Origin of the sequence: Escherichia sp. WS2035 (assembly GCF_046487065.1) — a bacterium.
GTDB lineage: Bacteria > Pseudomonadota > Gammaproteobacteria > Enterobacterales > Enterobacteriaceae > Escherichia > Escherichia coli.
Genome location: NZ_JBJQKD010000001.1, coordinates 573,307 through 687,577 on the forward strand (window position 1 = coordinate 573,307; position 114,271 = coordinate 687,577).

Consider the following 114,271-nt stretch of genomic DNA (forward strand, 5'->3'; position numbering starts at 1 on the left):
CGTGCTGGCGGGCGATAACGAACAACAGCAGCGTCTGGAGCAGGCGCTGATGACCCCGGACACTGACGAATATTACAACGCGGCAGCACTATGAGCTGGCAGGAGAAAATCAACGCGGCGCTCGATGCGCGGCGTGCTGCCGATGCCCTGCGTCGCCGTTATCCGGTGGCGCAAGGAGCCGGACGCTGGCTGGTGGTGGATGATCGCCAGTATCTGAACTTTTCCAGTAACGATTATTTAGGTTTAAGCCATCATCCGCAAATTATCCGTGCCTGGAAGCAGGGTGCGGAGCAATTTGGCATCGGTAGCGGCGGCTCCGGTCACGTCAGCGGTTATAGCGTGGCGCATCAGGCGCTGGAAGAAGAACTGGCCGAGTGGCTGGGCTATTCGCGGGCACTGCTGTTTATCTCTGGTTTTGCTGCTAATCAGGCAGTCATTGCCGCGATGATGGCGAAAGAGGACCGTATTGTTGCCGACCGGCTTAGCCATGCCTCATTGCTGGAGGCTGCAAGTTTAAGCCCGTCGCCGCTTCGCCGTTTTGCTCATAACGATGTCACTCATCTGGCGCGACTGCTTGCTTCCCCCTGTCCGGGGCAGCAACTGGTAGTGACAGAAGGCGTGTTCAGCATGGACGGCGATAGTGCGCCACTGGAGGAAATCCAGCAGGTAACGCAACAGCACGATGGCTGGTTGATGGTCGATGACGCCCACGGCACGGGCGTTATCGGGGAGCAGGGGCGTGGCAGCTGCTGGCTGCAAAAGGTAAAACCAGAATTGCTGGTGGTGACGTTTGGCAAAGGATTTGGCGTCAGCGGGGCAGCGGTGCTTTGCTCCAATACGGTGGCGGATTATCTGCTGCAATTCGCTCGCCATCTTATCTACAGCACCAGTATGCCGCCCGCTCAGGCGCAGGCATTACGTGCGTCGCTGGCGGTCATTCGCAGTGATGAGGGGGATGCACGGCGCGAAAAACTGGCGGCACTCATAACGCGTTTTCGTGCCGGAGTGCAGGATTTGCCGTTTACGCTTGCTGATTCATGGAGCGCCATCCAGCCATTGATCGTCGGTGATAACAGCCGTGCGTTACAACTGGCAGAAAAACTGCGCCAGCAAGGCTGTTGGGTCACGGCAATTCGCCCGCCAACCGTACCCGCTGGTACTGCGCGACTGCGCTTAACGCTAACCGCAGCGCATGAAATGCAGGATATCGACCGTCTGCTGGAGGTGCTGCATGGCAACGGTTAATAAACAAGCCATTGCTGCGGCATTTGGACGGGCAGCCGCACACTATGAGCAACACGCCGATCTACAGCGCCAGAGTGCTGACGCCTTACTGGCAATGCTCCCACAGCGTAAATACACCCGCGTACTGGATGCGGGTTGTGGACCAGGCTGGATGAGCCGCCGCTGGCGAGAGCGTCACGCGCAGGTGACTGCGTTAGATCTCTCTCCGCCAATGCTTGTTCAGGCACGCCAGAAGGATGCCGCAGACCATTATCTGGCGGGAGATATCGAATCCCTGCCGTTAGCGACTGCGACGTTCGATCTTGCATGGAGCAATCTCGCGGTGCAGTGGTGCGGTAATTTATCCACGGCACTCCGCGAGCTGTATCGGGTGGTGCGCCCCGGAGGCGTGGTCGCGTTTACCACGCTGGTGCAGGGATCGTTACCCGAACTGCATCAGGCGTGGCAGGCGGTGGACGAGCGTCCGCATGCTAATCGCTTTTTACCGCCAGATGAAATCGAACAGTCGCTAAACGCCGTGCATTATCAACATTATATTCAGCCCATCACGCTGTGGTTTGATGATGCGCTCAGTGCCATGCGTTCGCTGAAAGGCATCGGTGCCACGCATCTTCATGAAGGGCGTGACCCGCGAATATTAACGCGTTCGCAGTTGCAGCGATTGCAACTGGCCTGGCCGCAACAACAGGGGCGATATCCTCTGACGTATCATCTTTTTTTGGGAGTGATTGCTCGTGAGTAAATGTTATTTTGTCACCGGAACGGATACCGAAGTGGGGAAAACTGTCGCCAGCTGCGCGCTTTTACAAGCCGCAAAGGCAGCAGGCTACCGGACGGCAGGTTACAAACCGGTGGCCTCTGGCAGCGAAAAGACCCCGAAAGGCTTACGTAATAGTGACGCGCTGGCGTTACAGCGCAACAGTAGCCTGCAGCTGGATTACGCAACGGTAAATCCTTACACCTTCGCAGAACCCACCTCGCCGCATATCATCAGCGCGCAAGAGGGCAGGCCGATAGAAGCATTGGTAATGAGCGCCGGATTACGCGCGCTTGAACAACAGGCTGACTGGGTGTTAGTGGAAGGTGCTGGCGGCTGGTTTACGCCGCTTTCTGACACTTTCACTTTTGCGGATTGGGTAACACAGGAACAACTGCCAGTGATACTGGTTGTGGGCGTGAAACTCGGCTGTATTAATCACGCGATGTTGACTGCGCAGGCAATACTACACGCCGGACTGACTCTGGCGGGGTGGGTGGCGAACGATGTCACGCCTCCGGGAAAACGTCACGCTGAATATATGACCACGCTCACCCGCATGATTCCCGCGCCGCTGCTGGGCGAAATTCCCTGGCTTGCAGAAAATCCAGAAAATGCGGCAACCGGAAAGTACATCAATCTTGCCTTAATGTAGTCATCCTGTAATTGGTTAAATTGCGAGCGAGATCGTGTCTCCGATTGACTGCAATTTAACCAATTAAATTCTAAAAAAATCACGAAAAAAATTTTACCTCCGCATCATGCGGTGAATGTGGGAATTGCCCAGGCGGCGGGGGATAGGGGCTGCAGACAGTTATCCACTATTCCTGTGGATAACCATGTGTATTAGAGTTAGAAAACACGAGGCAAGCGAGAGAATACGCGGCTTGCACGCGAATTGGCGTTAAAGACAGCTCAAAGAAATATCTTTTATTTTTTAACAGGTTAGATAATTGCAATGGCAGTCACTGAACAGGCATCTCTTGCCATAAAACTGTCATCAATCATCTTGACAAATGTTAAAAAAGCCGTTGCTTTGGGGATAACCCGGTAAGGCCGGAGTTTTATCTCGCCGCAGAGTAAATCTTGTTCATGATTGACAGCGGAGTTTACGCTGTAACAGAAATATTATGGTGATGAACTGTTTTTTTATCCAGTATAATTTGTTGGCATAATTAAGTACGACGAGTAAAATTACATACCTGCCCGCCCAACTCCTTCAGGTAGCGACTCATGAGTAAACCGTTCAAACTGAATTCCGCTTTTAAACCTTCTGGCGATCAGCCGGAGGCGATTCGACGTCTCGAAGAGGGGCTGGAAGATGGCCTGGCGCACCAGACGTTACTTGGCGTGACTGGCTCCGGGAAAACCTTCACCATTGCCAATGTCATTGCTGACCTTCAGCGCCCAACCATGGTACTTGCGCCCAACAAAACGCTGGCGGCCCAGCTGTATGGCGAAATGAAAGAATTCTTCCCAGAAAACGCGGTGGAATATTTCGTCTCCTACTACGACTACTATCAGCCGGAGGCCTATGTACCGAGTTCCGACACCTTTATTGAGAAAGATGCCTCGGTAAACGAACATATCGAACAGATGCGTTTATCCGCCACCAAAGCGATGCTGGAGCGACGTGATGTGGTTGTGGTGGCGTCTGTTTCCGCGATTTATGGTCTGGGCGATCCTGATTTATATCTCAAGATGATGCTCCATCTCACGGTCGGTATGATTATCGATCAGCGCGCGATCCTGCGCCGACTGGCGGAGCTGCAATATGCCCGTAATGATCAAGCATTCCAGCGTGGTACTTTCCGTGTTCGTGGCGAGGTGATTGATATCTTCCCGGCAGAATCGGATGACATTGCACTTCGCGTGGAGCTGTTTGACGAGGAGGTGGAACGATTGTCGTTATTTGACCCGCTGACCGGGCAGATTGTTTCCACTATTCCACGTTTTACCATCTACCCGAAAACGCACTACGTCACGCCACGCGAGCGCATCGTCCAGGCGATGGAGGAGATCAAAGAAGAGCTGGCCGCCAGACGTAAAGTGCTATTGGAAAACAACAAACTGCTGGAAGAGCAGCGGCTGACCCAGCGTACCCAGTTTGATCTGGAGATGATGAACGAGCTAGGCTACTGTTCGGGGATTGAGAACTACTCGCGCTTCCTCTCCGGTCGTGGACCGGGTGAGCCACCGCCGACGCTGTTTGATTACCTGCCTGCTGATGGGCTGCTGGTGGTCGATGAATCTCACGTCACCATTCCACAAATTGGCGGCATGTATCGCGGTGACCGGGCGCGTAAAGAGACACTGGTGGAGTACGGCTTCCGCTTGCCATCAGCGCTGGATAACCGCCCGCTGAAATTTGAAGAGTTCGAAGCATTAGCGCCGCAAACCATCTATGTTTCGGCGACGCCGGGTAATTACGAGCTGGAAAAATCCGGTGGCGATGTGGTGGATCAGGTTGTGCGTCCAACAGGCTTACTCGACCCGATTATTGAAGTGCGTCCGGTAGCGACACAGGTGGATGATCTTCTATCGGAGATTCGTCAGCGAGCGGCAATTAACGAACGCGTACTGGTTACAACTCTGACCAAGCGGATGGCGGAAGATCTCACTGAATATCTCGAAGAACACGGTGAGCGCGTGCGTTATCTTCACTCAGATATCGATACCGTCGAACGTATGGAGATTATCCGCGACTTGCGTCTGGGTGAGTTCGACGTATTGGTAGGGATCAACTTACTGCGCGAAGGTCTGGATATGCCGGAGGTTTCGCTGGTGGCGATCCTCGACGCTGACAAAGAAGGCTTCCTGCGTTCCGAACGTTCGTTGATCCAGACCATTGGTCGTGCGGCACGTAACGTTAACGGTAAAGCGATTCTCTACGGCGATAAGATCACCCCATCAATGGCGAAAGCGATTGGCGAAACCGAACGTCGCCGCGAGAAACAGCAGAAGTACAACGAGGAACACGGCATTACGCCGCAAGGCTTGAACAAGAAAGTGGTCGATATCCTGGCGCTGGGGCAGAACATTGCCAAAACCAAAGCGAAGGGCAGAGGAAAATCGCGCCCGATTGTTGAGCCGGATAATGTGCCGATGGATATGTCGCCTAAAGCGTTACAGCAGAAGATCCATGAACTGGAAGGGTTGATGATGCAACACGCGCAGAATCTGGAGTTCGAAGAAGCGGCGCAAATTCGTGACCAGTTGCATCAGTTGCGTGAGCTGTTTATTGCCGCGTCGTGACAAGATGACGAAGCCGGAATATTCTTCCGGCTTCGTGTTAACCTAAAGCCTGTAATGCCTTTTCCAGCGCGCTATGCAACAACTGGCGGTCATGACGATACGGAATATCGCTGGCCTCCAGCACTTCCTGAATCACAATCCGCTCTTTCACCGCCGAGACATCCACTTTTGGCCCGACGATGACCGCATCAATTACCTTTTTACCAACATACTGCTCCATAATTGCCAGCTTGCTTTCCAGCTTCAGATTAGCCGCAGGTAAACTCAACTCACGCCCCAGATTGCCGATATAGACCATCGGCGCTGGCGTGCGGCGTAATGCCTGTGCGATTTCCTTCAGCAGCAGAATTGGCATCAGGCTGGTGTAAAAACTGCCAGGCCCAATAATGATGAGATCCGCTTCACTGATAGCGTGAACCGCCTCACGCGTTGCGGGTACATTCGGCGTTAACAATAACTCTTGAATCGGCGCAGTTAACTGGTCGATATTGACCTCGCCGTAAACTTCATGCCCCTGATCGTCAATCGCCATCAGATCAACAGGATGCTCCGACATCGGAATCAAATGTGCGTCCACTTTCAGCAGATTTCGAATCAGATTGATCGCTTCAAGAGGTCGCACGCTAAGGTGATCCAGTGCCTTTAACATCAGGTTTCCAAGGTTGTGCCCGGAAAGTTCGCCATTACCGCCGAAACGATATTCAAACATTGCGGAAGCGACGCTGGGTTCAGTTATCAGCTGATTGAGGCAGTTGCGCATATCGCCCCAGGCAATGCCGCCTTCTGAGCGGCGAATACGCCCCGTCGAGCCACCGTTATCGGTGGTGGTGACGATACCCGTTAAACGAGAACCCAAAGACGAAAGTGATGAGAGAACGCGTCCCAGTCCATGCCCTCCGCCGAGAGCAACGACACGATCAAGATCAGCCAGCGTACGATTGCGCATATAGTTTCCTGGAGTCAGATTATCCGCGCTACAGTAGCGCAAATTGCGAGGAAACAGCAATTAACCTGCCAATATTGAGGATACAAACTATTTTCTTCTACCTCTAAAGGACGATGCACGCTATGCCTCCCTGATGATGTATATCAAAGTAAAACCGCCATTTTCCCTTATTCTGTAGCGAAATAGCACGATCATGACGCTATATACATGATTACATAGCGAAAGTGTGGATGGTAAAAATCTCATTTACACGCTAGTATCGGCTTAACCACTAAACACTCTAGCCTCTGCACCTGGGTCAACTGATACGGTGCTTTGGCCGTGACAATGCTCGTAAAGATTGCCACCAGGGCGAAGGAAGAAATGACTTCGCCTCCCGTATCTGGAAAGGTGTACATGGCTTCACAACTGACTGATGCATTTGCGCGTAAGTTTTACTACTTGCGCCTGTCGATTACTGATGTGTGTAACTTTCGTTGCACCTACTGCCTGCCGGATGGTTACAAGCCGAGCGGCGTCACCAATAAAGGCTTCCTGACCGTCGATGAAATTCGCCGGGTTACGCGCGCCTTCGCCAGTCTGGGCACCGAAAAAGTCCGTCTGACAGGTGGTGAGCCATCTTTACGCCGCGACTTTACCGATATCATCGCCGCTGTGCGAGAAAACGACGCTATTCGCCAGATAGCGGTCACCACCAATGGTTACCGTCTGGAGCGCGATGTGGCGAACTGGCGCGATGCTGGACTTACTGGCATCAACGTCAGCGTTGATAGCCTTGACGCTCGCCAGTTTCATGCCATTACCGGGCAGGATAAATTCAATCAGGTCATGGCAGGAATCGATGCTGCATTTGAGGCCGGTTTTGAGAAGGTCAAAGTCAATACCGTGCTGATGCGTGATGTGAATCATCACCAGCTCGACACCTTTCTGAACTGGATCCAGCATCGTCCCATCCAGCTGCGTTTCATCGAACTGATGGAAACGGGCGAGGGCAGCGAGCTCTTCCGTAAGCATCACATCTCTGGTCAGGTTCTGCGTGACGAGTTACTGCGTCGCGGCTGGATCCACCAATTACGTCAACGCAGCGACGGTCCCGCGCAAGTCTTTTGTCATCCGGATTACGCCGGAGAGATTGGCCTTATCATGCCGTATGAAAAAGATTTCTGCGCCACTTGCAACCGCCTGCGCGTTTCCTCCATTGGTAAACTCCATCTCTGCCTGTTTGGTGAAGGCGGCGTTAACCTGCGCGATCTGCTGGAAAACGATACCCAGCAACAGGCGCTGGAAGCGCGTATTTCAGCGGCGCTGCGGGAGAAAAAACAGACCCATTTCCTGCATCAAAATAACACCGGTATTACGCAAAACTTATCGTACATTGGTGGCTAAAACGTCAAAAGGAGAGATCAGATGAGTCAGGTAAGCACTGAATTTATCCCGACCCGTATTGCTATTCTTACGGTTTCTAATCGTCGCGGTGAAGAAGACGATACCTCCGGTCACTATCTTCGCGACTCGGCGCAAGAAGCGGGCCATCACGTTGTCGATAAAGCCATTGTGAAAGAAAACCGCTACGCTATTCGCGCTCAGGTCTCTGCGTGGATCGCCAGCGACGATGTACAAGTGGTGTTGATTACGGGTGGTACTGGCCTGACGGAAGGAGATCAGGCTCCCGAAGCGCTGCTGCCGTTGTTCGACCGTGAAGTTGAAGGTTTTGGTGAAGTGTTCCGGATGTTGTCGTTCGAAGAGATTGGCACTTCCACGTTGCAATCTCGTGCGGTAGCGGGCGTCGCTAACAAAACGCTGATTTTCGCCATGCCGGGTTCGACCAAAGCGTGCCGTACCGCATGGGAAAATATCATTGCGCCGCAGCTGGATGCCCGTACGCGTCCGTGTAATTTCCATCCACATTTGAAGAAATAAGTATGTCGCAACTGACCCATATCAACGCCGCTGGCGAAGCGCACATGGTCGATGTCTCCGCCAAAGCGGAAACCGTGCGTGAAGCGCGCGCCGAAGCCTTTGTCACCATGCGCAGCGAGACGCTGGCGATGATTATTGATGGTCGCCACCACAAAGGCGACGTATTTGCCACTGCGCGTATCGCCGGTATTCAGGCGGCAAAACGCACCTGGGATCTGATCCCGCTGTGTCACCCGCTGATGCTCAGCAAAGTTGAAGTCAATTTACAGGCCGAGCCGGAGCACAATCGGGTACGTATAGAAACCTTATGCCGCCTGACCGGGAAAACCGGTGTCGAAATGGAAGCGTTAACCGCGGCCTCCGTGGCGGCGCTGACCATTTATGACATGTGCAAAGCGGTGCAAAAAGATATGGTGATTGGTCCGGTACGTTTGCTGGCAAAGAGCGGCGGCAAGTCGGGTGACTTTAAGGTGGAAGCGGATGATTAACGTTCTTTTTTTCGCCCAGGTGCGCGAGTTGGTGGGAACTGATGCAACCGAAGTGGCTGCGGATTTCCCAACCGTTGAAGCGTTACGCCAGCATCTGGCTGCGCAGAGCGATCGCTGGGCTCTGGCGCTGGAAGATGGCAAATTGCTGGCTGCTGTCAACCAGACGCTGGTGAGTTTTGACCATTCGCTGACTGACGGCGACGAAGTGGCTTTCTTCCCGCCGGTAACCGGAGGTTAAGATGGCAGAAACCAAAATTGTTGTCGGCCCGCAGCCGTTCAGCGTAGGAGAAGAGTACCCGTGGCTGGCTGAGCGTGACGAAGACGGTGCGGTAGTCACCTTTACCGGTAAGGTGCGCAACCATAACCTGGGCGACAGCGTCAAAGCATTAACCCTCGAACACTATCCGGGAATGACAGAAAAAGCACTGGCAGAAATCGTTGATGAAGCGCGTAACCGCTGGCCGCTGGGGCGCGTCACGGTAATTCACCGCATTGGTGAATTATGGCCGGGCGATGAAATTGTTTTTGTCGGTGTTACCAGTGCGCATCGCAGCAGTGCGTTTGAAGCCGGGCAGTTTATTATGGATTATCTCAAAACCCGCGCACCGTTCTGGAAGCGCGAAGCCACGCCGGAAGGCGACCGCTGGGTCGAAGCTCGGGAGAGCGATCAGCAGGCGGCAAAACGCTGGTAGTTTATTGTTAGCCGGATAAGGCACCGCTGCGTCCGGCAATTTCACCGCTCAGTACATCCGTTTACGCTGCGTCGATGCACAGCCTCATCATTTTGCAGTATCCTTAAGATATTCCTTATATCTTCAGGAGAAAGTCATGGACAGATTCCCACGTTCTGATTCAATCGTACAACCCCGGGCTGGCTTGCAAACTTATATGGCGCAAGTCTATGGCTGGATGACCGTTGGCTTGTTGCTGACAGCATTTGTTGCCTGGTATGCGGCTAATTCCGCGGCCGTGATGGAGCTGTTGTTTACTAACCGTGTCTTTTTAATCGGTCTGATCATCGCGCAATTAGCATTGGTTATTGTGTTATCAGCGATGATTCAAAAGCTGAGCGCAGGTGTAACGACGATGCTCTTTATGCTTTATTCGGCGCTGACGGGTCTTACGCTTTCCAGTATTTTCATTGTCTATACCGCTGCTTCTATCGCCAGTACTTTCGTCGTTACTGCCGGGATGTTCGGCGCAATGAGCCTGTACGGTTACACCACGAAGCGCGATCTAAGCGGCTTTGGCAATATGCTGTTTATGGCGTTAATCGGCATTGTGCTGGCATCGCTGGTTAACTTCTGGCTGAAAAGCGAAGCATTGATGTGGGCAGTCACCTACATCGGCGTGATTGTCTTTGTCGGATTGACGGCGTATGACACCCAGAAACTGAAAAATATGGGTGAGCAGATTGATACTCGCGACACGTCGAACCTGCGCAAATATTCCATTCTTGGCGCGTTAACCTTGTATCTGGACTTCATCAACCTGTTCCTGATGTTGCTGCGGATCTTCGGCAACCGCCGTTAATTCTTTTTCATCATCAATATCCCGGCCATGTGTCGGGATTTTTTTTCTTATTAAAAACGACACTTAACAAGTACCAGGTATAAAATATGCCTTATGGACGAGCGGAAGCGTTTTCTGTATCCATAAATGCAAAAGTATTTTGTATGCGTGGTTTTAAATTTATTGATGGTGAATATTAATGTTTTTTCTAAGGACAACTAAAAGAATGGAATCATACTCGCAAAATAGCAATAAATTAGATTTTCAGCACGAAGCCAGGATATTAAACGGCATATGGCTCATTACCGCTTTGGGTTTGGTGGCAACCGCAGGGCTGGCCTGGGGCGCTAAGTATCTCGAAATTACGGCAACAAAATATGATTCACCGCAAATGTATGTTGCTATAGGATTATTATTACTTTCTATGTATGGCTTAAGTAAAGATATCAACAAGATAAATACCGCCATCGCGGGCGTAATATATTTGTTTTTAATCTCTTTGGTGGCGATTGTCGTTGCGAGTTTAGCGCCTGTATCTGCCATTATCGTCGTGTTCAGCACTGCGGGATCGATGTTTTTAATCAGTATGCTGGCAGGTCTATTGTTTAAATTTGATCCTGGTTCTCATCGTTTTATCATTATGATGACGTTGACAGGGTTGGCCCTGGTAATCATCGTGAATGCCACATTAATGAGTGAACGACCCATTTGGGTAATAAGTTGCTTAATGATTGTCTTATGGTCAGGCATTATCTCGCATGGACGAAATAAGCTCCTTGAACTGACAGGAAAAAGCCATAGTGAAGAATTATGGAGTCCGGTTCGTTGTGCTTTTATAGGTGCATTAACACTCTATTACTATTTTATCGGTTTCTTTGGGATTCTTGCTGCTATAGCTATAACGCTTGTCTGGCAAAGGCATACGCGGTTTTTTCATTAGCCGTAAATGCACATACTAAAGAACTTAACTATACTTCACATCGCCGCTTCATTTTTCGCCCGTAGCTTCTTCGCCTGGCTTTCCAGCAACAGGTAACAGATCAGCGCCAGCAGCAGTGGGATAAAGTAATACAGCACACGGTAAGCAAGTAGGGCGGCGATAATTGTGCCTTTGGAGGTATGCTCCCCAGCCAGTAGCGCGATAAACACCGCTTCCAGCACACCAATTCCCGCCGGAATATGCACGATGACGCCAGCAATACTACTAACCAGCAACACGCCCAGTACAAAGAAATAGCTTACGCTTTGACCAAGTAACAGCCAGATAATCGCTCCCATTACCATCCAGTTAACGCTGGAAATCAGCATCTGGGCGAGGGCGAATTTCCACGAAGGCAGCACCAGCTTTTGCCCTTTGATGGTCATATGGCGGTGCTTCGCGAAAGCGCAAAACCACAAATAAACCGCGATAATCATCAGTAAGCCAATGCCGAGAATACGCAGCGTAGTTTGATCGACATACCAGTGATCCGGCAACTCCACCACGCCTGCGGTAAAGATAACCCCCGCTAGCAAAATATAGCCTAGCCAGTTGGTGGTAATACTGAGCGAAAAAATCCGCGTAATAGTGCTGCCCGGTAACCCCAGTCGGGAGTACAAACGATAGCGCATACCAATGCCGCCGACCCAGGTACTGAGTGTCAGGTTGAAGGCGTAGCAGATAAACGACACCAGCATCACCTGGCGCTTCGCCAGTTTGTGACCGCAGTAGAAACGGGCGAGCAGGTCGTAGCAACCGTAAATCAGATAGCTGACGACCACCAGCCCGACCGCACTGAGCAGTGCAACGCGATTGTAGTCTCGGATGACCTTCCAGACCTCTTCCCAGTCCACTTTTTTGGCGTAGACCACCAACAACACAATCACCGCGATAAAAAACAGCCAGGTGAGGATCTTCTTTGCTAAGCGCCAGCGCGGGTGTGATTTACTCATCAGGGTTTTACCCCCGTGTTTTCAGTTTCTACCCGATCCTGCGTTTCCATTGTCGGTTGTGCGGGGGGATCAACCTGCGCCAGACGTGGCGTGTGCGCCGGAAGCCAGCCCACCAGCGCCGGGAAGTGGCGTAGAAAGTGGAACGCCAGCACGCTTTTAGTCAGGTTCCACCAGGTGCGTTTCGGCAGCATGGTCTCATCGACCTGCTGACAATCTGCGGCGATAATGCCGTTCAGATTATCGCGCAGCGTCTGGTTAAAATTACGATCGTGGATGATGACATTTGCTTCGAGATTCAGTGACAAACTGAGCGGATCGAGATTACTGGACCCTACTGTCGCCCAGTGATCGTCCATCAATGCCACTTTGCCGTGGAGCGGGCGGCGGCGGTACTCAAACACCTGAACGCCACCTTTAACCAGATAGTTATACAGCAAACGCGCGCCGACTCTGACAATCGGCATATCCGGTTCGCCCTGAATGATCAGTTTGATCCGCACCCCGCGTCGTGCCGCTTTACGCAAGGCGTGTAAAAAACGATAGCCGGGGAAGAAGTAGGCGTTGGCGATAATCACTTCCCGCCGCGCCTGAGTGAGCATTTTCAGATAGTGACGTTCGATATCATCGCGATGTTCTTCGTTATCGCGCCAGACCAGCAATACCTGCGCTTCTCCCGGCTGGCGGTTCTCTTCCGCTTTATGATGGCGTCGCCACCAGCGTCGCGCCGTGCTTTGTCCTGGCAGGTTTTCCAGCTCAAACTGGAGAATATCTTCGACAATCGGCCCTTCGAGGCGTACCGCGTAATCCTGTTTGGCCTCCGGGCCGTAGCTGGACATATGCTCGGCGGAGTAATTCAGCCCGCCAATAAAGGCGATACGCGCGTCGATCACCACAATTTTGCGATGCATCCGGCGAAACACATTGGTGCGCATACCAAAAAGGCGAGGGCGGGGATCGTAGTAGCGGAACACCACGCCAGCTGCCGTCAGTTCATTGACAAATTCATCGCTGAGATCCGGCGAACCGTAGCCATCCAGCAAGACTTCCGCTTTTACCCCGCGTTGCGCTGCTGCCAATAGCGCCGCATGCAGCTGTTTGCCGACGTCATCCTCAAACCAGATAAACGTTTCAAGAATGATGCGTTCTTGCGCCTCGCCAATCGCCTTAAACACCGCGGGATAATATTGCTCGCCGTTTTCCAGCAACTGGATCATATTGCCTTCGCGCCAGCTACATTTCATAAATGAATCTCCGCACTTAAAGGGGCATGATCAGAAAGGTGTCGCCATGTCCGCAGCGGCAACGCGGTTGGCGCGCTGGCGCTGGCATTTTTGACGTAGATCCTGTCCAGTCGTAGTAGAGGAAATTGCACCGGAAACGTGCGCGCCGGACGTCCGTGGGCGCGGGTAAAAATCTCATCCAGCCCGGCCAGCACTTTTAACGGATGATTAGCTTTTTGCCGCCAGTCGTTGAAATCACCCGCTACCAATACCGATTCGCCGTCCGGTAGCTCATTCACCCATTCGGCGAGCATCGCAAGCTGCGCCTGACGGTGCGCCTCACGTAGGCCCAGATGTACGCACATCACATGAATCGCTTTCCCGGTCATCGGCGGCACAATGCGGCAGTAGAGCACGCCGCGCTTTTCCGCACCATCGACCGAAACATCACGATTCTCATAATGTTCAATGGGATAACGTGAAAGAACGGCGTTACCGTGATGTCCTTCCGGGTATACGGCATTGCGACCGTAGGCGAAATCGCTCCACATGGTGTCGGCGAGAAACTCGTAGTACGAGGTATCGGGCCAGTTTTCCACATGCAGCGGATGAACTTCGTGCGCGCCCATCACTTCCTGCAGGCAAACAATATCGGCGCTGACGGTACGCACGGCGTCGCGAAGTTCCGGTAAAATGAAGCGTCGGTTAAACGCGGTAAAGCCTTTGTGAATATTGATGGTGAGCACCTTGAACGAAAATTGTTGTGTTTGATCGGGCATAATTTTCCTGTCTTTGCCTCTTATCTCATTGAAATAGTGTAGTCGGCGTCACAAAAAGGTGCGGTCTTACGGAATTTTCCGTAAAGTTCGGTACTCTGAATAAGTAGAGATAAATTCTTCAGGAGAGAAGCCATGAAGTGGCAACAACGTGTTCGTGTCGCAACTGGCCTAAGTTGCTGGCAGATTATGTTGCATTTACTGGTAGTGGCGCTGCTGGTGGTGGGTTGGATGAGTAAAACTCTGGTTCACGTCGGCGTAGGATTATGCGCACTGTATTGTGTCACGGTAGTGATGATGCTGGTGTTTCAGCGCCACCCAGAGCAACGCTGGCGTGAGGTGGCAGACGTGCTGGAAGAGCTGACCACGACCTGGTATTTTGGTGCAGCGCTGATTGTGCTGTGGCTGTTGTCCCGCGTACTGGAAAACAACTTTTTGCTGGCAATTGCAGGGCTGGCAATCCTTGCCGGCCCGGCGGTGGTGTCTTTGCTGGCGAAAGATAAGAAGTTACATCACCTTACGTCTAAACATCGCGTACGCCGCTGACCCTGTCGTGGCCGTTATCACCAGTAGCGGCCACAAACTATTCCACACAATATCCAGACTTGCATCCTTCAAATAAATCTGCTTGGTAATGTCCGTAAAGTGGCGAATAGGGTTAATCCACGTCAGATTTTGCAGCCACACTGGCATGTTTTCCACCGGCGAAACGTAACCGGAAAGGAGAATGGCGGGCATCATAAAGACAAACACGCCGATAAACGCCTGCTGTTGTGTTGAACAGAGTGATGAAATCAACAGACCGAATCCCACCAGCGATAAACCGTAAATCACCATCGTAAAGTAGAACAGCGCCAGCGATCCGGCGAAGGGGATTTGATACGCCCAGATACCAATCGCCAGCACAATGGTGGCCTGGAAGGTGGCGACAATTAATGCCGGTACGGCTTTGCCGATGAATATCTGCCAGGTGGTGAGGGGCGAAACCAGCAACTGATCGAGCGTACCTTGTTCACGTTCGCGGGCGACGGAAAGTGAAGTGACGATCATTACGCCGATAGTGGTGATCATGGCGATCAGCGACGGCACCACAAACCATTTGTAGTCGAGATTCGGGTTATACCAGTTGCGTACCACCAGCTCGCTGTTGTTGGGTTTCGGTTTTCCTTCCAGCAGCTCCTGCTGATAATTTTTGACGATCTGTTGCAGGTAGTTGGCGGCAATTTGCGCACTGTTGGAGTTACGCCCGTCGAGGATCAACTGCAACGGCGCGGTCTGGAAGGTATCCAGTTTGCGCGAGAAGTCAGCCGGGAAACGCACCAGTAGTAACGCCTTTTGTGTGTCGATGGTCGGGCGGATCTCCTGCGGGCTTTTCAGCAGCAGCACATGGGTAAAGGCGCTGGCGCGGGCAAAACGTTGAGTAAGTTCTACTGAGTGCTCGCCGTTATCTTCATCGTAGATGGCGATGGTGGCGTTGGTCACTTCCAGCGTGGCGGCGAACGGGAACAGGATCACCTGAATCAGCACGGGTAAAATCAGAATTGCGCGGGTTTGCGGTTCGCGCAGCAGCGACTGCAACTCTTTGCGGATTAACGTCCATAAGCGATGAAACATGCTCTTCTCCCTAATCCAGCCGACGTTTGGTTTTCAGCCACGTCAGGCCGATAAACATCACCGCCGAAGCGATCAAAAACAGCACGTTCACTATCAGCACCACTGGAATATTCCCGGCGAGGAACAGGCTTTGCAGAGTGCTGACGAAATAACGTGCGGGAATAATGTACGTCACCGCGCGGATCACCGCGGGCATACTGTCTATCTGAAATATAAAGCCGGAAAGCATAATCGACGGCAGAAAAGCCGCGTTCAGGGCCACCTGAGCGGCGTTGAACTGGTTGCGGGTAATCGTGGAAATCAGCAGCCCCATCCCCAGGGTACTGAGTAAAAACAGGCTGGAGATAAAAAACAGAATCAGCAGCGACCCGCGATACGGCACGCCGAGAATAAACACCGACACCAGCATACACAGCAACATCGCCAGCATCCCGAGAAAGTAATAAGGGATCAGCTTACACAGCAGCAGCTCCGTGCGGGTAATCTCCGTAGAGAGCAAAGCCTCCATGGTGCCGCGTTCCCATTCTCGCGCCACCACCAGCGAGGTGAGAATCGCACCGATGACCGTCATGATAATAGTCACCGCACCGGGGATAATAAAGTGCTGGCTTATCGCCGCCGGGTTAAACCAGTAGCGGGTTTGTACATCAATAAGCGGTTCAAAAGTCTGCCCGTTATCCTCCGCTCGCTGCATTTGCCAGATCTGCCAGATCCCTTCGACATACCCCTGCACAAAGTTAGCGGTATTCGGCTCACTGCCGTCGGTAATCACCTGAATCGGTGCGATGGCGTTGGCGCGCTCCATCTGTTCGGCGAAATCCACCGGAATAACCACCAGACCGCGAATTTTCCCCGCCTGCATTTTGGCGATCAGTTCCTGACGGTTATCGCTGATGGTGGCGTCGATGTAGGGCGAACCGGTCATGGTGTGGGTGAAATCCAGCGCCGCTTCGCTACGTTGTTCCAGTAAAATCCCGACGCGCAGCTTGCTGGAGTCGAGGTTAATGCCGTATCCAAAAATAAACAGCAGTAGCAGTGGGATCACTACTGCAATCAGCCAGCTACTCGGATCGCGAACGATCTGCCGCGTCTCTTTGACGCACAGCGCCCGCACGCGACGCCAGGACAGGATCGGATTACTCATTGCTATGCTCCTTATCCCAGTCGTGGATCAACTGAATAAAGGCTTGCTCCATCGTGGGATCGGGTTGCTCATCGTTGGCCGACTGCGCTTTCAAATCGTCCGGTGTGCCGCTGGCGATTAATTTCCCGCGGTACACCAGGCCGATGCGGTCGCAATATTCCGCTTCATCCATAAAGTGGGTGGTGACCATCACCGTGACGCCTTTCTCTACCATACTGTTGATATGTAGCCAAAATTCACGGCGGGTGAGGGGATCAACGCCGGACGTCGGTTCGTCGAGAAACAGAATGTCCGGTTCATGCATCAGCGAACAGGCCAGCGCCAGCCGCTGTTTAAAACCTAATGGCAGTTCATCGGTCGCGTGGGAGGCGATACTTTTCAGGCCGAACGCCTCGCTCATACGGGAGATTTTTTCGTTCTGCGCCCGACCGCGTAAGCCATACACACCAGAGAAAAAGCGTAAATTCTGTTCGACCGTCAGGTTGCCGTAGAGCGAAAATTTTTGCGCCATATAGCCGAGATGCTGGCGCGCTTTACCGGAACTCTCTTTCAGATCCATGCCCAGCACCAGCGCCTGACCAGAGGTCGGTACCAGCAAACCGCACATCATCTTAAAGGTGGTCGATTTCCCTGCGCCGTTTGGCCCGAGCAAACCAAAGATTTCACCGCGTTTGACGGCAAAGTTGACGTGATCGGTGGCGGCAAAATCGCCAAACTTTTTGGTCAGCTCTTTCGCTTCGATCACCGTCTCGCCAGGTGTACCTTCCACCGTATGCAATATTGCGCCCAGCGGCGATTCCGAGGTTCCGGCACCGCCCAGCAAATCAATAAACGCATCTTCAAAACGTGGCGTAGTTTCGTTAATGTTGATTTCCGGCATCCCGTCGGCATGGCGAATATCGTCTGGTGTGGTCTCTTTTTTGAGGATCAGACGTACCGATTTCCCCTGAATCATGCCGTCGCTGACCTGCGGCAGTTTCAATGCCCGTTGCAACAGTTTGCGGTTGCCCTCGTGCGGGCTGGTCATCAGAAAGCTGCGTCCGGCCATGGTTTGAGTCAGGGCCGTCGGTTCTCCCTGATACAGCAGCTCGCCTTCGTTCATCAGTAACACGTCACGGCACTGCTCGGCTTCGTCGAGATACGAGGTACTCCAGAGGATTAACATCCCTTCGCCCGCCAGCTCATGCACCATCTGCCACAGTTCGCGCCGTGAGATAGGGTCAACGCCGACGCCGGGTTCATCGAGCAGCAACACTTTCGGTTCGCCCACCAGGGTACAGGCCAGGCCAAGTTTTTGTTTCATCCCACCGGAGAGCTTGCCCGCCAGGCGTCCGGTAAACGGGCCAAGAGACGTAAACTCCAGCAGGCGAGCAAAAGTTTGCTTCCGTGCCTCGCCGGTGACGCTGCGCAAATCCGCGTACAGATTGAGGTTCTCCATCACCGTCAGATCTTCATACAGGCCGAATTTCTGCGGCATATAGCCGAGCACGGCGTGCAGCGCGCCGTCGTTTTTGATCGGATCAAAGCCAATCACCGTGGCACTGCCGCTGTCGGGTTTCAGTAATCCCGCCAGCATCCGCATCAGCGTGGTTTTGCCCGCACCGTCCGGCCCAACCAGCCCCGTCACATAACCGGCGTGAATGGTGCAGTCGAGCGGTGCGACGGCGGGCTTGTCCATGCCCGGAAAGCGTTTTTCCAGGCCGTTCAGCGTGATAACGGCATCATTCATGTCCTGCCTCGTCACCGAATTGCACCGTTACCGGCATTCCCTGGCGTAACGCATCATCGGCGTCGGTCACCACAATACGCAGGCGATAGACGAGGTCGGTACGCAGATCCGGTGTTTCGACGGTTTTCGGGGTAAATTCAGCAGTCGGCGAAACGAAACCAATCTGCCCGTGATACGGCTTGTCCGGGCGACCATCGGTATAAAGCAACACTTTGCGCCCCGGCTGGGCCTGGTCAAGATTACGTTCATCAACATAGGCGCGTACCCACACCGGACGCGTCAGCGAGACGGTAAATACCGTGCCACCTTCATTAAGCACCGTGCCTGGCTCTACAGCGCGCGTTAACAGCGTGCCATCAGACGGTGCTATCAACGTTGAGTCCTGCAAATTCAGCTCCGCCTGCGCCAGTTGCGCCTGTGCTTGTTCGAGGCTGGCTTTCGCCTGGGCGATGTCCTGTTCGCGGTTACCGGAACGGTACTGACGCAATTTATCCTGCGCTGATTTCAGCGTGGCCTGCGCCTGGTCGCGCGAGGAGCGGGCATTTTCTAGGTCATTTGCCGAAATGGTGCGGCTTTTCCACAGTCCTTGCTGGCGGTTATAGAAGTTCTGCGCATAGTCATAGGCAGCTTGCGCCTGTTTCACCGCTGCGGCGGCCTGAGCGATTTCTTCATCTCGATACCCGGCAAGCATCAGGTCATACTGCGCCTGAGCCACCGAAACACCCGCTTTCGCCTGCATCAGGGCAATCTCATACGGCTTGTGATCCAGTTCGCCCAGCACCTGGCCCGCTTTGATCGCATCACCTTCGTCCACCGCCAGCGACTCAACGCGCCCCCCAACACGGAAACTAAGATTCACCGTACGAATATCCACGTTGCCATACAGCGTCAGGCCGTTATCCTGGCGGCTTTGATACCACCAGTAGCCTCCGGCAACCACGGCGGCAAGTACTACTACCGCCAGTCCGATCACGACAGGTTTTTTCATCACTACAAACTCCTTTGCGATAATCCTTGCAAAATCAGGTCAATATGACAGGTCACCGTCTGGTTGATCAGTTCGGTCTTTTCTTCATCGAACGCGGTCCAGCCGGTACGTAACAGAATAGTTTCTTTGCCAAGACGAAACGCCAGAATCTCACCAATCAACGCATGGGTATGAAGGATCATGCGGGTATCGCTAGCGTCGCAGCCGGTCCAGGCGGCAATCAGGCGTGTAAGGTGACTGTGTAGCGGACTAATCACCTGTTCGTGCACCAGGTGGTAGGCTGCCGTGGGAGAGAGCTGCTCACGGGAGATAAATTTGCTGAGGTTGACGGTGTCATCCTGGGTGAGCAGCTTAATCATGTTTCTGCAGGCGCGAAGGATCAGTTCACGGATGGCAGCCCGATCCGGCTGTGGTTGCGCGAACAAACGTTCGGCTTCTTCGGCGTGCGGACGGAACTGCTCGCCAATAAAATCAGCAATCCACTGGGCGCAGGCGAGGTACAAATCTTCTTTCGAACCGAAGTAGTAGGTGATGGCAGCGATATTCTGCCCGGCCTGGGCGGCTATCTCGCGGGTGGTGGCGTTCATTCCATATTCACCAAACTGTGCCAGTGCCGCAGCAATCAGCTGTTTTTTCGCCTGTTCACCCTTGATTGTCATGGCAGGATTATTCATCGCACAGTCCATTCTTAATCAAATGATTGATTAAGATTATGACTCCATAGGGGAGTTGTCCAGTATGGCTAAGAATTTTAGCTACGCCAGTCACAGGGATAATTTATGCGCTGCGTCACAAAAACTGCTACACTCCGCTCCCTCATGACATTGTGGTTTTTGTCATTTTCCTTTTCAGTATCTCCCTGAAAACTACACCGGTAACGGTCGGGGCGGTTCGGAGTAGTTATGTCTTTCGATTCTTTGGGTTTAAGCCCTGATATCCTGCGCGCCGTTGCCGAGCAGGGTTACCGTGAACCCACCCCTATTCAGCAGCAGGCGATCCCTGCGGTGCTGGAAGGCCGCGACCTGATGGCCAGCGCCCAGACCGGTACAGGTAAAACAGCGGGCTTTACGCTGCCGCTGTTGCAACACCTGATCACTCGCCAGCCGCACGCCAAAGGGCGTCGTCCGGTGCGTGCGCTCATTCTTACCCCGACCCGTGAACTGGCGGCGCAGATTGGCGAAAACGTCCGTGATTACAGCAAATACCTGAACATTCGTTCGCTGGTGGTGTTTGGCGGTGTCAGCATTAACCCGCAGATGATGAAGCTGCGCGGCGGCGTTGATGTGCTGGTGGCAACGCCGGGACGTCTGCTGGACCTGGAACATCAAAATGCAGTGAAGCTGGATCAGGTTGAAATCCTCGTCCTTGATGAAGCTGACCGCATGCTCGACATGGGCTTTATCCACGATATCCGTCGCGTGTTAACAAAACTGCCAGCGAAGCGCCAGAACCTGTTGTTCTCCGCGACCTTCTCTGACGATATTAAAGCCCTGGCGGAAAAACTGTTGCACAACCCGCTGGAAATCGAAGTGGCACGCCGCAATACTGCGTCTGATCAGGTGACCCAGCACGTTCACTTTGTCGATAAGAAACGCAAACGCGAATTGCTGTCGCATATGATTGGGAAAGGGAACTGGCAGCAGGTGCTGGTGTTTACCCGTACCAAACATGGCGCTAACCATCTGGCTGAACAGCTTAATAAAGATGGCATCCGTAGTGCGGCGATCCACGGTAATAAATCGCAAGGTGCGCGTACTCGTGCGCTGGCCGATTTTAAATCGGGCGATATTCGTGTACTGGTGGCAACTGACATCGCTGCGCGTGGTCTGGATATCGAAGAGTTGCCGCACGTCGTCAACTATGAGTTACCAAACGTACCGGAAGATTATGTTCACCGTATCGGGCGTACTGGCCGTGCGGCGGCAACTGGCGAAGCATTGTCGCTGGTGTGTGTTGATGAACACAAACTGCTGCGTGATATCGAAAAACTGCTGAAAAAAGAGATCCCGCGCATTGCGATTCTGGGCTATGAGCCGGACCCGTCAATCAAAGCCGAACCGATCCAAAACGGTCGCCAGCAACGTGGCGGCGGTCGTGGACAGGGCGGTGGTCGCGGTCAACAGCAACCACGCCGTGCGGAAAGTGGTGCGAAGTCTGGTAACGCGAAGCCCGCAGAAAAACCGTCTCGTCGTCTCGGCGATGCCAAACCGGCAGGCGAACAACAACGTCGCCGCCGTCCGCGTAAACCTGCCGCTGCGCAGTAATCTTTTATGCCGGGCTATGCCCGGCATGAGACTGATGACAAACACAAAACTGCCTGATACGCTACGCTTATCAGGCCTACGTGAACTCTGCAATATATTGAATGTGCATGTTTTTGTAGGCCGGATAAGGCGCTCGCGCCGCATCCGGCATTTCACAACAAGCACTTGTCAGCCATTTGCGAGCGCGGCAAAAAGATTTCTCTGTTTTAACGCCCACAAGCCACCCGATGCGTTACTTCTCCGCAGCCAATTGTCCGCGCAACGCCATTAAAAGGTACCCCAGGCGATTCTTGCCCTGACCATTACCGCCATCTCCCCAGTAAGCATCATTTTGCGTATGCTCAACCAGTTTTGCGGACGCGGTTGCCAGCAAGAGTGTACGCAGTTCTGCATGTTGTTCGAATTTAGCGCGAAGCGCTTTACGCATCATCCTGCTGGTTATTGCGAGCCGCTTTCCAGAAACAGAAAAACCATTACCCCTGAAAACCGAAAAATGCCACAATATTGGCTGTTTATACAGTATTTCAGGTTTTCTCATGGCATTAACCGCCGCGCTTAAAGCGCAAATTGCCGCCTGGTATAAGGCGCTTCAGGAACAGATCCCCGACTTTATTCCCCGTGCGCCGCAGCGGCAGATGATTGCGGACGTCGCCAAAACGCTGGCCGGAGAAGAAGGGCGGCATCTGGCGATTGAAGCTCCTACCGGCGTTGGGAAAACGCTCTCCTATTTGATCCCCGGCATCGCCATTGCCCGCGAAGAGCAAAAAACGCTGGTGGTAAGTACCGCCAACGTGGCATTGCAGGATCAGATCTACAGCAAAGATTTACCGCTGCTGAAAAAGATCATTCCCGATCTTAAATTCACTGCCGCTTTTGGGCGTGGGCGCTACGTTTGCCCGCGTAATCTGACAGCGCTCGCCAGCACTGAGCCCACGCAACAGGATCTGCTGGCGTTTCTTGACGACGAACTGACGCCGAACAATCAGGAAGAGCAAAAACGTTGTGCGAAGCTGAAGGGCGATCTCGACACTTATAAATGGGATGGCCTGCGCGATCATACTGATATCGCTATAGATGATGATCTCTGGCGTCGTTTGAGTACCGACAAAGCCAGCTGCCTCAACCGCAACTGTTACTACTATCGCGAATGCCCGTTTTTTGTCGCTCGTCGGGAAATTCAGGAAGCGGAAGTGGTGGTGGCAAACCATGCGCTGGTGATGGCGGCAATGGAAAGCGAAGCGGTATTGCCTGACCCGAAAAATTTACTGCTGGTGCTGGACGAAGGTCATCACCTGCCGGATGTGGCGCGGGATGCGCTGGAGATGAGCGCCGAAATCACTGCGCCCTGGTACCGGCTCCAACTGGACCTGTTCACCAAACTGGTCGCCACCTGCATGGAGCAGTTTCGCCCGAAGACCATCCCACCGCTGGCGATCCCTGAACGTTTGAATGCGCATTGTGAAGAGCTGTATGAGCTTATCGCCTCGTTAAACAACATTCTCAATCTCTACATGCCTGCCGGGCAGGAGGCAGAGCACCGTTTTGCGATGGGCGAACTGCCTGATGAAGTGCTGGAGATCTGCCAGCGGCTGGCAAAACTCACCGAGATGCTGCGTGGTCTGGCGGAGTTATTTCTTAACGATTTAAGTGAGAAAACCGGCAGCCATGACATTGTACGCCTGCATCGGTTGATTTTGCAGATGAACCGCGCGTTGGGGATGTTCGAGGCGCAAAGCAAACTCTGGCGGCTGGCGTCTCTGGCGCAATCTTCCGGTGCGCCGGTGACCAAATGGGCGACGCGGGAAGAGCGCGAAGGGCAGCTACATCTGTGGTTTCACTGTGTGGGTATTCGTGTTAGCGACCAACTGGAAAGGCTGCTGTGGCGCAGTATTCCGCACATTATTGTTACCTCCGCAACCTTGCGTTCGCTGAACAGTTTTTCGCGTTTGCAGGAGATGAGTGGGCTGAAAGAGAAAGCGGGTGACCGCTTTGTGGCGCTGGATTCGCCCTTTAACCACTGCGAACAGGGCAAAATTGTTATTCCCCGGATGCGCGTTGAGCCTTCCATCGACAACGAAGAACAGCACATTGCTGAAATGGCGGCCTTTTTCCGTGAGCAGGTGGAGAGCAAAAAACATCTCGGTATGTTGGTGCTGTTTGCCAGCGGGCGTGCGATGCAGCGCTTTCTCGACTATGTGACGGATTTACGCCTGATGTTGCTGGTGCAGGGCGATCAGCCACGTTATCGCTTAGTTGAACTGCACCGCAAACGCGTTGCCAACGGTGAGCGTAGCGTGCTGGTGGGCTTACAGTCCTTTGCCGAAGGTCTTGATCTGAAAGGCGCTCTGCTCAGCCAGGTGCATATCCACAAAATCGCTTTTCCGCCCATCGACAGTCCGGTGGTGATCACCGAAGGTGAATGGCTGAAAAGCCTTAACCGCTATCCGTTTGAGGTGCAAAGCCTGCCGAGCGCTTCGTTTAACCTGATTCAGCAGGTTGGGCGACTGATTCGAAGCCACGGTTGCTGGGGGGAAGTGGTTATCTACGACAAACGCTTGCTGACAAAAAATTATGGCAAGCGACTACTGGATGCATTACCGGTATTTCCGATAGAGCAACCGGAAGTCCCTGAAGGTATAGTTAAAAAGAAAGAAAAAACGAAATCCCCACGCCGTCGGCGGCGTTAATGATGTGAGTCAGGTAAGGAGTCGTAAATGGACTATCGCAAAATCATTAAAGAGATCGGGCGCGGGAAAAACCACGCGCGCGATTTAGACCGGGATACTGCGCGCGGTCTGTATGCCCATATGCTCAATGGTGAAGTCCCTGACCTTGAGTTGGGCGGCGTATTGATTGCGCTACGTATCAAAGGGGAAGGGGAAGCAGAGATGCTCGGCTTTTACGAAGCCATGCAAAATCACACCATCAAGCTGACGCCGCCTGCAGGCAAGCCGATGCCGATTGTCATCCCCAGTTACAACGGCGCGCGTAAACAGGCCAACCTGACGCCGTTGCTGGCGATTCTGCTGCACAAACTCGGTTTTCCTGTGGTGGTTCACGGGGTTAGCGAAGATCCAACCCGCGTGCTGACCGAAACCATTTTCGAACTGATGGGTATTACGCCAACGTTGCACGGCGGGCAGGCGCAGGCGAAGCTCGACGAACATCAACCTGTCTTTATGCCTGTCGGCGCGTTTTGCCCGCCGCTGGAAAAACAACTGGCGATGCGCTGGCGGATGGGCGTGCGTAACAGTGCACATACCCTGGCGAAACTGGCGACGCCATTTGCCGAAGGTGAGGCACTGCGTCTTTCCAGCGTTTCGCATCCGGAATACATTGGACGCGTCGCGAAGTTCTTTAGCGATATCGGCGGGCGGGCGCTACTTATGCATGGTACTGAAGGTGAAGTGTATGCTAATCCGCAGCGCTGCCCGCAGATCAATCTCATTGACCGTGAAGGGATGCGGGTACTGTATGAAAAACAGGACACTGCTGGTAGCGAGTTACTGCCACAAGCAAAAGATCCGGAAACCACGGCGCAGTGGATTGAGCGTTGCCTGGCTGGCAGCGAACCGATTCCCGAATCGCTGAAAATCCAGATGGCTTGCTGCCTGATGGCTACGGGTGAAGCGGCAACTATCAGCGACGGCCTGGCGCGCGTTAATCAGGCATTTTAATTTTTATCTCAGCCGGATGAGCCATGTCATCCGGCTTTTACCCCACCGCAATATGAAATTCCTGCATCTTTATTGACCTTCCCGCGCCCGGCGTGCAGCATAAAAAACAACAAACACATAACATAAACAGGAGTTAACCATGGAAAGTGGCCATCGCTTTGATGCTCAGACGCTGCACAGTTTTATTCAGGCTGTATTTCGTCAGATGGGTAGTGAGGAACAGGAAGCGAAATTAGTCGCCGATCATTTGATCGCGGCAAACCTGGCAGGGCATGATTCACATGGTATTGGCATGATCCCAAGCTATGTGCGCTCCTGGAGTCAGGGGCATCTGCAAATTAACCATCATGCCAAAGTCGTTAAAGAAGCGGGGGCGGCGGTCACGCTCGATGGCGATCGCGCATTTGGTCAGGTCGCGGCACACGAAGCGATGGCGCTGGGGATTGAGAAAGCGCATCAGCACGGCATTGCCGCCGTGGCGCTACATAACTCGCATCATATCGGCCGTATCGGTTACTGGGCGGAGCAGTGTGCAGCGGCGGGGTTTGTCTCTATCCACTTTGTTAGCGTGGTCGGTATTCCAATGGTCGCGCCGTTCCACGGTCGCGACAGCCGCTTTGGCACCAATCCGTTCTGTGTGGTTTTCCCTCGTAAAGATAATTTCCCGCTGTTGCTCGATTACGCCACCAGCGCCATTGCATTTGGCAAAACCCGCGTCGCCTGGCATAAAGGCGTCCCCGTGCCGCCAGGTTGCCTGATTGACGTTAACGGCGTGCCGACGACAAATCCGGCGGTAATGCAGGAGTCGCCGTTGGGTTCGCTGTTGACCTTTGCCGAACATAAAGGCTACGCCCTTGCAGCGATGTGTGAAATTCTTGGCGGGGCGCTTTCTGGCGGTAAAACGACGCATCAGGAAACGTTACAAACCAGTCCCGATGCCATTCTTAACTGCATGACCACTATCATTATCAACCCGGAACTGTTCGGCGCGCCGGATTGTAGTGCGCAGACCGAAGCCTTTGCCGAGTGGGTGAAAGCCTCGCCGCATGATGACGATAAGCCGATTTTGCTACCGGGCGAGTGGGAAGTGAACACGCGTCGCGAACGGCAGGAGCAGGGGATTCCACTGGATGCGGGAAGCTGGCAGGCCATTTGTGATGCGGCGCGGCAGATTGGTATGCCGGAAGAGACGTTGCAGGCTTTCTGTCAGCAGCTAGCCAGCTAAAAAAAGCCCGTCCAGTGGCGGACGGGCAAACAAGGGTAACATAGGATCATGAGGGTTAGAGCATATGCGTCTGTCGGCAAACAGACAGGGAAATACTTGTGCTGAACGTAGCGTAAACGCCTGATCCAGCTTACGAATTACTTATAAATTACCGCAGTACCGCTTAATTTATTGTTGTTGGTGGCAGAAGTGATGCTGTATCCACTGGCACCGGCCGCCGCGGCTTTCTCAGCCAGTTTCGCTTCCAGGGCATCGAGGGTGGATGCGCCATCGGCAGAAACCACGCCGATTTTATTCATGTTCTGTGCCTGGGATGCCGTTACCGGTTCCGCCGCGAACACGCCAAATGACAGAGTTGAAAGAGCCATAGCAGCAACAACAGTATTGATAGTTTTCATAATTAATCTCTCGCAGGTGATTTTTGTATAAGTGACGTTGTTTCGTCGATGTGATGAGTATCACGTTTTTTTACGAGAGATAAAATCGAAGAGAATTGACCACCTTGTTCAAATAAATTGATTGATATCTAACATACTGATAAACCATTTATTTGTTGTACTTATGGACTTGTTTTATACCGCGTGGCAGTCACGGTAGCGTTAAAGGCACGGAATGCCACGCAAAATACAAATTATATTCGCTATACATCCCGCCAGTTGTAGTTAACGTAACTGGCTGTCTTTCGAACCTCTGCGATTATATCCTGTATAAGCTGGTTTTTGTAAATCTTTCTCCTGCTGACAATGAATGCATAAGCGCACGCCAGGAATGGCTTCCCGACGGGCCTGCGGGATAGGGGCACCGCACTCTTCACATTCATACAGGCTTTCGCCACGCGGAATTTCACCCCGAGCGCGGGCAATCGCATCTTCAATTGTACTGTTGATCTGTTCGTTGACGGCGTCATCATTAGCCCAACCGGATGCCATATCGTCCTCCCCATATCAATGCTTGTACAGTTAAGTGTAGCTAATATAGGGACGAACTCGGGCAGTTCAAGCGTCAGATCTCCGACCATTCCCGCAGCAGATTATGATAAAGATTGAGCAGCGACAGGATCTCTTCACTTTCGCCGTAGTGGCTTTTCAGCGACTGAATATTGTTGTCCAGTTCAAACAGCATGGCGCGCTTTTTATCATCGCGGATCATCGACTGGATCCACATAAATGATGCCACTCGCACGCCGCGGGTTACGGGTGTCACGCAATGCAGGCTGCTGGAGGGATACAACACCAGATCGCCTGCCGGGAGTTTTACCCGATGTTGCCCGAAGGTGTCATTAACGACCAGTTCGCCGCCGTCGTAGCTTTCTGGATCGCTTAAAAACAGCGTGGCAGAAAGGTCAGTGCGCATCCAGCCGTTTTGTGGATGGCTGCGTACTGCGCCATCCACATGAAAACCATAGGTTTCATTGTTCTGATAGCGATTAAACAGCGGCGTGGAAAGGGTACGCGGCAAGGCCGCGGCAAAGAACAAAGCATGTTGGTTAACCGCGTTCAGCACCTCATTTTGCAGGGCGGCGTACAGGGCGCTGCGGGTGTCTACTTGTTGATTGTTCTTAACTTGCGCACCTTGTGCGCCGGTGGTGACGCGTCCATCCACCCATTCGGCTTGTTCCAGGTGTTCGCGAAAACGGGCGACGTCCTGTGGCGATAACACGCCGGGAATGTGGTACATCATACAAGTTCTCCAAAAAGTGGGGCCTGCGCCCCACATCTGAATCAGAAATGCATATTGGCTGTGAGCAAGAAGGTTCTTGGCTCGCCCGGGTGATAACGGTAGCCGCTCTTATTGATTGAGGCGACGTAATCGGTATCAAACAGGTTGTAGACGTTTAGCTGGAAGTCGAGATTGCGATTAACCCGATACCCCAGTTTGGCGTCGGCGACCCAATAACCTTCGGTAAATGCTGGCGTTCCCACCGCGCCGTCTGAACCTTTATGCATACTGCCGATATACCGTGCGCCCGCACCAACAGAAATATCATCGGTTGCCTGATACTGGCTCCATAAGGTGAAGGCGTGTTCCGGGGTATACGGCAGCGATGAGGAACCATCCTGGGCAACATCTTTGCCGTTTTTGATAGTTGCTTTTTGCTGGGTATAGCCGCCAATCATCTGCCACGCGGGGGTGATATTCCCGGCCACGGATATCTCATAGCCTTCGACACGTTTCTTACCATATTGCGAATAAGTCCCATCATCATTTTGCTCAACTTCATTTTCAATATCAGTACGGAACAGCGCGGCGGTAAGTAGCAGGCGTTTATCCAGAACCTGCCATTTGGTGCCAATCTCGCTGGTGTTGGCTTTTTGCGGTTTAAAATCGGTGCGGTTGGCACTGTTACCGCTGCCAGACTGCGCAAGGGCGAAGTTGTTGCCGCCCGGCGGCTGCTGGGAAACGGCATAGTTAATATAAACATTGCCGTTTTCCGTCAGGTGATACAGCGCCCCGGCTTTCCAGTTCACCAGATTGCCCGACTTGGCGGTGTCGACGGTGGTTACCGGAGAACCTTTTGCCACGCCAGCAGGGCAGGTGATGGCACCGCGCCCGCTGCCGCCGCAGGCGGTGGCACTGTCATATTCAGTATGATAATTATCCAGACGGATCCCACCGTTCAGCTCAAAATCACGGGTGATTTGCAGCGTATCGAAGGCATAAATTGCGAAGGTATCCGTCTGACCATTGGCGTTTGCGCCGTTGCGCGTCAGGCCGCCGGGATGAATGCTGCTGTCAGGATGATAAATATTTACCGTCGGTAACGTCACCGGATTAACGCCATAGTTAGTCTGTGTTTCGCGGGTAAATTCCACGCCGGTACTGACATCATGACCGATAGCGCCGGTATAGAACGTCGAGGTCAGGTTGGTCTGGTTGGTGAGAATTTTGTTACTCACATCTTTGGTATTCGCCGTGCGTGACCACGTCCAGCTATTCACATCGCTGGTGGGCTGGGTAATATTCGACGCTCCACCCATAATCGCCGTCATCAGGTAATCCTGCTTTACGCGCGACCAACGCGTAGTGTTGCGAATGGTGGTGTTATCGTTGATGTCGTGCTCAAAACGCATGGTAGCGGTGTCGGTGGTCGAATCGTCGTAATCGGAATCCGTGCCGTAAAAGTTATGCGTATCAACTTTTCCGGAATGATTCAGGGCCGCTGTTCCCGCAGATGGGGCAGAAAAACCCGGTAAACCGATGGTCGGAATGCCGCCGTCTGGCGTGTTGTGCTGGGTGACATGCAGATAATTAAGATACAAACGATTCGCTGTACCAAGGCCAAAAGCGACAGAAGGGGCGACGCCGTAACGCTCATTTTTGACTTTGTCGCGTCCGGCATCGTGCGTTTTTTCGCCCATTACATTCAGGCGCACCGCAGTGGTATCACCAATGACCTGATTGACGTCCAGCGTGCCGCGGCGGAACCAGGCGCTGCCAATACTGGCGGAGGCGTCAATGCCGGAATCATTGCGCGGCTGTTTGCTGATCATATTGATCGAGCCTGTCGGTGCGCTGCGCCCGTAGTCGGTGCCGGACGGCCCTTTAATTACTTCGACCTGCTCGGTATTGAAGGTGTCGCGCGAGACGCTGCCGATATCGCGAATGCCATCGATATAAATACTGTTAGAGGTATCGGCACCGCGCATATAAATGGCGTCGCCAGTGGTGGAGTTACCGTTCTCACCCGCAAAAAACGCACCCACGCCGGGGACGTTTTTGAGCGCGTCGGTAAGGTTGGTTGCACCCTGATCTTTAATCACTTGTTCAGAAATCACTGTCATCGTGCGGGTAGTATCCGCTACCGGACGCGAGAATTTCGGATCGGCAGATTTTTGTGGCGCATAAAGCGAAGGCGTTGATGCTTCGACAACCAGCGTGTCATCCGCGTTAGCTTGCCCTTCGGCAGCGAGTGCCTGTGCCACAGGCGTAATACCAATACAAAGACCGGCAAAGAACGTGAGCGAATGAAATTGTCTGGCAGGGAAATTGCGATTGTTTTCCATTTTGCAGGTGACTTTTTCTTATATGGTGAAATTTTCACTGTCACGAGAAAGCATCTCTGCGGATGCGATGCCACTGTTAATCCCGTGATAGCGTACGTGCAAGTGATAATAATATTGATAAGCATTATCACTTGGCGCGATTTTCTATCACCCATTGCGCGAAAAAGAAATACATTTATTTACATTGCGTTCATATTTGATGTTTTTTGCTTACAAATTGGACGAAAACTGCATCCAGAGGCGAATGCAGTTACGTTGGTGGGGTTATTTGTAGATGATTGCAGTACCGAACATCTGGTCATTTCCGCCTGCGGAATTAATGACATAACCTTTCGCGCCTTGTTCGCGCGCTTTTTCTGCCAGTTTATCCTCCAGATCGCTTAGGTTTGATGCGCCAGTTGCCGAAACGGTACCGGCGGGCCGTAGTTGACCACTGTCCAGGTTACTCATCGGTTGCGCGGCATAAGCCGTGAGAGAGATTCCGCTCAGGACGGTGGCAATCAGTAGTGTGAGGCACTTTTTCATAATGACATCCTCATAAATACAACGGGTAGTGCCAGATAAGTGTAGGTCGCCTGCGCGATGAAAATGACGCAAAAAATTGACAGAGATGCGCTTATTTTTTGAACGATGTGTTTTTACAAAATAAGACAAATCAATGACATGCATGATGATGTTTTTTATGGTGAATTGCCATAAACCATAGCCATGTGAAGGTTTTTAGAAATGATAAACGCAGCCAGATATTTACCCTGTCGCGTTATGCGGGTATCTTACGCCGCTGCTTAAAGGAGAATGCTATGTCCGCCCAGAAACCGGGGTTGCATCCGCGCAACCGTCATCACAGCCGCTACGATCTCGCCACGCTTTGTCAGGTCAATCCTGAACTCAGGCAATTCCTCACGCTTACACCCGCCGGGGAGCAAAGCGTAGACTTTGCCAATCCGCTGGCGGTGAAGGCGCTCAATAAGGCGTTGCTGGCCCATTTTTACGCCGTAGCGAACTGGGATATCCCGGACGGTTTTCTCTGCCCACCAGTACCGGGCCGGGCGGATTATATTCATCACCTTGCCGATTTACTGGCCGAAGCAAGCGGAACAATTCCAGCTAATGCCAGCATTCTGGATATCGGCGTTGGTGCGAACTGTATTTATCCGCTGATTGGCGTACATGAATATGGCTGGCGTTTTACCGGTAGTGAAACCAGCAGCCAGGCGTTAAGCAGTGCGCAGGCGATCATCAGTGCTAATCCGGGGCTTAACCGCGCCATTCGTCTGCGTCGGCAAAAAGAGAGTGGGGCGATTTTTAACGGCATCATCCATAAAAACGAGCAATACGATGCGACCTTGTGTAACCCGCCATTCCACGATTCCGCCGCTGCGGCACGGGCAGGTAGTGAACGTAAACGCCGTAACCTGGGGCTGAACAAAGACGATGCACTGAACTTTGGTGGTCAGCAACAGGAGTTGTGGTGTGAAGGCGGTGAGGTCGCTTTTATCAAAAAGATGATTGAAGAGAGCAAAGGCTTCGCGAAGCAGGTGATGTGGTTTACCTCGCTGGTATCTCGTGGTGAAAACTTACCGCCGTTGTATCGTGCTTTGACGGACGTAGGTGCGGTGAAGGTGGTAAAAAAAGAGATGGCCCAGGGGCAAAAGCAGAGCCGCTTTATAGCCTGGACCTTTATGAACGACGAGCAGCGCCGCCGTTTTGTCAATCGCCAGCGTTAAAGCGTTGGCTCCCCCGGCGGCAACGGTTCAGCCGGGGCCGCGCCCGGAGCTGGCAGCACCTGATAAGTCTGCACCGGCGCGCGAACACCCGCCAGGTCGAAATGTTTTTTCACCTGGCTGTCGAGGGCAAAGCGTACCGTCCACTGTTTGAGTGGCAGCGTGGTGAACGAAACACGCAGTGTAAACGCGGTATTGCTTAAGCCGACAATCCCGGCAAAATTCGGTTCACCAATAACCAGCCCGCGAATTTCTTCGTTTTCCATCAATTCTGCTACCGCATCTTTCAGTGCCTGATTGGCTTTATCAGCATCTTCATGGCGATCAACATCGTAGTTTGCCACTACCGAACCAATACCGCGGACGAAGTTAGCAAAGGTGGTTATCGAAGACCACGGAATGATGTGATACGCCCCGGTATCCTGGCGCACGCCCACGGAGCGAATTGACATCCGTTCCACAGTGCCGGTCAACGGCCCGATAGTCACCAAATCTCCAGTGTTCATGCCGTTTTCAAACTGAATAAATACCCCGGTGATAATATCTTTCACCAGCGTTTGCGAACCAAAAGAGATAGCCAGTCCCAATGCACCGGCACCTGCCAGCAATGGCGCGATATTGACGCCGATTTCCGACAACACAATCATGATGGTGATGGTACTGATAATCACCGCCAGCGCGTTACGGAACAGCGTTAGCAGGGTACGCGTACGGGCGCTGGGTAGCGGGCGGCCATGAATATCCGAAGCCAGCCGGTTTTCTATCAAACTGGCGAGCACCGTCCAGCCAACCGCCGAGAAGAAAAGAATGAGTGCGATACGGATCAGGATATCTACGGTTTTCTGCCCCGCACCGTTTTGCAGCCAGTTCCAGAAATCGAACAATCCCCATGCGCTCAACAGCAGCATTACCGCCACGCAGACTGTCAGAATACGCGCTGTTTTCAGTGCCGCCGAAAGCCATCCATTCAGCCGTTTTTGCAGCTCCGGATAATTTCGCTGAGTATGTGGCGAGAGGGTGATGGTTTTCGCCAGCCAGCGGGAAAACATACCGGAAACAAATGCTGCGATACCAATAATCGCCAGGCTGCGCACCGTTGCACCCATCATAAATTTCAGGCTGTTGCCCGGATCGAACAACGAAAAGAAAAACAGCACGATAAAATAGGCGCTTGCCAGCCAGTGCCACACCAGTGCAAAGGCGCGGATAAACAGGCTGAAAAAGGCCAGCGAATGCTCCGCAAAGTTGAGCAAATGCTGGGTGATCTCTTTTTTATTACGAAAAATCAGGTACAACGCCCAGACGGTCATGCACAGCATAATGATGACGTTCGCCAGCGCACCTATCTGTACATTCACCTGATTAGAGATAATCGGCACAGCCACAATCAGACCATAGCCAATCAGGCTGCTTAACCAGCTCAGGCGACGACTCCAGTAACGGGCGGTCTCGTCATGAATCGTGAACGGGCGCAGTTCAGCTACGTTTGGGCAAAAAATCAGGCGTAGTACGGTTTTGAAAAATTCAATCAGGGCAAAGGCGTTGAGAAACAAACTTTGTTGGAAAGCGATGGTGCGACTGCCCGCATTCAGGTTGTCGCTTAATACCTGGCCGACAAATAATGTCAGTGCCAGTAACAGCAGGTCGATAATAAACGCCCCGATGATCATCGCCGGAAGCTGCAACCAGTTACTGCGCTCACGATTTTTTTGCCGCGCCCACTGGCCCATTTTGCAATACAGCGGCAGTGCGCACAGACGAATCAGCCAGTAAAAACCAAACACTAATACCGCTAACATTGAAAAGTGGGTCAGCGCATTGCTGAAGGTTTGTGGATTAAACGGCTTATGCGGGGAGCCGGTGATATTGCGATAAAGTTGCCCGAAGCGGGCGGAAAGGGCTTCACCATAATGGCGGCTGACTTCGGTGACCTTTTGCAGCACGGTTTGCTCTTCAACCAGCGTCGGCGGCACGATCTTCGGTACCGGTTCCGCAGGGGGCGTCGCGGCGACGGTGCGCAACTGGTCGATCAACTCTTTACGCGAGGTGTCATTATCCAGCACATCCGCCAGTGCGCCATAGGCCGCTTTTTTTTGTTCGATATCCGGTTCCGGGGCCGGTTCAGTCGTTGAGTCCGTTGTCGTTGTGGTTGTAACGCCGGGTATGGATACCGCGTGGGCAGGTGCGCCCAGCAGGCAGAAGAGGATGAACAGGATCCACCGCATGACTCCTCCAGTGAGAAAACAGAGCAAAAAGATAAGTATAGATGCTGGGGGAGAGGCAATTTTAAATGAGAGGAATCTGGTGTGCCTCCCTTTCGGGGGAAAGGGAGGCAGAGAAGTTAAGAGACGTGCTGCAAAAATTCCTGCAAGCGCTGGCTCGGCGGGTTCTTGATCAACACCTGCGGATCGCCATCTTCTGCAATCCGGCCTTTGTCGATAAAGATCAGGCGCGAAGCTACTTTCTCGGCAAAACCGATTTCGTGGGTCACGATCACCATCGTCATCCCTTCTTCAGCCAGATCCTGCATAACCTTCAGCACTTCATGGCGCAGTTCCGGGTCAAGAGCGGAAGTCGGTTCATCAAACAGCATCATTTTCGGCTTCACCGCCAGCGCGCGGGCAATCGCCACACGCTGCTGTTGACCACCAGAAAGTTCGGAAGGGTAGTGATGTGCACGCTCTGCCAGACCGACTTTCGCCAGCAGCTCACGCGCCAGTTTTTCCGCCTCTTCTTTATTCGCGCCACGCACGCGTAGCGGGCCAAACATGACGTTTTCCAGCGCCGTCAGATGCGGGAAGAGGTAAAACTGCTGGAACACCATACCCGCTTCCTGGCGAATCAGGCGCTCATCAACTTTCGGATCGTTAACCTTCAGGCCATCGACAATCAGATCGCCGGAGGTGATTTCTTCCAGTTTGTTGATGCAGCGCAGCAGGGTCGATTTACCGGAACCGGACGGCCCGATAATCACCACGACTTCGCCCTGAGCAATGTTCAAATCGATATTGTGCAGCACCTGGGTTGGACCAAAATGCTTGGAGACGTTTTTAAATTCAATCACAGGATTTTCATCCTTCTTTCCAGACGACGCAGAATAAAGCTCAGCACCAGGGTAATAATCAGATAGAACACCGCCACGGCGCTCCAGATCTCAAGGGCGCGGAAGTTACCGGCAATAATTTCTTGCCCCTGACGGGTCAGTTCCGCCACGCCGATAACAATAAACAGCGAAGTGTCTTTAATGCTGATGATCCACTGGTTACCCAGCGGCGGCAGCATACGACGCAGTGCCAGCGGTAAAATGACGTAGCGAATGGTTTCCCAACGTGAAAGACCGAGCGCCAGTCCTGCTTCACGAAAACCTTTGTGAATAGACAGCACCGCACCACGCGTGATTTCCGCAATGTACGCGCCGGAGTTGATCATGATGGTGACCACCGCCGCAGTAAACGGGTCGATGCGTAAATCGTTAAACGCCATCGGCAGGGCGAAATAGATAAACATCACCTGGACGACGATAGGTGTGCCGCGGATCACTTCAATAAAGACCAGCGCGACGTGGTTGGCTATCCAACCACCGAAGGTGCGTGCAAAACCTGCCAACAATCCGATCACCAGACCGCCAGCCAGACCGAGGACCGAAATCCACAGGGTCATTTTGGCACCTTCAATCAGAAGCGGAATGGCAGGCCAGATGGCACTCCAGTCAAACTGCATATGTTGTTCCTGTTACCGTGGTGTAAATAATCAAATTCAGGGTAATTAATGGCCCCGGAGCGGGTTTGCGCCCTTCACCCTAATCCTCTCCCCGGCGGGGAGAGGGAACTGCCAGTGCGCTTTACAGGCGCAGCGTTATTATTTCGGTTCAGTACCGAACCATTTTTTGTAGATTTCGTTGTAAGTTCCGTTCTCGCGCAGGGTTTTCAACGCGCCGTTGACTTTGTCACGCAGCTCGTCGCTACCTTTCGGGAACGCAATACCGTATTGCTGTGCTTCCAGAGAGTCACCTACCGCTTTGAACTGACCGTTACCGGCGGTTTTGATGAAGTACAGAATGTTTGGCGTATCGTGCAGAACGGCGTCTGCGCGGTTGGTGCCCAGTTCCATATAGGCGTTATCGATGTTCGGGAACTGACGCAGATCTTTAGTTTTGATGTTTGCTTTCGCGTAATCAACGGAGCCAGTGCCGCTCTTCACAGCAACCACTTTCCCGTCGAGATCTTTCACGCTTTTCACATCGTTATTGTTAGCTTTCACCATCACTAACAGGCCGCTTTTGTAGTAGCCGTCAGAGAAATCGATCGCTTTTTTACGCTCGTCGGTGATGGTAATGCCCGCCAGCGCCAGATCGACGTTTTTGGTTTGCAGTGCCGGAATGATCCCACTGAAATCCATCGGCTTCAGTTCGTAATCCAGCTTCAGTTCTTTAGCGATGGCAGCCCACAGATCAACGTCAAAGCCCACGTATTTATCGCCCTGTTTAAATTCAAACGGAACGAAGGCGGTATCCGTCGCGACAACTAATTTTTTATCCGCGGCATGAGAAGAAACCGCAAAAGCCAGGGTCAGTGCAGCCAGTGAAACTTTTAATACAGACTTCATAGCATTTCCTTTTTTCTATCCACGGGACGATCCCCTGCGTGACATTCACATATATGAAAAAATCGTGCCAGTTTTGCAACTCATTGATTTTTCGAGATGCGGCAAAAACGTGATGCACGATTTATAGGGCAATACCCTGAAGATGCACCATTCTGGGGCACCAAACTGGTGCGCTAAAATTGTGCACTCAACACAGTGATTATTTAGCGTAAAACCTGATGAAAAAACAATCTTTATGTAACGATTGTGTGATGATGTGGATACAAAAAATTTACTTAACCAGCTGGGGATAGCAGATGGATGCACTAAATAAGTGCGTTGAGGCGGGCTACAAAACAAAACGGCCTCCTGTCAGGAAGCCGCTTTTATCGTGTACTAAAGTTCTGCACCATCAGCGATGGATTTATTCGATGTTAGACTCGATAAACCACAGGAATTTATCCAGGTCGCGAGACGCGGCGGTCAGGATATCTGCGGTGTCGTCATCTTTCGCTTCGCCAATCGCTTTGCGTACGTCATTAGCGACGATTGCGTAACGGTCAGCCAGCTCTTTCAGGTGATCCTGAACGTTGTGGATGTCCAGCGGGTAACTTTTCAGCGGAGTTTTGCTGTTGATAACTTGAGTGGTCCCCAGAGCTACACCGCCCAGCTGCACTGCACGTTCTGCCATGGTATCCAGATGATCGATCAGTGCAGTGCGGAAGCCATCCAGCATTTCATGTACGGCAATGAAGTTAGCGCCGCGCATGTTCCAGTGCGCTTGTTTGGTAATCAAAGAAAGATCAATAAACTGGATAACCTGGCGATTCAGCAACTCTACTGTTGCTTTTTTCTCGCTGTCAGAGACATCGTTGCGGGTATAAAGCAGATTGGTCGCTTTTGATTTAACTAATTTAGCGGTACTCATAATTTCATATCCTCTTGATGTTATGTCCCAGTAATTAACGAGACTAAGTATAGCACCAGCTATGTGTTCCGCTATTCTGGCTGTTCCTATCACACTAATAGTGGTAACAAGCGTGAAAAACAAAAACAATAAAAAAATCAATGAGTTAGATATATTAATAAGAACAATTCTTATTTATTTGCTCGCCAGGAATTTTCGGAATAAATATGCTTTTGCATAATTCGATATATAAAGACGGTGTAGAGGAAAAGTAGCGAGAAAATCTGCATGGTTATGCATAACCATGCAGAAATGTAAATTTAATTTATGTCTAATTCTTTTATTTTGCTCTCTTTGCGTACTGTCAGCGTAGAACCCATTGAAGCGGCGATGATAGCGCCGAGCGCCAGCAGCTGTATGGGGGTCAGTGTTTCTCCGAGGAAAATCATCCCGGAAACGGCAGCCAGAGCCGGTTCCATGCTCATTAGCGTACCAAATGTGCGTGTTGGCAAACGGGTGAGGGCAATCATTTCCAGCGAATAAGGCAGAGCGGTCGAGAGAATAGCGACAGCCAGCCCCAATGGAATAACCGACCAGTGCCAGAGTGCTTCACCAGCCTGAAGCGCTCCAATTGGGACGAAAATTAACGCTGCAATCAACGAACCAATTGCCACCGTCGCAGGGCCATGTTCCGCTCCTGCGCGTTGCCCACTTAAAATGTAAATAGCCCAACAAGCCCCGGCCCCCAGTGCCAGCGCACAGCCGGTTAAATCGACATGGGAAACGTCTTGCCCCAGCGGTAGCAGGAACCACAGACCAAGAACCGCCAGCACAACCCAGACGAAATCTACCGGGCGACGAGAAGAGAACAGTGCCACCGCCAGTGGTCCGGTGAACTCCAGCGCCACCGCAATACCCAGCGGTACCGTCTGAATAGAAAGATAAAAAAGATAATTCATTCCACCCAGCGAAACGCCGTAAAACAACAGCGGTAATCGTTGCTCTTTGGCAAAGCGCAGTCGCCATGGCTTAAAGAACGCGATGAGGATCAGCGTGCCTAATGCCAGACGCAGCGCAGTGACACCCGGTGCGCCCACCAGAGGAAAAAGTGACTTAGCTAACGAGGCTCCACCCTGAATAGACGCCATGGCAACGAGCAATATGACTATTGGTAACCAGACCGGCATTTTACGTAATGAACCAGGCATCCTTTCTCCCACAAATATCTAAACCTAAGTAAAGCGTGGAGTGTACTGGATATACCCAATGCTGGTTGAGCATTTGTTGAAAAAATTTTCCCCCGTTTTGACTAAAATGCGCCAGGATTGATGGAATCATTAGTCTGGTGATTAGGAATAATCTGGATGAATGACAGGGAAAATATGCGTAATACTTACGCAGTTCTCTGAAAAAGTGATTTAAATTTAGATGGATAGCGGTGTATGGAAACGTTCTGTTACATGAAATGGCCCGTTAGACATCATAAATCGCGAAGAGTTTCCCATTAATTTTTGATATATTTAAAACTTAGGACTTATTTGAATCACATTTGAGGTGGTTATGAAAAAAATTGCATGTCTTTCAGCACTGGCCGCAGTTCTGGCTTTCACCGCAGGTACTTCCGTAGCTGCGACTTCTACTGTAACTGGCGGTTACGCACAGAGCGACGCTCAGGGCCAAATGAACAAAATGGGCGGTTTCAACCTGAAATACCGCTATGAAGAAGACAACAGCCCGCTGGGTGTGATCGGTTCTTTCACTTACACCGAGAAAAGCCGTACTGCAAGCTCTGGTGACTACAACAAAAACCAGTACTACGGCATCACTGCTGGTCCGGCTTACCGCATTAACGACTGGGCAAGCATCTACGGTGTAGTGGGTGTGGGTTATGGTAAATTCCAGACCACTGAATACCCGACCTACAAACACGACACCAGCGACTACGGTTTCTCCTACGGTGCTGGTCTGCAGTTCAACCCGATGGAAAACGTTGCTCTGGACTTCTCTTACGAGCAGAGCCGTATTCGTAGCGTTGACGTAGGCACCTGGATTGCCGGTGTTGGTTACCGCTTCTAATCACTTCGGTGATATAAAAATCCGCCTCTCGGGGCGGATTTTTTTGTTTTAAGGTTTCGGGTCGAAAATATCGGTTCCGAGATGGTTGTAATCCACCTTCTGTAACTGGAAGTTGGTGATGTATATCGGCCCGGCTTTCTTTTCAGATATAAACGGGTATTTGATATTTATTTCCTTCGCTTTAATTCCCGTCCACTGCGAGAAAAAGCCTAAGAAGTCATTGGCCGAGCGGCGGGCTTTAATCACCCGATGCGCTTTATCGTCGCTGGAAATGACCATAAAAGGCACCTGGAAATTTTGCTGATACTTATCATCATGAGCAAGGTATTGCACGTCTTTGCCGCGCTCTTTAAAGGCCAGACCGTGGTCAGAAAAGTAAACCAGCGAGAAGCTGCTGCCGCTGTTGCGTAACTGATCGTACAGCTTGCGCAGTAAATCGTCTGTTTGCGTCATGGTATAGAGATAGCACGACGTTTCTTTCGATTGCACAAAGGTTTCGTATTTTCCTTGTGTCCGGTCGCAGGCCTGCGGATGCGAGCCCATCAGATGTAGAACAATCAGCTGCGGTTGCGAGTGCTCTTGCGCCAGCACTTGAGCGGTCATATCCAGTAACGCTTCGTCTTTCGTGTTTTTATCTGCTTCAAAATTACCTTCTTTCAGGAAGTACACTTCATCTGCTCGTTTGGCGATGCTGGCGATGGCGGTATCGTATTCGCCGATTTGACCCTGGTTGGAAAACCACCAGGTCTGGAAGCCCGCGCGATTTGCCAGGGTGACAAAGTTATCCTGAAACTGTGGTTTGCCATCGACAACGCGATTGAGCGTTAAGCCAAGCGATTTCTGCGTGGAGCCACTGGCGGCAATGTAGTCAGCAAATATCAAACCGTTAACGCTGCTGGCAAACGGGGTATTGTCCCAGTGACCGCCAAAGGCACCGAGGGCATCGCGACGCGCGCTTTCTCCGATCACCACCACATAGGTCTGATACTTCGGCTTAACGGCAGTGACCGTCCAGGTATCTTTCATTCCGGAAAGTTTTGCCATCCGTTCTTGCTCTTCAATCACCTCGTTATTATTGACGATGACATCCTTAGCAAAACGAAATACCGGATAGCCAGTATCTTTCAGTTTAAATACGCCGCCCCAGGCCAGGTTTTGCACGGGAGCAACAAAAAATGTCGCCACACTGAATACCAGGCACAGGCTGTCGAAGGTATTCCAGCGCGCTTTTTCACTCTCTTTTTTTCGCCTGATTGCTATTACGCCGAGCGCAAAAATAAATATGCCGACCAGGTAGCTGTACCACGGAAAAATCGTCAGGATTTCGGTCGACTCTTCCATATTGGTGGAGTGCAATGCCAGCAATGTATTGAAGTTAGGCGCGCCGTAGGCCTGAGCAAAAGGGAAATAACAAGCCGCCACCAGCGAACTGATACCGACCAGAACTTTTTGTACGCGAGGCAATGTTCGCCATAGCAAAAGCAAAATAGCCGTAAACGCAGCGGTGTAGAGCAAACTGAAGGGGTAACCTAAGCCGAGGTTAATTAATAGCGACTGTAAAAAGTAGAACGCAGTCCACGGGCTAAATACCCGGCTACGGGTAACAAGCGATTCTTTGAGGGTTAAATTCATATGCCACTATCGTAACAAACGCCATGTGCTTACCCTGGCGTCAAGGGTCAATACCTGCAAGAGTGCGTGAAGAGGGGAAAGGGGTCCGCATCCGCGAGCCGCAATATACGCAGGGCTGCAAGAAGATAGAGCGAGCTGCTGTTCAGGTCAACTACCGACGAACAAATCTTTTGCGAAGGGGATTGCAAATCCGACAAAAAGTGGGGTTTTTCAGACCAAAACGCGTTGTGCCTGCATAAAAGCAGGAGTGAAGCGGCGTACCGCGACGCCGCTATTTATCGGAAGGTTTATCCTGCTGCGGTTTGTTGTTGACCATATCGCACAACATAGAGAGCAGCATTAACCGTACTTTAAAGGGAGAATGACTAAACACGCGCATACACCTCTTGAACTCATTCATAAGACCTCCTGACTTGCTAATCCCATCGATCCTTGAGGGATGATTGCATTACATACAGATATAGCACAGGCTATATTATATAGCTATTGCTAAAACGTTAATTTTTTGTACCTTCGCAACTCTGGTTTACAATGTGCGCACGAAATGAGAACGCTATGTATGCGTCACCATAATGAGGAAGCATAATGAGTCGTCGCGCAGGTACGCCAACAGCAAAAAAAGTGACGCAGTTAGTGAACGTGGAAGAGCACGTTGAAGGGTTCCGCCAGGTCAGAGAGGCGCATCGGCGCGAGCTTATTGATGATTATGTTGAGCTGATTTCTGACTTGATCAGGGAAGTGGGGGAAGCTCGTCAGGTAGACATGGCTGCTCGTCTGGGGGTTTCGCAACCGACGGTGGCTAAAATGCTTAAGCGACTGGCAACCATGGGGCTGATTGAAATGATCCCCTGGCGTGGCGTGTTTTTAACGGCAGAAGGAGAGAAGCTGGCGCAGGAAAGCCGCGAGCGACATCAGATAGTCGAAAATTTCTTGTTGGTGTTGGGCGTCAGTCCGGAAATCGCCCGTCGCGACGCGGAAGGTATGGAGCACCATGTTAGTGAAGAGACGCTGGATGCCTTTCGTTTGTTTACCCAGAAACACGGTGCCAAATGAGCCTGCCTTTTTTACGCACGCTGCAAGGCGATCGTTTTTTTCAGTTATTAATTCTTGTTGGCATCGGATTAAGTTTTTTCGTTCCCTTTGCACCGAAATCCTGGCCTGCTGCTATCGACTGGCACACCATCATCACCTTAAGCGGCCTGATGCTGCTGACTAAAGGTGTCGAGTTAAGCGGTTATTTTGATGTGCTGGGGCGCAAAATGGTGCGCCGTTTTGCTACGGAGCGTCGGCTGGCGATGTTTATGGTACTGGCGGCGGCGCTGCTTTCTACCTTTCTGACCAACGATGTCGCGCTGTTTATAGTTGTTCCGCTGACTATCACGCTAAAAAGACTGTGTGAGATCCCGGTTAATCGGCTGATTATTTTTGAGGCGCTGGCAGTCAATGCTGGTTCGCTACTGACGCCAATTGGCAACCCACAAAATATTCTTATCTGGGGACGTTCTGGTCTTTCGTTTGCCGGATTTATTGCCCAAATGGCACCGCTGGCTGGCGCAATGATGCTGACACTCCTGCTGTTGTGCTGGTGTTGTTTCCCTGGAAAGGCGCTGCAGTACCATACAGGAGGGCAAACGCCGGAGTGGAAACCGCGGCTGGTGTGGAGTTGTCTGGGGCTGTATATCGTCTTTCTGACGGCGCTGGAGTTAAAACAAGAGCTGTGGGGACTGGTGATTGTGGCGGCGGGCTTTGCGCTGCTGGCGCGTCGCGTGGTGCTCAGTGTGGACTGGACGCTGCTGCTGGTGTTTATGGCGATGTTTATCGACGTCCATTTACTAACCCAACTGCCAGTTTTGCAGGGGGTGTTAAGTAACGTGAGTCATTTATCCGAACCCGGATTATGGCTAACGGCGATCGGTTTATCGCAGGTGATCAGTAACGTGCCGAGTACCATTTTGCTGCTCAATTATGTGCCACCGTCTTTATTACTGGCATGGGCGGTAAACGTAGGTGGCTTTGGTTTATTACCCGGATCGCTGGCAAATTTGATTGCGTTACGGATGGCGAACGATCGCCGTATCTGGTGGCGTTTTCATCTTTATTCGATACCGATGCTGTTGTGGGCGGCGCTGGTGGGATATGTTTTGTTGGTTATGATCCCGGCGGGATAAGGTCTGTCAAATTAAAAAGGCGGATTATGAGTCCGCCTTTGCTTTACGTTTTGAAGATTAATTCAGACGAACCGGCATCCCGGAACGATTTTTGATCGCTTCATCCAGAACAACCTGGTCAACATCTGGCTGACCGGTCACTGTCTGCACGCTCTTCGTCAGGGTAATTGGCACAATTTCCTGACCTTCAAACTGGGCTTCGGTGGTAGACAGCGGGTTATGGACTTCAATATAACGGCTGCCGTCTGGCTCGGTGGTCGCTTTTACCGGCTCATCAATAAACTGTACGCGGGTACCGACCGGTACTTTCTCGAACAGGAATTTGATGTCTTCGTTACGCAGACGCACACAACCATGACTTACACGCAGGCCGATACCGAAGTTGGCGTTGGTGCCATGGATAGCGTACAGGCGACCGATGTAGAGTGCATACAGCCCCATCGGGTTATCCGGACCAGCCGGAACGACCGCCGGAAGCGGTTCGCCCGCAGCGCGGTACTCTGCGTGCATTTTAGCGGTCGGCGTCCAGGTCGGGCCTGCTTTTTTACGCTCAACTTTGGTGGTCCAGTTGATAGGCGTGTCTTTGCCTAACTGACCAATGCCGATCGGCAGCACGATAACGGTGTTGGTCCCTTTCGGATAGTAATACAGACGCATCTCTGCACTGTTAATGACGATGCCTTCATGAACGGTATCCGGCAGGATCAGCTGCTGCGGAATGTTCAGTACAGTACCGCCTTTCGGCAGGAAGGTATCCACACCCGGGTTCGCTTCCATCATATTGGAAAGTCCCATCTGGTACTCGGCGGCAAAATACTCCAGCGGCTGAGTGTTACCTTCAGGAATGGTGATCACCTGATTCTGACCAACCAGGCGACTCCCGTCGGTTGGCAGAGGATAAGTTACCGCAGAGGCGGTACTGCAAAAGCCGACAACAGCGAAGGCCGCTGCGAATAATGTTTTCAATTTCATATTCATGTTAAGCGAGATTTTGTGCCTGGCAGGCCATTGGGTTGAGAATATTAGAGTACTGGAAGCGCATTATAAGTTCATTCCAGCTCACAGTGAAATCAGATGTGTACGAAATCACATTTTTTGCCTTTGGCTTGAGTGTAGACCTTAAGCGAGGAGCAGGATCTTCTTTCAGACTTATGGCATAATGCGCGGTTTGTCATATCTCTTTTCAGGATACGCCTGTGTTAGTTTCCAGTAACGTCACCATGCAGTTCGGCAGTAAGCCGTTGTTTGAAAACATTTCCGTCAAATTCGGCGGCGGCAACCGTTACGGCCTGATTGGCGCGAACGGTAGTGGTAAATCCACCTTTATGAAGATCCTCGGCGGCGACTTAGAGCCGACGTTGGGTAACGTTTCCCTCGATCCCAACGAACGCATTGGTAAGCTGCGTCAGGATCAGTTTGCCTTTGAAGAGTTCACTGTGCTGGATACGGTGATCATGGGGCATAAAGAGTTGTGGGAAGTGAAGCAGGAGCGTGACCGCATCTATGCTTTGCCGGAAATGAGTGAAGAAGACGGCTATAAAGTGGCCGATCTGGAAGTGAAATACGGCGAAATGGACGGTTACTCTGCGGAAGCTCGCGCTGGTGAACTGTTGCTTGGCGTGGGAATTCCAGTGGAACAGCACTACGGCCCGATGAGTGAAGTTGCTCCTGGCTGGAAGCTGCGTGTGCTGCTGGCTCAGGCGCTGTTTGCTGATCCCGACATTCTCCTGCTCGACGAACCGACCAACAACCTCGATATCGACACCATTCGCTGGCTGGAACAGGTGCTGAACGAGCGTGACAGCACCATGATCATCATCTCGCACGACCGTCACTTCCTTAACATGGTTTGTACCCACATGGCGGATCTGGATTACGGCGAGCTGCGCGTTTATCCGGGCAACTACGATGAGTACATGACGGCGGCGACTCAGGCGCGTGAACGTCTGCTGGCTGATAACGCGAAGAAGAAAGCGCAGATTGCTGAGTTGCAATCTTTCGTTAGCCGCTTTAGCGCCAACGCCTCGAAATCTCGCCAGGCAACTTCGCGCGCGCGCCAGATTGATAAAATCAAACTGGAAGAGGTGAAAGCTTCCAGCCGTCAGAACCCGTTCATCCGTTTTGAACAGGATAAGAAACTGTTCCGTAACGCGCTAGAAGTGGAAGGTCTGACTAAAGGGTTTGATAACGGTCCACTGTTTAAAAATCTCAACCTGCTGCTGGAAGTGGGTGAAAAACTGGCGGTACTGGGTACCAACGGCGTCGGTAAATCAACGCTGCTGAAAACGCTGGTGGGCGATCTGCAACCGGACAGCGGCACCGTAAAATGGTCTGAAAACGCGCGCATTGGTTACTACGCTCAGGACCACGAATATGAGTTTGAAAATGATCTGACCGTGTTCGAATGGATGAGTCAGTGGAAGCAGGAAGGCGATGACGAGCAGGCGGTGCGCAGTATTCTCGGTCGTTTGCTGTTCAGCCAGGACGACATCAAAAAGCCAGCTAAAGTGCTTTCCGGTGGGGAAAAAGGGCGGATGCTGTTTGGTAAGTTAATGATGCAGAAGCCGAACATTCTGATCATGGACGAACCGACCAACCACCTGGATATGGAATCCATTGAGTCGCTGAACATGGCGCTGGAACTGTATCAGGGCACGCTGATCTTTGTTTCTCACGACCGTGAGTTTGTAAGCTCCCTGGCGACCCGTATTCTGGAAATCACCCCGGAACGCGTGATCGACTTTAGCGGTAATTACGAAGATTACCTGCGTAGTAAAGGGATCGAGTAAGTTATTATCAGTAGCCCTGATATGGTCAGGGCTACTGAAACTGATGACAAACGCAAGATTGCCTGGTGCGCTACGCTTATCAGGCCTGGTAGTGTATCGCAATATATTGAATTTTCATGATTTTGTATGCCAAATAAGGCGGTCACGCCGTATCCGGTATAATGACATGCACTTTCTCAATAAACTGAATTGGTGATAATCAAAGATTAAACGGCGGTTTATTTTCCAGCACCGCCTGAATCACATTCAGCGCGCCTTCATGATTATTATCATCGGTAGCGTAACGGGCGATTTGTTTAATGTTTTCCGCAGCATTGCTCATCGCAAAGGAATAACGCGCCATTTTCAGCATCTCCGCATCGTTACCGCTGTCGCCAATCGCTACCACATTTTGCGGTGACAGATCCCAGCGTTTCAGTAACCGCGAAATACCGTTTGCTTTATGTAGACCGGGAATAATCAAGTCGATAAAGCCAAAACCACTGGTGACGGGTTTCATAATGCCATCCAGCGTTATGTGCAGTTTGTCGATCACTAACGGGATTTGTTCATCCGGCAGGTTGAGCGAAAACTTGAACAGTACGTCGTCAATCTCCTGATAATCTTTTACAGGTTTCAGGCGATGGTAGTGTTTTGCCATCAGTGCGACGAATGCTTCGGGGGCATTTTCGCTGACATATGCACTTTGCAGACCGCAGGCGACAAAATTGAGTTGCTTATCTTTTAGCAACTCGCCAATAACAATCCGCGATTCATGTCGGGTCAGTTCGCCGTGGAACAACTGCTTGCCATGTTCGTAAACCAGTGCGCCGTTTTCCGCGACAAAAGAGATCTCATCCTTTAGCTCAGGAAAGAACGAAATAAGCTGGTAATACTGATTACCGCTGGCGACAACGAACTCAATGCCGCGCTTTTTCAGTTCCTGATATTGCGCCATAAAACGTGGTTGGTTGTACGTTTTGGCGTCGTTAAGAAAAGTACCGTCCATGTCTGTGACGATAACTTTTACGCTCATAGGTGTGCTCCTGGCTCGAAAATGAAACCGTAACAGTGTAATAACAATGTGACGCAGAGCACAAATTATATTTCGAATGAAAGCGAGGCTGAAATTGATGATGTGAATGATTTAGCCCGGCGACGCCGCCGCCGGGCTGAGAAGATTACAGCATATGTTCAGTACGGGCGATGATATCGTCCTGAGCGTCTGGAGAGAGCGCGGTGAAGAAGGCGGAATAGCCCGCGACGCGCACTACCAGATCGCGATACTGATCCGGATGTTTTTTCGCCTCCAGCAGCGTCTCGCGGGAAACGATGTTGTACTGAATATGCCAGCCTTTATGCACTTCAAAGAAGGTGCGCAGCAGGATCATCAGTTTCTGCTTGTCAGATTCGTTCTCCAGCGTTGCTGGATTCAGTTTCTGGTTGAGCAGCACGCCGCCGAGAATCGCGGCCGTAGGCAGTTTACCTACTGAGCCAATGACCGCCGTTGGGCCGAGATGGTCAGTACCGGAGGCCGGACTAGCGCCTTCTGCCAGCGGGGTATGCGCTTTACGCCCGTCCGGTGTTGCCATAGTCTGCGCGCCAAAGGGTACGTTAGCGGAGATAGACGACGTACCCGCGTAATAGTTGCCGCCAACCGGACCACGACCGTAGCGTGGGTTATGGTACTGTTTTAGTTCGTCGATATAGGTCTGATAAGCGCGAGCCAGCAGCGTATCGACAGTATCATCGTCGTTGCCGTACTTAGGCGCACCGTTAATCAGCCGCTGACGCAGCTGCTCGTGAGTCAGACCGTCGAAGTCATCCGCCAGTGCGGCAGCCAGCTGTTGCTGACCAATCGCGCCCTGTTCAAATACCAGTTTCTTCACTGCCGCCAGGCTGTTGCCGAGGTTAGCAATGCCGACCTGCAGGCCAGAAACCCAGTCATATTTCGCGCCGCCTTGCTTAATACTTTTCGCTCGCTCAATACAGTCATCGACCAGCGCCGAGCAGAGAATATCGTGTACGTTCTCTTCCAGCATGGTGTCGACGACATATTCGATTTCGATTGATTTACGCGTGTAGTAACGGATTTGCGTATCCCATGCGTCCATTACTTCATCGAAGTTGTTGAAGTTACCCGCTGACAACGCTTTTTCTTGCGGCAGGAACACTTTGCCGCTGGTGGCATCACGACCGCCTTCCAGCGCCGCCAGCATCACGCGGGCGAAGTTGATAAAGCTCATGCCGGTACAGCGATAGCCCCATTTGCCACCGACGGCGGTTTCGATACAACCAATTGCTGCGTAGTCGTAAGCGTCCTGCGGTTCAATACCGAGTTTAATAAATTCCGGGATGACGATTTCGTCGTTGTTGAACGCCGGCATCCCGAAGCCGCAGCGGATCACCTGAACACAGGCGTCGAGGAAATCGTTACTCATACCCGCATGGTAACGCACGCTGAGGTTAGGCTGAGTCGAACGCAGGCGACCGCAAGATTCGAGGATCGCATAAGAGAGTGGATTTACCGCGTCCATCGGTTGACCATCAACCAGATTTTGCCCGCCAATGGTGACGTTCTGATACAGCGGACTTCCCGCAGAGGCTTTTGAGTGTGAGCCGGAGCGGATTTTGTTCACTTCCAGCAATTTCAACCAGCAGCTATGCAGCATCTCGATGGCGTGTTCGCGATCCAGTGTCTGGTTCAGTTCAACGTCACGGCGATAGTATGGATAGAGATACTGGTCCATACGACCAAACGATACCGAGTGACCGTTAGATTCAATCTGCAAAATCAACTGGATGAAGTAACACAGTTGCAGCGCCTGCCAGAAAGTCTGCGGCGGCTGGTGGGCGATAAGATCGCAGTTTTCTGCTATCGTCAGCAGTTCATCGCGACGGCTTTCGCGGGTTTCGGTCGCGGCCATTTCACGCGCCAGGGCAGCGAAACGTTCAATGTGTTCACTGACTGCCACCAGCACGATATCAATCGCTTTCAGGAATTGCTCGCCGTGCAGATCTTCCAGAACCGTCAGATTGATGCGCGAGCGACGTTCCGCCACTTTCTCACGCAGACCATCAAGACCTTTTTCCAGCAGTAGCGGGAAATTGACCGCCAGGTGCGCATCGCCGGAGGTCATATTGCCCTCCGCTTTAATGATGCCGGTCGCCAGCAGACCTTTTTGCTCATCGGTAAACATGCCGTAGCAGCGATCCTGTACGGTCTGACCGCGCCACCACGGGCACACTTCATGCAGAACGCGTTTGTTCTCTTCACTCACCGCAAAACCAGCACCGGGACGATCTGCCAGATCATCAATCTCTTTTTCGATCCAGGAGACGGTATATTCCGGGAAGATCGGCGCGGCGCGAACTTCGCTTGCCTGGTTGCCAATGATCAATTCATCATGTTTGATCCAGATGGTGCGATTCGCCAGGTGATGCGCCAGTGCCAGCGCGCGACGTACCGGGATCGGCTTATCGAGATGTTGTTGATACATCTCGGTATAGTGCTGCGCGCGCTCGGTACAGACCGGCGGTTTCACAATATGCACCAGCGCATTTTTGTGCGCTTTAATGCGATCGCTGAGCGTGTCCAGTTTCAGTGTGGTCATGGTTGTTATCCTCGTAAGGTCGCGGTTAACCCTTTCTGGCAGGCATACTGCTGGGCAAAGTCGAGCAGTTCTGGCGCATCAAGCGGTTTTTCCGGGGCGTCATAGGGCAGATTAAGTAAGTGATATTTGTTGATGCCCAGCGTGTGGTAGGGCAGGAAATGAATTTCGCTAACGTGCAGCTCGTCGGCGGCAAAATCGGTAATGGCTTTCACAGAGGTTTCGTCGGCATTAAAGCCCTGAATCAGTGGCACGCGGATAATGATTTTTTTGCCCGCTGCGGCGAGTTTTTTCAGATTATCCAGCACCCTGGCGGCGTTACCGTCGGTCCACTGTTTAAACGGCGCGTCGGCAACGTGTTTTAAATCGGCAAGAAACAGATCAATATAGGACAGAGAAGGGGCGATATATTTCCACGGCACATGCAGACAGGTTTCTACCGCAGTATGAATACCGGCTTCGTGGCTGGCTTGCAGTAGCGCTGTCGCCATTTCCGGCTGCATAAAGGGTTCTCCGCCAGAAAGTGTTAAGCCGCCGCCGCTGCGATCGTAAAACGGTTTATCGCGCAAAACGGTTGCCATGATCTCCTCAACGCTTTTCACTTCACCACACACGGTTAACGCCTGTGTCGGGCAGCAGTCGGTTAGCGCCGTAAAATGCTCCGGGGTTAACTTTTCCCGATGAATAAGCAAACCATTCAACGCGCGCTCAATCACTTCCGGTGCGGTCTTAGCGCACAGCTCACAGCCTTCCAGACAGAGTCGTGGGTCATACAGCAGATCCTGCGTGCGGGCGCGGCTTTCCGGGTTCTGACACCAGCGGCAGCCCAGCGAACAGCCTTTAAGAAATACGACCGTGCGGATACCGGGGCCATCATGGGTCGAGTAGCGTTGAATATTGAAAATCATAGTTGCCTCTCTGTTTCGTTCAAACATTAAAATACTTTCGAATGAAAGTTGGATTGATGTGCGTCAACTGTTCAGAGAGTTTTCCCGTGATAGTCTACATTCAGACAAAAAGTACATTTTGAGGATGGTTATGGAACTGTATCTGGATACTTCAGACGTTGTTGCGGTGAAGGCGCTGTCACGTATTTTTCCGCTGGCGGGTGTAACCACTAACCCAAGCATTATCGCAGTGGGTAAAAAACCGCTGGAGGTTGTGCTTCCGCAACTTCACGAGGCGATGGGCGGTCAGGGGCGTCTGTTTGCCCAGGTAATGGCTACCACTGCTGAAGGGATGGTGAATGACGCACGTAAATTGCGTTCTATTATTGCGGATATCGTGGTGAAAGTTCCGGTGACCGCAGAGGGGCTGGCAGCTATTAAGATGTTAAAAGCGGAAGGGATTCCGACGCTGGGAACCGCGGTATATGGCGCAGCACAAGGGCTACTGTCGGCGCTGGCAGGTGCGGAATATGTTGCGCCTTACGTTAATCGTATTGATGCTCAGGGCGGTAGCGGTATTCAGACTGTGACCGACTTACACCAGTTATTGAAAATGCATGCGCCGCAGGCGAAAGTGTTAGCCGCGAGTTTCAAAACCCCGCGTCAGGCGCTGGACTGCTTACTGGCAGGGTGTGAATCAATTACTCTGCCACTGGATGTGGCACAACAGATGATTAGCTATCCGGCGGTTGATGCCGCTGTGGCGAAGTTTGAGCAGGACTGGCAGGGAGCGTTTGGCAGAACGTCGATTTAACCGGACGTTCTGCATCCTCATAAATTGCTGATGACGTGGCGGAGTGCCGCGTCTTATCTGGCCTGGAGGTGGCAGTTACTGCCCGCACACCTCACACCCCGGATTGCGCATCAGTTTCATTTCGCGAAACTGACAGGTCATCGCATCGTACATCACGATTTTCCCGCTGGCTGGTTTGCCATAACCTGCCAGCAGTTTGATCGCTTCCATTGCCTGCAACGAACCAATTACGCCGATTAACGGTGCCATCACGCCTGCTTCTACGCAGGTTAACGCGTTCTCGCCAAACAAACGGCTAAGGCAGCGATAGCACGGTTCGCCGTCCTGATAAGTGAAGACCGTGATTTGCCCTTCCATACGAATTGCCGCGCCGGAAACCAGCGGCACCTTCGCGGCAAAACAGCCTGCGTTCAGTTGATTACGTACTGCAACGTTATCCGTACAGTCGAGCACCAGATCGTGTTTTGCAATCATCGCAGCAAGTTCAGCGTCATCAAGCAGCGCATTGACTGGCGTAATCGCGATATGTGGGTTGATCCGCGTCAGGGCGTCACGGGCGGATTCCACCTTTGGTTGCCCGACCGTGGCATCACTGTGCAGCGTCTGGCGTTGCAGATTGGAGAGCGAAACCGTGTCGAAGTCGAGCAGCGTCAGGTTGCCGACACCGGCGCTTGCCAGATACTGCGAAGCTGCGCAGCCGAGTCCACCAAGGCCGACGACCAGCACGCGAGAATCTTTCAATGCTTCCTGACCGTCAAAATCAAAACCGCGCAGAATGATTTGCCGGTTGTAGCGCAGCATCTCCTGATCGCTGAGTTCCGCCATTACAGGCCTCCGAACAACGCGTTAAACGGTTCTACTTCCACCCATTCGCCCACTTCCACATTGCCGCGATCGCGTTCCAGCACGATAAAGCAGTTGCCGAGGCTAAAGGAGCTAAATATATGTGAACCCTGATGTCCGGTGGTCGTCACTTCCAGTTCGCCATCGGCGTTGCGTTGCAGCACGCCGCGCTGGAAATCAAGGCGTCCTGGCGATTTCTTCAGAGGCGATGCCGTGCGTACACGCTGGCGCGCGGGCAGGCCGCTGGCGGTATTGCCGCTTAGTTTTGCCAGCAAAGGCTGTACCAGTTGATAGAAGGTCAGCGTCGCTGAAACCGGGTTGCCCGGCAGGCCGCAGAACCAACTATTAGAAAGTTTACCGAACGCGAACGGTTTACCCGGTTTAATCGCCAGTTTCCAGAAGGCGATCTCCCCCAGCTCTTCAAGAATCGTTTTGGTGTAATCCGCTTCACCCACTGAAACACCGCCGGAACTGATCACCACATCCGCCTGGCTGTCGGCTTCAATAAATGCGGCGCGCAGGGCATGGGGATCGTCGCGGATAATCCCTAAGTTGATTACCTCGCATCCCAACTGTTCTAACATCAGGTGTACGGCGAGACGGTTGGTATCGTAGATTTGGCCGTCGCCCAGCGGCTGACCGGGCAACTGGAGTTCATCACCGGTAGAAAAAAGCGCTACACGCACTTTACGAATCACCGGAACTTCGGCAATCCCTAGCGAAGCAATCACTGGCAGTTCAGCGGTAGTCAGGCGAGTCCCCGCCGGGAAAACAACCGCACCTGCAGAGATATCTTCACCGCGACGGCGAATATTTTGCCCGCTACGCGCTTCAGCAGTAAAACGCACGCCATTGTCCGTTTGTTCAGTCTGCTCCTGCATCACCACCGCTTCGCAGCCTTCCGGCACCGGCGCACCGGTCATAATACGAATGCAGGTACCCGCAGGCCATTCACCATGGTACGGCTGACCGGCAAAGGATTTACCAGCAACGGGCAGCGGTTGCCCGGAGGCAATATCGGCTAAACGCACCGCGTAGCCGTCCATAGCGGAGTTATCAAACCCCGGGACATCCAGTGGCGAAACGACATCGCTCGCCAGAATACGGCCAAAACACTGAACCAGTGGCAGCGTTTCCTGGGCGGTCAGTGGGGTAACGCGAGAAAGCATCTCATTAAGCGCGGTGTCGAGCGACATCAATCCGGTGGTAAATTCCATGAAAACACTCCTGCGGAGGCAAAATCGAATTTGCCTATTATGTCAGAAAAACGCCACAGACTGTATGCCACCTCGGGCGTAGCGCTGGCTCCTGCCTTTACATGCCATATCCATCTTTCTATATTCAAAAATTGAATGAGTCATTCATAAAAATTCTGATATTTATAGCAAAAGTGGCGAGCCACTCTTAATGGACGAATACTATGGGCAAAGCAGTCATTGCAATTCATGGTGGCGCAGGTGCAATTAGCCGCGCGCAGATGAGTCTGCAACAGGAATTACGCTACATCGAGGCGTTGTCTGCCATTGTTGAAACCGGGCAGAAAATGCTGGTAGCGGGCGAAAGTGCGCTGGATGTGGTGACGGAAGCGGTGCGTCTGCTGGAAGAGTGTCCACTGTTTAACGCCGGAATTGGCGCTGTCTTTACGCGTGATGAAACCCATGAACTGGACGCCTGTCTGATGGATGGTAACACCCTGAAAGCCGGTGCGGTGGCGGGCGTTAGTCATCTGCGTAATCCGGTTCTTGCCGCCCGGCTGGTGATGGAGCAAAGCCCGCATGTGATGATGATTGGCGAAGGGGCAGAAAATTTTGCGTTTGCTCATGGCATGGAGCGCGTCTCGCCGGAGATTTTCTCCACACCTTTGCGTTATGAACAACTAATGGCAGCGCGCGAGGAAGGGGCAACAGTCCTCGACCATAGCGGTGCGCCACTGGATGAAAAACAGAAAATGGGCACCGTAGGGGCCGTGGCGTTGGATTTAGACGGCAATCTGGCGGCAGCCACGTCCACGGGCGGAATGACCAATAAATTACCCGGACGAGTTGGCGATAGTCCCTTAGTGGGGGCCGGATGCTATGCCAATAACGCCAGTGTGGCGGTTTCCTGTACCGGTACGGGCGAAGTCTTCATCCGCGCGCTGGCGGCATATGATATCGCCGCGTTAATGGATTACGGCGGATTAAGTCTCGCGGAAGCCTGCGAGCGGGTAGTAATGGAAAAACTCCCTGCGCTTGGCGGTAGCGGTGGCTTAATCGCTATCGACCATGAAGGGAATGTCGCGCTACCGTTTAACACCGAAGGAATGTATCGCGCCTGGGGCTACGCAGGCGATACGCCAACCACCGGTATCTACCGTGAAAAAGGGGACACCGTTGCCACACAGTGATGAACTTGATGCCGGTGATGTGCTGGCGGTTGAAAATCTGAATATTGCCTTTATGCAGGAGCAGCAGAAAATAGCTGCGGTCCGCAATCTCTCTTTTAGCCTGCAACGTGGTGAGACGCTGGCAATTGTTGGCGAATCCGGCTCCGGTAAGTCAGTGACTGCGCTGGCATTGATGCGCCTGTTGGAACAGGCGGGCGGTTTAGTGCAGTGCGATAAAATGCTGTTGCAGCGGCGCAGTCGCGAAGTAATTGAACTTAGCGAGCAGAGCGCTGCACAAATGCGCCATGTGCGCGGTGCGGATATGGCGATGATATTTCAGGAGCCGATGACATCGCTGAACCCGGTATTTACTGTGGGTGAACAGATTGCTGAATCTATTCGTCTGCATCAGAACGCCAGTCGTGAAGAAGCGATGGTCGAGGCGAAGCGGATGCTGGATCAGGTACGCATTCCGGAGGCACAAACCATTCTTTCACGTTATCCGCATCAACTCTCTGGCGGGATGCGCCAGCGAGTGATGATTGCGATGGCGCTGTCATGCCGCCCGGCGGTGCTGATTGCCGATGAGCCAACCACCGCGCTGGATGTCACTATTCAGGCGCAGATCCTGCAATTAATCAAAGTATTGCAAAAAGAGATGTCGATGGGCGTTATCTTTATCACTCACGATATGGGTGTGGTGGCAGAGATTGCCGATCGGGTACTGGTGATGTATCAGGGCGAGGCGGTGGAAACGGGTAGCGTCGAACAGATTTTTCATGCACCGCAACATCCTTATACCCGTGCGCTGTTAGCTGCTGTTCCGCAACTTGGTGCGATGAAAGGGTTAGATTATCCCCGACGTTTCCCATTGATATCGCTTGAACATCCAGCGAAACAGGAGTCATCCATCGAGCAGAAAACGGTGGTGGATGGCGAACCTGTTTTACGGGTGCGTAATCTGGTCACCCGTTTCCCTTTGCGCAGCGGTTTGTTGAATCGCGTAACGCGGGAAGTGCATGCCGTTGAGAAAGTCAGTTTTGATCTCTGGCCTGGCGAAACGCTATCGCTGGTGGGCGAGTCTGGCAGCGGTAAATCCACTACCGGGCGGGCGTTGTTGCGCCTGGTCGAATCGCAGGGCGGCGAAATTATCTTTAACGGTCAGCGAATCGATACCTTGTCACCCGGTAAACTTCAGGCATTGCGCCGCGATATTCAGTTTATTTTTCAGGACCCTTACGCTTCGCTGGACCCACGTCAGACTATCGGTGATTCGATTCTCGAACCGCTGCGCGTACACGGTTTATTGCCAGGTAAAGAAGCGGCTGCACGCGTTGCGTGGTTGCTGGAGCGCGTGGGCCTGTTACCGGAACATGCCTGGCGTTACCCACATGAGTTTTCCGGCGGTCAGCGCCAGCGCATCTGCATTGCTCGCGCGTTGGCATTGAATCCAAAAGTGATCATTGCCGACGAAGCCGTCTCGGCGCTGGATGTTTCTATTCGCGGGCAGATTATCAACTTGTTGCTCGATCTCCAGCGTGATTTCGGCATTGCGTATCTGTTTATCTCCCACGATATGGCCGTGGTTGAGCGGATTAGTCATCGTGTGGCGGTGATGTATCTCGGGCAAATTGTTGAAATTGGTCCACGGCGCGCGGTCTTTGAAAATCCGCAGCATCCTTATACGCGTAAATTACTGGCGGCAGTTCCGGTCGCTGAACCGTCCCGACAACGACCGCAGCGTGTACTGCTGTCGGACGATCTTCCCAGCAATATTCATCTGCGTGGCGAAGAGGTTGCAGCCGTCTCGTTGCAATGCGTCGGGCCGGGGCATTACGTCGCACAACCACAATCAGAATACGCATTCATGCGTAGATAACATTCAGGCGGAGAATAAAATGGCAAGAGCTGTACACCGTAGTGGGTTAGTGGCGCTGGGCATTGCGACAGCGTTGATGGCATCTTGTGCATTCGCTGCCAAAGAGGTGGTGGTGGCGGTGGGATCGAACTTCACCACGCTCGATCCGTATGACGCAAATGACACGTTATCTCAGGCCGTAGCGAAATCGTTTTACCAGGGGCTGTTCGGTCTGGATAAAGAGATGAAACTGAAAAACGTGCTGGCGGAGAGTTACACCGTTTCCGATGACGGCCTTACTTACACCGTGAAATTGCGGGAAGGCATTAAATTCCAGGATGGCACCGATTTCAACGCAGCGGCGGTGAAAGCGAATCTGGACCGGGCCAGCGATCCGGCGAATCATCTTAAACGCTATAACCTGTATAAGAATATCGCCAAAACGGAAGCGATCGATCCGACAACGGTAAAGATTACCCTCAAACAGCCATTCTCAGCGTTTATTAATATTCTTGCCCATCCGGCGACCGCGATGATATCACCGGCAGCGCTGGAAAAATATGGCAAGGAGATTGGTTTTCATCCGGTGGGAACCGGGCCGTATGAACTGGATACCTGGAATCAGACCGATTTTGTGAAGGTGAAAAAATTCGCGGGTTACTGGCAGCCAGGATTGCCCAAACTGGACAGCATAACCTGGCGTCCGGTGGCGGATAACAACACCCGCGCGGCAATGCTGCAAACCGGTGAAGCGCAGTTTGCTTTCCCCATTCCCTACGAGCAGGCCGCACTGCTGGAGAAAAACAAAAATATCGAGTTGATGGCCAGTCCGTCAATTATGCAGCGTTATATCAGTATGAACGTGACGCAAAAGCCGTTCGATAACCCGAAGGTCCGTGAGGCGCTGAATTACGCCATTAACCGCCCGGCGCTGGTGAAAGTGGCCTTCGCGGGCTATGCAACGCCAGCTACTGGTGTGGTACCGCCGAGTATCGCCTACGCGCAAAGTTATAAACCGTGGCCTTACGATCCAGTGAAAGCGCGCGAATTACTGAAAGAGGCGGGATATCCCAACGGTTTCAGTACCACGCTGTGGTCGTCACATAACCACAGCACCGCGCAGAAAGTGCTGCAATTTACCCAGCAGCAGTTAGCGCAGGTTGGGATTAAAGCCCAGGTGACTGCGATGGATGCCGGACAGCGGGCGGCAGAAGTTGAAGGTAAAGGGCAAAAAGAGAGCGGCGTGCGGATGTTCTACACTGGCTGGTCGGCTTCAACCGGCGAAGCCGACTGGGCTCTATCGCCGCTGTTTGCCTCGCAGAACTGGCCACCAACGCTGTTTAATACCGCGTTTTACAGCAATAAACAGGTGGATGACTTCCTGGCTCAGGCACTGAAAACTAATGATCCGGCGGAAAAGACCCGCTTGTATAAGGCGGCGCAGGATATCATCTGGCAAGAGTCGCCGTGGATCCCGCTGGTGGTAGAAAAACTGGTGTCGGCACACAGTAAAAACCTGACCGGTTTTTGGATCATGCCAGACACCGGCTTCAGCTTTGAAGACGCGGATTTGCAATAAGCAACGCAGGGAGTGGAATGCTTAATTACGTTATCAAACGCTTACTGGGGTTGATTCCGACGCTGTTTATCGTCTCGGTGCTGGTGTTTTTATTTGTCCATATGCTGCCCGGCGATCCGGCGCGATTGATTGCCGGGCCCGAAGCTGATGCGCAGGTTATAGAACTGGTGCGTCAGCAGTTGGGGTTGGATCAGCCGCTGTATCACCAGTTCTGGCACTATATCAGCAATGCTGTGCAGGGGGATTTTGGCCTGTCGATGGTGTCGCGTCGTCCGGTTGCCGATGAGATTGCCAGCCGCTTTATGCCAACGCTCTGGCTGACCATAACCAGTATGGTCTGGGCGGTGATATTTGGTATGGCGGCGGGAATTATCGCCGCCGTCTGGCGTAACCGTTGGCCGGATCGATTGAGTATGACCATTGCGGTGTCGGGGATCTCGTTTCCGGCATTTGCTCTGGGGATACTTTTAATTCAGGTATTCTCCGTTGAACTGGGCTGGCTGCCTACCGTGGGAGCAGACAGTTGGCAGCACTACATTTTACCCTCCCTGACGCTCGGCGCGGCAGTGGCCGCCGTGATGGCGCGCTTTACCCGCGCGTCGTTTGTCGACGTTTTAAGCGAAGATTATATGCGTACCGCGAGGGCGAAAGGGGTGAGCGAAACCTGGGTTGTCCTCAAACACGGGCTACGCAACGCGATGATCCCGGTAGTGACCATGATGGGCTTACAGTTTGGCTTCTTGCTCGGTGGTTCCATCGTGGTGGAGAAAGTTTTCAACTGGCCCGGACTTGGACGCTTACTCGTTGACTCCGTAGAAATGCGCGATTACCCAGTGATTCAGGCGGAAATTCTGCTTTTCTCGCTGGAATTTATTCTTATCAACTTAGTGGTGGATGTGCTTTACGCCGCCATTAACCCGGCTATCAGGTACAAGTAAGGATGCGACTATTTAACTGGCGACGTCAGGCGGTGTTAAACGCCATGCCACTGGTCAAACCTGACCAGGTACGTACACCGTGGCATGAATTCTGGCGACGATTTCGCCGTCAGCATATGGCGATGACCGCCGCATTGTTCGTTATTTTATTGATTGTGGTGGCCATTTTTGCACGCTGGATCGCTCCCTATGACGCCGAAAATTATTTTGATTATGACAATCTGAATAACGGACCTTCTTTGCAGCACTGGTTTGGTGTCGATTCACTGGGGCGCGACATTTTCAGCCGTGTCCTGGTTGGTGCGCAAATCTCGCTGGCGGCGGGCGTGTTTGCCGTGTTTATCGGTGCGGCGATCGGGACGTTGCTGGGCTTGCTGGCTGGATATTATGAAGGCTGGTGGGATCGGCTGATCATGCGCATTTGCGATGTGCTGTTTGCCTTCCCGGGTATTTTACTGGCGATCGCTGTTGTTGCGGTGTTGGGAAGCGGCATTGCTAACGTGATTATCGCAGTCGCCATTTTTTCCATCCCCGCGTTTGCCCGGCTGGTGCGCGGCAACACGCTGGTGTTGAAACAGCAAACCTTTATCGAGTCAGCACGCAGTATTGGTGCCAGCGATATGACCATTTTGTTGCGTCATATCTTGCCTGGGACCGTCTCTTCTATCGTGGTGTTTTTCACCATGCGCATTGGCACCTCGATTATCTCTGCCGCCAGCCTGTCATTTCTCGGCCTCGGTGCGCAGCCGCCGACACCAGAGTGGGGTGCAATGCTCAATGAGGCACGAGCGGATATGGTTATCGCGCCGCATGTCGCTGTATTTCCGGCCCTGGCTATTTTTCTGACCGTACTGGCGTTCAATTTGTTGGGCGATGGTTTACGCGATGCGCTGGATCCGAAAATTAAAGGATAGTTACGTTTGAATATTGCTTGAAAGGGTAATCACCTCACAGGAAATTATTGCCCTAAGCAAGTGTTGTAACTTTCTGCTGATTTTGTAGAATCGGGTAATTTGGTTAAAAAGCCGCAGCAAGGGACTATTTTGCAGCGGCACAGCGTTCAGACAGTTATTTTTTTAAATGTATTAACATGCTGAGTTTATACGAAAAGATAAAGATAAGGCTGATAATTTTATTTTTATTGGCAGCATTGTCATTTATTGGTCTTTTTTTCATCATTAACTATCAACTGGTATCGGAACGCGCGGTAAAACGTGCCGATAGCCGCTTTGAACTTATTCAGAAAAACGTTGGCTATTTCTTTAAAGATATTGAACGTTCGGCCCTGACATTAAAGGACTCACTGTATTTATTAAAAAATACAGAGGAGATTCAACGTGCCGTGATTCTGAAAATGGAAATGATGCCATTTTTAGACTCGGTGGGACTGGTACTTGATGATAATAAATATTATCTCTTTTCGCGGAGGGCGAATGATAAAATCGTTGTTTATCATCAGGAACAAGTAAATGGACCGCTTGTCGACGAGTCAGGGCGGGTTATTTTTGCCGATTTTAACCCATCGAAACGACCGTGGTCGATGGCTTCAGATGACTCTAACAACAGCTGGAGCCCGGCATACAATTGCTTTGATCGTCCGGGTAAAAAATGTATCTCTTTTACGCTACACATCAACGGCAAAGATCATGATTTGTTAGCGGTAGATAAAATTCATGTCGATTTAAACTGGCGATATCTGAACGAGTATCTTGATCACATCAGCGCTAATGATGAAGTTCTATTTTTAAAGCAAGGTCATGAGATCATTGCTAAGAATCAACTCGCTCGTGAAAAATTGATTATTTATAATAGCGAAGGTAATTATAATATTATTGATTCTGTCGATACGGAATATATTGAAAAAACATCAGCGGTGCCAAACAACGCATTATTCGAAATCTATTTTTATTATCCTGGTGGTAATTTATTGAACGCATCAGATAAACTTTTTTATCTGCCGTTTGCTTTCATTATTATCGTATTGCTGGTGGTTTATTTAATGACCACTCGAGTTTTCCGTCGTCAATTTTCTGAAATGACAGATTTGGTCAATACGCTGGCGTTTTTGCCTGACTCTACGGATCAAATCGAGGCCCTGAAGATTCGTGAAGGCGATGCGAAAGAGATTATCAGCATCAAAAATTCGATCGCGGAAATGAAAGATGCTGAAATTGAACGGGCAAATAAATTGCTCTCGCTGATCTCTTACGATCAGGAAAGCGGTTTTATTAAAAATATGGCGATTATTGAGTCCAACAATAATCAGTATCTGGCTGTGGGGATCATCAAACTGTGTGGTCTGGAAGCTGTGGAAGCGGTGTTTGGTGTTGATGAACGCAATAAAATCGTCAGGAAATTGTGTCAGCGAATTGCCGAGAAATATGCGCAATGCTGCGATATCGTGACATTTAATGCCGATCTCTATTTACTCCTGTGCCGGGAAAATGTACAGACGTTTACCCGTAAGATAGCGACGGTAAACGATTTTGACAGCAGTTTTGGCTACCGCAATCTGCGCATCCATAAGTCTGCTATTTGTGAACCTTTGCAGGGGGAAAACGCCTGGAGTTACGCAGAAAAGCTGAAACTGGCGATTTCCAGTATCCGCAACCATATGTTCTCAGAGTTTATTTTCTGTGATGATGCGAAACTCAACGAAATAGAAGAGAATATCTGGATTGCGCGTAATATTCGCCATGCAATGGAAATTGGCGAACTATTCCTGGTCTATCAACCGATTGTTGATATTAACACCCGCACCATTTTGGGCGCGGAGGCGTTGTGCCGTTGGGTGTCTGCGGAGCGGGGGATTATTTCACCGCTGAAGTTCATTACCATTGCTGAAGATATCGGGTTTATCAATGAGCTGGGCTATCAAATTATTAAAACCGCGATGGGTGAATTCAGACATTTTAGTCAGCGTGCGTCGCTGAAGGATGATTTCTTACTGCATATTAATGTTTCGCCCTGGCAGTTAAACGAACCACACTTTCATGAGCGTTTTACTACCATCATGAAAGAAAATGGCCTGAAGGCGAACAGCCTTTGTGTTGAGATCACCGAAACCGTGATCGAGCGAATTAATGAACATTTCTATCTCAATATTGAACAACTGCGTAAACAAGGGGTACGGGTATCGATTGATGACTTTGGCACCGGTTTGTCAAACCTGAAACGTTTTTATGAAATTAATCCAGACAGTATAAAGGTGGATTCGCAATTTACCGGCGATATTTTCGGTACTGCGGGAAAAATTGTGCGCATTATTTTCGATCTGGCACGCTATAACCGGATCCCGGTGATTGCGGAAGGCGTAGAGAGCGAAGACGTTGCGCGTGAATTAATCAAATTAGGATGTGTTCAGGCTCAGGGGTATCTGTACCAGAAACCCATGCCATTCTCCGCCTGGGATAAAAGTGGAAAATTAGTAAAAGAGTAGTTTACGTATGTCCAGAATCAATAAATTCGTACTTACAGTCAGTCTGCTGATTTTTATCATGATTTCAGCAGTTGCCTGCGGGATCTACACTCAAATGGTAAAGGAACGGGTGTATGGCCTGAAACAGTCCGTTATTGATACTGCTTTTGCGGTGGCAAATATTGCTGAATATCGGCGGAGTGTGGCAATTGATCTGATCAACACGCTAAATCCTACGGAGGAACAGCTGTTGGTTGGCTTACGCACAGCTTACGCCGACTCGGTTTCACCCTCTTATTTGTACGATGTCGGTCCTTATCTGATTTCCAGTGACGAATGTATTCAGGTAAAGGAGTTTGAGAAAAATTATTGTGCAGATATTATGCAGGTTGTTAAGTATCGACATGTCAAAAATACAGGGTTTATCTCTTTTGATGGTAAAACCTTCGTCTATTACCTCTATCCGGTAACTCACAATCGTAGTCTGATATTTTTGCTTGGTCTGGAACGTTTTTCTTTACTGTCAAAATCGCTGGCGATGGATAGCGAGAACCTGATGTTCTCCCTGTTCAAGAACGGTAAATCGGTGACCGGTGATGAATATAACGCTAAAAACGCCATCTTCACCGTTTCGGAAGCAATGGAGCACTTCTCCTATTTGCCGACCGGATTGTACGTATTTGCTTATAAAAAAGACGTTTATTTTCAGGTATGTACATTGATTATTTTCTTTGCCGCATTGGTGGCAGTGATATCGGGTGCCAGTTGCCTCTATCTGGTACGCAGAGTGATTAATCGTGGTATTGTGGAGAAAGAAGCCATTATTAATAACCATTTTGAACGCGTACTGGATGGCGGGCTTTTCTTTTCGGCTGCCGATGTCAAAAAACTCTACAGTATGTATAACTCGGCATTCCTGGACGACCTGACCAAAGCGATGGGCAGAAAATCCTTTGACGAAGATTTAAAAGCGCTGCCGGAAAAAGGCGGTTATTTGTGCCTGTTTGACGTCGATAAATTCAAAAACATTAACGACACCTTCGGTCATTTGCTGGGCGATGAAGTGTTGATGAAAGTGGTGAAAATCCTTAAATCACAGATCCCGGTAGATAAAGGTAAAGTCTACCGCTTCGGAGGTGACGAATTTGCGGTGATTTATACTGGCGGCACGCTGGAAGAGTTGCTATCGATTCTAAAAGAAATCGTTCATTTCCAGGTGGGAAGCATTAATTTAAGCACCAGTATCGGTGTAGCGCATTCAAATGAATGTACTACCGTCGAACGATTGAAAATGCTGGCGGATGAGCGGCTGTATAAGAGTAAGAAAAACGGCAGGGCGCAGATTAGCTGGCAGTAATCATTATTCGCAGGCCGGACAAATGATTTTGCCCGGCCTGAATTAATTAAACCCGGCTACCCCACAAATCGTACTCATCGGCGTGCTCGACTTTCACTCGCAGGATATCACCCGGCTTAACGTTGGTTTCACCATTGAGATAAACCGCGCCGTCGATTTCCGGTGCATCTGCCATGCTGCGACCAATCGCGCCTTCTTCGTCCACTTCGTCGATAATCACCAGAATTTCACGACCCACTTTCTCTTGCAGGCGCTCGGCGGAAATCTGCTGCTGCAGCTGCATGAAACGGTTCCAGCGTTCTTCTTTCACTTCTTCCGGAACCTGGTCAGGCAGGGCATTGGCGTCTGCACCTTCAACCGGGCTGTATTTAAAGCAGCCAACGCGATCCAGACGTGCTTCTTTCAGGAAGTCGAGTAGCATCTGGAAATCTTCTTCCGTCTCGCCAGGGAAGCCAACAATAAAGGTTGAGCGTAGGGTCAGTTCCGGGCAGATTTCGCGCCACTGTTTGATGCGCGCCAGTTGGCGATCTACAGAACCCGGACGCTTCATCAGTTTGAGAATGCGCGGGCTGGCGTGCTGCAACGGAATGTCCAGATACGGCAGGATTTTGCCCTCTGCCATCAGTGGGATGACGTCGTCCACATGCGGATAAGGGTAAACGTAGTGCAGACGTGTCCAGATCCCCAGTTTCGATAACTGTTCGCACAGGCTGACCATGCTGGTTTTTACCGGCTCGCCGTTGTGGAAGCCAGTACGATGTTTAACATCGACGCCATACGCGGAAGTATCCTGCGAGATCACCAGAATTTCTTTAACGCCCGCATCAACCAGACGTTTCGCTTCACTTAACACTTCGCCAATCGGACGGCTCACCAGATCGCCGCGCATAGACGGAATAATGCAGAAGGTGCAGCGGTGATTACAGCCTTCAGAAATTTTCAGATAAGCATAATGACGCGGCGTCAGTTTCACACCTTGTTCTGGCACCAGGCTCAGGAACGGGTTGTGTTTCGGTTTTGGCACGTAGTGATGAACGTGCTCCAGAACCTGCTCATAGCTATGAGGCCCGGTGATTTCCAGCACTTTCGGGTGGACTTCGCGGATCTGATCTTCTTTTGCCCCCAGACAACCGGTCACAATTACCTTGCCGTTTTCATTCAACGCTTCACCAATGGCTTCCAGTGATTCTTGTACCGCGCTGTCAATAAAGCCGCAGGTGTTGACGATCACCATGTCCGCATCGTCATAGCTCGGTACCACGTCATAACCTTCAGTGCGTAGTTCGGTGAGAATACGCTCTGAATCGACAAGGTTTTTCGGGCAGCCAAGGGAAACAAAGCCGATTTTCGGCTGGGGAGTTACTTTGCTCATAGCTTAAAAAATATTCAGTTACAGGAAAGGTCAGGGCAGGGATTCTACAGAGTTCTGGATAAAATTTGTATCGCAATCTCATTCGCTGGCGGAGTTGAAGGAAATGTAAATTTTGTTAATTCGGCGTGAAGAATTGATCCTGGACAGCATTTTGCTCAAAAAACAGCCATACTATTTAATTGCAACAAGGCTGGAAAGAGGAGGATCGAAGTATGTTCGTTGACAGACAGCGAATCGACCTGCTGAACCGGTTGATCGACGCACGCGTTGACCTCGCCGCATACGTGCAACTGAGGAAGGCAAAAGGATACATGTCCGTCAGCGAAAGCAATCATCTACGAGATAACTTTTTTAAACTGAATCGCGAACTGCACGATAAATCGCTGCGGTTGAATCTTCATCTGGATCAGGAAGAGTGGAGTGCTCTTCATCATGCTGAAGAAGCATTAGCGACAGCCGCAGTATGTTTGATGAGTGGGCACCATGATTGCCCGACTGTTATTACCGTCAACGCCGATAAGCTTGAAAATTGTCTGATGAGCTTAACGCTGAGTATCCAGAGCCTGCAGAAGCACGCCATGCTTGAGAAGGCCTGAAAACTAAGGGGGAGAAAGCGTCTCCCCCTTCATGTTTAAGTTTTTGTAAAAATGAATTTGTTCTCTCCTCCACTGACTACGCTTTAAGCCAGAGTCAATCCGGAGGCGTTATGCATCGACAATCCTTTTTCCTTGTGCCCCTTATTTGTCTTTCTTCCGCTCTCTGGGCGGCTCCTGCAACGGTAAATGTCGAAGTACTGCAAGACAAACTCGACCATCCCTGGGCGCTGGCCTTTTTACCCGATAATCACGGTATGTTAATCACTCTGCGCGGCGGCGAGTTGCGTCACTGGCAAGCAGGAAAAGGATTATCTGCGCCGCTTTCCGGAGTGCCGGACGTTTGGGCGCACGGGCAGGGCGGCCTGCTGGACGTGGTTTTAGCGCCCGATTTTGCTCAGTCGCGCCGCATCTGGTTAAGTTATTCCGAAGTTGGCGATGATGGCAAAGCCGGAACTGCTGTGGGTTATGGTCGCTTAAGTGATGATCTCTCAAAAGTGACCGACTTCCGCACCGTCTTTCGTCAGATGCCAAAACTGTCTACCGGCAACCATTTTGGCGGGCGGATGGTATTTGACGGTAAAGGTTATCTTTTTATTGCTCTGGGCGAAAACAATCAGCGCCCGACGGCGCAGGATCTGGATAAATTACAGGGCAAACTGGTGCGTCTGACCGACCTGGGAGAAATCCCGGATGATAATCCTTTTATAAAGGAATCCGGTGTGCGCGCCGAGATCTGGTCTTATGGCATTCGTAATCCGCAAGGAATGGCGATGAATCCGTGGAGTAATGCACTATGGCTGAATGAACATGGCCCGCGCGGTGGTGATGAAATTAATATTCCGCAAAAAGGCAAAAACTACGGCTGGCCGCTGGCAACCTGGGGAATCAACTATTCGGGCTTTAAGATACCGGAAGCGAAAGGGGAGATCGTCGCCGGGACCGAGCAACCTGTTTTTTACTGGAAAGATTCGCCCGCCGTGAGCGGCATGGCTTTCTATAACAGCGACAAATTCCCCCAGTGGCAGCAAAAATTATTTATTGGCGCGCTGAAAGATAAAGATGTCATTGTGATGAGCGTCAACGGCGACAAAGTGACAGAAGATGGCCGTATTTTAACGGACAGAGGGCAACGAATTCGTGATGTTCGCACTGGACCCGACGGTTATTTATACGTTCTCACCGACGAGTCCAGTGGGGAATTACTTAAAGTTAGCCCACGCAATTAGCTAACGGGAATCATCACCACTTTGCGCACTGCGGGGCGTTCAGTGAGTTGCTGATACCAGCGTTGCAGATTTGGACGCGGTGTCCAGGTCAGGCCAACGTTAAACAAATTGTAGATGAACGGTGCGATAGCGATATCGCCCACACCAAACTCGTCGCCTGAGAACCATTTTACTTTTGCCAATTCCGCATCGAGCAGGGCAAACAGGGCGTCGCACTCTTTGCAACTGGCATCAATGGCGGCCTGATCGCGCTCTTCCGGTGGTGTTCTGACTAATCCCATCAGGATCCCGCGATGAGCATTACTGAGCGTCTGGTTTGCCCAGTCCATCCATTTTTCTGCTTCCGCACGACGTGCCGGTGAGTCGATCCACAGGCGTTTTTGCCCGTACTGTGCCGCCAGATAGCGGACAATGGCGTTTGATTCCCAAAGAATGAGATCACTTTCGTCGTCACGCAACAACGGCACCAGCCCGTTAGGGTTCATCGCCAGAAAATCAGTATCGTGATTTATCCCAAACTCACGGCCCGCGAGAATTTGCTCATAAGGTAGTTCCAGTTCTTCGAGCGTCAGCAATACTTTTTTTACGTTGGTTGAATTATTCCGACCCCACAGCGTAATCATACTCACCCCTTTTCCGACAGGCAGCCACAGGCTAAACAGGACTCCGATGGTGAAGTAAAGTTAACTTTTAAGCAACAGCTGGCAAAAAAATGACACCAGAAGCAGCGAAGCGGCAGGATATTGCATAAACTTTAAAAACTTTACCAACTTACGGTTTCTTTAAGTTTGTGTGTGCGTTATTAATCACCGAACTTATCATACGGCGATATAACGTATTTTTTTTGAATGGATACTCGGGTGGCATTTATGACGCAATACTCCTCTCTCCTTCGTGGTCTTGCAGCGGGTTCTGCATTTTTATTCCTTTTTGCCCCAACGGCATTCGCGGCGGAACAAACCGTTGAAGCGCCGAGCGTGGATGCCCGTGCATGGATTTTAATGGATTACGCCAGCGGTAAAGTGCTGGCAGAAGGCAATGCGGATGAGAAACTGGATCCCGCGAGCCTGACTAAAATTATGACCAGCTATGTGGTTGGGCAGGCGCTTAAGGCCGATAAAATTAAACTCACCGATATGGTGACGGTCGGTAAAGATGCCTGGGCGACGGGAAATCCGGCACTGCGTGGTTCATCGGTAATGTTCCTCAAACCGGGCGATCAGGTTTCGGTGGCAGACTTGAACAAAGGTGTGATTATCCAGTCCGGTAATGACGCCTGTATTGCGCTGGCTGATTACGTTGCCGGGAGCCAGGAGTCATTTATTGGTTTGATGAATGGTTATGCCAAAAAACTGGGTCTGACCAACACTACCTTCCAGACGGTGCACGGCCTGGATGCGCCGGGGCAGTTCAGTACCGCGCGCGATATGGCATTGCTGGGTAAAGCATTGATCCACGATGTGCCGGAAGAGTACGCCATTCATAAAGAGAAAGAGTTCACCTTCAACAAAATTCGTCAGCCTAACCGTAATCGTCTGCTGTGGAGCAGCAATCTGAATGTTGATGGCATGAAGACAGGAACCACGGCAGGCGCGGGATATAATCTGGTTGCTTCGGCTACCCAGGGCGATATGCGTTTAATCTCCGTAGTGCTGGGGGCGAAAACTGACCGTATCCGTTTTAATGAGTCTGAGAAATTATTGACCTGGGGTTTCCGCTTCTTTGAAACCGTGACGCCAATTAAACCTGATGCCACATTTGTGACTCAGCGCGTCTGGTTTGGTGATAAGAGCGAAGTGAATCTCGGGGCAGGCGAAGCGGGCTCAGTGACCATACCGCGTGGGCAGCTGAAAAACCTGAAGGCGAGTTATACGTTAACGGAACCGCAGCTTACCGCACCGCTGAAAAAAGGTCAGGTTGTCGGCACCATTGATTTCCAGCTTAACGGTAAATCCATTGAGCAGCGTCCGCTGATCGTGATGGAAAATGTGGAAGAGGGCGGATTCTTTGGTCGGATGTGGGATTTCGTGATGATGAAATTCCATCAGTGGTTCGGCAGCTGGTTCTCTTAATCTTCTGATAACCGGATGGCGCGAAACGTCATCCGGTTATACGTCATTAATACATCAACTTAATACGCTGCGTCTGCGCGTACTTCACATACTCATCTTCCGGGCAACAATCGCTCACAACAATATCAAAGCGTTTCAGGTCACCCATGCGCGCCGGACGCACCTTGCCAAATTTACTGTGGTCGACAACCAGCACATGCTTTTGCGCCATCGACATGGCCCAGTGTTTTACCGGCAACTCTTCAAGATTAAAACAGGTAGCGCCTTTACTGATATGCACGCCCGCAGCGGAATAAAAAGCGATATCCGGGCAAAAATTATTCAGTGTTTGCTGAAAATCGATGGGTTTGAAAATGGCGTTGCTGGCGTGAAATTCACCACCGCAAAGAAACGCGCGGCAATGGGGTTTCTCTTTCAGCGCCAGAAAAGTATTTAGCGAATAACAAACGGCGGTAAAAGGGATTTCATTATCAATTGCTTCAATAATCCACGGCGTGGTGGTGCCACAGTCAAAAAAGAGGGTCTGATCGGGTTCTACCAGCGTCGCAGCCAGTTTTGCCGCCCGGCGTTTTTCTTCCACCAGGCGGGATTTTTGATCGCTTAACAGGTAATGGCTGGCGCTGCGTGGTTCCAGAACAATATAGCCGCCGAGCAAAACGACGGGCGCACTGTGGTTGTTCAGATCGCGACGAATCGTCATCTCCGAAACCCCAAGCAGGGCGGCGGCGTCTTTAAGATGTAACTTATCGCTGCGTTTTAATTCTTGCAGCAGCTGCCCGATACGCTCTTCGCGACGTGTTTCCATAATCCCTCTGAATAGTTATTGAAGCGAGCCGCTCAATACTACACTTTTTAGCAGAGATCAGTCACGCACCCAGCCTTTGCGGATCGGTAATGCAAAACAGAAGCGATACCACGATTGCAGACGTTGATAGAGTTTATGCCCCATCGCTTGCCAGATAATCTGGGCGCTAAGGCAGCCAATCATACCTGCCAGCAATCCACCGAGCATATCCAGCGGCCAGTGGACGCCAAGATAAACGCGCGACCAGGCAATGACGACGGCCAGCACCATTAAAAGTGAGCCGGACCACAGGCGATGCCAGCATAAAAATGCCAGTGCAAAGGTGAAAATCACCGTACCGTGATCGCTCGGGAATGAGTCATCCGCCGCATGATGCAGGAAGTTATAGCCGATATTTTCGACAAAGGGTCGGTCGTGCGGAAAAAGATGTCCCATCGTCCAGGACACAAACAGGCTGACCGCCAGCGCGATAGCGATTTTTATCACCAGTTGCCGTTGTGCTGTAAGCCCCCACAACCAAAGTACTGCGGCCAGCAACGGCACCACGGTAATCAAATCTTTAGCAATAAAAATCGCCAACGAGATCATCCACGGCGCAGAGTCTGGCGTTGCGTTAATAAGAGAGAATAGAGAGAGATTCAAATTTTCCAGCATAACTTCCCGACGCAAAGTGATTAAAAGGGAGCCAATACAGGCAAGTCGTTGAGAATAAAGTGCAGGTTAAACTGGGTAAAGCGGCATCGTCTTATTTCCCTCAAGCGGCCTGTTTACGGTAGGTGATTGTAACGGGCAAAGGTTAAATAAAACTTAAAGAAAGCGTAGCTATACTCGCAATAATGTAAGAATGTGCTTAACCGTGGTTTCAGCTACAAAATTCGCTTTCTCGTTAGCTGCGCTTTTATTAAACTTTGCGCGATTATTATTGGCGAAGAAATTGCGTGCAAAATAAATTAGCTTCCGGTGCCAGGCTTGGACGTCAGGCGTTACTTTTCCCTCTCTGTCTGGTGCTTTACGAATTTTCAACCTATATCGGCAACGATATGATTCAACCCGGTATGTTGGCCGTGGTGGAACAATATCAGGCGGGCATTGATTGGGTTCCTACTTCGATGACTGCGTATCTGGCGGGCGGGATGTTTTTACAATGGCTCCTGGGGCCGTTGTCGGATCGTATTGGCCGCCGTCCGGTGATGCTGGCGGGAGTGGTGTGGTTTATCGTCACCTGTCTGGCAATATTACTGGCACAAAACATTGAACAATTCACCCTGTTGCGCTTCTTGCAGGGTATAAGCCTCTGTTTCATTGGCGCTGTGGGATACGCCGCAATTCAGGAATCCTTCGAAGAGGCGGTTTGTATCAAGATCACCGCGCTAATGGCGAACGTGGCGCTGATTGCTCCACTACTTGGTCCGCTGGTGGGCGCGGCGTGGATCCATGTGCTGCCCTGGGAAGGGATGTTTGTCTTGTTTGCCGCATTGGCAGCGATCTCCTTTTTCGGTCTGCAACGAGCTATGCCTGAAACCGCCACGCGTATAGGCGAGAAACTGTCGCTGAAAGAACTCGGTCGTGACTATAAGCTGGTGCTGAAGAACGGTCGCTTTGTGGCGGGGGCGCTGGCGCTGGGATTCGTTAGCCTGCCGTTGCTGGCGTGGATCGCCCAGTCGCCGATTATCATTATTACCGGTGAGCAGTTGAGCAGCTATGAATATGGCCTGCTGCAAGTGCCTATTTTTGGGGCGTTAATTGCGGGTAACTTGCTGTTAGCGCGTCTGACCTCGCGCCGCACCGTACGTTCGCTGATTATTATGGGCGGCTGGCCGATTATGATTGGTCTGTTGGTCGCTGCTGCGGCAACGGTTATCTCATCGCACGCGTATTTATGGATGACCGCCGGGTTAAGTATTTATGCTTTCGGTATTGGTCTGGCGAATGCGGGACTGGTGCGATTAACCCTGTTTGCCAGCGATATGAGTAAAGGTACGGTTTCTGCGGCGATGGGGATGCTGCAAATGCTGATCTTTACCGTCGGTATTGAAATCAGCAAACATGCCTGGCTGAACGGGGGCAACGGACTGTTTAATCTCTTCAACCTTGTCAACGGCATTTTGTGGCTGTCGCTGATGGTTATCTTTTTAAAAGATAAACAGATGGGAAATTCGCACGAAGGGTAAAAAAATGCCTGATTGCTTTGTGCGATCAGGCATTGTCGAATTAATGGTGATGGTCGTCAATCTGGTGTTCGATAACCATCCCTTCACCTACGCTGGCAAGATGGCGAACATAAGGATGCGGGCGGTAAGCCGGAGCTGGCGCAGGAGCCACATAGACGGTTTGCGGCACAGTCGCGACGCTGACCGCTTGTGGAACGCTGACTGAATCAGGAACCACAACCACTTTGTATCCACTCGGCACATCGACGGTGACACTTTGCGCCATCGCCACACCAGTAAAGCCCATTAAAAGCGCGCCCAACAGTAGACAATTTTTCATAATCATTTCGCCTGAAATAATGCAGCGGGTTAATTTCCGCGAATTATGCAGCCTTCATTCAGGTATTGTGTTGCCGGGCGTGCTGCCTTTTTTATTGCTTAAATGGCGCTTCGTGTTTAAGCACTTTATCGATCACATCCAGTACGCCTTCACGGTTATTGGAGCCTGCCCGGTATTTTGCCGCTGCGACGACCGCGCTGCCGGCATTTTCCATTGCAAAGCTAAACCCTGCCTGACGCAGCATCTCAATATCGTTACCGCCATCGCCAAAGACCACCACTTCGCTGTCGTCTATTCCCCATAATTTCTGCAGTTGGCGAAGGCCATTGGCTTTATGTACACCGGGGATAATCAGATCGATGCTGCCGTTGCCGGTATGGACCGGTACCATGATATCGCCGATGGCCTCATGTAATGCTTTTTGCACTTGTGGGATCAGTTCGTCAGAGAGATTAAGGCCAAATTTAAAGAAGATATCTTCTAAGTTGTCAAAGTTATCGACGTATTCCAGACGGTGATAATACATTTCCGCCACCGTTTTCATGGCATCGTCATATTTTTTGAGGGTATAGGCGCTATTTTTTCCGCAGGCAATAATTTCCACTTCCGGGCGCGTCAGCAAATGTTCCACGACAGTAGTAAACGCATCCTTCGACAGCTCGCCATTAAAAACATCTTTGCCTTCGCTCACTACCCAGCCGCCGTTTTCAGCCACAAAGGCAATTTCATTAGCAATTTCAGGAAAGAAAGAGATCAACTGATAATATTGATTCCCGCTGGCGACCACAAAGCGAATGCCTTGTGCTTTCATTTGCTGATACTGAGCCATAAACCGCTCACGGTTATAGGTTTTTTGATCGCTTAAGAAAGTACCATCCATGTCTACCGCAATTAATTTAATGCTCATCAACTATTCTCCATCGCCGTCTGCGTTTTGGTATCGGGTTTGGCGACGGCTTTCGCGACAATAGCCGCGAGAATAACCAGCGCCAGTACAACCATCATTGCACTACGTAATCCATAATGTTCGCCGAGATAGCCCAGCAGCGGCGGCCCGACGAGGAAAGCCAGATAACCGGTCGTAGCTACCACGCTGACGCGGGTTGGTGCATCGGGGCCGGTATCGCTGGCGGCAGAAATGGTCAGCGGGAAGCCCAGCGAGGCACCCAGTCCCCAAAGTACAACAGACACCCCAGCGACCCAGGCGCTATCGACAAAAATAATCAGCCCAATACCCAACGCCCCCATTAGTGCACTGGCCCGAACCACGGCAACGCGACTGTAACGGTCAATGAACCAACCGCCGGTAAAGCGTCCAACGGTCATCCCCAGAGTAAAACCGGCATAAATCAGCGAGCCGGAAGTAGGGCTAAAACCGTGACCATCAACCATTAATAAGGGTAACCAGTCGTTGGCAGAACCTTCGGCAAAGGCCATCGCCAGCACTACAACACCAATCAACAGCAACTGGATATCGCGATAAAAAGGAACGCCTTTTTCGCCATGCTGGGTGCCATCGGCAGCATTTTTGCCCGTACCATCAGGGATTGCCTGAATGGCGATATAAATAGGCGCGATGCCTACCAGCGCCGCCAATAAAATGTGCATCGTTGCCGGAACGCCAAAGGCCGTCAGTGCCATCCCGACACCAGCGCCTGCCAGCGTGCCCAGGCTATAAAAACCGTGCATCATCGGTAAAACCGTCTTATTCATTTCTCTCTCAACGGCGGCACCTTCAACGTTTATCGCCACTTCCGCAGAACCAAAACTAGCCCCAAAGACGCCGAGACCAACGGCAAAGAGCAAGGGCGATGTCAGCCAGAGTGCCAGACTTAATACCATCATCCCGATCAATGCGCAGGACATCGTGACAAGGATGACATTACGCGTCCCAAAGCGTTTCACTAACCACGCCGAGCAGAGAATACCGCTCATCGAACCGATCGACAGACCAAAGAGAACACCGCCCATTTCAGCGATCGAGACAGAGAGAATATCGCGGATAGCAGGCGTACGGGTTGCCCAGGACGCCATTAACAGGCCTGGCAAAAAGAAGAACATAAACAGCGCCCAGGTTCGGCGTTTCAATGCATTACGTGAAGAATTTACGGTCATAGACCACGTCAAAATAAGAAGAGGGAAGACAACATTAGCAAGACTGTGTACATTTGTACACAATTGCAGAGAGAGGAAATGACATGCGTCGCGCTAACGATCCGCAACGACGAGAAAAAATTATCCAGGCCACGCTGGAGGCGGTGAAACTTTACGGAATACATGCTGTTACACACCGCAAAATTGCTACCCTTGCCGGGGTGCCGTTGGGATCGATGACCTACTATTTTTCAGGAATTGATGAGTTGTTGCTGGAGGCGTTCAGCCGTTTTACTGAGATCATGTCCCGGCAATATCAGGCATTTTTTAGCGATGTTAGTGATGCTCCAGGCGCATGCCAGGCTATCACCGATATGATCTACAGCTCACAGGTCGCAACGCCGGATAATATGGAGCTGATGTACCAGCTCTACGCGCTGGCTAGCCGAAAACCGCTCTTAAAAACGGTAATGCAAAACTGGATGCAGCGCAGTCAACAAACGCTCGAACAATGGTTTGAACCCGGAACCGCCCGCGCGCTTGATGCGTTTATTGAGGGAATGACGCTGCATTTTGTCACCGACCGTAAGCCGCTATCACGCGAGGAGATTTTGAGGATGGTTGAGAGGATTGCTGGGTAGTAGATAAATTTCAGGCAACAAAAAACCCATCAACCTTGAACCGAAATGGCGGGGTTGATGGGCTCCACAAAATGGGGACATCAAAGAAAAGCAGTGGCACTAATTAAGACTGATGCCCTGCGGAAAAGTTCTGCGGTTGTGCAAAAAAAATTTCATTTTCAGGGCAACTTCAGTTTTATCCTAATCCTGGCCATACCATGACGATGATTGTCCCTGCCAGCGTCAGCAGGACGTTGGCGATTGCATAGGTGCCCGCATAGCCCAGCGCCGGGATGTTACTGCGAGCTGTATCACTGATGATCTCCATTGCCGGCGCGCAGGTGCGTGCGCCCATCATTGCGCCGAACAACAGTGCGCGGTTCATTCGCAATACATAAGCACCGAACAAGAAACAGATAACCACTGGCACAAGACTGACAATCAATCCGGCAATCAACATCTGACCGCCAATCGCGCCCAGGCCGTTATTAATACCGCTACCGGCGCTCAGACCAACGCCTGCCATAAACACCATTAAGCCGAACTCTTTCACCATGCTTAATGCACCCTGCGGAATGTAACCGAAGGTCGGGTGGTTAGCGCGCATAAATCCCAGCATAATTCCGGCGAATAACAACCCGGCAGCGTTTCCCATGCCGAAACTGAATGTGCTGAACTGGAAGGTGATCATCCCGATCATCAGCCCAATAACAAAGAAGGCGCAGAATGCCAGCAAGTCAGTGACCTGGCTATGAATCGAGATAAAGCCGATGCGATCGGCGATGGTTTTTACGCGACGGGCATCGCCGCTGACTTGTAAAACGTCACCTTTGTTAAGCACGACGTTGTCATCTATCGGCATCTCAATCTGGCTACGAATGACGCGGTTAAGGAAGCAACCGTGATCGGTCAACTTCAGTTGTGCGAGACGTTTGCCAACGGCGTTATGGTTTTTAACGACCACTTCTTCAGTGACGATACGCATGTCGAGAAGGTCACGATCGAAAACTTCTTTGCCGTTACGGAAGCTGGGATCGAGTCGGGCGTGGGCGTCGGGATAGCCTACCAACGCTATTTCATCGCCCATTTGTAGCACCGCATCACCGTCTGGATTTGCCAGAATCCCGTTACGTCGAATACGTTCAATGTAGCAGCCAGTTTGTCGATAAATACCCAGTTCACGCAGATTTTTGCCGTCGGTCCAGGCCACCAGCTCCGGGCCGACGCGGTAGGCGCGGATCACCGGTAAATAAACCTTACGGTTGGCATCAGTGTCCAGGCCACGTTCGCGGGCGATTTGCTGGGCGCTGGTCTGTAAGTCCTGATGCTGCAATTTCGGCAAGTAACGCGCACCAACAATCAAACTCACCAGACCGATTAAATAGGTTAAGGCATACCCGAGGCTCAGATTATCCAGTGCCAGTGAGAGCTGCCTGCTTTCCATGCCGGAATGACGCAGTGTATCGCCAGCACCGACCAGAACCGGTGTCGACGTCATAGAGCCAGCTAACATACCGGCCGTCAGGCCAATATCCCAGCCAAACAGCTTACCTAACCCTAAGGCGATCACCAGCGCACTGCCAACCATCACCAGTGCTAACATTAGGTAATTTTTCCCATCGCGAAAAAAAATGGAAAAAAAGTTCGGTCCGGCTTCGACCCCGACGCAGAAAATAAACAGCATAAAGCCAAGATTAAGCGCGTCGGTGTTAATGCTGAAATGTTGTTGGCCTAATAACAGCGATACGACTAAAACGCCAATGGAATTACCCAGTTGGATCGAACCAAGTCGTAATTTCCCGAGACATAGCCCAAGCGCGAGGACCACAAATAATAACAGAATGTAATTCCCATTTAACAATTCGGCGACGTTTATATTCACGGAGGCTAACTTCTTGTTTACTAGTAAGCTGTTGAAAGAAATGGTAATTTACGATAATGTTTTTACCAGAATTCAGGGCGCAGATTCATTCAGCGCACCTAAACGATAGTAAAGTAACAATATATTTTACTAGTGTAATCACATTAGGTATCAACGGCTATATGAATTGCGTTGGCCTATATTAGCATGGAATGCGAAGCGGCTTTATCTTACTGAACGCCACACTGGCGAAAAATGTGTTCGATAGACGCAGTGTCAGGAGGAACGAGTGAAACATAAACAACGTTGGGCGGGGGCAATCTGCTGTTTTGTCCTCTTCATTGTGGTGTGTCTTTTTCTGGCGACGCACATGAAAGGCGCTTTTCGGGCTGCCGGGCATCCTGAAATCGGTTTGCTATTTTTCATTCTTCCTGGTGCAGTTGCCAGCTTCTTTTCACATCGTAGAGAAGTCCTGAAACCTCTGTTTGGCGCAATGCTGGCGGCACCCTGCTCGATGCTCATTATGCGGCTGTTTTTTTCACCGACGCGCTCATTCTGGCAAGAGCTGGCATGGTTATTAAGTGCGGTGTTCTGGTGTGCGCTGGGGGCATTGTGTTTCTTATTTATCAGTAGTTTGTTTAAACCACAGCACAGAAAAAATCAATAAAGCCCTCAATGCGAGGGCTTGTCAGACGATCAGGCGTCCAGATTCTCTTTCACCCATGCAGCAAAATCGGTATAGCCGCCGATATGTTGCTGATCGACAAAAATCTGCGGCACGGTTTCTACGGGTTTACCTGCCTTTTGTTGTAGATCTTCTTTAGTGATCCCTTCCGCACGAATATCTACATACTGATACTGGAAATCATCGCGTTCATTGCTCAATTTCTCAGCCAGATCTTTTGCACGCACACAGTAAGGGCAACCCGGACGACCAAAAATAACGGTTTGCATTATTTCTCTCCTCATAGATTTATGCCTGTAATGATCACGCTAAAATGTATTCGCTGAAAGTAGGTTTAACCTGTTGCATTAATTGCTAAAAGCTATAACTGTTAAACACAATACAGTGAAAAGTTTTAGACTGAAGGCTCACTTTGCAGAGGGAAGCGTATGCGCGCGATCGGTAAATTGCCTAAAAGCGTGTTGATACTGGAATTTATCGGAATGATGTTGCTGGCGGTGGCGCTGCTGTCGGTAAGCGACTCCCTGTCGCTACCTGAGCCATTTTCTCGGCCAGAAGTGCAGATTCTGATGATTTTTCTCGGTGTTTTGCTCATGCTTCCCGCTGCGGTGGTGGTTATTCTTCAGGTGGCAAAACGTCTTGCCCCACAGCTGATGAACCATCCACCGCAATATTCACGTTCAGAAAGAGAAAAAGATAATGACGCCAACCATTGAACTTATTTGTGGCCATCGCTCCATTCGCCATTTCACTGATGAACCCATTTCCGAAGCGCAGCGTGAGGCGATTATTAACAGCGCCCGTGCGACGTCCAGTTCCAGTTTTTTGCAGTGCAGTAGCATTATCCGCATTACCGACAAAGCGTTACGTGAAGAACTGGTGACGCTGACCGGCGGGCAAAAACACGTAGCGCAAGCGGCAGAGTTTTGGGTGTTCTGTGCCGACTTTAACCGCCATTTACAGATCTGTCCGGATGCTCAGCTCGGCCTGGCGGAACAACTGTTGCTCGGTGTCGTTGATACGGCAATGATGGCGCAGAATGCATTAACCGCAGCGGAATCGCTGGGATTGGGCGGGGTATATATCGGCGGCCTGCGCAATAATATTGAAGCGGTGACGGAACTGCTGAAATTACCGCAGCATGTTCTGCCGCTGTTTGGGCTGTGCCTTGGCTGGCCTGCGGATAATCCGGATCTTAAGCCGCGTTTACCGGCCTCCATTTTGGTGCATGAAAACAGCTATCAACCGCTGGATAAAGACGCACTGGCGCAGTATGACGAGCAACTGGCGGAATATTACCTCACCCGTGGCAGCAATAATCGCCGGGATACCTGGAGCGATCATATCCGCCGAACAATCATTAAAGAAAGCCGCCCATTTATTCTGGATTATTTGCACAAACAGGGTTGGGCGACGCGCTAAAACTGCCACGTCGATGTATGATACGCGGGCTTTTGACCAGGTCTGACAGAGAGGTGCAGGGTGAAAATTGCCATATTGTCCCGGGATGGAACGCTCTATTCGTGTAAGCGGCTGCGTGAAGCCGCTATACAGCGCGGTCACCTGGTTGAAATTCTTGATCCGCTTTCTTGCTATATGAACATAAATCCTGCGGCGTCTTCTATTCACTACAAAGGCCGCAAGTTACCCCATTTTGACGCAGTGATCCCGCGTATTGGCACCGCCATTACCTTTTATGGGACGGCGGCACTGCGCCAGTTCGAGATGCTGGGGAGCTATCCGCTCAATGAGTCGGTCGCCATTGCCCGGGCGCGTGACAAATTGCGTTCCATGCAACTGCTGGCGCGTCAGGGCATCGACCTGCCTGTCACGGGCATTGCGCATTCGCCGGATGATACCAGCGATTTAATCGACATGGTCGGTGGTGCGCCGCTGGTGGTCAAGCTGGTTGAAGGCACGCAGGGAATTGGCGTCGTGCTGGCGGAGACGCGTCAGGCGGCGGAAAGCGTGATTGACGCTTTCCGCGGTCTGAACGCGCATATTCTGGTGCAGGAATATATCAAAGAGGCGCAAGGGTGCGATATCCGCTGTCTGGTTGTTGGCGATGAAGTAGTCGCTGCGATTGAACGGCGGGCGAAAGAGGGCGATTTTCGTTCCAATTTGCATCGTGGCGGCGCGGCAAGCGTCGCCAGTATCACACCACAGGAGCGTGAAATCGCGATAAAAGCCGCGCGAACGATGGCGCTGGACGTTGCTGGTGTGGATATTCTGCGTGCTAATCGCGGGCCGTTGGTGATGGAAGTGAATGCGTCGCCAGGGCTGGAAGGAATAGAAAAAACCACCGGTATCGACATCGCGGGTAAAATGATCCGCTGGATCGAACGCCACGCTACGACAGAATATTGCCTGAAAACGGGTGGTTAGTCGCAATCACATTACTGATCATGGTTTTGCCTGCGCTTTTTGCGTAAGCTGTGCCGGTCTTTTTATCGGAAGAGGTTGTACAAAATTATGACATCGCTGGTCGTTCCTGGTCTGGATACGTTGCGTCAATGGCTCGATGACCTGGGGATGAGTTTTTTTGAATGTGATAACTGTCAGGCTCTGCATCTGCCCCATATGCAGAATTTCGACGGTGTCTTTGATGCTAAAATCGATCTGATCGATAACACGATCCTGTTTTCTGCCATGGCGGAAGTCCGACCTTCAGCCGTATTGCCGCTGGCGGCGGATTTATCAGCCATCAATGCCAGTTCGCTGACCGTGAAAGCATTTCTTGATATGCAGGATGATAATCTGCCAAAGCTGGTGGTTTGCCAGTCTTTATCCGTTATGCAGGGCGTAACCTATGAGCAGTTTGCATGGTTCGTGCGTCAGAGCGAAGAGCAGATTTCGATGGTCATTCTTGAAGCTAATGCCCATCAACTGCTGTTACCGACTGACGATGAAGGGCAAAATAACGTTACCGAAAACTATTTCCTCCACTGATAACTTCTTTCGAGCACGCAGTCGCTGCCGCAGTGACTGCGTGCCGCAAAATTATCCGCTGATTTTAACCTTTTATTAAAGATTAATTCACTTCTCTTGTGCCGATTTGGCTTTATCACATAGAGCAAATACGCATAAAAATTTGTTAAATACCGTTTTTTAATCCGAGCTATAGTCTCAAACCCTGGCTAAAGTTATTCTTGCGATGCTTTTATATAGTGAGCAGTGCAGGCCGGGAGAGAGTTCTCTTTTCTTACACCGCGCCGATAAAAATATGCACGTTTATTGCATATCTTTCAGTGTGACAACTTTTGTTCGTTTGTTAACGAATTTTCAGAAGGAAAGAGATATGATCGCCTTAAATAAAAAATGGCTATCGGGTCTGGTTGCGGGTGCTCTGATGGCCGTTTCTGTCAGCACGCTCGCGGCTGAACAAAAAACACTCCACATTTATAACTGGTCTGATTATATCGCCCCGGACACGGTGGCCAACTTTGAAAAAGAAACCGGTATTAAAGTCGTCTATGATGTTTTCGATTCTAACGAAGTACTGGAAGGCAAATTAATGGCGGGGAGCACCGGCTTTGATCTGGTGGTGCCGTCAGCAAGCTTTCTTGAGCGCCAGCTGACAGCGGGAGTTTTCCAGCCGCTGGATAAAAGCAAATTGCCGGAGTGGAAGAATCTCGATCCGGAGCTGCTGAAGTTGGTCGCCAAACACGATCCCGACAATAAATTTGCTATGCCCTATATGTGGGCGACGACCGGGATTGGCTATAACGTCGATAAAGTTAAAGCGGTGCTGGGCGAAAACGCGCCCGTCGATAGCTGGGACTTGATCCTCAAACCTGAAAATCTGGAAAAACTGAAAAGCTGCGGTGTCTCTTTCCTGGATGCGCCAGAAGAAGTGTTTGCTACCGTGCTGAATTATCTCGGCAAAGATCCTAACAGCACTAAAGCGGATGATTACACCGGACCGGCTACCGATCTGCTGTTAAAGCTGCGCCCGAACATTCGTTATTTCCATTCATCCCAATACATCAATGATCTGGCGAATGGTGACATCTGTGTCGCTATTGGCTGGGCGGGCGATGTCTGGCAGGCGTCAAACCGCGCGAAGGAAGCGAAGAATGGCGTGAATGTCTCGTTCTCGATTCCAAAAGAAGGGGCGATGGCGTTCTTTGATGTATTCGCCATGCCTGCGGATGCCAAAAACAAAGACGAAGCCTATCAGTTCCTGAATTACCTGCTGCGTCCTGATGTGGTGGCACATATCTCTGACCATGTGTTCTATGCTAACGCCAATAAAGCAGCCACGCCGCTGGTGAGTGCGGAAGTCCGTGATAACCCGGGTATTTATCCGCCTGCGGATGTTCGTGCGAAGCTGTTCACTCTGAAAGTGCAGGACCCGAAAATCGACCGTGTGCGCACCCGCGCCTGGACCAAAGTGAAGAGCGGAAAATAATCCGCAGCCGTAGATGCCGGAGGGGCGCACCACACCCGCCGGCAATTCGCACCATCATGGTGCGCTTGCACACATTCAATGCCGGAGAGCAGCCGTGAATGACGCTATCCCTCGCCCGCAGGCGAAAACCCGTAAGGCGCTGACGCCGCTATTAGAAATCCGTAACCTGACCAAATCCTACGATGGTCAACATGCGGTGGATGATGTCAGCCTGACCATCTACAAAGGTGAAATCTTCGCGCTGCTGGGCGCATCCGGCTGTGGCAAGTCCACGCTGCTGCGTATGCTGGCAGGTTTTGAACAACCTTCGGCCGGGCAGATTATGCTCGATGGCGTCGATTTGTCACAGGTGCCGCCTTACCTGCGCCCCATCAATATGATGTTTCAGTCTTACGCGCTGTTTCCGCATATGACCGTGGAACAGAACATCGCTTTTGGCCTGAAACAGGACAAACTACCGAAAGCGGAAATTGCCAGCCGGGTCAATGAGATGCTTGGGCTGGTGCATATGCAGGAGTTCGCCAAACGCAAACCGCATCAGCTTTCTGGTGGTCAGCGTCAGCGTGTGGCCCTGGCCAGAAGCCTTGCCAAGCGCCCGAAACTATTACTGCTCGATGAGCCGATGGGCGCGCTGGATAAAAAGCTGCGTGACCGGATGCAGCTTGAAGTGGTGGATATTCTGGAGCGCGTCGGTGTGACCTGCGTAATGGTTACTCACGATCAGGAAGAGGCGATGACTATGGCGGGGCGCATCGCCATTATGAATCGTGGGAAATTTGTCCAGATTGGCGAGCCGGAAGAGATCTACGAGCATCCGACCACTCGCTACAGTGCTGAATTTATCGGTTCGGTTAATGTCTTTGAAGGTGTACTCAAAGAGCGTCAGGAAGATGGTCTGGTGCTTTATTCGCCGGGGCTGGTGCATCCACTGAAAGTCGATGCGGATGCTTCAGTGGTCGATAACGTGCCGGTGCATGTGGCGCTTCGCCCGGAAAAAATCATGCTTTGCGAGGAACCGCCCGCCAATGGTTGTAACTTCGCGGTGGGGGAGGTGATACACATTGCCTATCTCGGCGATCTTTCGGTGTATCACGTTCGTCTGAAAAGTGGGCAGATGATTAGCGCCCAGCTACAAAACGCCCATCGTCATCGTAAAGGGTTACCGACCTGGGGCGACGAAGTGCGTTTGTGCTGGGAAGTGGACAGCTGTGTGGTGCTGACGGTTTAAGGAGCAAAGATGAGTACACTTGAACCTGCTGCCCAGCCAAAACCCTTTAAGCTGTGGTTGTCGCAGCTGCAAATGAAACATGGGCGCAAACTGGTTATTGCGTTGCCGTATATCTGGTTGATCTTGCTGTTTCTGCTGCCATTTCTGATCGTCTTTAAAATAAGCCTGGCGGAGATGGCGCGCGCTATTCCACCTTATACCGAATTGATGGAGTGGGCTGACGGGCAACTTTCTATCACTCTTAATCTCGGTAATTTTCTGCAACTGACCGACGATCCGCTCTATTTTGATGCTTATCTCCAGTCGTTACAGGTGGCGGCGATTTCGACTATTTGCTGTTTACTGATCGGCTATCCGCTGGCGTGGGCGGTGGCGCACAGTAAGCCTTCGACCCGTAATATCTTATTACTACTGGTGATCCTGCCGTCGTGGACCTCGTTTCTGATTCGTGTCTACGCCTGGATGGGAATATTAAAAAACAACGGTGTGCTGAATAATTTTCTGCTGTGGCTGGGGATTATCGATCAACCGCTGACCATTCTGCATACCAACTTTGCGGTTTATATTGGCATTGTTTACGCCTACGTGCCGTTTATGGTGCTGCCGATTTACACCGCGTTGATTCGTATTGATTATTCGCTGGTAGAAGCGGCACTGGATCTCGGTGCACGACCGCTGAAAACGTTCTTTACTGTGATCGTGCCGCTGACTAAAGGTGGGATTATTGCCGGATCGATGCTGGTGTTTATCCCGGCTGTGGGCGAGTTTGTGATCCCGGAACTGCTCGGTGGCCCGGACAGCATCATGATCGGGCGCGTGCTGTGGCAGGAGTTCTTTAACAACCGCGACTGGCCGGTGGCCTCAGCGGTAGCGATCGTCATGTTGCTGCTGCTAATTATGCCGATAATGTGGTTCCACAAACATCAGCAAAAAAGCGAGGGAGAACACGGATGAATAATTTACCGGTGGTTCGTTCGCCCTGGCGGATTGTGATTTTGCTGTTGGGCTTCACCTTTCTCTACGCGCCAATGCTGATGCTTGTTATCTATTCGTTTAACAGCTCGAAGCTAGTGACGGTGTGGGCCGGCTGGTCAACGCGCTGGTATGGCGAATTATTGCGCGATGACGCGATGATGAGTGCGGTTGCTTTAAGTCTGACAATTGCGGCCTGTGCGGCGACGGCGGCGGCGATCCTCGGGACTATTGCGGCGGTCGTGCTGGTGCGCTTTGGCAGGTTTCGCGGATCAAATGGTTTTGCCTTCATGATCACCGCACCGCTGGTAATGCCAGATGTCATCACGGGTTTGTCGCTGTTGTTGTTATTCGTCGCGCTTGCTCATGCTATTGGCTGGCCTGCGGACCGCGGTATGCTCACCATCTGGCTGGCGCATGTCACTTTCTGTACGGCTTATGTGGCAGTCGTTATTTCGTCGCGTCTGCGGGAACTGGATCGCTCGATAGAAGAAGCCGCGATGGATCTCGGTGCGACGCCGCTGAAAGTGTTTTTTGTCATTACGCTACCGATGATCATGCCCGCGATCATTTCTGGCTGGTTACTGGCTTTTACTTTGTCGCTTGATGATCTGGTGATCGCCAGCTTTGTTTCCGGGCCGGGAGCCACCACATTACCGATGCTGGTCTTTTCCAGCGTGCGGATGGGGGTGAATCCGGAAATCAACGCCCTGGCAACATTGATCCTCGGCGCGGTCGGAATTGTCGGATTTATCGCCTGGTATCTGATGGCGCGCGCAGAAAAACAGCGGATACGCGACATCCAGCGTGCAAGACGTGGCTGAAGACACTAAAATTTGCCAACCTGGCTACATAATGCCGCGCATGTCGCGGCATTGTTTTCATGGAAGACGAAACGTTGGGATTTTTTAAGAAAACATCTTCATCTCATGCTCGCCTGAATGTGCCTGCGCTGGTGCAGGTGGCGGCGCTCGCCATTATTATGATCCGTGGCCTCGACGTGCTGATGATTTTCAATACGCTGGGCGTGCGCGGTATTGGCGAGTTCATTCATCGCAGCGTACAAACCTGGAGTTTAACGCTGGTCTTTTTGAGCAGTCTGGTGCTGGTTTTCATTGAGATCTGGTGTGCGTTTTCACTGGTGAAAGGGCGTCGCTGGGCGCGCTGGCTGTATCTGTTGACACAAATCACAGCCGCAAGTTACTTGTGGGCGGCTTCGCTGGGGTATGGTTATCCGGAGCTGTTCAGCATTCCCGGTGAATCAAAACGTGAAATCTTCCATAGCCTGATGCTGCAGAAGCTGCCGGATATGCTCATCCTGATGCTGCTGTTCGTTCCCTCGACCAGTCGGCGGTTCTTCCAGTTGCAATAATGTGTATAATCGTCGCCCCTGATGATGTGAAGGTCAATGTATGCAGTGCGCACTTTACGACGCGGGTCGCTGTCGTTCCTGTCAGTGGATAACGCAGCCGATTCCAGAGCAACTCTCCGCTAAAACTGCCGATCTTAAAAATCTGCTCGCCGATTTTCCGGTTGAGGAATGGTGTGCGCCGGTGTCAGGCCCGGAACAAGGGTTTCGTAATAAAGCCAAAATGGTGGTGAGTGGTAGCGTTGAAAAACCACTGCTCGGTATGCTGCATCGAGATGGTACACCGGAAGACCTTTGTGACTGCCCGCTTTATCCAGCCTCATTTGCGCCCGTTTTTGCGGCGCTAAAACCGTTTATCGCCCGTGCGGGGTTAACGCCCTACAACGTGGCGCGTAAACGTGGTGAACTGAAATACATTCTGCTGACTGAAAGCCAGAGCGATGGTGGCATGATGCTGCGTTTTGTACTGCGTTCTGATACCAAACTGGCGCAATTGCGTAAGGCGCTGCCGTGGTTACAGGAACAATTACCGCAGCTGAAAGTTATTACCGTCAATATTCAGCCGGTACATATGGCGATTATGGAAGGGGAGACGGAGATCTACCTGACCGAACAACAGGCACTGGCAGAGCGTTTTAATGACGTACCGCTGTGGATCCGTCCGCAAAGTTTCTTCCAGACTAATCCGGCGGTCGCCAGCCAGCTGTACGCCACCGCGCGCGACTGGGTACGACAGCTGCCGGTTAAACATATGTGGGATCTGTTCTGCGGTGTGGGTGGCTTTGGTTTACACTGCGCGACGCCTGACATGCAGTTAACCGGGATCGAAATTGCACCAGAGGCCATTGCCTGTGCGAAGCAGTCAGCCGCTGAACTGGGCTTAACGCGTTTGCAATTTCAGGCGCTGGACTCTACGCAGTTTGCCACCGCTCAGGGGGAAGTGCCGGAGCTGGTGCTGGTTAACCCGCCGCGCCGCGGCATCGGTAAACCGCTGTGTGATTATCTCTCAACGATGGCACCGCGTTTTATTATCTACTCCAGCTGTAACGCCCAAACTATGGCGAAAGATATCCGCGAACTGCCTGGTTATCGCATCGAACGGGTACAGCTTTTTGATATGTTCCCGCACACCGCGCACTATGAAGTGCTGACGCTACTGGTGAAGCAATAAAAAAGCCGCAGGTGCGGCTTTCTGAATCTTACTGTGGGAACCACTGGTCATTGATTTTCTGATATGTACCGTCAGCTTTAATTGCTGCCAGCGCGTTATTCAGTTTTTCCAGCAGAGCTTTGTTATCCGGACGTACAGCGATACCCAGGCCGGTGCCGAAGTATTGCGGATCGGTCACTTTTTCAGTAGCAACGCCCAGTTGCGGATTGGTTTTCAGCCATTCGTTTACCACTGCGGTGTCACCAAATACGCCATCAATACGGCCATTTTTCAGATCGATAAAGGCATTCTGATAACTGTCATAGGAGACAGTTTTCACTTCCGGGTGCTGATCCTGAATATATTTCTGGTGCGTGGTGCCGTTTTCCATCCCAATACGTTTGCCTTTCAGATCGGCAAACGTTTTGTAGGTATCTTTTTTGGCAATCACGACGGCTGAGTTTTCGTAGTAGGGCGTGGTAAACGATACCTGTTTGCTACGCTCCGGCGTGATATCCATTCCGGAGATTACGGCGTCATATTTTCTGAATTTCAGTGACGGGATCAGGCTGTCGAAAGCGTGATTAGTAAAAGTACATTCTGCCTGCATTTGTTTGCACAAGGCTTTTGCCAGGTCGATATCAAAGCCGACAATCTCATTATTAGCACCTATAGATTCAAAGGGTGGATAGGTGGCTGAAACGCCAAAATTGATTTTCTCTGCGGCAGAAGCACCGAAAGTAAAAGAAGCAAGTAAAGCGGCAAGAACTAACTTTTTCATGATGGAACTCCCGTCTGTCAATCTTATGATTTTTGGCCGTGTCTGCGGCATGGGATAACAATGCCATTAAGTGAATTTATATGCAATAAATATGAGTAAATAATTTATATGAAATAAAAAAAGACGGACAGCTTAGTGGGTTGTCCGTCTTCATAATAAGAATTTATGCACTATGTAGGCCGGATAAGGCGTCCACGCCGCATCCGGCATCAGCATGCAGCTACATTAATTCCGCCGTTCGAATGCCAGTGCTTTACGCTCGATCAGACGCATCATCAGCGTCAGCAGGCCGTTGACGACCAGGTAAATAATCCCCGCCGCGCCAAATACCATTACATCGTAGGTGCGTCCGTACAACAACTGGCTGTATCCCATCACTTCCATGAGCGTAATGGTGTAAGCCAGAGAGGTACTTTTGAACACCAGCACCACTTCGTTGGAATAAGAAGAGAGCGAGCGTTTAAACGCGTACGGCAGCAGGATCGCCAGCGTATCTTTTTTGCTCATTCCCAGGGCGCTACAGGACTGCCATTGACCTTCCGGGATCGCGCGAATCGCACCGTAAAACAGCTGCGTGGTGTACGCCGCACTGTTCAGCGACAACGCAATCAGCGCACATAACCACGGTTCTGACAACAAATGCCACAGTGCCGGATACTCCTGCAACGTCGGGAACTGGCCCGGCCCGTAATAAATCAGGAAGATCTGCACCAGCAGCGGCGTACCGGTAAACAGCGTGATATAGCCCCGTACCAGCCACACCAGCACCGGCGTTTTCAGCGTCAGGATGATGGTAAAAATCAATGCCAGAATCAGTGCCACAATCAGCGAGGCAACGGTTAGCGTCAGGCTGGTGTGCAGCCCTTTCATCAGTTCGGGTAAATACTCAAACATTAGCTGGGCCTCCGCTCAAAACGTGTCGCGCGCAGGTCAATGCGTTTGAGAATGTACTGACTGAGCAGGGTGATCACCAGGTAAATCGCCGCCGCCACAATGTACCAGGTAAACGGTTCCTGGGTACGGGTAGCGATGCTTTTGGTTTGTAGCATTAAATCATTCACACTAATCAAACTGACCAGCGCGGTATCTTTCAGCAGCACCAGCCACTGGTTACCGAGACCCGGCAGCGCATGACGCCACATCTGCGGCATCACCAGACGGAAAAAGATAGCCGATTTCGACAGCCCCAGCGCCTGACCGGATTCCCACTGCCCCACCGGCACCGCTTTTAATGCACCACGCAGCGTTTGCGAGGCATAGGCGGCATACAGCAGTGACAGAGCGATGACACCACAAAGGAACGGGCTAACGTCGAAGTTCTCAATGTCCATCTGCACCGGGATCTGCACGAACCCAAGATTGATAGTGAAGCCATCCGAAAGCGTCAGCAGCAGCTGCGAGGAGCCAAAATAGATAAACAGCACCACCAGAATTTCTGGCAGGCCACGCAGAATGGTTACCAGCGCTGAACCTGCCCACGCGACAGGACGCCATTTCGCAGACTCCCATACCGCAAAGAACATCGCCAGCGCCAGCCCGACAATCAATGCACAAACGGCAAGGCCGACGGTCATCCCGGCGGCGCTTGCTAAAGGAAAAAATTCATTCATCAGGAATTACTTCTGGAACCATTTGTTGTAGATGGTTTCGTAAGTGCCATCTTTCTTCACTTTTTCCAGCGCAGTGTTGAATTTCTGCTGCAGTTCAGTGTTGCCCTGGCGTACTGCGATGCCGAGGCCAGTACCGAAGTAATCTTTATCGGTCACTTTATCGCCCACTGCCGCCAGTTTCGGGTTATCTTTCAGCCATTCAGTTACCACTGCGGTGTCACCAAATACGCTGTCGATACGACCGTTTTGCAGATCCAGTTTTGCGTTCTGGTAACTGTCATATGGCACGGTAGTGATTTCCGGATGCTTATCCATAATGAACTTCTGGTGTGTCGTCCCGTTCTGAACGCCAACTTTTTTGCCTTTCAGCTGATCAACACTGGTGTATTTGCCTTGCTGACCCACAAACAGGGCAGAGTTGTCATAGTACGGGGTGGTAAACAGCACCTGCTTTTCACGCTCCGGAGTGATATCCATGCCCGCCATCACTGCTTCTACGCGACGGAATTTCAGGCTTGGGATCAGGCTGTCAAACGCCTGGTTAGAGAAAGTGCAGGTTGCATCAATCTCTTTACACAATGCCTGCGCCAGGTCGACATCAAAACCAACGATCTGGTTGTTTGCATCAATCGATTCAAACGGAGGATAGGAGGCTTCGGTGGCAAAACGAATGGTTTCGGCTGCTGTGGCGGAAAGACTAAAACCTGCAATTAACGCGGCAATCAGAACTTTTTTCATTGTTGTTATCCCGAATCTTAGTGAGAGAGATAGTTTTTAAATGCTTCGGTTTGCGGCTCGGTAAAGCAGCTCGCGTCGCCTTGTTCTACGATATGACCGTTTTCCATATACACCACTCGGCTGGCGGTTTTACGCGCCACTTCAACTTCGTGGGTGACGATCACCTGGGTAATATTCGTTTCTGCCAGCTCACGAATGATGCTGACGATTTGTGCCGTAATTTCGGGGTCCAGTGCGGCGGTCGGTTCATCGAACAGCAGTACCTGCGGTTCCATCATCAACGCACGGGCAATAGCAACACGCTGCTGCTGACCACCAGAAAGATGCAGCGGGTAACGATCGCTATAAGGTTTAAGACGCAGACGTTCCAGCAGTTTTTCTGCACGGGCCAGCGCCTGATCTTTACTCAGCCCCAGTACACGGCAGGGCGCTTCAATCAGGTTTTGCTGCACGGTCAGATGCGGCCACAGGTTGTATTGCTGAAACACCATGCCAACGTTACGACGCAAATCGCGAATCGCTTTGTCAGAGGGGGTTTTGGTGAAATCGAAATGGTTGCCTGCAATGTTGAGCGTACCGGAGCGCGGCATCTCAAGCAGATTGAGTACACGCAGCAGCGAGCTTTTACCCGCGCCGCTGGGGCCAAGTAACACCAGCGTTTCGCCCTGCGGGCAATCCAGCGTGATATCGAACAGCGCCTGATGCGCGCCGTAGAAGCAATTAATGCCGTTTAATTGAATACTCATTGACACTCGTATACTGGCAGTCTGATAGCTATTGAGGTCGAAGATAGTACCTTTGACAGAATAATTATGCAATATTTCTGCTTTAAAAGTTAAAAGCAAAGCGCATTATTCAATAAACATAGCACAAAATAACGGGGGCGGTGGTCGGCGAGCATAAATGTCGGCATTCCTCACGAAATGCCGGACAATTTACGGGGTTTATTGGTTGATCAAGACGTTAGCGATTCTCGATGGATTGACGGAGCGTACCCGCCGTGGCATGAACGCTACCGCCTAAGTAGCGCACATCGTCGATGACCCAACACTGGCCTTCCTGAATCATTAACACTTCATCCTGCCAGCCCTGGTCACCCTGCTTGAGATCCACGCGCAATGGAATGTTACGGGCATCACGATTAGGGATAGTCGATGCACTGGCTACGTGGGCGCTGTCTGGCAAGGTGGTTCGACTGGAGAACGGATCGCTGCTTAACAATTCACGATGACTATTATCGCGGCTGGCATCGCTAAGTAGGGTTGCCAGTTTGTCACTCAAATAGGGGCGCAGAGCGGTAATGTCATTGCTGCGATGTTGAATGCGGTAGTCATAGAACTGTTGAGCCACACTATCAGGCCCCCCCTGGACACAGGAACCGGTGCGGGGGCCGTTATCTTTATAAGCTGGCGTGACGGTGGTACAGGCACTGAGTAGCAGTGCGCAAGGGATAAGCATGGTCAATTTGCTATAGCGCATGATGATTTCCTTATAAGCGAACACCTTGAAAGCGTTCTACGATAATAATGATATCCTTTCAATAATAGCGTATCAGTCCGATAATGCTTTGAAGATCGAAGGCTTAGCAAACAAGGAGATCGATCATGCAATTTTCTACAACCCCAACTCTGGAAGGCCAGACCATCGTTGAATATTGCGGTGTGGTGACTGGCGAAGCGATTTTAGGCGCGAATATTTTCCGTGATTTCTTTGCCGGTATCCGCGATATCGTTGGCGGACGCTCCGGTGCCTACGAAAAAGAACTGCGTAAAGCGCGGGAGATTGCCTTTGAGGAGCTCGGCTCCCAGGCGCGAGCGCTGGGGGCTGATGCCGTCGTCGGTATTGATATCGACTACGAAACGGTCGGGCAAAACGGCAGTATGCTGATGGTTAGCGTCAGCGGTACGGCGGTGAAAACGCGTCGATGAGAAGAGTCTTCTGGCTGGTCGCTGCCGCTCTGTTACTGGCAGGGTGCACAGGCGAAAAAGGCATTGTCGAGAAAGAGGGATATCAGCTTGATACCCGACGCCAGGCGCAGGCGGCGTATCCGCGCATTAAAGTGCTGGTGATCCACTACACCGCAGATGATTTTGATAGCTCGCTGGCGACACTGACCGATAAGCAGGTCAGCTCGCATTATCTGGTCCCTGCGGTGCCACCGCGATACAACGGTAAACCGCGCATCTGGCAACTGGTGCCGGAACAAGAACTGGCCTGGCATGCGGGGATTAGCGCCTGGCGCGGGGCAACGCGTCTTAACGACACCTCTATTGGCATTGAGCTGGAAAACCGTGGCTGGCAAAAATCGGCGGGAGTGAAATATTTTGCCCCGTTTGAACCGGCACAGATTCAGGCGCTTATTCCGCTGGCGAAAGATATTATTGCCCGTTATCACATCAAGCCGGAAAACGTAGTAGCACATGCGGATATTGCGCCACAGCGCAAAGACGATCCGGGGCCATTATTTCCCTGGCAGCAACTGGCACAGCAGGGGATTGGTGCCTGGCCGGATGCGCAGCGGGTGAACTTTTACCTTGCCGGGCGCGCGCCGCACACACCGGTAGAGACCGCGTCATTGCTGGAGCTTTTGGCGCGTTATGGTTATGACGTAAAGCCTGATATGACTCCGCGCGAGCAGCGGCGTGTGATTATGGCGTTCCAGATGCATTTCCGCCCGACGTTATATAACGGCGAAGCGGATGCAGAAACTCAGGCGATTGCCGAAGCGTTGCTGGAGAAATACGGGCAGGATTAGCGCGGCAGTTTTCCGTGGTCGCGCAGCCAGGCGGCAGTTTTCTCGATACCTTCATCCAGGGTGAGGACTGGCTGATAACCTAACTCTTCCTGCGCACGCGTAATATCCAGCGTAAAGTCAAAATTCAACTTGGAGACGCCGTAGTGGGTCAGCGGCGGCTCTTTTGCTGACTTGCGGCCTAAACGCTCCATGCTGCGGGCGATCATATCCAGCATCGGGTAAGGAACCGAACGAATACGACAGTCAATATTCAACTCGTCGATCAGCTTCTGCACGATGCTGCGCAGTGTGCGATGCTCGCCGTTGGTGATGTTGTACACACGCCCGGAAGGTAGCTTATCGCACGCTTCCTGGCTTGCCAGCCACATGGCGTGCACGGCATTTTCATAGTAGGTCATATCGACCAGCGCACTGCCGCCATGCGGTAACAGAATACTGCCGTAGTGATGCATCATATGCGCCAGACGAGGGATAAAGACTTTATCGTGCGGTCCGAACAGACTTTGTGGGCGCAGAATAGTAAAGCGCGTTTGTGGATTCGCCTGCGAAAGCATATTGATCACTTCTTCGCTGGCTGCTTTGCTGCGGGCAAACTCGTTGGCGAAGCGGTGAGGGCGAAAATCTTCTTTAATATCGCGATGGTGGTGATAATCGAAGTACAGGGAGGGAGAAGAGATATGAATAAAGTTACGCACACCCCAGGCGACAGCCCATTCACCCAGGCGGCGAGTGGCGCGAACGTTAGCCAGATCGAAAGCCTGTTGTGTCCCCCAGGGCGAGGTAAAGCTGGAGCAGTGCCACAGCGTATCAATGCCCGCGAGCATCACTTTAGCTTGTGATGAGACCAACTCGGTCAGATCCGCCGGAACAAACTCTGCGCCCATTTTTTCCAGCAATTTACCCATTGCCTCGTTGCGACCGGTCGCTCGCACGCTGATGCCTTTCTGGCATAAAAACTCTACCGCGTTTCGACCTAAGCCGCTGGTGGCGCCGGTAACCAGTACCTTCATATCAATCCACTGTTGTTGAGAAAATGACGTGCGCATTCTTCCGTGATTTCCCCCTTGATGCAATGGGAAACATGAAAGAATAACGCAGGTTTTGTCGATTAATCTGTGCTTTGTTCTGCCAGTCTGGCGATTCGTTTTGCCATTCCGCGAAAAATAAACAGATGCGCGGGGATCATCAATAACCAGTAAAACAGCCCCGGCATACCGTGCGGATGCCAGAAAGCACGGACATCGATTGTACGATAGTCGCCTTTATCTTCCAGGGTAAAACAGAGTCGTCCCAGCCCCGGCGCTTTCATGCCAAATAACAACGTAAGTTGTTTTTCCGGTTCAACGACAATGACTTTCCAGCTATCCACAGCATCGCCGGTCTGTAAATATTCGCGCTCCGGGCGGCCTTTTGCCAGCTTATGACCGATCGCAAGGTCCATCAACGCCCGTGTCTGCCACAAAATATTGCCAAAGAAATAACGCTCTTTACCGCCGATTTGATTGACCACCCGCCATAGCGCCTGAAGGCTGGCAGACGTTTTAACGGTAAACCCCGCCTGTTTGGCAAAATAACCGTATTCTGGTCGCCAGCGAGCAAAAGCCTGCGCGTCATATCCCCAGTCGCTGGAGTTGACCAGTTTTTCTTCCTCTTTCAACGTGCTACGTACCGCGTCATCGAAAGCGATCAGCGGTTGTGGAATGAGTGCACGTAACGCGGTGTCATCCGCCAGCAGATCGTGTTTCAGCCCCTGAATCAACGCTCTGGCGGTGGTGGGCGGTACTGAAGTAATCACATTAAGAAACCACACCGAAATCCAGCGGGTGGGGAGGGGGATGGGGAGCAACCAGCGGCGCTTACCGCTCACCGCCATAAAATGTTCAAACTGTTGCTGATAACTGAGCACTTCTGGCCCAGCGGCTTCGAAGATGCGATGTTCGCAAGCCGGATGATCTAACAGCGCCACAAGATAGTGCAGCAGGTTTTCCAGCGCGATGGGCGTAGTGCGTGAACGTACCCAGCGTGGTGGCGTTAATACTGGCAGGTTGTAAACCATATCGCGCATGACTTCGAATGCCGCTGAACCCGCGCCAACGATAATTCCGGCACGTAGTTCGGTCACCGGGACACCCGCTTCACGTAAAATATCCGCCGTGGCCTGACGAGCACGCAGATGATCAGATTGTTCATGAGGCGGTGCCTGCAATGAACTGAGAAAGATGACTTGCTTTACCGGTACTTCGCGCAGCGCATCGCGGACGTTGAGAGCCACCTGGCGCTCCTGAGCGATAAAATCACCACCTTCGCCCATGCTGTGCACCAGAAAATAGACAGTATCAATATTCTGCAACAGGACCGGAAGGTTATCCGGCCAGTTGAGATCGACTTTATGGCAACTGACATTAGCCAGTTGCAGTTTTGCAAGTCTGTCGACGTGACGTGCCGCCGCCAGGATCTGATGCCCTTGCTGGCTGAGTGTGTGCACCAGATGTTGACCAATGTAGCCACTGGCACCGAGAACTAAAATGCGTTGCGGCACGTCTCTCTCCTTAACGCGCCAGGAACGCACGCCAGTGGGCGGCAACTTCCGCCAGTTGTTCACGCGAGACGTCAAGATGGGTCACCAGGCGGACAATCGGCGAGGCGTTAATCAGCACGTTTCTCGCTTTCATGTATTCGCCTAACGCGGCAGCATTTTCTTCCCCGACGCGAACAAACAGCATATTGGTGTCCTGACGCATCACATCCGCGCCTGCTTCACGCAACTGCTCCGCCATCCAGGCGGCGTTATCGTGGTCTTCCTGCAAACGTGCGACGTTATTTTTCAGCGCATACATCCCGGCGGCAGCCAGAATGCCGGACTGACGCATCCCGCCACCTGTCATTTTCCGCCAGCGAATGGCACGTTTAATGTAATCACGATTACCGACGAGTAATGAACCGACTGGCGTCCCAAGACCTTTCGACAGGCAAATGGTGAACGAGTCACAATATTGCGTGATCTCTTTCAGTTCGCAGCCGTAAGCCACCACGGCATTAAAAATGCGCGCACCGTCAACGTGCAGCGCCAGATTGCGCTCGCGGGTAAATTCCCATGCTTCTTTCAGGTATTCACGCGGCAGCACTTTGCCGTTGTGGGTGTTTTCCAGACTGAGTAATTTGGTGCGGGCGAAATGGATATCGTCGGGTTTGATTTTCATCGCCACTTTATCCAGCGGTAGCGTACCGTCGGCAGCTGCGTCGATGGGTTGCGGCTGAATACTGCCCAGTACTGCTGCGCCACCGGCTTCAAACAGATAGTTATGCGCGGCCTGACCGACGATATACTCTTCGCCGCGTTCGCAGTGACTGAGCAGAGCGACCAGGTTGGCCTGAGTGCCGGTAGGCAGAAAAATGGCGGCTTCTTTACCGGAAAGCTCTGCTGCATAGTCCTGCAGAGCATTAACGGTAGGGTCGTCTCCATAAACGTCGTCCCCAACCGGGGCGGCCATCATCGCTTCGAGCATGGCGCGGCTCGGTCGGGTAACGGTATCACTGCGTAAATCAATCATGGCATGTCCTTATTATGACGGGAAATGCCACCCTTTTTACCTTAGCCAGTTCGTTTTCGCCAGTTCGATCACTTCATCACCGCGCCCGCTGATGATTGCGCGCAGCATATACAGGCTGAAACCTTTGGCCTGTTCGAGTTTGATCTGCGGTGGAATGGCTAATTCTTCTTTGGCGACCACCACATCCACCAACACCGGACCGTCGATGGAGAAGGCGCGTTGCAGGGCTTCATCGATTTCAGACGCTTTTTCTACGCGGATACCCGTAATGCCGCAGGCTTCGGCAATTCGGGCAAAGTTGGTGTCGTGTAGTTCGGTGCCGTCAGTCAAATAGCCACCAGCTTTCATCTCCATCGCCACAAAGCCCAGCACGCTGTTATTAAAGACGATAATTTTCACTGGCAGCTTCATTTGCACTACCGAGAGGAAATCGCCCATCAACATGCTAAAACCGCCATCGCCGCACATGGCGACCACCTGGCGTTCTGGCTCGGTTGCCTGCGCGCCCAGCGCCTGCGGCATGGCGTTAGCCATCGAACCATGGTTAAACGAACCTAACAGGCGACGCTTGCCGTTCATTTTTAGATAACGTGCCGCCCACACCGTTGGCGTACCAACGTCACAGGTGAAAATAGCGTCATCGGCGGCAAAATGACTAATTTGCTGCGCCAGATATTGCGGGTGAATGGCTTTCTCGCTCGGTTTAGCTAAATCGTCCAGCCCTTTGCGGGCGTCGCGGTAATCTTCCAGCGCCTTATCCAGAAACTTGCGTTCGGTTTTTTCTTCCACCAGTGGCAGCAATGCGCGCAGGGTTGATTTGATATCGCCGACCAGCGCCATATCTACCTTGCTATGCGCGCCGATGCTGGCTGGGTTGATATCAATCTGAATAATTTTGGCATCGGTCGGGTAGAACACACGGTAGGGAAACTGAGTACCGAGCAGCACTAACGTATCGGCGTTCATCATGGTATGGAAACCTGACGAAAAGCCGATTAATCCCGTCATTCCAACATCATATGGATTATCGTATTCGACATGTTCTTTACCGCGCAGGGCATGGACTATAGGCGCTTTAATTTTCCCGGCAAACTCAACTAACTCTTTATGCGCCCCCGCACAGCCGCTGCCACACATCAGGGCGATATTGCTGGAATAACGCAGCAGTTGCGCCAGTTTGCGTAACTCTTCTTCTTCCGGTGTTACTACCGGCTGTGGCGCATGATACCAGTGGGTAGTTGCCCCTTCTGGCGCAGGTTTTAACGCCACATCGCCCGGTAACACAACAACGGAAACGCCACGGTTAAGCACCGCTTTGCGCATAGCAATTGCCAGCACTTGTGGGATCTGCTCTGGGCTGGAAACCAGCTCGCAATAGTGACTACATTCGCGGAATAGCTCTTGTGGGTGGGTTTCCTGGAAATAGCCGCTGCCAATTTCGCTGGAGGGAATATGAGCGGCAATCGCCAGTACCGGAACGTGATTGCGGTGGCAATCGAACAGGCCGTTGATTAAGTGCAGGTTGCCGGGACCGCACGATCCGGCACAGACCGCCAGTTCTCCGCTAAGTTGTGCTTCAGCGCCAGCGGCAAATGCCGCCACTTCTTCATGCCGGGTGGACATCCACTCGATGGTGCCCATGCGATTAAGACTGTCACTAAGACCGTTCAGAGAGTCGCCCGTGACTCCCCAGATGCGTTTCACGCCTGCCGATTCGAGTGTTTTGGCGATATAAGCTGCAACCGTTTGTTTCATGGTTCTCCATCTCCTGAATGTGATAACGGTAACAAGTTTAGTTCATCTGACGGAGGGGGAAGGGATGGGAGAAAAAGGAGGCACTAACGGTTAAATAGCCCGATGAAAGGAATATCATCGGGCATCAGGCGATTATGCGAAAACCAAATCCCCCTGCGGATGGCATGAGCAGGCCAGTACGTAACCTTCAGCGATTTCGGCGTCGGTCAGCGTCATTGTGCTGCTCACCGTATATTCACCGGAAATCACTTTCGTCTTACAGCAGCCGCAAACACCCGCACGGCAGGCGGCGACAACCGGAACGTTATTGCTTTCCAGCGCCTCCAGTAGCGTGGTGCCAACCGGAGCGTAAAATTCTCGTGCCGGTTGCAGTTTGGTGAATTTCAGACCGCTGGTCGCCGCTTCCGCTACTGGGGTGAAGAATTTCTCTTTAAAGAAACGCGTCACGCCGAGCGTTTTCACTTCCTGCTCTACCCAATCCATATATGGAGCAGGGCCACAGGTCATCACGGTACGTGAGGCTAAATCAGGGACACCTGCCAGCAGTTCGCGAGTGAGACGACCAGCGATAAAGCCTTCGGTAACGTTATTTTCCGCCACCAGCGTTACCGGATAGTTACGCCACTCATCGGCGAAAATCACATCCTGCGGCGTACGCACGTTGTAGATCACCTGCACATCGGCCTGTGGACGGTTCTTCGCCAGCCAGCGACGCATCGACATAATCGGCGTGACGCCGCAGCCTGCCGCCAGCAACAGGAATTTATCTTCTGCTTTATCGTCGCAGGTAAATTCCCCCATCGCGTCCGAAAGCCAGAGATAATCACCGCGTTTTACATCGCGCGTCAGCCACCGGGAGCCGACACCGTCATCAATCCGCCGCACAGTCAGGGTGATGTATTCACTCACGCCTGGCGTGGAGGAAATGGTGTAAGCACGCAGCGTTTCTGCTGAGTTTCGCACGCTGACCAGCGCATATTGCCCGGCGCGATACGGGTAGTAATCGTGGCAAATCAGGGAAATCGTCCACACATCCGGCGTTTCTTGCGTAATGTGATGAACCTGCATCCGCCACGGGCATTGATTCGTTGGCATCGTCATCGACAAACTCCTTACGCGCTCAACAGTTGCTTCATGTCTTCTTCAACAGTGGTGATAGAACGCAGGCCGAATTTCTCGTTCAGCACCGCCAGCAGGTCTGGTGTCAGGAAACCAGGTGCAGTCGGGCCGGTGACGATATTTTTCACACCCAGAGAAAGCAGCGTCAGCAGAATGACAATCGCTTTCTGTTCAAACCAGGAGAGCACCAGCGACAGCGGCAGATCGTTGACTCCGCAGCCCAGTTTCTCTGCCAGCGTTACCGCCAGAATAATTGCTGAGTAAGCATCGTTACACTGACCAGCATCTACCAGACGCGGCAGACCTTCGATATCGCCAAACTCAAGTTTATTAAAGCGATATTTACCGCAAGCGAGGGTCAGGATCAGGCAGTCATCCGGCACGCTGGTGGCGAAATCGGTGAAGTAGTGACGCTCGCCGCGTGCGCCGTCACAGCCGCCAAGCAGGAAGATATGACGCAGTTTTACACGGCTCACCAGATCAATCAGCGTATCGGCTGCGCCAAGCAGTGTCTGGCGACCAAAGCCCACGGTGATCAGGTGCGGAATTTCGCTGTACGGGAAGCCCGCCATCTGTTGCGCCTGGGCAATGACCGCAGAGAAATCTTCGCCATCCAGATGGCGCACACCCGGCCAGCCAACGATGCTGCGGGTCCAGATACGATCGTCATAAGCGCCTACGGTTGGGTCGATGATGCAGTTCGAGGTCATCACGATGGGGCCTGGGAAACGAGCGAACTCCACTTGCTGATTCTGCCAGCCGCTGCCGTAGTTACCGACCAGATGCTTGAATTTACGCAGCTCCGGGTAACCATGCGCAGGCAGCATTTCGCCGTGGGTGTAGACATTAACGCCCGTGCCTTCGGTCTGTTCCAGCAGGTTGTAGAGATCTTTGAGATCGTGACCGGAAATCAGGATGCATTTACCTGCCGTCGCTTTGACATTGACCTGGGTTGGGGTCGGGTGACCGTATTTACCGGTTTCGCCTGCGTCCAGAATGCTCATCACTTTGAAGTTCATCTGGCCGATTTCCATTGAACACTCAAGAAGCGCGTTCATATCGGCAGGCCAGGTCCCCAGCCACGCCATGATTTTATGGTACTGGGCATAAATATCGTTGTCGTATTGACCGAGAACATGCGCGTGTTCCATATAGGCCGCCGCACCTTTCAGGCCATACAGGCACAGCAGACGCAGGCCGAGAATGTTTTCGCCAATCGCCGCTTTATCTTTGTTAGGGGTAAATTCTGCTGCCTGACGTTGCAGCTCGCCGAGATCGTCGCTCACCAGTTGCAGGTCAGCCATCGGGTTATCGACGCGGGCGTTGGCATCTACAGCCAGGCATTGTGCTTTCAGCGCCTCGCGCAGGGCAATCGCTTCACGAGCGTAGCCGATAATACGCGGAGAATCGAAGTTAACGTTGGTCAGGGTTGAGAAAAAGGCACGTGGCGCAAAGCTGTCTACATCGTGGTTGATGATGCCGTATTCACGTGCTTTCACTGCCCAGGCCGAAAGCCCTTGCAGCGTCGCGATGAGTAAATCCTGAAGGTCAGAGGTTTCCGCCGTTTTACCACACATCCCCTGCGCGTATGAGCAGCTGTTTCCTGCCGGAGTACGGATAGTTTGTTCACATTGCACACAAAACATGATCACACCTTTTAAAGTTATATTTAATATACATGTTTAAGGTTAAGACGCTTAACGCGGGGATAAAAGAGATTTTTAATGCAACTTTAAGGGAGATTGATTTAGCGCAATTTTGGCGGCAGAGATCTACCGCCAGAGAGGTATTATGCAGAGAAAAAGGCGATGAGAATCGGCACTAACAGACTAAGAATAAAACCGTGAACAATCGCCGCCGGGACCATATCCAGCCCGCCTGTACGTTGAAGAACGGGCAGGGTGAAATCCATCGACGTCGCACCGCATAAGCCCAGTGCAGTAGAGCGGCTACGGCGAATCAGCCCAGGGATTAACATAATAGCAATCAGCTCACGGGCCAGATCATTAAAAAACGCCGCGCTCCCGATTACCGGACCAAAAGATTCGGTCAATAAAATACCGGAAAGAGAATACCAGCCGAAACCGGAGGCCATTGCCAGCGCGGTATTGATGGGAAGATCAAGAATAAAGGCGTTAATTAAACCACCAATTAATGAACTGGCAACCACCACCACGGCGACAATCATTCCCCGGCGATTAAGGACAATCTGCTTTAAGGTCATGCCATTATTGCGCAACTGAATACCGACGAGGAAAAGCAGCAGAATTAAGGTGTATTCACTGGCTTCGGTCGCGTGTTGTAAGAAAGCCAGTCCACTCAGACCAATGGCAAAACCAATCACTACTACGCCGCACAGTTTTAGCGACTCCAGCGCCATCGCAATACGCGACGGGAGTTTTTCTTGCTGATGGTGGTTGCTCCATGGCAGGCCGCGCTCCAGCCACATCAGGGCGGCAATATTACACAGTAAAATAACGGTAGTACTGACGGCAGAATAATGCAGAATTGCCAACAAGTTACTGGCGAGGTTATCGAGAAACGCCAGACTGATACCCATAAAAAAGAGAATAAGGTAAACCATCCAGCTTAAGAGCTGATTAATAACTCTTAATGCAGCTTTTTGGCGAAGCGGAATGAGGTAACCCACAATCAGGGGAACCAGAATGATTAACAGCCCAGAAAACATGAAAACCCAGTCCTTGCAAAGAAGATTCGAAATGCGCGATGACACACTACTGAAAGCGGAAGGACGAGTAAAGTTGCAATTAAAAGGAAATGTTATGCATAAGGATCGGTAGGGTATTCATTTTCATTTAAAGATATTCTTGCGCTTTAATTACAAACCGCACCGGTGTTGGTGGCGTCAAAATCGCCGACCCGGTAGCCGTAAGGGATAAGTCGAGGGCACCGCGCAGCGGCGATTTTGTTCGCCAGAGCCCGGGGGTGCAGGGGGCGGCGGCGATTGGCCGCCCCCTGCACGCTCCTTGCGCCAGTGGCAATATGTGGCTTAGCTCATGAAAGGAGCGCAACAAGATGATGAATCAACATATAACAACATCTTAAAAAAAGGCCTGACATTGCGCCAGGCCTTCTGCGTTAATTAATTACGCTTTTCCAGTAGAGTCCGGTAAATCAGACCACCGATAATACCGCCGACAATTGGCACCACCCAGAAGAACCACAGTTGTTCTAATGCCCAGCCGCCCTGGAAGATAGCAACCGCAGTACTGCGCGCCGGGTTAACGGAAGTGTTAGTCACCGGAATACTGATTAAGTGAATCAGGGTTAAGGCCAGACCAATGGCAATTGGCGCAAAACCAGCAGGAGCGAATTTGTCAGTTGCGCCGTGGATCACCAGCAGGAAACCTGCACTCAATACCAGTTCAACTACCAGCGCGGAAAGCATGGAATAACCGCCTGGTGAATGCTCGCCATAACCGTTAGAAGCAAAACCGCTGGCTGCCGCGTCAAAACCCGTTTTACCACTGGCAATTAAATACAGCAGCGCCGCCGCAACAATACCGCCGACAACCTGGGCAATTACGTAGCCAACGACTTCTTTTGCCGGGAAACGTCCGCCAGCCCATAAACCAATAGTGACCGCCGGGTTAAAATGACCACCAGAAATATGACCAACAGCAAAGGCCATTGTCAGAACGGTCAGACCGAACGCCAACGCCACGCCGGCAAAACCAATGCCTAATTCCGGGAAGCCTGCGGCCAGTACGGCACTACCACAGCCGCCAAAAACAAGCCAGAAAGTACCAAAACATTCAGCTGCTAATTTTCTGAACATATCCACCTCAATTAAAAATTGACCCTGTGAAAAATATGGTCGTTTTATAGGGTCGTCGTAAAAAAGTGACGACGGAAATAATGCGCGGCTATTTTAAAAACGAAGGCAAATCATTCGCCAGATAAATAAATCCAGTAAATTTGATTTAGGGCAACAGCGGGTTGCCCCATATAGTCATTTGTCTGATTGACAGTGTAGTGCAAGCGAAAGATTTAATCCTTTAGGCGTAATAAAAAATAATTTATCATGCTAATTATTTGATTTTGTTGTTTTTGCAGGCTTATCAGCAAGAGGGAGTATAACGCGATTATTCGCTCATTTTTCAGACATTTGCCATGCTTAAATGTGATGCCATCACGTATTAGCAGGCCTTTCCCGTTATACTGCCAGCGTAAAGAATAAGTCACATATTTCTGGAGGGGATATGATTCTTGAGCGCGTTGAAATTGTGGGTTTTCGCGGTATCAACCGTTTGTCGTTGATGCTGGAACAAAACAACGTCCTGATTGGGGAGAACGCGTGGGGTAAATCCAGCTTGCTGGACGCCTTAACCCTGCTGCTATCGCCAGAATCAGATCTCTACCATTTTGAGCGCGATGATTTCTGGTTCCCGCCGGGAGATATCAACGGGCGAGAACATCATCTGCATATTATTTTGACCTTCCGCGAATCGCTGCCAGGCCGACATCGGGTTCGCCGCTATCGGCCGCTGGAAGCGTGCTGGACGCCATGCACCGATGGTTATCACCGTATTTTTTATCGTCTGGAAGGGGAGAGTGCGGAAGACGGCAGCGTGATGACACTGCGCAGTTTTCTCGATAAAGACGGACATCCGATTGATGTTGAGGATATTAACGATCAGGCTCGTCATCTGGTGCGTTTAATGCCGGTGCTGCGCTTGCGTGATGCCCGTTTTATGCGCCGTATTCGTAACGGCACGGTGCCAAATGTCCCCAATGTGGAAGTCACCGCGCGCCAGCTCGATTTCCTCGCCCGTGAGTTGTCCTCACATCCGCAAAATCTCTCTGATGGACAGATTCGTCAGGGACTTTCCGCAATGGTGCAACTGCTTGAGCATTATTTTTCTGAGCAGGGAGCTGGACAGGCGCGATATCGTTTAATGCGGCGGCGAGCCAGCAATGAGCAACGAAGCTGGCGCTATCTGGATATCATCAACCGGATGATTGACCGACCTGGAGGGCGCTCGTATCGGGTTATTTTGCTCGGCCTGTTTGCTACTTTGTTGCAGGCAAAAGGCACATTGCGACTGGATAAAGACGCCCGTCCATTGTTGCTGATCGAAGATCCAGAAACCCGTTTGCACCCCATTATGCTTTCAGTTGCCTGGCATCTGTTGAACCTTCTGCCATTGCAGCGCATCGCTACTACCAACTCGGGAGAGTTGCTTTCGTTAACGCCGGTAGAGCATGTTTGCCGACTGGTACGTGAGTCCTCTCGCGTTGCCGCCTGGCGTCTGGGACCGAGTGGCTTGAGTACCGAAGATAGCCGACGCATCTCCTTTCACATTCGTTTTAACCGTCCGTCATCGCTGTTTGCCCGTTGTTGGCTGCTGGTGGAAGGGGAAACGGAAACCTGGGTTATCAATGAACTGGCGCGTCAGTGCGGACATCATTTTGATGCCGAAGGGATCAAGGTCATTGAGTTTGCCCAGTCCGGGCTAAAGCCACTGGTTAAATTTGCCCGGCGAATGGGGATTGAATGGCATGTACTGGTCGATGGCGATGAAGCAGGGAAGAAATATGCCGCTACGGTACGCAGCCTGTTGAATAATGATCGGGAAGCCGAACGAGAACATTTAACGGCGTTACCGGCGCTGGATATGGAACATTTTATGTATCGCCAGGGATTTTCCGATGTGTTCCACCGCGTGGCGCAAATCCCGGAAAATATACCGATGAATCTGCGCAAAATTATCTCGAAAGCGATCCATCGCTCTTCCAAACCCGATCTTGCCATTGAAGTGGCAATGGAGGCCGGACGTCGTGGTGTGGACTCCGTACCGACGCTGCTGAAAAAAATGTTCTCACGCGTGCTGTGGCTGGCGCGCGGTCGGGCCGACTAACTACAAAACATCGTGGCCATTTGTGGCTGAATAGCGTCGAGCATCTCATAGCGCCGACGGTATTCAGCCCGTTTTTTACTGGCGATTTCGGCAATCTCTTTTCGTGCTATCTGTGCTGGAAGGCGGTAATGGCGTTCAGCATCACATACGCCGCCAACCGATTCCCAGAAAGCGTTGTAATCGGCATGGATCTTGCCTTCTTTATCGCGATAACGCAGGCTGCGGTAAATATGCGTTTCATTGCTGACGGCAATAATCTGCTCTACCTGCAAACGTTGGGCAAACAGACAGGCCGCTTCCATCACGAGGCGTTTGGGAAATAGCCCGTGGCAGGCTTTCGTCGCATTCTGGATTTCCTGGTGTGGAATTTCCCATTTTGCGCCTTGCAGTCCGCCAATAAACATCGTCCTTTTCCCCTGATATTCACACAGGGTAAAAGTGAGCTCTGCCAGAGGAATACCTTCGCTGTTGCGGAACAGGATGGTGCTGTCACCTTCTTTATCCATTGAGATCATCATGGTCAGCTCAAGCGTGAACTGCTCGCCGTTTTTGCCTTCCAGCTTCGCCAGTTGCAGCCCGGGGGTATTCAAATATAAGCTGAATTCTTCCGCCGACATACACCCGCGGAGTAACGCATAATGGTAACGTAACGCCTCCAGCAATTGCTTACGGCTAAGATTCGCCGCAAGGTAAGGGCGATGTAGACGTACAGGCAGTCGCGGCTGGCGCGTTAACAACACATTGAGATTAGGCCAGTGGGAAAGTTCGTTCATCCACTCAACGCTTAAACGCGGCATAATCAACGAGCGCAGCAAAAATTTCTGGCGAAAACTACGGCGATGCCAGAATTTACCCGGCCGACACTGTCCTCGTGCCAGACTAAGAAAAAGTGACAGGCTGCTGAGAGATTCAGATGGCGTAAAGGTCCGTTCAGTTAGCTGCGACATATTCATGAAATCAATGGTTATACATGACGTCGATTTAACCATTGCGTATCTTAACCAAACATCAATAGTGTGATTATTAACGTAAATTTTAGGGTTTTGTTGATATTTCGTTGAAGTTAATGACCCGGATTGGCATATGGAGTATTCAGAATATTTATGAAAAAGCGGAAAACCGTGAAGAAGCGTTACGTTATTGCGATGGTGATAGTCATCGCCGGGCTGATTACGTTATGGAGAATTCTTAACGCACCCGTGCCGACTTATCAGACGCTGATTGTGCGCCCCGGTGATTTACAGCAAAGCGTGCTGGCGACCGGAAAGCTGGACGCGCTGCGTAAGGTTGACGTGGGCGCGCAGGTCAGCGGTCAGTTGAAAACGCTGTCGGTGGCGATTGGCGATAAAGTAAAAAAAGACCAGCTTTTAGGGGTTATTGATCCTGAACAGGCTGAAAACCAGATCAAGGAGGTGGAAGCAACGCTGATGGAGCTACGCGCGCAGCGGCAGCAGGCGGAAGCGGAGCTGAAACTGGCGCGGGTGACGTATTCCCGTCAGCAACGTCTTGCACAAACGCAAGCGGTTTCACAGCAGGATCTCGATAACGCCGCGACGGAGATGGCTGTGAAACAGGCGCAAATTGGCACCATTGACGCGCAAATCAAGCGCAATCAGGCCTCTCTCGATACGGCTAAAACCAATCTCGATTACACCCGCATCGTTGCCCCGATGGCCGGGGAAGTCACGCAAATCACCACTCTGCAAGGCCAGACGGTGATTGCCGCACAACAAGCACCGAACATTCTGACGCTGGCAGATATGAGCACCATGCTGGTAAAAGCGCAGGTTTCTGAAGCGGATGTAATCCACCTGAAGCCGGGGCAAAAAGCCTGGTTTACGGTGCTTGGCGATCCACTGACGCGCTACGAGGGGCAAATCAAGGATGTGCTACCGACGCCGGAAAAGATTAACGACGCTATTTTCTATTACGCCCGTTTTGAAGTACCCAACCCCAATGGTTTACTGCGGCTGGATATGACCGCGCAAGTGCATATTCAGCTCACCGATGTGAAAAATGTGCTGACGATCCCTCTGTCGGCGTTAGGCGATCCGGTTGGCGATAATCGTTATAAAGTCAAATTGTTGCGTAATGGTGAAACACGCGAGCGTGAAGTGACGATTGGCGCACGTAACGATACCGATGTTGAGATTGTCAAAGGGCTGGAAGCGGGCGATGAAGTGGTGATTGGTGAGGCCAAACCAGGAGCTGCGCAATGACGCCTTTGCTCGAATTAAAGGATATTCGTCGCAGCTATCCTGCCGGTGATGAGCAGGTTGAGGTGCTGAAGGGCATCAGCCTCGATATTTATGCCGGTGAGATGGTAGCGATTGTCGGTGCTTCGGGTTCTGGTAAATCGACCCTGATGAATATTCTCGGCTGCCTGGATAAGGCCACCAGCGGCACCTATCGCGTCGCCGGTCAGGATGTTGCCACGCTGGACGCCGATGCGCTGGCGCAACTGCGCCGCGAGCATTTCGGCTTTATTTTCCAGCGTTACCATTTGCTTTCGCATTTAACCGCCGAGCAGAACGTTGAAGTACCCGCCGTCTATGCCGGTCTTGAGTGGAAACAGCGGCTGCTTCGCGCCCAGGAGTTACTGCAACGACTGGGGCTGGAAGACCGTACAGAGTATTACCCGGCACAGCTTTCGGGTGGCCAGCAACAGCGCGTCAGTATCGCGCGGGCATTGATGAACGGCGGTCAGGTAATTCTTGCCGATGAACCGACCGGCGCACTGGACAGCCATTCTGGCGAAGAGGTGATGGCGATCCTGCATCAGCTGCGCGATCGCGGGCATACGGTGATTATCGTCACACACGATCCGCAGGTTGCTGCTCAGGCCGAGCGGGTGATCGAAATTCGCGACGGCGAAATTGTGCGCAATCCTCCCGCCATTGAAAAAGTGAATGCTACTGGCGGAACGGAACCTGTTGTCAACACGGCGTCTGGCTGGCGGCAGTTTGTCAGCGGTTTTAACGAGGCGCTGACGATGGCATGGCGGGCGCTGGCAGCGAATAAAATGCGTACTTTACTGACCATGCTGGGGATTATTATCGGTATTGCGTCGGTGGTTTCCATTGTCGTGGTGGGCGACGCCGCCAAACAAATGGTGCTGGCGGATATTCGTTCTATTGGTACGAATACTATTGATGTCTATCCCGGGAAAGATTTTGGCGATGACGATCCGCAATATCAGCAGGCGCTGAAGTACGACGACTTAATCGCCATCCAAAAACAACCGTGGGTCGCCTCAGCCACACCTGCCGTCTCGCAAAACCTGCGCCTGCGTTATAACAATGTTGATGTGGCTGCCAGTGCCAATGGCGTGAGCGGCGATTATTTTAATGTCTATGGCATGACTTTCAGTGAAGGGAACACCTTTAATCAGGAGCAGCTGAACGGTCGTGCGCAGGTCGTGGTTCTCGACAGTAATACTCGCCGCCAGCTTTTCCCCCATAAAGCAGATGTGGTTGGCGAGGTGATTCTGGTTGGCAATATGCCCGCCAGAGTCATTGGTGTGGCGGAAGAAAAACAGTCGATGTTTGGTAGCAGTAAAGTGCTGCGTGTCTGGCTGCCATACAGCACGATGTCCGGGCGAGTTATGGGTCAGTCGTGGCTGAACTCCATAACTGTCAGGGTGAAAGAAGGCTTTGACAGCGCTGAGGCGGAACAGCAACTCACGCGTTTACTTTCACTGCGCCACGGTAAGAAGGATTTCTTTACCTGGAACATGGATGGCGTCTTGAAAACCGTTGAAAAGACCACACGTACTTTACAACTGTTTCTGACGCTGGTGGCGGTGATTTCGCTGGTGGTGGGCGGTATTGGTGTAATGAATATTATGCTGGTGTCAGTGACCGAGCGGACGCGGGAAATTGGCATTCGCATGGCTGTAGGTGCGCGAGCAAGCGATGTTTTGCAACAGTTTCTGATCGAAGCCGTACTGGTTTGCCTGGTTGGTGGCGCTTTGGGAATAACACTGTCACTGTTAATTGCTTTCACCTTGCAGCTTTTCTTACCCGGCTGGGAGATTGGTTTTTCACCGTTAGCGCTGCTGCTGGCGTTTCTCTGCTCGACGGTCACCGGGATTTTATTTGGCTGGTTACCCGCACGAAATGCGGCACGACTGGATCCAGTAGATGCTCTGGCACGGGAGTAATTTTTGAGATAAAAATGCCAGCCGATCGGGCTGGCATTTTGCCTTTAGGATGTACACAATGAGACAGAAGAGCTATGCGACTGCCGCTTCTACTTCGACGGGCACAATAACACTGGCGTGATTGCCTTTTGGCCCCTGGTGGACATCAAACTGAACGGATTGTCCAGCTTTTAGCGTTCTGTAACCATCCATCTGAATGGTGGAATAATGAGCGAAAATATCTTCGCCGCCGCCTTCAGGGCAGATGAAACCAAACCCTTTGGCATTGTTGAACCACTTAACAGTACCCTTTTCCATGCTTCGACATCCTTCGCAAATCTTATACAAGTAAGATGGAATAAACCGGGGTCAGAGAGGGGGCTGTTCAAAACCTCGCCAACTCTAGAAATACAATTTAGAGAATTAGGGCGAGCCGTCAAGCATTTGACAGGGGCCAGGGGGCAGGTATGAATCAAAAATTTGAAGCAGTTAACGCTATTGACAGGAATGTGACAGATGTCGCTGATGCCAACGATAGATGATAGTTATCTATCATGTGGAGTAGATTGGTCAGGCAAATAAGCTCTTGTCAGCGGCAGGGCGTTCTGCCGATAACCGTAACCGAAGATGATAACTGACAATGGGTAAAACGAACGACTGGCTGGACTTTGATCAACTGGCGGAAGAAAAAGTTCGCGACGCGCTAAAACCGCCATCTATGTATAAAGTGATATTAGTCAATGATGATTATACTCCGATGGAGTTTGTTATTGACGTGTTACAAAAATTCTTTTCTTATGATGTAGAACGTGCAACGCAATTGATGCTCGCTGTTCACTACCAGGGGAAGGCCATTTGCGGAGTCTTTACCGCTGAGGTTGCAGAAACCAAAGTGGCGATGGTGAACAAGTACGCGAGGGAGAATGAGCATCCATTGCTGTGTACGCTAGAAAAAGCCTGAATGCAGGCATAAAAATTGGGGGAGGTGCCTATGCTCAATCAAGAACTGGAACTCAGTTTAAATATGGCTTTCGCCAGAGCGCGCGAGCACCGTCATGAGTTTATGACCGTCGAGCACTTGTTACTGGCGCTGCTCAGTAACCCATCTGCCCGGGAGGCGCTGGAAGCGTGTTCTGTAGATTTGGTTGCGCTCCGTCAGGAACTGGAAGCCTTTATTGAACAAACCACACCCGTTCTGCCTGCCAGTGAAGAGGAGCGCGACACACAGCCGACGTTGAGTTTTCAGCGTGTACTGCAACGTGCGGTCTTCCATGTCCAGTCCTCCGGTCGCAATGAGGTTACCGGTGCAAACGTTCTGGTCGCTATCTTTAGCGAACAGGAGTCGCAGGCGGCATATCTGTTGCGCAAACATGAAGTCAGCCGTCTCGATGTGGTGAACTTTATCTCTCATGGCACGCGTAAAGACGAGCCGACACAGTCTTCTGATCCTGGCAGCCAGCCAAACAGCGAAGAACAAGCTGGTGGGGAGGAACGTATGGAGAATTTCACGACGAACCTGAATCAGCTTGCGCGAGTGGGCGGAATCGACCCACTAATTGGTCGTGAGAAGGAGCTGGAGCGTGCTATTCAGGTTCTCTGCCGTCGCCGTAAAAACAACCCGCTGCTGGTGGGGGAGTCTGGTGTCGGTAAAACCGCGATTGCGGAGGGGCTTGCATGGCGAATTGTTCAGGGCGATGTGCCGGAAGTGATGGCTGACTGTACGATTTACTCTCTCGATATCGGTTCCCTGTTAGCGGGCACAAAATATCGCGGCGACTTTGAAAAACGTTTTAAAGCGTTGCTCAAGCAGCTGGAGCAGGACACTAACAGCATCCTGTTTATTGATGAGATCCACACCATTATCGGTGCGGGTGCAGCGTCTGGTGGCCAGGTCGATGCGGCTAACCTGATTAAACCGTTGCTCTCCAGCGGTAAAATCCGCGTAATTGGTTCGACAACCTATCAGGAGTTCAGCAACATTTTCGAGAAAGACCGTGCTCTGGCGCGTCGCTTCCAGAAAATTGATATTACTGAACCGTCAATCGAAGAAACTGTTCAAATCATCAATGGCCTGAAACCGAAGTATGAAGCGCACCACGACGTGCGTTATACCGCAAAAGCGGTGCGTGCGGCGGTAGAGCTGGCGGTGAAATACATTAACGATCGTCATCTGCCGGATAAAGCGATTGATGTTATCGACGAAGCGGGCGCTCGCGCACGTCTGATGCCGGTAAGCAAACGCAAGAAAACCGTTAATGTGGCGGATATTGAATCCGTGGTGGCCCGTATTGCACGCATTCCAGAGAAGAGTGTTTCTCAGAGTGACCGCGATACCCTGAAAAACCTCGGCGATCGCCTGAAAATGCTGGTCTTCGGTCAGGATAAAGCCATTGAGGCGCTGACTGAAGCCATTAAGATGGCGCGTGCAGGTTTAGGTCACGAACATAAACCGGTCGGTTCGTTCCTGTTTGCCGGCCCTACTGGGGTCGGGAAAACAGAGGTGACGGTACAGCTTTCGAAAGCGTTGGGCATTGAGCTTCTGCGCTTTGATATGTCCGAGTATATGGAACGCCATACCGTCAGCCGTCTGATTGGTGCGCCTCCGGGATACGTTGGTTTTGATCAGGGCGGTTTGCTGACTGATGCGGTCATCAAGCATCCACATGCGGTGCTGCTGCTGGACGAAATCGAGAAAGCGCACCCGGACGTGTTCAATATTCTGTTGCAGGTGATGGATAACGGTACGCTGACCGATAACAACGGACGCAAAGCGGACTTCCGTAACGTGGTGCTGGTGATGACCACTAATGCCGGGGTACGGGAAACTGAGCGCAAATCCATTGGTCTTATCCACCAGGATAACAGCACCGATGCGATGGAAGAGATCAAGAAGATCTTTACACCGGAATTCCGTAACCGTCTCGACAACATTATCTGGTTCGATCATCTGTCAACCGACGTGATCCATCAGGTGGTGGATAAATTCATCGTCGAGTTGCAGGTTCAGTTGGATCAGAAAGGTGTTTCTCTGGAAGTGAGCCAGGAAGCGCGTAACTGGCTGGCCGAGAAAGGTTACGACCGGGCAATGGGCGCACGTCCGATGGCGCGTGTCATCCAGGACAACCTGAAAAAACCGCTCGCCAACGAACTGCTGTTTGGTTCGCTGGTGGACGGCGGTCAGGTCACCGTCGCGCTGGATAAAGAGAAAAATGAGCTGACTTACGGATTCCAGAGTGCACAAAAGCACAAGGCGGAAGCAGCGCATTAATCTGATTGTCTGGTAGGTTGGTGAAGTCCGTAATCTCGTCAGGGGTTACGGACTTTTTATTTATGGGGGGAGGAGGTTCAGACCCTTTTTTTGATGATGATGGTAAGTTATTGATAATTAGTGCTGCGGGTAGGTAAGGATAAAAAAGGGTGGCAGCAGGAGATTGAGATGGTTTTGCTTTATTAACAACGGGCTAAACGTGTAGTATTTGAGTTCACTGCCGTACAGGCAGCTTAGAAATTGCCGCGGATCCTGTCTGCCAATAATGACAAGTTCACTGCCGTACAGGCAGATAAAATGCGAAAAAAAAGCCCGTACTTTCGTACGAGCTCTTCTTTAAATATGGCGGTGAGGGGGGGATTCGAACCCCCGATACGTTGCCGTATACACACTTTCCAGGCGTGCTCCTTCAGCCACTCGGACACCTCACCAAATTGTTTTTTTGCCTGACCTCATGGGGGGCAACGGGGCGCTACTATAGGGAGTTGGAATAAAACGGTCAAGAAGAATTTTTATGATAATTATTGTTTGCTCATACTGTAAACAAGTTGTGCAGTATATCTACATCGAGACAAGTTACGGACTTATACTTCTAAAGTACTCCATACATATCACAAAATAAAAAGGCCGGCTAAACCGACCTTTTACTCATTCTTTCTCTTCGCCCATCAGGCGGTAAAACAATCAGCGACTACGGAAGACAATGCGGCCTTTGCTCAGGTCGTACGGGGTCAGTTCAACAGTCACTTTGTCGCCCGTCAGGATGCGGATGTAGTTTTTGCGCATTTTACCGGAGATGTGTGCAGTAACCACGTGACCGTTTTCTAACTCTACGCGGAACATGGTATTAGGCAACGTTTCAAGAACGGTACCTTGCATTTCAATATTGTCTTCTTTGGCCATCTAATCCTCTGGGGTATCACTACCGTAATTTGAACCGGCAAGATAATGCCGAAGTTCTGTAAATAAGTAAAGATTTGCGCGCTAAATCGCAACAAACAGGTTCGGCACATTACTCCGAAAACACACGGCTAAGCCGCACCAAAAGCGCAACGTATAAGGGAGCGGTGAGATAAACGATGGGCGTTACCTGACGCGAAAAATTCCTTATCGGCAGCGGGGTAATGAGCGTAACCAACTCTGCGACCGCAATTATAACACTCTGGGGAGAAATGTGCCGAAAACATTCATTCTTGTGGTGAAAACAAGCATCGAGGTACCCAGAAATTATTCGACAATCGTCCGAGGCGCATTTGATTGAGATAATTAAGGTAATCCCGGCGGGGAATTTCGCAGGCACCAAGCGATGCTGTGTGATCGTTAAGGACCTGGCAGTCGATAAGTTTACCGCCATGACGGATAAATTCATCACAGAAGACCAGAAGCGCCGTTTTGGACGCATTTTCCATCCGGCTGAACATGGACTCGCCACAAAATAGTGTTCCCTGGGCCACGCCGTACATACCGCCGACAAGCTCATCTTCACGCCAGACTT

General features: G+C 51.5%; 111 protein-coding genes, 1 tRNA gene, 3 pseudogenes and 1 riboswitch (2 of these 116 running past the window's edge). Of the genes and pseudogenes, 56 read left to right on the top strand and 59 right to left on the bottom strand.

All coding sequences use genetic code 11. The features are described from left to right. The 5 genes from bioB to uvrB all read left to right on the top strand — a co-directional run. On the top strand, positions 1-94 hold the final stretch of the coding sequence (bioB, locus tag ACJHX4_RS02805) for a biotin synthase BioB (protein ID WP_000951213.1). It extends 947 nt beyond the left edge of the window; only the last 94 of its 1,041 coding nucleotides appear in the window; the start codon falls outside the window, past its left edge; its stop codon occupies positions 92-94. After that, positions 91-1,245: an 8-amino-7-oxononanoate synthase gene (bioF, locus tag ACJHX4_RS02810; protein ID WP_000118852.1), complete on the top strand. Its 1,155-nt coding sequence runs from the start codon at positions 91-93 to the stop codon at positions 1,243-1,245. Before bioB ends, bioF begins: the two co-directional genes overlap by 4 nt. After that, on the top strand, positions 1,232-1,987 hold the full coding sequence (gene bioC, locus ACJHX4_RS02815) for a malonyl-ACP O-methyltransferase BioC (protein WP_000246772.1): 756 nt from the start codon (positions 1,232-1,234) through the stop codon (positions 1,985-1,987). The genes bioF and bioC overlap by 14 nt, the downstream gene beginning before the upstream one ends. Next, entirely contained in the window at positions 1,980-2,657 is a 678-nt protein-coding gene (gene bioD / locus ACJHX4_RS02820; RefSeq protein WP_000030923.1) for a dethiobiotin synthase, read from the top strand. Before bioC ends, bioD begins: the two co-directional genes overlap by 8 nt. A 578-nt stretch (positions 2,658-3,235) precedes the next feature. Further along, positions 3,236-5,257 (top strand): excinuclease ABC subunit UvrB, encoded by a 2,022-nt coding sequence (uvrB, locus tag ACJHX4_RS02825; RefSeq protein ID WP_000042533.1) that lies wholly within the window; start codon positions 3,236-3,238, stop codon positions 5,255-5,257. A 37-nt stretch (positions 5,258-5,294) separates the two neighbouring features. Here uvrB and yvcK read toward each other — a convergent pair whose 3' ends face one another. Further along, positions 5,295-6,203, bottom strand: coding sequence for a uridine diphosphate-N-acetylglucosamine-binding protein YvcK (gene yvcK, locus ACJHX4_RS02830; protein WP_001295887.1), 909 nt, complete (start codon positions 6,201-6,203; stop codon positions 5,295-5,297). 264 nt (positions 6,204-6,467) lie between these two features. After that, a riboswitch (molybdenum cofactor riboswitch) is annotated at positions 6,468-6,612 on the top strand. On the opposite strand from yvcK, the gene moaA reads away from it, so the two are divergent. The 7 genes from moaA (at position 6,600) to ACJHX4_RS02865 (ending at position 11,063) form a co-directional block, all read left to right on the top strand. After that, entirely contained in the window at positions 6,600-7,589 is a 990-nt protein-coding gene (moaA, locus tag ACJHX4_RS02835) for a GTP 3',8-cyclase MoaA (RefSeq protein ID WP_001295888.1), read from the top strand. It overlaps the preceding riboswitch by 13 nt. Before the next feature lie 21 nt (positions 7,590-7,610). Next, the gene (gene moaB, locus ACJHX4_RS02840; RefSeq protein ID WP_000084639.1) at positions 7,611-8,123 is read left to right on the top strand and encodes a molybdenum cofactor biosynthesis protein B; all 513 of its coding nucleotides are present in this window, start codon (positions 7,611-7,613) and stop codon (positions 8,121-8,123) included. A 2-nt stretch (positions 8,124-8,125) separates the two neighbouring features. Further along, positions 8,126-8,611 carry a cyclic pyranopterin monophosphate synthase MoaC gene (gene moaC, locus ACJHX4_RS02845; RefSeq protein ID WP_000080885.1) on the top strand — a complete coding sequence of 162 codons (486 nt, stop codon included), beginning with the start codon at positions 8,126-8,128 and terminating at the stop codon, positions 8,609-8,611. Beyond that, positions 8,604-8,849, top strand: coding sequence for a molybdopterin synthase sulfur carrier subunit (gene moaD / locus ACJHX4_RS02850; RefSeq protein ID WP_000611261.1), 246 nt, complete (start codon positions 8,604-8,606; stop codon positions 8,847-8,849). Before moaC ends, moaD begins: the two co-directional genes overlap by 8 nt. Position 8,850: 1 nt before the next feature. Continuing rightward, positions 8,851-9,303, top strand: a complete 453-nt coding sequence (moaE, locus tag ACJHX4_RS02855; protein WP_000852287.1) for a molybdopterin synthase catalytic subunit MoaE — start codon at positions 8,851-8,853, stop codon at positions 9,301-9,303. Positions 9,304-9,439: 136 nt separating this feature from the next. Continuing rightward, positions 9,440-10,144, top strand: coding sequence for a Bax inhibitor-1/YccA family protein (locus tag ACJHX4_RS02860; RefSeq protein WP_000373624.1), 705 nt, complete (start codon positions 9,440-9,442; stop codon positions 10,142-10,144). 205 nt (positions 10,145-10,349) lie between these two features. Then, positions 10,350-11,063, top strand: a complete 714-nt coding sequence (locus tag ACJHX4_RS02865) for a Bax inhibitor-1/YccA family protein (protein ID WP_001295889.1) — start codon at positions 10,350-10,352, stop codon at positions 11,061-11,063. A 35-nt stretch (positions 11,064-11,098) separates the two neighbouring features. On the opposite strand, the gene ACJHX4_RS02870 is transcribed toward ACJHX4_RS02865, so the two are convergent. The 3 genes from ACJHX4_RS02870 to ACJHX4_RS02880 are packed head-to-tail and all read right to left on the bottom strand — an operon-like array spanning position 11,099 to position 14,054. Then, positions 11,099-12,055: a YbhN family protein gene (locus ACJHX4_RS02870; RefSeq protein ID WP_000045462.1), complete on the bottom strand. Its 957-nt coding sequence runs from the start codon at positions 12,053-12,055 to the stop codon at positions 11,099-11,101. Continuing rightward, the gene (clsB, locus tag ACJHX4_RS02875) at positions 12,055-13,296 is read right to left on the bottom strand and encodes a cardiolipin synthase ClsB (protein WP_000650371.1); all 1,242 of its coding nucleotides are present in this window, start codon (positions 13,294-13,296) and stop codon (positions 12,055-12,057) included. The genes ACJHX4_RS02870 and clsB overlap by 1 nt, the downstream gene beginning before the upstream one ends. Further along, positions 13,293-14,054, bottom strand: coding sequence for an endonuclease/exonuclease/phosphatase family protein (locus ACJHX4_RS02880; RefSeq protein WP_001531504.1), 762 nt, complete (start codon positions 14,052-14,054; stop codon positions 13,293-13,295). The genes clsB and ACJHX4_RS02880 overlap by 4 nt, the downstream gene beginning before the upstream one ends. A gap of 132 nt (positions 14,055-14,186) precedes the next feature. On the opposite strand from ACJHX4_RS02880, the gene ACJHX4_RS02885 reads away from it, so the two are divergent. Next, entirely contained in the window at positions 14,187-14,597 is a 411-nt protein-coding gene (locus tag ACJHX4_RS02885) for a YbhQ family protein (RefSeq protein ID WP_000871982.1), read from the top strand. Here the strand turns inward: ACJHX4_RS02885 and ACJHX4_RS02890 are convergent. From ACJHX4_RS02890 to cecR, 5 genes are read right to left on the bottom strand one after another with little or no spacing between them, the layout of a single operon-like run. Next, positions 14,559-15,665 carry an ABC transporter permease gene (locus ACJHX4_RS02890; RefSeq protein WP_000469031.1) on the bottom strand — a complete coding sequence of 369 codons (1,107 nt, stop codon included), beginning with the start codon at positions 15,663-15,665 and terminating at the stop codon, positions 14,559-14,561. The two genes, ACJHX4_RS02885 and ACJHX4_RS02890, sit on opposite strands and share 39 nt — an antisense overlap. A gap of 10 nt (positions 15,666-15,675) precedes the next feature. Further along, complete coding sequence (locus ACJHX4_RS02895; protein WP_000070116.1) at positions 15,676-16,809, bottom strand: ABC transporter permease; 1,134 nt, start codon at positions 16,807-16,809, stop codon at positions 15,676-15,678. Beyond that, positions 16,802-18,538, bottom strand: a complete 1,737-nt coding sequence (locus ACJHX4_RS02900; RefSeq protein WP_000996111.1) for an ATP-binding cassette domain-containing protein — start codon at positions 18,536-18,538, stop codon at positions 16,802-16,804. The genes ACJHX4_RS02895 and ACJHX4_RS02900 overlap by 8 nt, the downstream gene beginning before the upstream one ends. Next, entirely contained in the window at positions 18,531-19,526 is a 996-nt protein-coding gene (hlyD, locus tag ACJHX4_RS02905) for a secretion protein HlyD (protein ID WP_000743444.1), read from the bottom strand. The genes ACJHX4_RS02900 and hlyD overlap by 8 nt, the downstream gene beginning before the upstream one ends. 2 nt (positions 19,527-19,528) lie before the next feature. Further along, a complete protein-coding gene (gene cecR / locus ACJHX4_RS02910) occupies positions 19,529-20,200 on the bottom strand; it encodes a DNA-binding transcriptional regulator CecR (protein WP_001295890.1) in 672 nt (223 codons plus the stop codon). A gap of 228 nt (positions 20,201-20,428) precedes the next feature. On the opposite strand from cecR, the gene rhlE reads away from it, so the two are divergent. Continuing rightward, complete coding sequence (rhlE, locus tag ACJHX4_RS02915) at positions 20,429-21,790, top strand: ATP-dependent RNA helicase RhlE (RefSeq protein ID WP_000007091.1); 1,362 nt, start codon at positions 20,429-20,431, stop codon at positions 21,788-21,790. A gap of 232 nt (positions 21,791-22,022) precedes the next feature. On the opposite strand, the pseudogene ACJHX4_RS02920 reads toward rhlE, so the two are convergent. Continuing rightward, positions 22,023-22,220: pseudogene (locus ACJHX4_RS02920) on the bottom strand (NADAR family protein); the annotation flags it as partial. 106 nt (positions 22,221-22,326) lie between these two features. Here ACJHX4_RS02920 and dinG point away from each other — a divergent pair. The 4 genes from dinG (at position 22,327) to ybiE (ending at position 26,816) form a co-directional block, all read left to right on the top strand. Then, positions 22,327-24,477, top strand: coding sequence for an ATP-dependent DNA helicase DinG (gene dinG, locus ACJHX4_RS02925; RefSeq protein ID WP_001218657.1), 2,151 nt, complete (start codon positions 22,327-22,329; stop codon positions 24,475-24,477). A gap of 27 nt (positions 24,478-24,504) precedes the next feature. After that, complete coding sequence (gene ybiB / locus ACJHX4_RS02930; RefSeq protein WP_000386550.1) at positions 24,505-25,467, top strand: DNA-binding protein YbiB; 963 nt, start codon at positions 24,505-24,507, stop codon at positions 25,465-25,467. A 139-nt stretch (positions 25,468-25,606) separates the two neighbouring features. Then, positions 25,607-26,692 carry a hydroxycarboxylate dehydrogenase HcXB gene (gene hcxB, locus ACJHX4_RS02935; RefSeq protein ID WP_000443542.1) on the top strand — a complete coding sequence of 362 codons (1,086 nt, stop codon included), beginning with the start codon at positions 25,607-25,609 and terminating at the stop codon, positions 26,690-26,692. A 64-nt stretch (positions 26,693-26,756) separates the two neighbouring features. Next, on the top strand, positions 26,757-26,816 hold the full coding sequence (gene ybiE, locus ACJHX4_RS02940) for a hypothetical protein (protein WP_212734104.1): 60 nt from the start codon (positions 26,757-26,759) through the stop codon (positions 26,814-26,816). 13 nt (positions 26,817-26,829) lie between these two features. On the opposite strand, the gene ybiJ is transcribed toward ybiE, so the two are convergent. The 5 genes from ybiJ to mcbA all read right to left on the bottom strand — a co-directional run bounded on the left by ybiJ (position 26,830) and on the right by mcbA (position 31,221). After that, positions 26,830-27,090: a DUF1471 family protein YbiJ gene (gene ybiJ, locus ACJHX4_RS02945; RefSeq protein ID WP_000849301.1), complete on the bottom strand. Its 261-nt coding sequence runs from the start codon at positions 27,088-27,090 to the stop codon at positions 26,830-26,832. Positions 27,091-27,354: 264 nt separating this feature from the next. Continuing rightward, a complete protein-coding gene (gene ybiI / locus ACJHX4_RS02950) occupies positions 27,355-27,621 on the bottom strand; it encodes a C4-type zinc finger protein YbiI (RefSeq protein ID WP_000146357.1) in 267 nt (88 codons plus the stop codon). 73 nt (positions 27,622-27,694) lie between these two features. Next, complete coding sequence (ybiX, locus tag ACJHX4_RS02955; protein WP_000990158.1) at positions 27,695-28,372, bottom strand: PKHD-type hydroxylase YbiX; 678 nt, start codon at positions 28,370-28,372, stop codon at positions 27,695-27,697. A gap of 41 nt (positions 28,373-28,413) precedes the next feature. After that, a complete protein-coding gene (locus ACJHX4_RS02960) occupies positions 28,414-30,696 on the bottom strand; it encodes a catecholate siderophore receptor Fiu (RefSeq protein WP_000429985.1) in 2,283 nt (760 codons plus the stop codon). 264 nt (positions 30,697-30,960) lie between these two features. Next, positions 30,961-31,221, bottom strand: a complete 261-nt coding sequence (mcbA, locus tag ACJHX4_RS02965) for a DUF1471 family periplasmic protein McbA (RefSeq protein WP_000710618.1) — start codon at positions 31,219-31,221, stop codon at positions 30,961-30,963. Between the two features lie 275 nt (positions 31,222-31,496). Here mcbA and rlmF point away from each other — a divergent pair, with 275 nt between their 5' ends. Further along, positions 31,497-32,423 (top strand): 23S rRNA (adenine(1618)-N(6))-methyltransferase RlmF, encoded by a 927-nt coding sequence (gene rlmF / locus ACJHX4_RS02970; protein WP_001275941.1) that lies wholly within the window; start codon positions 31,497-31,499, stop codon positions 32,421-32,423. On the opposite strand, the gene ybiO is transcribed toward rlmF, so the two are convergent. The 6 genes from ybiO to rhtA form a co-directional block, all read right to left on the bottom strand. Further along, the gene (ybiO, locus tag ACJHX4_RS02975; RefSeq protein ID WP_001267223.1) at positions 32,420-34,645 is read right to left on the bottom strand and encodes a mechanosensitive channel protein; all 2,226 of its coding nucleotides are present in this window, start codon (positions 34,643-34,645) and stop codon (positions 32,420-32,422) included. The two genes, rlmF and ybiO, sit on opposite strands and share 4 nt — an antisense overlap. Before the next feature lie 116 nt (positions 34,646-34,761). Further along, complete coding sequence (gene glnQ, locus ACJHX4_RS02980; protein ID WP_000569080.1) at positions 34,762-35,484, bottom strand: glutamine ABC transporter ATP-binding protein GlnQ; 723 nt, start codon at positions 35,482-35,484, stop codon at positions 34,762-34,764. Next, positions 35,481-36,140, bottom strand: coding sequence for a glutamine ABC transporter permease GlnP (glnP, locus tag ACJHX4_RS02985; RefSeq protein WP_001159065.1), 660 nt, complete (start codon positions 36,138-36,140; stop codon positions 35,481-35,483). Before glnP ends, glnQ begins: the two co-directional genes overlap by 4 nt. A gap of 138 nt (positions 36,141-36,278) precedes the next feature. Beyond that, positions 36,279-37,025 (bottom strand): glutamine ABC transporter substrate-binding protein GlnH, encoded by a 747-nt coding sequence (gene glnH, locus ACJHX4_RS02990; protein WP_000843866.1) that lies wholly within the window; start codon positions 37,023-37,025, stop codon positions 36,279-36,281. Positions 37,026-37,428: 403 nt separating this feature from the next. After that, the gene (gene dps, locus ACJHX4_RS02995) at positions 37,429-37,932 is read right to left on the bottom strand and encodes a DNA starvation/stationary phase protection protein Dps (protein WP_000100800.1); all 504 of its coding nucleotides are present in this window, start codon (positions 37,930-37,932) and stop codon (positions 37,429-37,431) included. A 299-nt stretch (positions 37,933-38,231) separates the two neighbouring features. Next, entirely contained in the window at positions 38,232-39,119 is an 888-nt protein-coding gene (rhtA, locus tag ACJHX4_RS03000) for a threonine/homoserine exporter RhtA (RefSeq protein ID WP_001295297.1), read from the bottom strand. A 234-nt stretch (positions 39,120-39,353) separates the two neighbouring features. On the opposite strand from rhtA, the gene ACJHX4_RS03005 reads away from it, so the two are divergent. Together ACJHX4_RS03005 and ompX are read left to right on the top strand one after the other, a co-directional pair. Further along, the gene (locus tag ACJHX4_RS03005; protein ID WP_120795379.1) at positions 39,354-39,419 is read left to right on the top strand and encodes a protein YliM; all 66 of its coding nucleotides are present in this window, start codon (positions 39,354-39,356) and stop codon (positions 39,417-39,419) included. A 52-nt stretch (positions 39,420-39,471) separates the two neighbouring features. After that, positions 39,472-39,987, top strand: coding sequence for an outer membrane protein OmpX (gene ompX, locus ACJHX4_RS03010; RefSeq protein WP_001295296.1), 516 nt, complete (start codon positions 39,472-39,474; stop codon positions 39,985-39,987). A gap of 48 nt (positions 39,988-40,035) precedes the next feature. On the opposite strand, the gene opgE is transcribed toward ompX, so the two are convergent. Both opgE and mntS read right to left on the bottom strand, forming a co-directional pair. Then, positions 40,036-41,619 carry a phosphoethanolamine transferase gene (gene opgE, locus ACJHX4_RS03015; RefSeq protein ID WP_001054655.1) on the bottom strand — a complete coding sequence of 528 codons (1,584 nt, stop codon included), beginning with the start codon at positions 41,617-41,619 and terminating at the stop codon, positions 40,036-40,038. A 271-nt stretch (positions 41,620-41,890) separates the two neighbouring features. Then, on the bottom strand, positions 41,891-42,019 hold the full coding sequence (mntS, locus tag ACJHX4_RS03020; protein ID WP_001001761.1) for a manganase accumulation protein MntS: 129 nt from the start codon (positions 42,017-42,019) through the stop codon (positions 41,891-41,893). A gap of 185 nt (positions 42,020-42,204) precedes the next feature. On the opposite strand from mntS, the gene mntR reads away from it, so the two are divergent. Further along, a complete protein-coding gene (gene mntR / locus ACJHX4_RS03025) occupies positions 42,205-42,672 on the top strand; it encodes a manganese-binding transcriptional regulator MntR (RefSeq protein WP_000091016.1) in 468 nt (155 codons plus the stop codon). Further along, on the top strand, positions 42,669-43,787 hold the full coding sequence (locus ACJHX4_RS03030; RefSeq protein ID WP_000056426.1) for an anion transporter: 1,119 nt from the start codon (positions 42,669-42,671) through the stop codon (positions 43,785-43,787). The genes mntR and ACJHX4_RS03030 overlap by 4 nt, the downstream gene beginning before the upstream one ends. A gap of 57 nt (positions 43,788-43,844) precedes the next feature. On the opposite strand, the gene ldtB is transcribed toward ACJHX4_RS03030, so the two are convergent. Next, positions 43,845-44,765, bottom strand: coding sequence for a L,D-transpeptidase (gene ldtB / locus ACJHX4_RS03035; RefSeq protein ID WP_001056384.1), 921 nt, complete (start codon positions 44,763-44,765; stop codon positions 43,845-43,847). A 218-nt stretch (positions 44,766-44,983) separates the two neighbouring features. Here ldtB and ACJHX4_RS03040 point away from each other — a divergent pair, with 218 nt between their 5' ends. Continuing rightward, positions 44,984-46,576 carry an ABC-F family ATPase gene (locus ACJHX4_RS03040; protein WP_000961458.1) on the top strand — a complete coding sequence of 531 codons (1,593 nt, stop codon included), beginning with the start codon at positions 44,984-44,986 and terminating at the stop codon, positions 46,574-46,576. 199 nt (positions 46,577-46,775) lie between these two features. On the opposite strand, the gene ybiV is transcribed toward ACJHX4_RS03040, so the two are convergent. From ybiV to ACJHX4_RS03055, 3 genes are all read right to left on the bottom strand, one after another. Further along, positions 46,776-47,591: a sugar-phosphatase YbiV gene (gene ybiV / locus ACJHX4_RS03045; RefSeq protein ID WP_000114256.1), complete on the bottom strand. Its 816-nt coding sequence runs from the start codon at positions 47,589-47,591 to the stop codon at positions 46,776-46,778. Between the two features lie 145 nt (positions 47,592-47,736). Further along, entirely contained in the window at positions 47,737-50,169 is a 2,433-nt protein-coding gene (locus ACJHX4_RS03050) for a glycyl radical protein (RefSeq protein ID WP_000209354.1), read from the bottom strand. 5 nt (positions 50,170-50,174) lie between these two features. Further along, positions 50,175-51,074 carry a glycyl-radical enzyme activating protein gene (locus tag ACJHX4_RS03055; RefSeq protein ID WP_001295894.1) on the bottom strand — a complete coding sequence of 300 codons (900 nt, stop codon included), beginning with the start codon at positions 51,072-51,074 and terminating at the stop codon, positions 50,175-50,177. 130 nt (positions 51,075-51,204) lie between these two features. Here ACJHX4_RS03055 and fsa point away from each other — a divergent pair, with 130 nt between their 5' ends. Next, positions 51,205-51,867, top strand: coding sequence for a fructose-6-phosphate aldolase (gene fsa / locus ACJHX4_RS03060; protein ID WP_001295895.1), 663 nt, complete (start codon positions 51,205-51,207; stop codon positions 51,865-51,867). A gap of 75 nt (positions 51,868-51,942) precedes the next feature. On the opposite strand, the gene moeB is transcribed toward fsa, so the two are convergent. Next, entirely contained in the window at positions 51,943-52,692 is a 750-nt protein-coding gene (gene moeB, locus ACJHX4_RS03065; RefSeq protein WP_000829255.1) for a molybdopterin-synthase adenylyltransferase MoeB, read from the bottom strand. Further along, positions 52,692-53,927 (bottom strand): molybdopterin molybdotransferase MoeA, encoded by a 1,236-nt coding sequence (gene moeA, locus ACJHX4_RS03070; protein WP_000397350.1) that lies wholly within the window; start codon positions 53,925-53,927, stop codon positions 52,692-52,694. The genes moeB and moeA overlap by 1 nt, the downstream gene beginning before the upstream one ends. 203 nt (positions 53,928-54,130) lie before the next feature. Here moeA and iaaA point away from each other — a divergent pair, with 203 nt between their 5' ends. From iaaA to ACJHX4_RS03105, 7 genes are all read left to right on the top strand, one after another. Further along, positions 54,131-55,096: a beta-aspartyl-peptidase gene (iaaA, locus tag ACJHX4_RS03075; protein WP_000513797.1), complete on the top strand. Its 966-nt coding sequence runs from the start codon at positions 54,131-54,133 to the stop codon at positions 55,094-55,096. Beyond that, positions 55,083-56,954, top strand: coding sequence for a glutathione ABC transporter ATP-binding protein GsiA (gene gsiA / locus ACJHX4_RS03080; protein ID WP_001295896.1), 1,872 nt, complete (start codon positions 55,083-55,085; stop codon positions 56,952-56,954). The genes iaaA and gsiA overlap by 14 nt, the downstream gene beginning before the upstream one ends. A 19-nt stretch (positions 56,955-56,973) precedes the next feature. Beyond that, on the top strand, positions 56,974-58,512 hold the full coding sequence (gene gsiB / locus ACJHX4_RS03085) for a glutathione ABC transporter substrate-binding protein GsiB (protein WP_000090180.1): 1,539 nt from the start codon (positions 56,974-56,976) through the stop codon (positions 58,510-58,512). A 17-nt stretch (positions 58,513-58,529) separates the two neighbouring features. Further along, positions 58,530-59,450: a glutathione ABC transporter permease GsiC gene (gene gsiC / locus ACJHX4_RS03090; RefSeq protein ID WP_000936031.1), complete on the top strand. Its 921-nt coding sequence runs from the start codon at positions 58,530-58,532 to the stop codon at positions 59,448-59,450. A gap of 2 nt (positions 59,451-59,452) precedes the next feature. Next, positions 59,453-60,364, top strand: coding sequence for a glutathione ABC transporter permease GsiD (gene gsiD / locus ACJHX4_RS03095; RefSeq protein WP_001236044.1), 912 nt, complete (start codon positions 59,453-59,455; stop codon positions 60,362-60,364). A 176-nt stretch (positions 60,365-60,540) separates the two neighbouring features. Then, on the top strand, positions 60,541-62,889 hold the full coding sequence (locus tag ACJHX4_RS03100) for an EAL domain-containing protein (protein WP_410239904.1): 2,349 nt from the start codon (positions 60,541-60,543) through the stop codon (positions 62,887-62,889). Between the two features lie 7 nt (positions 62,890-62,896). Then, entirely contained in the window at positions 62,897-64,225 is a 1,329-nt protein-coding gene (locus ACJHX4_RS03105) for a GGDEF domain-containing protein (protein WP_000086884.1), read from the top strand. 46 nt (positions 64,226-64,271) lie between these two features. Here ACJHX4_RS03105 and rimO read toward each other — a convergent pair whose 3' ends face one another. After that, entirely contained in the window at positions 64,272-65,597 is a 1,326-nt protein-coding gene (rimO, locus tag ACJHX4_RS03110; protein ID WP_000049367.1) for a 30S ribosomal protein S12 methylthiotransferase RimO, read from the bottom strand. A gap of 212 nt (positions 65,598-65,809) precedes the next feature. On the opposite strand from rimO, the gene bssR reads away from it, so the two are divergent. Beyond that, complete coding sequence (gene bssR, locus ACJHX4_RS03115; protein WP_000497137.1) at positions 65,810-66,193, top strand: biofilm formation regulator BssR; 384 nt, start codon at positions 65,810-65,812, stop codon at positions 66,191-66,193. A gap of 110 nt (positions 66,194-66,303) precedes the next feature. Further along, on the top strand, positions 66,304-67,419 hold the full coding sequence (gene yliI / locus ACJHX4_RS03120) for an aldose sugar dehydrogenase YliI (RefSeq protein ID WP_000555041.1): 1,116 nt from the start codon (positions 66,304-66,306) through the stop codon (positions 67,417-67,419). Here yliI and gstB read toward each other — a convergent pair. Then, positions 67,416-68,042 (bottom strand): glutathione S-transferase GstB, encoded by a 627-nt coding sequence (gene gstB / locus ACJHX4_RS03125; RefSeq protein WP_001295897.1) that lies wholly within the window; start codon positions 68,040-68,042, stop codon positions 67,416-67,418. The genes yliI and gstB overlap by 4 nt on opposite strands. Before the next feature lie 246 nt (positions 68,043-68,288). On the opposite strand from gstB, the gene dacC reads away from it, so the two are divergent. After that, positions 68,289-69,491: a serine-type D-Ala-D-Ala carboxypeptidase gene (gene dacC, locus ACJHX4_RS03130; RefSeq protein WP_000195961.1), complete on the top strand. Its 1,203-nt coding sequence runs from the start codon at positions 68,289-68,291 to the stop codon at positions 69,489-69,491. Between the two features lie 46 nt (positions 69,492-69,537). On the opposite strand, the gene deoR is transcribed toward dacC, so the two are convergent. Beyond that, positions 69,538-70,296, bottom strand: coding sequence for a DNA-binding transcriptional repressor DeoR (deoR, locus tag ACJHX4_RS03135; RefSeq protein ID WP_000450118.1), 759 nt, complete (start codon positions 70,294-70,296; stop codon positions 69,538-69,540). A 57-nt stretch (positions 70,297-70,353) separates the two neighbouring features. Beyond that, entirely contained in the window at positions 70,354-70,950 is a 597-nt protein-coding gene (gene ybjG / locus ACJHX4_RS03140) for an undecaprenyl-diphosphate phosphatase (protein WP_000892317.1), read from the bottom strand. Positions 70,951-71,234: 284 nt separating this feature from the next. Here ybjG and mdfA point away from each other — a divergent pair, with 284 nt between their 5' ends. Next, positions 71,235-72,467, top strand: a complete 1,233-nt coding sequence (gene mdfA / locus ACJHX4_RS03145; protein ID WP_001180089.1) for a multidrug efflux MFS transporter MdfA — start codon at positions 71,235-71,237, stop codon at positions 72,465-72,467. Between the two features lie 40 nt (positions 72,468-72,507). Here the strand turns inward: mdfA and ybjH are convergent, their stop codons facing one another. From ybjH to ACJHX4_RS03160, 3 genes are all read right to left on the bottom strand, one after another. Then, positions 72,508-72,792, bottom strand: coding sequence for a protein YbjH (ybjH, locus tag ACJHX4_RS03150; RefSeq protein WP_000605480.1), 285 nt, complete (start codon positions 72,790-72,792; stop codon positions 72,508-72,510). Positions 72,793-72,877: 85 nt separating this feature from the next. Next, complete coding sequence (gene ybjI / locus ACJHX4_RS03155; protein ID WP_001295901.1) at positions 72,878-73,693, bottom strand: 5-amino-6-(5-phospho-D-ribitylamino)uracil phosphatase; 816 nt, start codon at positions 73,691-73,693, stop codon at positions 72,878-72,880. Beyond that, a complete protein-coding gene (locus tag ACJHX4_RS03160) occupies positions 73,693-74,901 on the bottom strand; it encodes an MFS transporter (protein WP_001295902.1) in 1,209 nt (402 codons plus the stop codon). Before ACJHX4_RS03160 ends, ybjI begins: the two co-directional genes overlap by 1 nt. Before the next feature lie 83 nt (positions 74,902-74,984). On the opposite strand from ACJHX4_RS03160, the gene rcdA reads away from it, so the two are divergent. Beyond that, a complete protein-coding gene (gene rcdA / locus ACJHX4_RS03165) occupies positions 74,985-75,521 on the top strand; it encodes a DNA-binding transcriptional regulator RcdA (RefSeq protein WP_001295903.1) in 537 nt (178 codons plus the stop codon). A 175-nt stretch (positions 75,522-75,696) separates the two neighbouring features. On the opposite strand, the gene ACJHX4_RS03170 is transcribed toward rcdA, so the two are convergent. Next, complete coding sequence (locus ACJHX4_RS03170) at positions 75,697-77,382, bottom strand: aspartate:alanine antiporter (RefSeq protein ID WP_001024876.1); 1,686 nt, start codon at positions 77,380-77,382, stop codon at positions 75,697-75,699. 268 nt (positions 77,383-77,650) lie between these two features. Here ACJHX4_RS03170 and ACJHX4_RS03175 point away from each other — a divergent pair, with 268 nt between their 5' ends. Further along, on the top strand, positions 77,651-78,028 hold the full coding sequence (locus ACJHX4_RS03175; protein ID WP_000681104.1) for an inner membrane protein YbjM: 378 nt from the start codon (positions 77,651-77,653) through the stop codon (positions 78,026-78,028). 29 nt (positions 78,029-78,057) lie between these two features. Here ACJHX4_RS03175 and grxA read toward each other — a convergent pair whose 3' ends face one another. Beyond that, positions 78,058-78,315: a glutaredoxin 1 gene (grxA, locus tag ACJHX4_RS03180; RefSeq protein WP_001195231.1), complete on the bottom strand. Its 258-nt coding sequence runs from the start codon at positions 78,313-78,315 to the stop codon at positions 78,058-78,060. A gap of 159 nt (positions 78,316-78,474) precedes the next feature. Between grxA and ACJHX4_RS03185 the strand changes: the two genes are divergently transcribed. From ACJHX4_RS03185 to rlmC, 10 genes are all read left to right on the top strand, one after another. Then, positions 78,475-78,762, top strand: a complete 288-nt coding sequence (locus ACJHX4_RS03185; protein WP_001201575.1) for a DUF1418 family protein — start codon at positions 78,475-78,477, stop codon at positions 78,760-78,762. Next, entirely contained in the window at positions 78,746-79,468 is a 723-nt protein-coding gene (nfsA, locus tag ACJHX4_RS03190; protein ID WP_000189165.1) for a nitroreductase NfsA, read from the top strand. Before ACJHX4_RS03185 ends, nfsA begins: the two co-directional genes overlap by 17 nt. 60 nt (positions 79,469-79,528) lie before the next feature. Next, the gene (rimK, locus tag ACJHX4_RS03195) at positions 79,529-80,431 is read left to right on the top strand and encodes a 30S ribosomal protein S6--L-glutamate ligase (protein ID WP_000684321.1); all 903 of its coding nucleotides are present in this window, start codon (positions 79,529-79,531) and stop codon (positions 80,429-80,431) included. Positions 80,432-80,518: 87 nt separating this feature from the next. Next, entirely contained in the window at positions 80,519-80,995 is a 477-nt protein-coding gene (locus ACJHX4_RS03200) for a YbjN domain-containing protein (protein WP_000203025.1), read from the top strand. Between the two features lie 349 nt (positions 80,996-81,344). Continuing rightward, positions 81,345-82,457: a spermidine/putrescine ABC transporter substrate-binding protein PotF gene (gene potF / locus ACJHX4_RS03205; RefSeq protein WP_001295904.1), complete on the top strand. Its 1,113-nt coding sequence runs from the start codon at positions 81,345-81,347 to the stop codon at positions 82,455-82,457. A 94-nt stretch (positions 82,458-82,551) separates the two neighbouring features. Continuing rightward, positions 82,552-83,685 (top strand): putrescine ABC transporter ATP-binding subunit PotG, encoded by a 1,134-nt coding sequence (gene potG / locus ACJHX4_RS03210; protein ID WP_000996007.1) that lies wholly within the window; start codon positions 82,552-82,554, stop codon positions 83,683-83,685. A gap of 9 nt (positions 83,686-83,694) precedes the next feature. After that, positions 83,695-84,639: a putrescine ABC transporter permease PotH gene (gene potH, locus ACJHX4_RS03215; protein WP_000105413.1), complete on the top strand. Its 945-nt coding sequence runs from the start codon at positions 83,695-83,697 to the stop codon at positions 84,637-84,639. After that, the gene (gene potI, locus ACJHX4_RS03220) at positions 84,636-85,481 is read left to right on the top strand and encodes a putrescine ABC transporter permease PotI (RefSeq protein WP_001061639.1); all 846 of its coding nucleotides are present in this window, start codon (positions 84,636-84,638) and stop codon (positions 85,479-85,481) included. The genes potH and potI overlap by 4 nt, the downstream gene beginning before the upstream one ends. Positions 85,482-85,540: 59 nt before the next feature. Beyond that, on the top strand, positions 85,541-86,029 hold the full coding sequence (locus ACJHX4_RS03225) for a YbjO family protein (RefSeq protein ID WP_000389260.1): 489 nt from the start codon (positions 85,541-85,543) through the stop codon (positions 86,027-86,029). Between the two features lie 40 nt (positions 86,030-86,069). Further along, positions 86,070-87,197: a 23S rRNA (uracil(747)-C(5))-methyltransferase RlmC gene (gene rlmC, locus ACJHX4_RS03230; RefSeq protein ID WP_001149713.1), complete on the top strand. Its 1,128-nt coding sequence runs from the start codon at positions 86,070-86,072 to the stop codon at positions 87,195-87,197. A gap of 28 nt (positions 87,198-87,225) precedes the next feature. On the opposite strand, the gene artJ is transcribed toward rlmC, so the two are convergent. The 6 genes from artJ to ACJHX4_RS03260 form a co-directional block, all read right to left on the bottom strand. Continuing rightward, entirely contained in the window at positions 87,226-87,957 is a 732-nt protein-coding gene (artJ, locus tag ACJHX4_RS03235; RefSeq protein ID WP_001295905.1) for an arginine ABC transporter substrate-binding protein ArtJ, read from the bottom strand. A 225-nt stretch (positions 87,958-88,182) separates the two neighbouring features. Continuing rightward, positions 88,183-88,851 (bottom strand): arginine ABC transporter permease ArtM, encoded by a 669-nt coding sequence (gene artM, locus ACJHX4_RS03240; RefSeq protein WP_000464491.1) that lies wholly within the window; start codon positions 88,849-88,851, stop codon positions 88,183-88,185. After that, positions 88,851-89,567: an arginine ABC transporter permease ArtQ gene (artQ, locus tag ACJHX4_RS03245; protein ID WP_001001691.1), complete on the bottom strand. Its 717-nt coding sequence runs from the start codon at positions 89,565-89,567 to the stop codon at positions 88,851-88,853. Before artQ ends, artM begins: the two co-directional genes overlap by 1 nt. Before the next feature lie 6 nt (positions 89,568-89,573). Further along, complete coding sequence (gene artI / locus ACJHX4_RS03250) at positions 89,574-90,305, bottom strand: arginine ABC transporter substrate-binding protein ArtI (RefSeq protein ID WP_000756574.1); 732 nt, start codon at positions 90,303-90,305, stop codon at positions 89,574-89,576. Positions 90,306-90,322: 17 nt separating this feature from the next. Further along, positions 90,323-91,051 (bottom strand): arginine ABC transporter ATP-binding protein ArtP, encoded by a 729-nt coding sequence (artP, locus tag ACJHX4_RS03255; protein WP_000027205.1) that lies wholly within the window; start codon positions 91,049-91,051, stop codon positions 90,323-90,325. A gap of 217 nt (positions 91,052-91,268) precedes the next feature. Continuing rightward, positions 91,269-91,784, bottom strand: coding sequence for a lipoprotein (locus ACJHX4_RS03260; protein ID WP_001295906.1), 516 nt, complete (start codon positions 91,782-91,784; stop codon positions 91,269-91,271). Positions 91,785-91,909: 125 nt separating this feature from the next. On the opposite strand from ACJHX4_RS03260, the gene ACJHX4_RS03265 reads away from it, so the two are divergent. Together ACJHX4_RS03265 and amiD are read left to right on the top strand one after the other, a co-directional pair. Then, a complete protein-coding gene (locus ACJHX4_RS03265; RefSeq protein WP_001160737.1) occupies positions 91,910-92,233 on the top strand; it encodes a heavy metal-binding domain-containing protein in 324 nt (107 codons plus the stop codon). Beyond that, positions 92,230-93,060 (top strand): N-acetylmuramoyl-L-alanine amidase AmiD, encoded by an 831-nt coding sequence (gene amiD, locus ACJHX4_RS03270; RefSeq protein WP_001255186.1) that lies wholly within the window; start codon positions 92,230-92,232, stop codon positions 93,058-93,060. Before ACJHX4_RS03265 ends, amiD begins: the two co-directional genes overlap by 4 nt. Here the strand turns inward: amiD and ACJHX4_RS03275 are convergent. From ACJHX4_RS03275 to aqpZ, 8 genes are all read right to left on the bottom strand, one after another. Further along, positions 93,057-94,070 carry an NAD-dependent epimerase/dehydratase family protein gene (locus ACJHX4_RS03275; protein ID WP_001305933.1) on the bottom strand — a complete coding sequence of 338 codons (1,014 nt, stop codon included), beginning with the start codon at positions 94,068-94,070 and terminating at the stop codon, positions 93,057-93,059. The genes amiD and ACJHX4_RS03275 overlap by 4 nt on opposite strands. 98 nt (positions 94,071-94,168) lie before the next feature. Further along, complete coding sequence (locus ACJHX4_RS03280; RefSeq protein WP_001136505.1) at positions 94,169-95,599, bottom strand: SDR family oxidoreductase; 1,431 nt, start codon at positions 95,597-95,599, stop codon at positions 94,169-94,171. Positions 95,600-95,609: 10 nt separating this feature from the next. Further along, entirely contained in the window at positions 95,610-96,611 is a 1,002-nt protein-coding gene (ltaE, locus tag ACJHX4_RS03285; protein ID WP_000566382.1) for a low-specificity L-threonine aldolase, read from the bottom strand. Between the two features lie 36 nt (positions 96,612-96,647). Continuing rightward, positions 96,648-98,366, bottom strand: coding sequence for a ubiquinone-dependent pyruvate dehydrogenase (gene poxB, locus ACJHX4_RS03290; RefSeq protein ID WP_000815373.1), 1,719 nt, complete (start codon positions 98,364-98,366; stop codon positions 96,648-96,650). 132 nt (positions 98,367-98,498) lie between these two features. After that, positions 98,499-99,467, bottom strand: coding sequence for an NADH oxidoreductase (gene hcr, locus ACJHX4_RS03295; protein WP_000178692.1), 969 nt, complete (start codon positions 99,465-99,467; stop codon positions 98,499-98,501). 11 nt (positions 99,468-99,478) lie between these two features. Continuing rightward, positions 99,479-101,131, bottom strand: coding sequence for a hydroxylamine reductase (gene hcp / locus ACJHX4_RS03300; RefSeq protein ID WP_124831055.1), 1,653 nt, complete (start codon positions 101,129-101,131; stop codon positions 99,479-99,481). Between the two features lie 143 nt (positions 101,132-101,274). After that, the gene (gene lysO / locus ACJHX4_RS03305) at positions 101,275-102,174 is read right to left on the bottom strand and encodes an L-lysine exporter LysO (RefSeq protein WP_000491137.1); all 900 of its coding nucleotides are present in this window, start codon (positions 102,172-102,174) and stop codon (positions 101,275-101,277) included. Positions 102,175-102,588: 414 nt separating this feature from the next. Then, complete coding sequence (gene aqpZ / locus ACJHX4_RS03310; protein WP_000488716.1) at positions 102,589-103,284, bottom strand: aquaporin Z; 696 nt, start codon at positions 103,282-103,284, stop codon at positions 102,589-102,591. Between the two features lie 424 nt (positions 103,285-103,708). Here aqpZ and ACJHX4_RS03315 point away from each other — a divergent pair, with 424 nt between their 5' ends. After that, on the top strand, positions 103,709-105,367 hold the full coding sequence (locus ACJHX4_RS03315) for an ATP-dependent endonuclease (protein ID WP_000599803.1): 1,659 nt from the start codon (positions 103,709-103,711) through the stop codon (positions 105,365-105,367). Here ACJHX4_RS03315 and ACJHX4_RS03320 read toward each other — a convergent pair. Then, positions 105,364-106,320 (bottom strand): VirK/YbjX family protein, encoded by a 957-nt coding sequence (locus ACJHX4_RS03320; RefSeq protein WP_001351020.1) that lies wholly within the window; start codon positions 106,318-106,320, stop codon positions 105,364-105,366. The two genes, ACJHX4_RS03315 and ACJHX4_RS03320, sit on opposite strands and share 4 nt — an antisense overlap. Positions 106,321-106,470: 150 nt before the next feature. Here ACJHX4_RS03320 and macA point away from each other — a divergent pair, with 150 nt between their 5' ends. Both macA and macB read left to right on the top strand, forming a co-directional pair. Next, positions 106,471-107,586 (top strand): macrolide transporter subunit MacA, encoded by a 1,116-nt coding sequence (gene macA, locus ACJHX4_RS03325; protein WP_000746478.1) that lies wholly within the window; start codon positions 106,471-106,473, stop codon positions 107,584-107,586. Further along, complete coding sequence (gene macB / locus ACJHX4_RS03330) at positions 107,583-109,529, top strand: macrolide ABC transporter ATP-binding protein/permease MacB (protein ID WP_000188152.1); 1,947 nt, start codon at positions 107,583-107,585, stop codon at positions 109,527-109,529. Before macA ends, macB begins: the two co-directional genes overlap by 4 nt. Before the next feature lie 72 nt (positions 109,530-109,601). Here macB and cspD read toward each other — a convergent pair whose 3' ends face one another. Then, entirely contained in the window at positions 109,602-109,826 is a 225-nt protein-coding gene (cspD, locus tag ACJHX4_RS03335) for a cold shock-like protein CspD (RefSeq protein ID WP_000410785.1), read from the bottom strand. Positions 109,827-109,975: 149 nt separating this feature from the next. Between cspD and yljB the strand changes: the two genes are divergently transcribed. The 3 genes from yljB (at position 109,976) to clpA (ending at position 112,776) form a co-directional block, all read left to right on the top strand. Next, positions 109,976-110,050 carry a protein YljB gene (yljB, locus tag ACJHX4_RS03340; protein ID WP_001406719.1) on the top strand — a complete coding sequence of 25 codons (75 nt, stop codon included), beginning with the start codon at positions 109,976-109,978 and terminating at the stop codon, positions 110,048-110,050. Positions 110,051-110,148: 98 nt separating this feature from the next. Next, the gene (clpS, locus tag ACJHX4_RS03345) at positions 110,149-110,469 is read left to right on the top strand and encodes an ATP-dependent Clp protease adapter ClpS (protein ID WP_000520781.1); all 321 of its coding nucleotides are present in this window, start codon (positions 110,149-110,151) and stop codon (positions 110,467-110,469) included. A 30-nt stretch (positions 110,470-110,499) separates the two neighbouring features. Continuing rightward, the gene (gene clpA / locus ACJHX4_RS03350; protein ID WP_000934041.1) at positions 110,500-112,776 is read left to right on the top strand and encodes an ATP-dependent Clp protease ATP-binding subunit ClpA; all 2,277 of its coding nucleotides are present in this window, start codon (positions 110,500-110,502) and stop codon (positions 112,774-112,776) included. A gap of 343 nt (positions 112,777-113,119) precedes the next feature. Here the strand turns inward: clpA and ACJHX4_RS03355 are convergent. The 5 genes and pseudogenes from ACJHX4_RS03355 to aat form a co-directional block, all read right to left on the bottom strand. Then, a tRNA-Ser gene (locus tag ACJHX4_RS03355) sits at positions 113,120-113,207 on the bottom strand. Between the two features lie 253 nt (positions 113,208-113,460). Continuing rightward, positions 113,461-113,679 carry a translation initiation factor IF-1 gene (infA, locus tag ACJHX4_RS03360; RefSeq protein ID WP_001040187.1) on the bottom strand — a complete coding sequence of 73 codons (219 nt, stop codon included), beginning with the start codon at positions 113,677-113,679 and terminating at the stop codon, positions 113,461-113,463. Next, a pseudogene (locus ACJHX4_RS03365) lies at positions 113,607-113,759 on the bottom strand (hypothetical protein); the annotation flags it as partial. The pseudogene ACJHX4_RS03365 and the gene infA, both read right to left, overlap by 73 nt. Before the next feature lie 59 nt (positions 113,760-113,818). Next, positions 113,819-113,963 (bottom strand): annotated as a pseudogene (locus ACJHX4_RS03370) (hypothetical protein); the annotation flags it as partial. Continuing rightward, positions 113,964-114,271: the final stretch of a leucyl/phenylalanyl-tRNA--protein transferase gene (gene aat / locus ACJHX4_RS03375; protein ID WP_001241674.1), read on the bottom strand. 397 nt of this gene lie beyond the right edge of the window; the window shows 308 of its 705 coding nt (coding positions 398-705); its start codon lies beyond the right edge, outside the window — the gene reads right to left on this strand; it ends in the stop codon at positions 113,964-113,966.

Excerpts from the sequence above, each read along its gene's own strand:
- bioF (WP_000118852.1), top strand. The coding sequence starts at position 91 with ATGAGCTGGCAGGAGAAAATCAACGCGGCGCTCGATGCGCGGCGTGCT.
- bioC (WP_000246772.1), top strand. The coding sequence starts at position 1,232 with ATGGCAACGGTTAATAAACAAGCCATTGCTGCGGCATTTGGACGGGCA.
- uvrB (WP_000042533.1), top strand. The coding sequence starts at position 3,236 with ATGAGTAAACCGTTCAAACTGAATTCCGCTTTTAAACCTTCTGGCGAT.
- yvcK (WP_001295887.1), bottom strand. The coding sequence starts at position 6,203 with ATGCGCAATCGTACGCTGGCTGATCTTGATCGTGTCGTTGCTCTCGGC.
- moaA (WP_001295888.1), top strand. The coding sequence starts at position 6,600 with ATGGCTTCACAACTGACTGATGCATTTGCGCGTAAGTTTTACTACTTG.
- moaB (WP_000084639.1), top strand. The coding sequence starts at position 7,611 with ATGAGTCAGGTAAGCACTGAATTTATCCCGACCCGTATTGCTATTCTT.
- moaC (WP_000080885.1), top strand. The coding sequence starts at position 8,126 with ATGTCGCAACTGACCCATATCAACGCCGCTGGCGAAGCGCACATGGTC.
- moaD (WP_000611261.1), top strand. The coding sequence starts at position 8,604 with ATGATTAACGTTCTTTTTTTCGCCCAGGTGCGCGAGTTGGTGGGAACT.
- moaE (WP_000852287.1), top strand. The coding sequence starts at position 8,851 with ATGGCAGAAACCAAAATTGTTGTCGGCCCGCAGCCGTTCAGCGTAGGA.
- ACJHX4_RS02860 (WP_000373624.1), top strand. The coding sequence starts at position 9,440 with ATGGACAGATTCCCACGTTCTGATTCAATCGTACAACCCCGGGCTGGC.
- ACJHX4_RS02865 (WP_001295889.1), top strand. The coding sequence starts at position 10,350 with ATGGAATCATACTCGCAAAATAGCAATAAATTAGATTTTCAGCACGAA.
- ACJHX4_RS02870 (WP_000045462.1), bottom strand. The coding sequence starts at position 12,055 with ATGAGTAAATCACACCCGCGCTGGCGCTTAGCAAAGAAGATCCTCACC.
- clsB (WP_000650371.1), bottom strand. The coding sequence starts at position 13,296 with ATGAAATGTAGCTGGCGCGAAGGCAATATGATCCAGTTGCTGGAAAAC.
- ACJHX4_RS02880 (WP_001531504.1), bottom strand. The coding sequence starts at position 14,054 with ATGCCCGATCAAACACAACAATTTTCGTTCAAGGTGCTCACCATCAAT.
- ACJHX4_RS02885 (WP_000871982.1), top strand. The coding sequence starts at position 14,187 with ATGAAGTGGCAACAACGTGTTCGTGTCGCAACTGGCCTAAGTTGCTGG.
- ACJHX4_RS02890 (WP_000469031.1), bottom strand. The coding sequence starts at position 15,665 with ATGTTTCATCGCTTATGGACGTTAATCCGCAAAGAGTTGCAGTCGCTG.
- ACJHX4_RS02895 (WP_000070116.1), bottom strand. The coding sequence starts at position 16,809 with ATGAGTAATCCGATCCTGTCCTGGCGTCGCGTGCGGGCGCTGTGCGTC.
- ACJHX4_RS02900 (WP_000996111.1), bottom strand. The coding sequence starts at position 18,538 with ATGAATGATGCCGTTATCACGCTGAACGGCCTGGAAAAACGCTTTCCG.
- hlyD (WP_000743444.1), bottom strand. The coding sequence starts at position 19,526 with ATGAAAAAACCTGTCGTGATCGGACTGGCGGTAGTAGTACTTGCCGCC.
- cecR (WP_001295890.1), bottom strand. The coding sequence starts at position 20,200 with ATGAATAATCCTGCCATGACAATCAAGGGTGAACAGGCGAAAAAACAG.
- rhlE (WP_000007091.1), top strand. The coding sequence starts at position 20,429 with ATGTCTTTCGATTCTTTGGGTTTAAGCCCTGATATCCTGCGCGCCGTT.
- dinG (WP_001218657.1), top strand. The coding sequence starts at position 22,327 with ATGGCATTAACCGCCGCGCTTAAAGCGCAAATTGCCGCCTGGTATAAG.
- ybiB (WP_000386550.1), top strand. The coding sequence starts at position 24,505 with ATGGACTATCGCAAAATCATTAAAGAGATCGGGCGCGGGAAAAACCAC.
- hcxB (WP_000443542.1), top strand. The coding sequence starts at position 25,607 with ATGGAAAGTGGCCATCGCTTTGATGCTCAGACGCTGCACAGTTTTATT.
- ybiJ (WP_000849301.1), bottom strand. The coding sequence starts at position 27,090 with ATGAAAACTATCAATACTGTTGTTGCTGCTATGGCTCTTTCAACTCTG.
- ybiI (WP_000146357.1), bottom strand. The coding sequence starts at position 27,621 with ATGGCATCCGGTTGGGCTAATGATGACGCCGTCAACGAACAGATCAAC.
- ybiX (WP_000990158.1), bottom strand. The coding sequence starts at position 28,372 with ATGATGTACCACATTCCCGGCGTGTTATCGCCACAGGACGTCGCCCGT.
- ACJHX4_RS02960 (WP_000429985.1), bottom strand. The coding sequence starts at position 30,696 with ATGGAAAACAATCGCAATTTCCCTGCCAGACAATTTCATTCGCTCACG.
- mcbA (WP_000710618.1), bottom strand. The coding sequence starts at position 31,221 with ATGAAAAAGTGCCTCACACTACTGATTGCCACCGTCCTGAGCGGAATC.
- rlmF (WP_001275941.1), top strand. The coding sequence starts at position 31,497 with ATGTCCGCCCAGAAACCGGGGTTGCATCCGCGCAACCGTCATCACAGC.
- ybiO (WP_001267223.1), bottom strand. The coding sequence starts at position 34,645 with ATGCGGTGGATCCTGTTCATCCTCTTCTGCCTGCTGGGCGCACCTGCC.
- glnP (WP_001159065.1), bottom strand. The coding sequence starts at position 36,140 with ATGCAGTTTGACTGGAGTGCCATCTGGCCTGCCATTCCGCTTCTGATT.
- glnH (WP_000843866.1), bottom strand. The coding sequence starts at position 37,025 with ATGAAGTCTGTATTAAAAGTTTCACTGGCTGCACTGACCCTGGCTTTT.
- dps (WP_000100800.1), bottom strand. The coding sequence starts at position 37,932 with ATGAGTACCGCTAAATTAGTTAAATCAAAAGCGACCAATCTGCTTTAT.
- rhtA (WP_001295297.1), bottom strand. The coding sequence starts at position 39,119 with ATGCCTGGTTCATTACGTAAAATGCCGGTCTGGTTACCAATAGTCATA.
- ompX (WP_001295296.1), top strand. The coding sequence starts at position 39,472 with ATGAAAAAAATTGCATGTCTTTCAGCACTGGCCGCAGTTCTGGCTTTC.
- opgE (WP_001054655.1), bottom strand. The coding sequence starts at position 41,619 with ATGAATTTAACCCTCAAAGAATCGCTTGTTACCCGTAGCCGGGTATTT.
- mntS (WP_001001761.1), bottom strand. The coding sequence starts at position 42,019 with ATGAATGAGTTCAAGAGGTGTATGCGCGTGTTTAGTCATTCTCCCTTT.
- mntR (WP_000091016.1), top strand. The coding sequence starts at position 42,205 with ATGAGTCGTCGCGCAGGTACGCCAACAGCAAAAAAAGTGACGCAGTTA.
- ACJHX4_RS03030 (WP_000056426.1), top strand. The coding sequence starts at position 42,669 with ATGAGCCTGCCTTTTTTACGCACGCTGCAAGGCGATCGTTTTTTTCAG.
- ldtB (WP_001056384.1), bottom strand. The coding sequence starts at position 44,765 with ATGAATATGAAATTGAAAACATTATTCGCAGCGGCCTTCGCTGTTGTC.
- ybiV (WP_000114256.1), bottom strand. The coding sequence starts at position 47,591 with ATGAGCGTAAAAGTTATCGTCACAGACATGGACGGTACTTTTCTTAAC.
- ACJHX4_RS03050 (WP_000209354.1), bottom strand. The coding sequence starts at position 50,169 with ATGACCACACTGAAACTGGACACGCTCAGCGATCGCATTAAAGCGCAC.
- ACJHX4_RS03055 (WP_001295894.1), bottom strand. The coding sequence starts at position 51,074 with ATGATTTTCAATATTCAACGCTACTCGACCCATGATGGCCCCGGTATC.
- fsa (WP_001295895.1), top strand. The coding sequence starts at position 51,205 with ATGGAACTGTATCTGGATACTTCAGACGTTGTTGCGGTGAAGGCGCTG.
- moeB (WP_000829255.1), bottom strand. The coding sequence starts at position 52,692 with ATGGCGGAACTCAGCGATCAGGAGATGCTGCGCTACAACCGGCAAATC.
- moeA (WP_000397350.1), bottom strand. The coding sequence starts at position 53,927 with ATGGAATTTACCACCGGATTGATGTCGCTCGACACCGCGCTTAATGAG.
- iaaA (WP_000513797.1), top strand. The coding sequence starts at position 54,131 with ATGGGCAAAGCAGTCATTGCAATTCATGGTGGCGCAGGTGCAATTAGC.
- gsiB (WP_000090180.1), top strand. The coding sequence starts at position 56,974 with ATGGCAAGAGCTGTACACCGTAGTGGGTTAGTGGCGCTGGGCATTGCG.
- gsiC (WP_000936031.1), top strand. The coding sequence starts at position 58,530 with ATGCTTAATTACGTTATCAAACGCTTACTGGGGTTGATTCCGACGCTG.
- gsiD (WP_001236044.1), top strand. The coding sequence starts at position 59,453 with ATGCGACTATTTAACTGGCGACGTCAGGCGGTGTTAAACGCCATGCCA.
- ACJHX4_RS03100 (WP_410239904.1), top strand. The coding sequence starts at position 60,541 with ATGCTGAGTTTATACGAAAAGATAAAGATAAGGCTGATAATTTTATTT.
- ACJHX4_RS03105 (WP_000086884.1), top strand. The coding sequence starts at position 62,897 with ATGTCCAGAATCAATAAATTCGTACTTACAGTCAGTCTGCTGATTTTT.
- rimO (WP_000049367.1), bottom strand. The coding sequence starts at position 65,597 with ATGAGCAAAGTAACTCCCCAGCCGAAAATCGGCTTTGTTTCCCTTGGC.
- bssR (WP_000497137.1), top strand. The coding sequence starts at position 65,810 with ATGTTCGTTGACAGACAGCGAATCGACCTGCTGAACCGGTTGATCGAC.
- yliI (WP_000555041.1), top strand. The coding sequence starts at position 66,304 with ATGCATCGACAATCCTTTTTCCTTGTGCCCCTTATTTGTCTTTCTTCC.
- gstB (WP_001295897.1), bottom strand. The coding sequence starts at position 68,042 with ATGATTACGCTGTGGGGTCGGAATAATTCAACCAACGTAAAAAAAGTA.
- dacC (WP_000195961.1), top strand. The coding sequence starts at position 68,289 with ATGACGCAATACTCCTCTCTCCTTCGTGGTCTTGCAGCGGGTTCTGCA.
- deoR (WP_000450118.1), bottom strand. The coding sequence starts at position 70,296 with ATGGAAACACGTCGCGAAGAGCGTATCGGGCAGCTGCTGCAAGAATTA.
- ybjG (WP_000892317.1), bottom strand. The coding sequence starts at position 70,950 with ATGCTGGAAAATTTGAATCTCTCTCTATTCTCTCTTATTAACGCAACG.
- ybjH (WP_000605480.1), bottom strand. The coding sequence starts at position 72,792 with ATGATTATGAAAAATTGTCTACTGTTGGGCGCGCTTTTAATGGGCTTT.
- ybjI (WP_001295901.1), bottom strand. The coding sequence starts at position 73,693 with ATGAGCATTAAATTAATTGCGGTAGACATGGATGGTACTTTCTTAAGC.
- ACJHX4_RS03160 (WP_001295902.1), bottom strand. The coding sequence starts at position 74,901 with ATGACCGTAAATTCTTCACGTAATGCATTGAAACGCCGAACCTGGGCG.
- rcdA (WP_001295903.1), top strand. The coding sequence starts at position 74,985 with ATGCGTCGCGCTAACGATCCGCAACGACGAGAAAAAATTATCCAGGCC.
- grxA (WP_001195231.1), bottom strand. The coding sequence starts at position 78,315 with ATGCAAACCGTTATTTTTGGTCGTCCGGGTTGCCCTTACTGTGTGCGT.
- ACJHX4_RS03185 (WP_001201575.1), top strand. The coding sequence starts at position 78,475 with ATGCGCGCGATCGGTAAATTGCCTAAAAGCGTGTTGATACTGGAATTT.
- nfsA (WP_000189165.1), top strand. The coding sequence starts at position 78,746 with ATGACGCCAACCATTGAACTTATTTGTGGCCATCGCTCCATTCGCCAT.
- ACJHX4_RS03200 (WP_000203025.1), top strand. The coding sequence starts at position 80,519 with ATGACATCGCTGGTCGTTCCTGGTCTGGATACGTTGCGTCAATGGCTC.
- potF (WP_001295904.1), top strand. The coding sequence starts at position 81,345 with ATGATCGCCTTAAATAAAAAATGGCTATCGGGTCTGGTTGCGGGTGCT.
- potH (WP_000105413.1), top strand. The coding sequence starts at position 83,695 with ATGAGTACACTTGAACCTGCTGCCCAGCCAAAACCCTTTAAGCTGTGG.
- potI (WP_001061639.1), top strand. The coding sequence starts at position 84,636 with ATGAATAATTTACCGGTGGTTCGTTCGCCCTGGCGGATTGTGATTTTG.
- ACJHX4_RS03225 (WP_000389260.1), top strand. The coding sequence starts at position 85,541 with ATGGAAGACGAAACGTTGGGATTTTTTAAGAAAACATCTTCATCTCAT.
- rlmC (WP_001149713.1), top strand. The coding sequence starts at position 86,070 with ATGCAGTGCGCACTTTACGACGCGGGTCGCTGTCGTTCCTGTCAGTGG.
- artJ (WP_001295905.1), bottom strand. The coding sequence starts at position 87,957 with ATGAAAAAGTTAGTTCTTGCCGCTTTACTTGCTTCTTTTACTTTCGGT.
- artM (WP_000464491.1), bottom strand. The coding sequence starts at position 88,851 with ATGTTTGAGTATTTACCCGAACTGATGAAAGGGCTGCACACCAGCCTG.
- artQ (WP_001001691.1), bottom strand. The coding sequence starts at position 89,567 with ATGAATGAATTTTTTCCTTTAGCAAGCGCCGCCGGGATGACCGTCGGC.
- artI (WP_000756574.1), bottom strand. The coding sequence starts at position 90,305 with ATGAAAAAAGTTCTGATTGCCGCGTTAATTGCAGGTTTTAGTCTTTCC.
- artP (WP_000027205.1), bottom strand. The coding sequence starts at position 91,051 with ATGAGTATTCAATTAAACGGCATTAATTGCTTCTACGGCGCGCATCAG.
- ACJHX4_RS03260 (WP_001295906.1), bottom strand. The coding sequence starts at position 91,784 with ATGCGCTATAGCAAATTGACCATGCTTATCCCTTGCGCACTGCTACTC.
- ACJHX4_RS03265 (WP_001160737.1), top strand. The coding sequence starts at position 91,910 with ATGCAATTTTCTACAACCCCAACTCTGGAAGGCCAGACCATCGTTGAA.
- amiD (WP_001255186.1), top strand. The coding sequence starts at position 92,230 with ATGAGAAGAGTCTTCTGGCTGGTCGCTGCCGCTCTGTTACTGGCAGGG.
- ACJHX4_RS03275 (WP_001305933.1), bottom strand. The coding sequence starts at position 94,070 with ATGAAGGTACTGGTTACCGGCGCCACCAGCGGCTTAGGTCGAAACGCG.
- ltaE (WP_000566382.1), bottom strand. The coding sequence starts at position 96,611 with ATGATTGATTTACGCAGTGATACCGTTACCCGACCGAGCCGCGCCATG.
- poxB (WP_000815373.1), bottom strand. The coding sequence starts at position 98,366 with ATGAAACAAACGGTTGCAGCTTATATCGCCAAAACACTCGAATCGGCA.
- hcr (WP_000178692.1), bottom strand. The coding sequence starts at position 99,467 with ATGACGATGCCAACGAATCAATGCCCGTGGCGGATGCAGGTTCATCAC.
- hcp (WP_124831055.1), bottom strand. The coding sequence starts at position 101,131 with ATGTTTTGTGTGCAATGTGAACAAACTATCCGTACTCCGGCAGGAAAC.
- lysO (WP_000491137.1), bottom strand. The coding sequence starts at position 102,174 with ATGTTTTCTGGGCTGTTAATCATTCTGGTTCCCCTGATTGTGGGTTAC.
- aqpZ (WP_000488716.1), bottom strand. The coding sequence starts at position 103,284 with ATGTTCAGAAAATTAGCAGCTGAATGTTTTGGTACTTTCTGGCTTGTT.
- ACJHX4_RS03315 (WP_000599803.1), top strand. The coding sequence starts at position 103,709 with ATGATTCTTGAGCGCGTTGAAATTGTGGGTTTTCGCGGTATCAACCGT.
- ACJHX4_RS03320 (WP_001351020.1), bottom strand. The coding sequence starts at position 106,320 with ATGAATATGTCGCAGCTAACTGAACGGACCTTTACGCCATCTGAATCT.
- macA (WP_000746478.1), top strand. The coding sequence starts at position 106,471 with ATGAAAAAGCGGAAAACCGTGAAGAAGCGTTACGTTATTGCGATGGTG.
- macB (WP_000188152.1), top strand. The coding sequence starts at position 107,583 with ATGACGCCTTTGCTCGAATTAAAGGATATTCGTCGCAGCTATCCTGCC.
- cspD (WP_000410785.1), bottom strand. The coding sequence starts at position 109,826 with ATGGAAAAGGGTACTGTTAAGTGGTTCAACAATGCCAAAGGGTTTGGT.
- clpS (WP_000520781.1), top strand. The coding sequence starts at position 110,149 with ATGGGTAAAACGAACGACTGGCTGGACTTTGATCAACTGGCGGAAGAA.
- clpA (WP_000934041.1), top strand. The coding sequence starts at position 110,500 with ATGCTCAATCAAGAACTGGAACTCAGTTTAAATATGGCTTTCGCCAGA.
- infA (WP_001040187.1), bottom strand. The coding sequence starts at position 113,679 with ATGGCCAAAGAAGACAATATTGAAATGCAAGGTACCGTTCTTGAAACG.